Consider the following 115,343-nt stretch of genomic DNA (forward strand, 5'->3'; position numbering starts at 1 on the left):
AGTGGGCATGGACGACTGGCGTGAGCAGGTGCTGCGCTGCGCCGAAAAAGCCGGGCGACCGGTACGCGACTGGCAGATCATGACGCCGGGAGCCGATTTTCCGTCGCAGGATCAACAGCCGCCGCTGAAAACCCTGATCCTGCAGTTGTAGTCCTTTTCCCAATAGGCCCGGTGCTTCGGAACCGACAACCCGTGCCATACTCCAAGGCACTCCTGTTCGATATAGATGGCGTCGCCCATGTCCAAAGGATTGATCCGCGCCATCGGCGCACTGCTGACCGCACTGGCCCTGTACAGCTTGCTGGGCTTTCTGATTCTGCCGGGCATCGCGCTTCGTATTGCCAACCAGCAACTGGCCCATTACGCCACGGTGCCGGCAAGACTGGAGCGTATCGAACTCAACCCGTTCAGCCTGGAAGTGACGGCCTGGGGACTCAAAGTCGGGGAACCGGGCAAGGAACAGGTCGGTTTTGAACGCCTGTATGCCAACCTTCAGCTCGACAGCCTGTGGACCCGCGCGCTGCACCTGGCGGATGTACAGCTGGACCAGCCCAAAACCGAGCTGCTGTTCGACAAGTCCGGCACATTGAACCTGGCCCAGCTGTTCAAGCTGCCGCCCAGCGAGCCCACCCCGAAAGACCCGGACGCCAAGCCATTCCCGCTGCGTATCGACAGCGTCAAGTTGGCCGGTGGCTATGTGCACTTTCAGGACCTGCGTCCCAGCGAACCCATCGAATTCCTCTACGACAAGCTCGACTTCGAGCTGAAAAACCTCAGCACGTTGCCTGAAGACAATGCCGACATGACCCTGGTGGCCGCCGGCCCTGCGGGCGGGCAAATCGATTGGAAGGGCAATTTCAGTCTGGTTCCCATCACCTCTGAGGGCACCTTGAAAGTCACCGACGGCAAGATGAAAGCCTGGTGGCCCTATGTGCGTGACGCCTTGCCACTGGTGCTGGAAGACGGGGTGCTGAATTTCAACACCCATTACACCTTCAGTCTGGCCAAGGAAACCGAACTCAAACTGACCAACACTACCGCCAGCATCGCGCCGTTTGCCATCAAGGCCCCGGATGGCCGGCCGCTGGTACGCCTGGAGCGCCTGGATGTAAGCGACACCACAGTCGACCTGGCCAGGCAGCAAGTGGTGGTTGGCAAAATCCGCAGCAACAATCTGGAAACCTGGGCTGCCCGCGAAGCCGATGGGCAACTGGACTGGCAGAAACTGTTCGCCAGCCAGCCGAACAAACCGGCCAGGGCTCCGGAACCAGCCAGCGCTCCGGCGACGGCCGACTCGCCCAAACCTGCCCCTGCAGCACCAAGCAAACCGTGGCAAGTGCTGCTCAAGGACGTGCAACTGCGCAATTATCAGGTGCACCTGGCTGACCGTCAGGCTCAACCCGCCGTCGCGTTGGAACTGGGCCCCCTGAACGTCGATGTGCAGAACTTCGACAGCCTCAACCAGAAACCCTTCACCCTCAAGCTCGACAGTGGTCTGGGCAAGCAGGGCAAACTCCAGGCCAGCGGTGAGGTGAATCTCAACCCGGTCAGCGCCAGGCTGAAGGTGAACACCCAGGACATCGACCTGCGAGTGGCGCAGTCCTACATCAGCCCCTTCATCCGTCTGGAACTGCGCAGCGGCATGCTCGGCAGCAACCTGGATGTAAACCTTACCAGCACCGATCCGCTGAAGCTGCAGGTCACCGGCCGAGCGCAGGTCGACCAGCTACACACGCTCGATACCCTCAAGACCCGCGACTTTCTCAAATGGCAGCGCTTGGTGCTCGAAGGTGTGAATTACCAGCACGGCGACAGCCTGTCGATCGACAAGGTCAACCTGCTGCAGCCCTATGTGCGCTTCATGATCAACGATGACCGCACCACCAACATCGACGACCTGCTGATTCCGCAGCCGGCCGACAGTGGCGCCAAGTCGACTGCCAAGCCGGCAGCGAACAAAGACAAGCCGCTGGGTATCCGCATCGGCCAGGTCGCGATCAATGACGGCTCGGCCAACTTTGCCGACTTCAGCCTCACGCCCAACTTCGCCACCGCCGTGCAGCAACTCAACGGGCAAATCGGCACGATTGACAGTCGCCAGGGCAAACCGGCCAGTGTCGACATCAAGGGCAAGGTGGACCGCTACGCGCCGGTGACCATCAAGGGCAGCGTGAATCCGTTTGATCCGATGGCCGCGCTGGACATCGCCACCAGCTTCAAACGTGTCGAGCTGACCACGTTGACACCCTACTCGGGGAAATTCGCGGGTTTTCGCATCCGCAAGGGCCGCCTGAATCTCGATTTGCACTACGTGATCATCAAGGGCCAGTTGAAGGCCGAAAACAAGGTGGTGGTCGAACAACTGCAACTGGGTGAAAAAGTCGACAGCGCCGATGCCGTGGACCTGCCGATTCGCCTGGCGATTGCGCTGCTCAAGGACACCAACGGCAGAATATCCCTCGAATTGCCGGTGAGCGGCGACTTGAATAATCCACAGTTCAGCGTGATGCCGATTGTGTGGCAGACGCTGCGCAATCTTGTCGCCCGTGCGGCCACCGCGCCGTTCAAGTTCATTGGCGGGCTTGTGACGGGTGGGGGGTCGGAGGATCTGGGCAGTGTGTCGTTTGCGGCAGGCTCCAGTGACTTGGACAAAAATGCCGAAGGCGCGCTTAACACGCTCGCCAAGGCCTTGAAGGAACGCCCTGCGCTGCGCCTGGAAATTGAAGGCACGGCGGCGGCCAGCAGCGACGGGCCGTTCCTGGCACACGAGCGTCTGGAGCGTGAATACCAGTACAACTACTACAAGATTCTGCAGCGCCGTGGCGACAAGGTTCCCGCCCAGGCATCACTGCTGGAAGTACCGGAGAAGGAAAAGGCGCCATTGCTTGAAGGTATCTATCGCACGCGTCTCAAGCAGCAACCGCCCGCTGAATGGAAAGGCTTGGGTGACACTGAGCGCGCGGCAAAACTGCGCGACGGTGTGCTCAAGTTCTGGAGCGCCAGTGATGTGTTGCTGCGTCAGCTGGGTCAGGACCGGGCCAGTACCATCAAGGACTACCTGGTGGACAAGGGGCAGCTCGAAGATGACCGGGTGTACTTCATCGACACTCAACTGGGGCAGGCAGAGAAAGACGGCCGTGTAGTCACACCGATGCATCTGGATGCCGAGTGACCTGAAGACCCTATAGATCCAAGCCCCCTCCCATTTTTTTGGTTTGGGTATTTCAGCCCCACAATAAAACAGGCCCCGACACAAGTGCCGGGGCCTGTAATGACCACATCCGTGTGGTCGGTCGCATGAACTCCAGGGTGCGTTGGGTGGATATCTGACTCACCCGCCGCCGCCATTCAGTTCAGTCGAATCGTTGCGTTACTCTGCTTTCAGGCCATCAGCCGATACAGCTTTAACGCCTTTGATTTTCTTGGCGATGTTCACAGCAGTGGTTTTCTGAGCTTCAGTTACCGCTACGGTGGAAGACAGGGAAACAACGCCTTTGTTGGTTTCGACTTTAATGTCGGTGCCAGGAATGCCTTTCTCGGTTACCAGGTCAGCTTTGACTTTGGTAGTGATCCAAGTGTCGCTGGTGGTTTCTTTGGCGTCATGAGCTGCGCCTTTGGTCTTGTCGATGTTGTCTGCCTTGGTAGCGCCGCCAGCCATCAGGCCGTCAGCGGAAACAGCAGTCACACCTTTGATTTTCTTGGTGATGGCTACAGCGGTCGCTTTCTGCGAATCCGAGATAGCGACCTTGGAGGACAGGGAAACCACACCTTTGTTGGTCTCAACCATGATGTCCGAACCTGGGATGCCTTTTTCAGTCAGCAGGTCAGCTTTGACTTTAGTAGTGATCCAGGTGTCCGAAGTAGTTTCTTTGGCCTTGGTCATTTCACCAGCAGCCAACGTCATCGGGGCTTGGGAAGTCTGAGCAAAGGCTACGTTAGCACCCATGGCCAGAGTCAGAGCGGTAGCAGTAGCGAAAGCGAACTTCTTCATACGAGTAACTCCTGTTTTATTAAAAGTCTGCAGCGTGTAAACCTCGATGCTGCAGCGTTAACGGGGATATTGCAGGCAGTGTGCCAAGTCGACAAATCCGATTAAGTCCTTTAAAAACAGTAAGTTACAAAAACTCCAATTTTCCGAAATCGTGCAACTTGCATGAAGGCGGGTGTATCTGCATGCAAGTTGCGGCTTTTGCCTGTGGCGCTAAGCGCCTGATTACGCTTGCCTTTCGTGCGCCCATAAAAAAGGACTCCGAAGAGTCCTTTTTCAGCGTGAAGCCTGGGGGGTGATTAAACGCCCGAGGCCTTGGCTGCTGCAACGTCCTTGATGGACAGCTTGATACGGCCGCGGTTGTCCACGTCCAATACCAGCACTTCCACTTCCTGGCCTTCTTTCAGAATGTCGGTCACTTTCTCTACGCGAGCATCGCTGAGCATGGAGATGTGAACCAGACCGTCTTTGCCCGGCAGAATGTTAACGAAAGCGCCGAAGTCGACGATGCGCTCAACCTTGCCGACGTAGATCTTGCCGATCTCGGCTTCGGCGGTGATGCCCAGAACGCGCTGACGCGCAGCCTCGGCAGCTTCTTTGGATTCGCCGAAGATCTTGATCGAGCCATCGTCTTCGATGTCGATCGAAGCCTTGGTCTCTTCACAGATCGCACGGATGGTCGCGCCGCCTTTACCGATGACATCACGGATTTTGTCGGTGTCGATTTTCATCGCGATCATGGTCGGAGCATTTTCCGACAGCTCGGTACGCGACTGACCAATGATCTGGTTCATCTGGCCGAGGATGTTCAGGCGCGCTTCCAGGGCTTGGCCCAGGGCGATTTCCATGATCTCTTCGGTGATGCCCTTGATCTTGATGTCCATCTGCAGCGCGGTCACACCTTTGGCGGTACCGGCTACCTTGAAGTCCATGTCACCCAGGTGATCTTCGTCACCGAGGATGTCGGTCAGGATGGCGAACTTCTCGCCTTCCTTAACCAGGCCCATGGCGATACCGGCAACCGGTGCCTTCATCGGCACACCGGCATCCATCAGTGCCAGGGACGCACCGCACACGGAAGCCATGGAGCTGGAACCGTTGGATTCGGTGATTTCCGACACAACGCGGATGGTGTACGGGAACACGTCGGCAGCCGGCAGCATCGCTGCGATCGAACGACGGGCCAGACGGCCGTGACCGATTTCGCGACGACCAGCGCCACCCATGCGACCACACTCACCGACCGAGAACGGCGGGAAGTTGTAGTGCAGCATGAACGGGTCTTTTTTCTCGCCTTCGAGGGTGTCCAGCAGTTGTGCGTCACGGGCAGTACCCAGTGTTGCAACGACCAGAGCCTGTGTTTCGCCACGGGTAAACAGCGCCGAACCGTGAGTCTTCGGCAGAACGCCGACTTCGATGTTCAGTGGGCGCACGGTGCGAGTGTCGCGACCGTCGATACGCGGCTTGCCGTTAACGATGTTTTCGCGAACGGTGCGGTATTCGATTTCGCCGAAGGCCGCTTTGACTTCGCTGGAAGAAGGCTGGCCTTCTTCACCGGACAGCTTGGCTACAACCTGATCCTTCAGCTCGCCCAGGCGCGCGTAACGGTCGGCCTTGACGGTGATGGTGTAGGCCTCGGAGATGGCAGCACCGAACTCGGAGCGGATAGCGCCCAGCAGTTCAGTCGCTTCAGCTTGTGGAGCCCAGGCCCACGTTGGCTTGGCAGCTTCGGCAGCCAGCTCTTTAACGGCGTTGATCACGCACTGGAACTCGTCGTGAGCAAACAGCACGGCGCCCAGCATCTGGTCTTCGGTCAGCTCTTTGGCTTCCGATTCAACCATCAGTACGGCTTCAGAGGTACCGGCAACGACCATGTCCAGGCTCGACGCTTTCTGTTGCTCGTAGGTCGGGTTCAGCAGGTAGCCGGTGCTTTCGTGGAAAGCAACGCGGGCGGCGCCGATCGGGCCATCGAACGGAATGCCGGAGATGGCCAGGGCAGCCGAGGTACCGATCATCGCAGCGATGTCCGGATCGGTCTTCTTGCTGGTGGAAACGACGGTGCAGACAACCTGCACTTCGTTCATGAAGCCTTCGGGGAACAGCGGACGGATCGGACGGTCGATCAGTCGGGAAGTCAGGGTTTCTTTTTCGGAAGGACGGCCTTCGCGCTTGAAGAAGCCACCAGGGATCTTACCGGCAGCGTAAGTCTTTTCCTGGTAGTGAACGGAAAGAGGGAAGAAGCCTTTGCTCGGGTCAGCGGTCTTGGCGCCAACAACGGTCACCAGTACGGTAACGTCGTCATCAACGGTAACCAGCACTGCGCCGGAGGCTTGACGGGCGATACGGCCTGTCTCGAGGGTAACGGTCGACTGACCGAACTGGAATTTTTTGATAACCGGGTTCACGGTGTCCTACCTTCTTTGTGGCTCTTGGGGAACTTGTTTTCTTGCGAAATTCTTGGGCAATGTCGGGAATCGGCCCAACGCCTGTCCAGGGTAAAACGTGTATCCAGATAAAACTTGAGGCTGGGAGCCTGCCGTGGGCCAGCGGGAATCCCACTGACACACGGCAGACAACCAACCTCTAGCGCAATCGCTTGTTAGCGACGCAGACCCAGGCGACCGATCAGAGCCTGATAACGACCCAGATCCTTGCCTTTCAGGTAGTCCAGCAGCTTACGGCGCTGGTTTACCATGCGGATCAGACCACGACGGGAGTGGTGGTCTTTACCGTTGGCCTTGAAGTGACCTTGCAGCTTGTTGATGTTGTGGGTCAGCAGTGCAACTTGCACTTCTGGCGAACCAGTGTCACCAACAGCTTGCTGATAGTCAGCTACGATTTGTGCTTTTTCTTGAACGTCGAGAGCCATGAGGCAATCCTTTTTTCAGGAAACCACCCAAGGGGTGATCTCAATAGGCCAGGGACAAATCCCTGTATCTAAAAATGAGAAGTGACCGTGCCTATTAACAGCCACCCTCGTTCGGTCATTCTGACCGAATCAGTCGACGCGGCGCTATACGCCCGTCTTCGCTCACTTCACCGATACCGATGAAGCGACCGTTATGATCCTGTACCCGCACCATGCCGAACTTTGGCGCATCCGGGGCACGCACCGGCTGGCCGTTGAGCCAGTAGAACGCGCTGTGCTCCGAAAAGTGCAGCAACGGCCAATCGAGCAAACCGCTGTCCGATGGCATCAGGAAGCGATCAACCGCTTCGTTGCCGCCTTCGGCGTGAACCGCTTCCAACTCTTCCAGCGTGACCGTTTGAGCCAAGCTGAAGGGCCCTGCCTGGGTACGTCGCAGTTCTGCCACGTACGCGCCGCAGCCAAGCTGTTCACCGATATCTTCCACGAGGGTACGGATATAGGTGCCCTTGCTGCAATCCACGGCCAAGCGTGCGGTGTCGCCTTCACAGGCGAGCAATTCCAAGCGCGCAATAGTAACAGAACGCGGTTCGCGCTCCACTACTTCGCCCGCACGAGCCAGCTTGTAAAGAGGTTGGCCATCACGCTTGAGAGCCGAGTACATCGGCGGTATCTGGCTGATTTGCCCACGAAAACCGGGTAAAGCCGCCTCGATATCAGCACGACCAACGGTCACATCGCGCACCTGCAAAACATCACCTTCGGCGTCGGCCGTGGTGGTGGTCTTGCCCAATTGCATCAGGGTTTCGTAACCCTTGTCGGAATCGAGCAGGTATTGCGAGAACTTGGTGGCTTCGCCAAAGCACAACGGCAACACGCCGGTGGCCAGTGGATCGAGACTGCCGGTGTGTCCGGCTTTCTCGGCATTGAGCAGCCAGCGAACCTTCTGCAACGCGGCATTGGAGGTAAATCCAATGGGCTTGTCGAGCAGGATGATGCCGCTGACGTTGCGACGGATACGTTTGACCTGAGCCACCGCTTACTCCTTGGCGTCTTCAGGTGTGGACGGGTGCTGGCTGTCTTCGGCCACTGCGCGCTCGATCAGTGCCGACAGGTGCGCGCCACGCACGACACTTTCGTCGTAGTGAAAGTGCAACTGGGGCACGCTGCGCAGCTTCATTTCACGGGCCAACTGCATGCGCAGGAAGCCTGCGGCCGAGTTGAGTACCTTGATGCTCTGCGCGATTTCTTCGCTGTTGTCCTGGCCCATTACGGTGATGAAGATCTTGGCGTGACCCACGTCACGGCTCACTTCAACGGCGGTAATGGTGACCAGGCCGACACGCGGGTCTTTGACTTCGCGACGGATCAGTTGAGCCAGCTCGCGCTGCATCTGATCGCCGATACGCTGGGTACGGCTGTATTCTTTTGCCATGTCTTGTTACCTGTTACTGCCACACGGTGAAACCCGTGGGGTCTGAAAGCGGCAAACGCCCGGCCTGACAAAAGCCAGACCGGGCGTTGCGTTTAGAGTCCGGACGCCGCGTGGGGCATTTGCATGCCTACACGCCGCGTGGCTCCTGAAGTGCGCGAGTCAGAGGCTGCGAGCAACCTGAACCTTCTCGAAGACTTCGATCTTGTCGCCAACCTTGACGTCGTTGTAGCTCTTGACGCCGATACCGCATTCCATGCCGGCACGTACGTCAGCAGCGTCGTCCTTGAAGCGGCGCAGGGATTCCAGCTCGCCTTCGAAGATAACGATGTCATCACGCAGTACACGGATTGGACGATTACGGTACACGGTACCTTCAACCACCATGCAGCCGGCGATCGCACCGAATTTCGGCGAGCGGAACACGTCACGCACCTCGGCGATACCCAGGATGTTCTCCCGAACGTCGCTGCCAAGCATGCCAGTGAGGGCTTTCTTGACGTCTTCGATAATGTCGTAGATGACGTTGTAGTAACGCATGTCCAGGCCTTCCTGCTCGACGATCTTGCGAGCGCCAGCATCGGCACGCACGTTGAAGCCGAACAGTACAGCGTTGGAAGCCAGTGCCAGGTTGGCGTCGGACTCGGTGATACCACCGACACCGCCACCGACAACGCGCACTTGCACTTCGTCGTTACCCAGGCCATTCAAGGCGCCGTTCAACGCTTCGAGGGAACCACGAACGTCAGATTTGAGGACGATGTTAAGCGTCTTCTTCTCTGCCTGGCCCATGTTCTCGAAGATGTTTTCCAGCTTGCCGGCGTGAGCACGGGCCAGTTTGACTTCGCGGAACTTGCCTTGACGGAACAGAGCCACTTCACGGGCTTTCTTCTCGTCCGACAGCACGCTCATCTCGTCGCCAGCGTCCGGGGTACCGTCCAGGCCGAGGATCTCGACAGGGATGGAAGGACCGGCTTCCTTGATGGGCTTGCCGTTTTCGTCGAGCATGGCACGTACACGGCCATAGTTCGAACCGACCAGTACCATGTCGCCCTGACGAAGGGTGCCGTCTTGAACCAGAACGGTCGCAACCGGGCCACGGCCCTTGTCGAGACGCGATTCAACCACAACACCGCGACCCGGGGCCGATGGGGTTGCTTTGAGTTCAAGTACTTCAGCTTGCAGCAGGACCGCTTCGAGCAGCTCGTCCACACCGGTACCGACTTTCGCCGAGACCGAGACGAATGGCGTATCACCGCCCCACTCTTCAGACGTCACGCCGTGAACCGACAATTCGCTACGGATGCGATCGAGATCGGCGCCCGGCTTGTCGATCTTGTTCACAGCAACCACCAGCGGAACACCGGCAGCCTTGGCGTGCTGGACCGCTTCAATGGTCTGCGGCATCACGCCGTCGTCCGCTGCAACCACCAGAATCACGATGTCAGTCGCCTTGGCACCACGGGCACGCATGGCGGTAAACGCGGCGTGACCCGGGGTGTCGAGGAAGGTGACCATGCCGCGTTCGGTTTCAACGTGGTACGCACCGATGTGCTGGGTGATACCGCCGGCTTCGCCAGCCGCTACCTTCGCACGACGGATGTAGTCGAGCAGGGAAGTTTTACCATGGTCAACGTGGCCCATTACGGTCACGACTGGCGCACGGGAGAACGTCTCACCTTCAAACTTCAGCGACTCGGCCAAGGAATCTTCCAGGGCGGTGTCGCTGACCAGGGTGACTTTGTGACCCAGTTCTTCGGCTACCAGCTGAGCAGTTTCCTGATCGAGCACCTGGTTGATGGTGGCTGGAGTGCCCAGCTTGAACATGAACTTGATGATTTCAGCTGCCTTGACCGACATCTGATTGGCAAGATCGCCAACCGTGATGGTCTCGCCGATCTGCACATCACGCACGACAGGGCCGGTTGGGCTCTGGAAACCGTGGGCATTACGCTTCTTCAGCTTGGCCTTGCCGCGACCACCACGACGGAAGCCATCGCTTTCTTCGTCGGTAGTACGTGGGGCAACGCGCGGTGCAGGCGCTTTCTCTTTGACCGAAGCACGATGCGGAGCGTTTTTGCGCTCGCCATCGCCACCGCCGCTGCGACGATTGTTATCGTCGGCACGTGGTTTGTCCGGACGACGAGGTTCGTCGCGCTTGCGAGCGTCAGCTGCCGGAGCAGGCGCGGCGGCAACCGGAGCGGCCTCACGCACGGCTTCAACAGGTGCAGCAACCGCATCAGTGGCAGCAGGTTGCGCAGCAGCAGGCTGGCGACGCGCTTCTTCTTCGGCGCGACGCTTGGCTTCTTCTTCAGCCTTCTGACGTGCAGCATTTTCTACTGCGCGACGTTCTTCCAGATCGCGTTTGCGCTCGGCTTCAATTTCTTCCGGGCTGCGCTGTACGAAGACTTTCTTCTTGCGTACTTCAACGCTGATGCTCTTGCTACCCGCAACACGCAGGGTGCTGGTGGTTTTGCGCTGCAATGTAATCTTGCGCGGTTCTTCCACTTTCGCCTTGTGGCTGCTCTTCAAGTGAGTCAGCAAAGACTGCTTCTCACTATCGCTCACACCTTCGTCGGCGGCGGTGTGCGGCAGACCTGCCTCACGCATCTGCTGCAACAGGCGCTCTACCGGTGTTTTGACCTCATCGGCCAGTTGTTTCACCGTGACTTGCGTCATGCACTTCTCTCCTCAGGCCGCGCCTAGTTACTCGAACCAATGGGCTCGGGCGGCCATGATCAACTTGCCGGCACGATCTTCGTCAATGCCGTCGATGTCGAGCAGATCGTCAATAGACTGCTCGGCCAGGTCTTCGCGGGTAATTACGCCGCGCACCGCCAGTTCCATCGCCAAATCCTTGTCCATACCCTCAAGCGAGAGCAGGTCTTCGGCCGGATGGGCGTCTGCCAGCTTTTCCTCAGTAGCGATGGCTTTAGTCAACAAACGATCCTTGGCCCGAGCGCGAAGCTCGTTGACAGTGTCTTCGTCAAAGCCGTCGATGTTGAGCATTTCTTCCAACGGTACGTAGGCAATCTCTTCCAGGCTGGTGAAGCCTTCATCTACCAGTACCTGCGCCAGGTCTTCATCGACTTCCAGCTCTTCGATAAAGTTTCGCAGGATGTCACCGGTTTCAGCTTGCTGCTTAGCCTGGATGTCCGATTCGGTCATCACGTTCAGGGTCCAACCGGTCAGTTGGCTGGCCAGACGCACGTTCTGCCCACCACGACCAATGGCCTGAGCCAGATTGTCTGCGCCAACGGCGATGTCCATTGCATGGGCATCCTCGTCAACGATAATTGCCGCCACTTCAGCCGGCGACATTGCGTTGATGACAAACTGAGCAGGGTTGTCGTCCCACAGCACGATATCAACACGCTCACCGCCCAACTCACCCGACACTGCCTGTACACGCGAACCGCGCATACCGATGCAAGCGCCCTGCGGGTCGATGCGTTTGTCCTTGGAACGGACCGCGATCTTGGCGCGCGAACCCGGATCGCGGGACGCTGCCATAACCTCGATCAGGCCCTCGGCGATTTCCGGCACTTCGATGCGGAACAGCTCGATCAGCATTTCCGGCGCGGTACGCGACAGGATCAGCTGAGGGCCGCGGTTCTCGGTGCGAATTTCCTTGAGCAGTGCACGCAAGCGCACCCCCACGCGGAAGGTTTCGCGAGAAATGATGTCTTCGCGAGCCAGCAACGCTTCGGCGTTGTTGCCCAGATCGACGATCACATTGTCGCGGGTAACTTTTTTGACGGTGCCGGAGATGATTTCACCCAGGCGCTCGCGATAGGCGTCAACGACTTGAGCGCGCTCGGCTTCGCGAACCTTCTGCACGATGACCTGTTTAGCGGTCTGTGCAGCGATACGGCCGAACTCGATCGATTCGATCTTTTCTTCGACAACATCACCTACATTGGAGCCAGGATGCGTTTCGGCAACCTTGCTCGGCCAGGTTTCGATGGCCGGATCATCAAGATCGGCTTCTTCAACGACCGTCCAGCGACGGAACGTCTCATAGGCACCGGTGTGGCGGTTGATTTCCACACGCAGATCAACTTCGTCTTCAAAACGCTTTTTGGTAGCAGTGGCCAGGGCCAGCTCCAGCGCTTCAAAAATCACGTTTGCCGGTACACCCTTTTCATTGGATACCGACTCAACAACCAGCAGTACTTCTTTGCTCATCGTACGCCTCGCCTTTCGCAAGCCATTGGATCCGCGGGATCCGCGTCTCAGTCAAAACTGGGAATAATGTTGGCCTTGTCGATCATATCGATCGGCAACAGGAACTCATGGTCTTCTACCTGCACCACGACATCCTGTTCTTCTACACCGCGCAGAAGGCCCTGAAAGTTGCGTCGCCCTTCAAAGGGAGAGCGCAGCTTGATCTTCACTTGTTCACCGGCAAATTTTGCAAACTGATCAATAGTGAACAGTGGGCGTTCCATGCCTGGCGAGGAAACTTCGAGGGTGTATTCAACGGAAATCGGATCTTCAACATCCAGCACACCGCTGATCTGTCGGCTGACAATGGCACAATCGTCCACCAGCACGCCGCCCTCTTTATCGATATAAACGCGCAACATTGAGTGGCGACCTTGAGCCGAGAACTCAATACCCCAGCATTCATAGCCTAGGGCCACGACCACCGGGGCCAGCAAGGCCTGCAACTCTTCTAGCTTGCTCGACACCTGAACCCCCTCGTGCATGTATGTGCATGCTGTGCAAAATAAAAAAATGGGCGAAACGCCCATCCTTGAAACGCCGTCGAACAGCGGCGTTGAAAGTGTCCAGCTAACAAAAAGCCCCTTAAAAGGGGCTCCGCTAAAACTGGTTGCGGGGGCCGGATTTGAACCGACGACCTTCGGGTTATGAGCCCGACGAGCTACCAGACTGCTCCACCCCGCGACAAAGCTGGGGCGGAAGTATACGACCGATCCCTTACAGGGTCAATGTAACCTTCCACCTACAAGAAAGCCCGCAACAGCGGGCTCTCTTGATAATTGGTACCGAGAAGGGGACTCGAACCCCTACACCCTATGGGCACAACCACCTCAAGGTTGCGTGTCTACCAATTCCACCACCTCGGCAATACAGCGTTTACAACCCTTCTTACTTCTGCTCTTGAGCTGGAGGTACGTCAGTCGCTGGAGTAGCCGACTTTTGCTCTTGAAGCACCGGGACATCATCAGAAGCCGGTTTCGCCTTTGGCACTTCCAACACTGCTGGATTTGGCAAACCTGCTTGAGTCAGCACATGAGCTTTCTCTTTAGCAAAGTAACCTAACCCCAAGCTGGTTATGAAGAAACCGGCGGCGAGTATAGCAGTAAACTTACTAAGAAAGGTAGAGGAACCTTGGCTTCCGAACACAGTATTTGAAGCACCTGCACCGAAAGACGCACCAGCATCCGCACCTTTGCCCTGCTGCAGCAAAACCAGGGCAACTACGCCCAGGGCAGCCAACAGATGAAAAACGACTACGACTGTTTCCAGCATTTTTTCAGTTTCCCGCGGCGCGACAGATCGCACCGAACTCATCTGCATTCAGGGAAGCTCCACCAATGAGCCCCCCATCGATATCCGGCATGCCGAACAGTTCGACCGCATTGGCCGCCTTCACGCTGCCGCCGTATAGAAGACGCACACCTTGTGCGACTTCAGAATTCTTTTCCGCCAACTGCGCACGAATGGCTGCGTGCACATCCTGCGCTTGTTGCGGTGTGGCAGTCAGCCCGGTGCCAATGGCCCAGACTGGCTCGTAAGCAATGACCGCGCGTGCAAACGCATCAACACCCAGCTCGTCAATAATGCTATCCAACTGACGCGAGACAACCTCAATCGTCTTGCCCGACTCGCGCTGCTCAAGGGTCTCCCCTACGCAAAACACCGGAATCAAGCCACTGGCCTGTGCCGCTGCGAACTTGCGATTGAGCATCTCATCGCTTTCGCCCATCAACTGGCGACGCTCGGAGTGCCCAACCAATACATAGGCGCAACCCGCATCAACCAACTGACTAGGTGCAACTTCACCAGTCAAGGCACCTTGCCCGGGCTCCACCGCAGAATTCTGCGCGCCGACCTGAATCGACGTACCTTTCAAGCCATCAACCACTTGGCTGACATGCAACAAAGGCGGGAAAACCGCAACATCGACACCGCCAGGCAGGGCCAACTCACGAAGGCCGTCGATCAGCTCAGCGACACTGGCGCGGGTACCGTGCATCTTCCAGTTACCAGCTACCATCGTGCGACGCATGCTGTACCCCGTCGGTCAAAGTGGGCGCAGATGTTACCCAACCACACCATCACTGGCAAGCCGAATTCAGGCACAAACTTCAGTTACCAGTTTTGCCAGGTCTTCGGCATGGCCGCGAACCTGTGTTTCGTCTTCACCTTCGACCATGACGCGCACCAGAGGCTCTGTACCGGACTTGCGCAGCAACACGCGCCCGCGCCCTTCCATTGCCAGTGTCACGCGCTCGCAGGCCTCTTTGACAGCCGGATGCTCGATTGGGTTTTCACCGCCAGCGAAACGCACATTAAGCAAAACCTGCGGACACTTGCGCAGGGCCTGACGCGCCTGCGCCAGACTCTCCTTGCGGCGACGCAGGGCCAGCAGTACCTGCAGCGCGGCAATAATTGCATCACCCGTGGTGGTGTGCTGGAAGCACACGACGTGCCCTGAGTTCTCGCCACCCACCAGCCAGTTACGCTCGAGCAGCTCGGCAATCACATAACGGTCGCCGACATTGGCACGGATAAACGGAATACCCAGGTCAGCCAGCGCGAGCTCAAGCCCGAGGTTGCTCATCAGTGTGCCGACGACGCCACCTTGCAGCTTGTTACGCTCATGCAAGTCCCGCGCGATGATGAACAGCAGGTCATCACCATCCACCACGGCGCCCGTATGATCCACCATCAGCACGCGGTCACCGTCACCGTCAAAGGCAATCCCCAGATCGGCGTGCTCGGCAAGCACTGCTGCCTGCAATTGCTCCATGTGGGTGGAACCGCAGTTGTCGTTGATGTTCAAGCCGTTGGGCTGGGCTGACAGCACGGTCACGTCGGCACCCAGCTCCTTGAATACGCTTGGCGCGACCTTATAGGTGGCGCCATGGGCGCAATCAACCACAATCTTCAACCCGGCAAAACTGGTGCTGGTTGGCACACTGCTTTTGCAGAACTCGATATAGCGACCGGACGCGTCGTTGATCCGCGACACTTTGCCCAACTTGCTGGATTCAACCACCGTCATCGGCGCGTCCAGCAATTCTTCGATCATCAACTCGATCTCGTCCGGCAACTTTGTGCCCTGCCCCGAGAAAAACTTGATGCCGTTGTCATCATGCGGGTTGTGCGAAGCACTGATCACGATACCGGCTTCAGCGTGAAAGGTACGCGTCAGGTACGCAATGGCAGGCGTAGGCATCGGGCCCAGCAACATCACGTCGGCACCGGCAGCGGATAGACCTGCCTCCAGGGCGGACTCGAACATGTAGCCTGAAATGCGTGTGTCCTTGCCTACCAGGATGCGGCACGCGCCCATGCTGCGGAACGCCATACCTGCCGCCCAACCCAGCTTGAGCATGAAATCAGGGGTAATCGGAAATTCGCCGACCCGACCACGGATACCGTCGGTGCCAAAGTATTTTTTAGTCATAAGTGCTCCATCATTCTTATTCGGCTGATTCTACAGCGGCAATCATGCGCACCACATCAACAGTCTCGGCAACATCATGCACACGCAGAATGCGCGCACCTTTGGCTACAGCAAGCGCGGCCAATGCAAGGCCGCCATACAAACGCTCACCTACCGGACGATTCAAGGCCAGCCCTATCATGCTTTTTCGTGAAACCCCGACCAGCAACGGTCGACCAAGCGCATGCAGGACTTCCATATGTTTGAACAGGCTCAAATTATGCTGCAGCGTCTTGGCGAAGCCAAAACCCGGATCAAGAATGATCTTTTCAGGCGCAATGCCTGCAGCGGCACACTGCGCCATGCGCCCAGCGAGAAAGCCACTTACCTCGCCCACCAGATCATCGTAATGAGGATTGTCCTGCATATTGCCGGGCTCGCCCAGCATATGCATCAGACAGACAGGCAGACCGGTCGCCGCAGCAGCATCCAGAGCGCCATCACGCCTCAGCGCACGCACATCATTGATCAGGCCGGCGCCCAACCGCGCGGTCTCGCGCATTACAGCGGGCGTCGATGTATCCACCGAAATGATCACGTCCAGCTCGCGGGCGATGCGCTCGACAATCGGCGCCACCCGCTCCAGCTCCTCCAGGGGGGAGACCACGCGCGCGCCCGGCCGGGTCGACTCACCACCTACATCAATCAAGGTGGCGCCAGCCGACACCATGGCCTCTGCATGACGCAAGGCTGCATCCAGATGACTAAAGCGGCCACCATCAGAGAAAGAATCGGGGGTTACATTGAGAATGCCCATAACATGTGTATGGGCCAAATCAAGAACCCGATTGCCGCAAGGCAACCGGGTGGAGGACAACGCAGAAGTCATTTCAAACCTTAGTGGTCAGCTGCAGGACCGCCAATCGGGGCTTCAGGACGTTCGTTCTGAACCACGGGCGGAGTGCCCGAAGTGCCCGAACCACCTTCCCAGTCGCGCGGCTCACGTGGAGTACGACCGGCCATAATGTCATCTATCTGATCAGCATCAATGGTCTCGTACTTCATCAGCGCGTCAGCCATTGCGTCCAGCTTGTCGCGATTGTCAGTCAGGATCTGCTTGGCCGTGCCATAGCACTGGTCGATGATACTGCGTACTTCAGAATCGATCAGCTTGGCAGTTTCACCGGAGAAGCTGGCACTTTGACCGCCACCACCACGACCCAGGAACACTTCACCTTCTTCCTCGGCATACATCAACGGACCCAGCTTTTCCGACAGCCCCCATTTGGTCACCATGTTCCGCGCAATCTGGCTGGCGCGCATGATGTCGTTGGAGGCACCGGTGGTCACACCGTCGAAGCCCAGGGTCATCTCTTCGGCAATCCGGCCACCATACAGCGAGCAGATCTGACTGATCAGCGCGCGCTTGGAGAGGCTGTAGCGATCCTCTTCCGGCAGGAACATGGTGACACCCAGTGCCCGACCACGAGGAATGATCGACACCTTGTAAACCGGGTCGTGCTCAGGCACAACGCGACCGACAATGGCGTGACCCGCTTCGTGATAAGCGGTGTTCTGCTTTTCTTTCTCGGACATGACCATGGATTTGCGCTCGGCGCCCATCATGATCTTGTCTTTTGCCAGCTCGAACTCTTTCATTTCAACGATGCGCTTGCCGGTACGAGCGGCAAACAGCGACGCCTCGTTCACCAGGTTGGCCAAGTCGGCACCGGAGAAGCCTGGCGTGCCACGGGCAATCACGGCAGGAGCCACGTCGTCGCCCATTGGCACTTTGCGCATGTGTACTTTGAGGATCTGCTCGCGACCACGGATGTCCGGCAAGCCGACCACCACCTGACGGTCGAAACGACCTGGACGCAGCAGCGCAGGGTCCAATACGTCCGGCCGGTTGGTAGCCGCGATGACGATGATGCCATCATTCATTTCGAAGCCGTCCATCTCTACCAGCAACTGGTTGAGGGTCTGCTCACGTTCGTCATGACCACCGCCCATGCCAGCACCACGATGGCGACCAACGGCGTCGATTTCATCGATAAAGATGATGCACGGGGCGTGTTTCTTGGCCTGTTCGAACATGTCACGAACACGGCTGGCGCCGACGCCGACAAACATCTCGACGAAGTCAGAGCCGGAAATCGTAAAGAAAGGCACCTTGGCTTCACCGGCAATCGCCTTGGCCAGCAAGGTTTTACCAGTACCCGGAGGGCCAACCATCAGCACACCGCGAGGAATACGGCCGCCAAGGCGCTGGAACTTGCCAGGATCGCGCAGGAACTCAACCAGTTCGCCCACTTCTTCCTTGGCCTCGTCGCAACCCGCAACGTCCGCCAATGTGGTCTTCACTTGATCTTCTGAGAGCAGGCGCGCCTTGCTCTTGCCGAAACTCATTGGCCCGCCCTTGCCTCCCGCACCGCCTTGCATCTGGCGCATGAAGAACATGAACACTGCAATAATCACCAGGATCGGGAAGCTCGCGACCAAGAGCTGAGTCCAGATGCTCTGCTGCTCAGGTTGCTTGCCCTCAACCACCACGTGGTTATCCACCAGATCGCCAATCAGGCCATTGTCCTGGATTGCCGGACGGATGGTCTTGAAGCTGTCACCATCGCTGCGCTTACCGGTAATCACGTAGCCATCAACCGCTACGCGCTCGACCTTGCCATCCTTGACCTGCTGGATGAAGTCGGAATAGTTGAGGGTCTGCGGCTCGTTAGGGCTGGAGAAGTTGTTCATCACCGTCACCAGGACAGCCGCAATGATCAACCACAGGATCAGATTCTTTGCCATATCGTTCAATTAACTACCCTCTGAAGCAAGCTCCGCTGCTGGCGCGCGCTTCGCATGATATTCACCGGCCTAACTTACTACATTACCTACAACTCTTGCAGACGCCGTCTGTAACCCTTTGTGAAACTTTGACTGCACAATATTCGTAAAGCTTCATTACGAAAGCGATTTAAAAAAACCTATCGCCCTGCTCGAACACATCAGAATCGCTCTTCGCTTGCCGCACCCTCTACTCCGCGAAACCCGCGGCACAGCAGATACTGTTCACGGGACCTGTCTCGCGAAGAGTCCGGCTTGCGCGTCTGCACCTTGTCGAACAGCTTGCGGATGTTCTTGTGGTACTCGTCAAACCCTTCGCCCTGGAAGACCTTCACCAGAAAATCACCACCTGGGCGCAACACCCGACCTGCCAGATCCAGCGCCAGTTCACAGAGGAACATGGCGCGCGGCATATCTACAGCCGGTAACCCACTCATATTGGGGGCCATGTCGGAAATCACAAGGTCCACCTGAGAATTTCCCACGGCTTCCAGAATCTCGGCCAGGACCGAATCCTGGGTAAAGTCGCCGTGTACAAAGGTCACATCGGGGATGCTGTCCATCTCAAGGATGTCGGAAGCGATCAAACGGCCTTGCCCACCAATCAGACGACTGGTCACCTGAGACCAACCACCCGGTGCCGCGCCCAGGTCAATGACGCTCATGCCTGGACGAATCAATTTGTCCTTGTCCTGGATCTCCAGCAATTTGTAGCTGGCCCGAGAACGGTAGCCGTCCTTCTGCGCCTTTTTGACGTAAGGATCGTTGAAATGCTCTTGCAGCCACTTAAGGCTAGTTTTGGAACGGGCCACGGGCCACCTCGAAAATAAAACGGGTCGTGATTAACTGGGCGGTCCCGGACTCGCTCGGGTAAACTGGCCGCCGCTTTTTACAAGATCAGACGCAGGGGTCAGATTATGCCGCTCACTCAAGAGCAGAAGAAACAGTACAAATCCATTGGCCACCATCTGAAACCAGTTTTGATTGTGGCTGACAACGGTTTGACTGAAGGTGTCTTAGCCGAACTTGAACGCGCATTGGGCGATCACGAACTGATCAAGATCAAGGTCAACATCCTTGATCGCGAAGCGCGCCTGGCGGCCATTGCAGAACTGTGCAAGGCCGGCAAGGCAGACTTGGTCCAAGTCATCGGCAAGATGGCGCTGCTGTATCGCAAGAACTTCAGCGTCAACAAGCAACTGTCGAACGTTCATCGCTTCAAGTAATGAAAAGGGTCAAGGGCGTGCCTCGCGCGCCCCGCCACTCCACCCAGGCGCCGGCTGCATCACCAGCACCAGACCGGAAAACCCTAACACAAGATAGCTGAACAGCTGCCAGCGCAACGCTTCCGGCAGCCAGATATGCACCGCGCAAAACATTGCACAGGCATACAACGCCATCAGCAATAGTTGCCCGCGAATATCCCGCAACAAACTCCCAATACCCTCGGCTGTAACCAGCACCAGTGCCTGGAGCGTCACGCATGCGGCCGCAAAACCTACCAGCAGCGCACTCAATAACCCATCAATCTCATCAATCAGCATCGGCGCCAGGCCAATCAGACCCAATGCCGGCAACACGCCAATGTGCAATAACCACAGGCCTCCGACCCACAGCATCTGGGCCAGTTGCCAAAGCATGGCGCCCGCACGCAGCGGGCGCGGCGCTTCAGACGTGACGAACTTCAACAATCTCGTACTCGATCACGCCACCGGGCGTCTTCACCGCCACTACATCACCCTCTTCCTTGGCGATCAAGGCGCGGGCCAGCGGTGAACCCACGGAGATCTTGCCGAGTTTGAAGTCAGCTTCGTCCTCGCCGACGATGTGGTAGACCACGCTTTCGTCAGTCTCGACGTTGGCGATTTCCACGGTCGTGCCGAAAATCACCTTGCCGGTCTTCGGAATCGTCGTCACATCAATGACCACCGAATTCTGCAGGCGACCCTCGATGTCGCGAATACGCGCCTCGACCATGCCTTGCTGCTCGCGAGCGGCATGGTATTCAGCGTTTTCCTTCAGGTCACCCAGCTCGCGGGCCGTACCGATGTCCTGGCTCAGCTTTGGACGTACGACCTTGGTCAGGTGGGCGTGCTCCTCTTCCAGGGCCTTGAAGCCCTGGACGGTCATTGGGTACTTGGTCATGCCTTCAATCCTGCGTGTAGATCCTGCAAGCGACGCACGGTCTTTTCTGGACCGAACTTGAGCGCTTCGCAGATGGCTTCGCCAGCAGCAATGGTGGTGGTGCAGTAAATCTTGTGCTGCAAGGCATTACGACGAATGGAGTAGGAATCCGCGATCGACTGGCGACCTTCGGTGGTGTTGATGATCAACGTAACTTCGTCGTTCTTGATCATGTCGACCACGTGCGGACGGCCTTCCGTCACCTTGTTCACGCGACGTACTTTCAGGCCGGCAGCTTCGATCAGCTTGGCGGTCCCGGCGGTAGCCACGACTTCGAAGCCCAAGTTGATCAGATCACGGGCAACCCCTGCAACCAGTGGCTTGTCGTCATCACGCACGCTGATGAACGCAGTTCCGCCAGTCGGCAGCACTTCGCTGGCGCCCATCTGGGCCTTGGCGAAGGCTTCGCCAAAGGTGTCGCCCACGCCCATCACTTCACCGGTGGACTTCATCTCTGGGCCCAGGATCGGGTCCACGCCAGGGAACTTGGCGAAGGGAAAAACCGCCTCTTTCACACTGTAGAAGTTCGGAATAATTTCCTTGGTGAAGCCGATTTCCTTCAAGGTCTTACCGGCCATCACACGGGCGGCAATCATCGCCAGGGACACACCGATGCACTTGGAAACAAACGGCACGGTACGCGAGGCGCGCGGGTTGACTTCGATGACGTAGATGTCTTCGCCTTGCAGCGCCAACTGCACGTTCATCAGGCCGACCACGCCCAACTCCAGGGCCATTTTCTTGACCTGCTCGCGCATCTCGTCCTGGATGTGCGCCGGCAGCGAGTAAGGCGGCAGCGAGCACGCGGAGTCACCGGAGTGAACGCCTGCCTGTTCGATGTGCTGCATGATTGCGCCGATCACTACGTCAGTGCCGTCGCATACCGCATCCACGTCCATCTCGATGGCGCAGTTGAGGAAGTGGTCGAGCAGCACCGGACTGTCGTTGGACACCTTCACCGCATCACGCAGGTAACGCTTGAGCTCTTCTTCTTCGTAGACGATTTCCATCGCACGACCGCCCAGCACGTAAGACGGACGCACAACCAGCGGGTAGCCGATCTTGCTGGCGGCACGGATGGCTTCGTCTTCGCTGCGCACGGTGGCGTTTGGTGGTTGACGCAGGTTCAGGCGCTCAACCATTTGCTGGAAGCGCTCACGGTCTTCGGCACGGTCGATGGCATCCGGGCTGGTACCGATGATCGGCACGCCGGCGGCTTCAAGGGCACGCGCCAGTTTCAGCGGGGTTTGGCCGCCGTACTGGACGATAACGCCCTTTGGCTTCTCGACGCGGCAGATTTCCAGCACGTCTTCCAGGGTCACCGGCTCGAAGTACAGGCGATCAGAGGTGTCGTAGTCGGTGGAAACAGTTTCCGGGTTGCAGTTGACCATGATGGTCTCGTACCCGTCTTCGCGCAGGGCGAGAGCAGCGTGCACGCAGCAGTAGTCGAACTCGATGCCCTGACCGATACGGTTGGGGCCGCCACCCAGAATCATGATCTTGTCGCGACCCGACGGCGCGGCTTCGCACTCCTCCTCATAGGTGGAGTACATGTAGGCGGTGTCGGTGGCGAACTCGGCGGCGCAGGTGTCAACGCGCTTGTAGACCGGGAAAATGTCCAGCTTGTGACGATGAGTGCGCAGGTTTTTCTCGGTCACACCCAGCAGCTTGGCCAGGCGCTGGTCGGAGAAGCCTTTGCGCTTGAGGCGGAACATCAGGTCGCGGTCGATAGACGACAGACCGAGGGTCTTGACCTTCTCTTCTTCCTTGATCAGATCTTCGATCTGCACCAGGAACCATGGATCGATCATGTTCATGCCGAAGATGTCTTCGACCGACAAGCCGGCGCGGAATGCGTCCGCCACGTACCAGATGCGCTCGGCGCCTGGCACGGTCAGCTCGCGCTTGAGAACGCTCATGCTTTCCGGATTGCTCAGGTCGAGCTTCTCGTCCAGACCACACACGCCGACTTCCAGGCCACGCAGGGCTTTCTGCAGGGATTCCTGGAAGGTCCGGCCGATAGCCATGACTTCACCCACGGATTTCATCTGGGTAGTCAGGCGCGCGTCGGCCTTGGCGAACTTCTCGAAAGCAAAGCGCGGCAGCTTGGTCACAACGTAGTCGATGGATGGTTCGAAAGACGCCGGCGTCGCGCCGCCCGTGATTTCGTTTTGCAGCTCGTCCAGGGTGTAACCGATAGCCAGCTTGGCAGCGATGCGCGCAATCGGGAAGCCGGTCGCCTTCGAGGCCAACGCTGAAGAGCGCGATACGCGAGGGTTCATCTCGATCACGACCATGCGACCGGTATCCGGGCAGATGCCGAACTGAACGTTGGAACCGCCGGTTTCAACGCCGATTTCACGCAATACCGCCAAAGAGGCGTTACGCATGATCTGGTATTCCTTGTCCGTCAGGGTCTGTGCCGGCGCAACGGTGATCGAGTCACCGGTGTGCACGCCCATCGGGTCGAAGTTTTCGATGGAGCAGACGATGATGCAGTTGTCCTTTTTGTCGCGGACAACCTCCATCTCGTACTCTTTCCAGCCGATCAGGGATTCGTCGATCAGCAGCTCTTTGGTTGGCGACAGGTCCAGGCCACGGGCGCAGATTTCTTCGAACTCTTCGCGGTTGTAAGCAATACCGCCACCGGTGCCGCCCATGGTGAACGACGGACGGATGATGCACGGGAAGCCCAGCTTTTCGAGAACCGCGTTGGCCTCTTCCATGCTGTGGGCGATACCGGAGCGCGGGCAGTCCAGACCGATGGATTTCATGGCCTTGTCGAAACGCGAACGGTCTTCAGCCTTGTCGATGGTGTCGGCGTTTGCGCCGATCATCTCTACGCCGAACTTCTCCAGAACGCCTTCGCGCTCCAAGTCCAGAGCGCAGTTCAGAGCGGTCTGGCCACCCATGGTAGGCAGCAGTGCGTCCGGACGCTCTTTCTCGATGATCTTGGCAACGGTCTGCCATTTGATCGGCTCGATGTAGGTAGCGTCGGCCATGTCCGGATCGGTCATGATGGTGGCCGGGTTGGAGTTCACCAGGATGACGCGGTAGCCCTCTTCGCGCAGTGCCTTGCAGGCCTGGGCGCCGGAGTAGTCGAATTCGCAGGCCTGGCCGATCACGATCGGGCCGGCGCCAAGAATCAGGATGCTTTTTATGTCTGTACGTTTTGGCATGGGTTTGTCACTCAAATCCGCAGGTCAGTCGGCAAGCCGTCTTGAACAATCTTGAATGCCTGCGGGGGCCACCGACAGTCGGGGCCGCCCGCTGGCCACTCAGTCAGCGTCGCTTGGCCATTTCATTGATGAAACGATCGAACAGCGGCGCTACGTCGTTCGGGCCCGGGCTCGCTTCAGGGTGGCCCTGGAAGCTGAACGCGCTCTTGTCAGTGCGCTCGATGCCTTGCAGGGAACCGTCGAACAGCGACTTGTGAATCGCGCGCACGTTGCTCGGCAACGTCGCCTCATCCACCGCAAAACCGTGGTTCTGGCTGGTGATCATCACAATGCCAGTGTCCAGGTCTTGCACCGGGTGGTTGGCACCGTGATGACCGTGACCCATTTTCAGGGTCTTGGCGCCGGAGGCCAGGGCCAGCAGCTGGTGGCCCAGGCAGATGCCGAACACCGGGATCTCGGTTTCCAGCACATCCTTGATGGCCTGGATCGCGTAGTCGCAAGGCTCGGGGTCGCCCGGACCGTTGGACAGGAACACGCCGTCCGGTTGCAGGGCCAGCACGTCGCTGGCCGGGGTTTGCGCCGGCACCACGGTCACGCGGCAGCCACGCTCGACCAGCATGCGCAGAATGTTGTACTTCACGCCGTAGTCGTAAGCGACTACGTGATAAGGCAGCTCGGCGGCGTCGATGGTCGCGTGGCTGTCGGTCTTCAAGTCCCAGACCGTGGAGCGCCACTCGTACTTCTCTTTGACGCTGACGACTTTCGCCAGGTCCATGCCTTTGAGGCCTGGGAAGCCCTGGGCTGCGGCAATCGCCGCCTCTTCGGAAATATTGTCACCGACCATGATGCAGCCGTTCTGCGAGCCTTTTTCACGCAGGATGCGCGTGAGGCGGCGCGTATCGATACCGGCGATTGCCACAACATTGTTGGCTTTCAGGTAATCGGACAGCGACATCGTGTTACGCCAGTTGCTCGCTACCAGCGGCAGGTCACGAATGACCAGACCGGCCGACCAGACACGATCAGACTCGACGTCTTCCGGTGTGGTACCGGTGTTGCCGATGTGCGGATAGGTCAGAGTAACGATCTGTTGGGCGTAGGAAGGATCGGTAAGGATTTCCTGATAGCCGGTCATGGCAGTGTTAAACACTACCTCTCCAACGGTCTGACCGTCGGCTCCAATGGCTTCGCCGCGAAAAATGCTGCCATCAGCAAGGGCGAGTATGGCTGGCTTAGTCAAGAAGACCTCCCGTAAATAAAGCCTGAAAGGGCGATCGCAGGTTGTAAAAAAGCGGAGTGACGTATGGACACGTCACCCCGCTTCTTCACTGAATTATTCTGCGCGCTTTTAGTGAACACACTAAAGCTGTAGGTTACAGAAAAAGGCTTTTTGGGTCCACCGCTAATAAGCCTTGGAGGCAGGAGAATGCGACAGGGCGTCGCTTAGCGGGTAAAACGGAGCCCAGGAATAGTCCCGAGCCCCTTTTTTGGCTACGGCTCAGTGCAGGTCCAGCACGTCGCGCATGTCGTAAAGGCCAGGCTCGCGACCCTCCAGCCAGAGCGCAGCACGTACGGCGCCCTTGGCAAACGTCATACGACTGGAGGCTTTGTGCGTGATCTCCAGCCGCTCACCTTCGGTGGCGAACAACACGGTGTGATCACCTACCACATCCCCACCACGAACGGTGGCGAAACCAATAGTGTCACGTGCGCGCGCGCCGGTATGACCTTCACGCCCGTAGACCGCGACCTTCGACAAGTCACGACCCAAGGCATCGGCAATCGCCTCACCCATGCGCAACGCAGTACCCGATGGCGCGTCGATCTTGTGACGGTGATGGGTTTCGATGATCTCGATATCCGCCTCGTCACCCAGCACACGCGCCGCCAGATCCAGCAACTTGAGCGACAGGTTCACGCCCACGCTGAAATTGGCCGCGAAGACCACCGGAATATCCCTGCCCGCCTCCACCAGCAACTGCTTCTGCTCGGCGCTGAGGCCCGTGGTGCCAATCACCATGGCCTTGCCCGCCCTGCGGCAGAACGCCAGGTTTTTCAGCATCACATCCGGCAGCGTAAAGTCGATCAGTACGTCGAACTCGTCAGCCACCTGCTCCAGGTTGCCGGACAGCGACACACCGATGCGCCCCAGCGAGGCCAGCTCACCGGCGTCCGCACCGATCAGCGTACTCCCCGGACGCACAATCGCCGCAGTCAGCCCCGATGCCGGCGAGCGCTGCTGCACCGCCTCGACCAACGTCTTGCCCATGCGCCCGGCAGCGCCCATCACGGCTATACGTCGCATACTCATTCCTTACAGATCGCCGAAAAAGCGCTTCACACCATCGAAGAAACCCGTGGTCTTCGGCGAGTGGGAGTCGTCGCCCTCCAGCGAGCTGCGGAACTCTTCCAACAGCTCACGCTGGCGGCGGCCCAGATTGACCGGAGTTTCTACCGCAACACGGCACATCAGGTCGCCCGCACCGCCACCGCGCACCGGCGCAACGCCTTTGCCACGAATACGGAACTGCTTGCCGGTCTGGGTGCCTTCCGGGATCTTGAGTTTCACGCGACCATCGAGCGTCGGAATTTCCAACTCGCCACCCAACGCAGCGTCCACAAAGCTGATCGGCACCTCACAAAACAGGTGCTTGCCATCACGCTGGAAGATCGAGTGCTCACGCACGCTGATCACCACGTACAGGTCGCCCGTAGGCCCACCCTGGGCACCCGCCTCGCCTTCGCCCGACAGACGAATACGGTCACCGGTATCCACACCGGCCGGCACTTTCACGGAAAGGGTCTTGTACTCTTCGACACGCCCTTCGCCATGGCAGGAATCGCACGGATCGGAAATGATCTTGCCCTGACCATGGCAACGCGGGCAGGTCTGCTGCACCGAGAAGAAACCCTGCTGCATGCGCACCTGGCCAATGCCGCCACAGGTCGGACAGGTAATCGGCGAGGAGCCCTTCTTGGCACCCGAACCATCGCACGGCTTGCAGTTGACCAGCGTCGGCACACGGATATTGACGCTGGTACCGCGCACGGCTTCCTCAAGGTTCAGCTCAAGGGTGTAGCGCAAGTCGCTGCCACGCTGGGCGCCACCGCGCTGACCACCCCGGCCACCGCCAAAGAAGTCGCTGAATACATCACCGAAAATATCGGAGAAATTCTGCCCACCAAAGCCGGCACCGCCGCCGCCCATGCTCGGGTCGACGCCGGCATGACCGTACTGGTCGTACGCTGCACGCTTGTTAGGGTCCGACAGACATTCATAGGCCTCGTTGGCCTCCTTGAACATCTCTTCGGATTCCTTGCTGTCCGGATTACGGTCCGGGTGATGCTTCATCGCCAGGCGACGGTAGGCCTTTTTCAGGTCCGCCTCGCTGGAGCCACGCTCCACACCCAACACTTCGTAATAGTCACGCTTTGCCATAAGTCTTTGCACTCTTAAGGACGTTCGGCCAGACCCTCCTGAGCCTCGCCAAACTCGTTGAGCCCCAATACAGGCCCGGACCCAACTCACGTCAATTCAACGATCCTGGTCGTTACTGCTTTTTAGCCAGGCAACCGGCCAAAAGCGCGGTATTTATTGCTCGGAAAGCAGGAGCATTCCCGATCACACCGCCAGCATCCGAACGCTGTCGCATGCTGTAAAAATTCGCATACCCCAGACACGCCAACGCGGGAGCAAGCTCCCGCGCGGCGACATCCTACCAGTCACCGCTGGAAAGCGGTCAACCGGGCGACCTATTACTTCTGGTCTTTGACTTCTTCGAACTCGGCATCAACCACGTCATCGTGCTTGGCTTCAGGCTCTGCCTGCTGCGCAGCGCCTTCGGCTGGCTGACCTTGCTCGGCGTACATTTTCTGAGCAACCGGCGCGGAGACTTTCGACAGTTCCTCGACCTTCGCTTCGATCGCAGCCTTGTCGTCGCCTTTAACGGCAGCTTCCAGGGCAACCACGGCAGCTTCGATCGCGGCCTTCTCTTCAGCAGTCACTTTGTCACCAGCGTCAGCGATCATTTTGCGAGTCGAGTGAACCAGCGCGTCACCCTGGTTACGGGCACCGGCCAGCTCTTCAAACTTCTTGTCCGCTTCGGCGTTGGTTTCAGCATCACGAATCATCTGTTGAATTTCTTCATCAGAAAGACCGGAGTTGGCCTTGATGGTGATCTTCTGCTCTTTGCCGGTGGCCTTGTCTTTCGCGCCAACGTGCAAGATACCGTTGGCGTCGATGTCGAAGGTCACTTCGATTTGCGGCACGCCACGTGGTGCTGGTGGAATCTCGGCCAGGTCGAACTTGCCCAGGGACTTGTTCTGCGCAGCCTGCTTACGCTCACCTTGCAGCACGTGAATGGTCACGGCGCCCTGGTTGTCATCGGCAGTCGAGAACACCTGGGATTTCTTGGTAGGAATCGTGGTGTTTTTCTCGATCAGCGCGGTCATCACGCCGCCCATGGTTTCGATACCCAGGGTCAGCGGGCTGACGTCCAGCAGCAATACGTCTTTAACGTCACCTGCCAATACCGCGCCCTGGATGGCAGCACCCATGGCGACTGCTTCGTCCGGGTTCACGTCCTTACGTGCTTCCTTGCCGAAGAACTCGGTCACCAGCTTCTGCACCAGCGGCATACGGGTCTGACCGCCGACGAGGATGACGTCGTTGATCGCGCCCACATCGATGCCGGAGTCTTTCAGCGCGATGCGGCAAGGTTCGATGGTGCGCTGAACCAAGTCTTCAACCAGCGCTTCGAGCTTGGAGCGCGAGATTTTCACGTTCAAGTGCTTTGGACCGGTAGCGTCTGCAGTGATGTACGGCAGGTTCACATCGGTCGACTGCGAAGAAGACAACTCGATCTTGGCTTTCTCGGCAGCCTCTTTCAGGCGCTGCATGGCCAGCGGGTCACCTTTGAGGTTCATACCGCTTTCTTTCTTGAATTCGTCAACGAGGTAGTCGATCAGACGAATGTCAAAGTCTTCACCACCCAGGAAGGTGTCGCCGTTGGTGGCCAACACTTCGAACTGGTGCTCGCCGTCAACTTCGGCAATCTCAATCACGGAAACGTCGAACGTACCGCCACCCAGGTCGTAAACGATCACGGTATGGTCGCCCTTGGCCTTGTCCATGCCGTAAGCCAAAGCAGCTGCGGTGGGTTCGTTGATGATACGTTTAACGTCAAGACCCGCGATGCGGCCGGCATCTTTGGTCGCTTGACGCTGGCTGTCGTTGAAGTAGGCCGGAACGGTGATCACCGCTTCGGTCACTGTTTCGCCCAGGTAATCTTCGGCAGTCTTCTTCATCTTCTTCAAGATTTCAGCCGAGATTTGCGGCGGCGACATTTTCTGGCCGTTTACTTCAACCCAGGCGTCACCATTGTCAGCCTTGGCAATTTTGTACGGCACCATCTTGATGTCTTTCTGTACGACTTCTTCGTCGAACTTGCGACCGATCAGGCGCTTGACCGCGTACAGGGTGTTGTGCGGGTTGGTCACAGCCTGACGCTTGGCCGACTGACCCACCAGAATTTCGCCATCGTTGGCGTAAGCGATGATCGACGGCGTGGTACGCGCGCCTTCGGCGTTCTCGATAACTTTAGCTACGCCGTTTTCCAGCACGGAGACGCAGGAGTTGGTGGTCCCCAGGTCGATACCGATAATTTTGCCCATGATTTACTCTCCCGAAACTTGAATTTGGATGCCGCAGCAGTGGTGGCTATCTGCGGTAGCACTTAAACGCTTGACTTATAAATGGGGGCCTTGCGGCGGATTTCAAGCCTGCTCATCAATAGAAGGTGCAGCCGGTGCAGGCGCCTTGCTAACCACCACCATTGCCGGGCGCAGCAAGCGACCGTTAAGCTGGTAACCCTTCTGGAACACCTTCAATACGCTGTTAGGCTCCAGGTCGTGGCTTTCCTGCATGGCCATGGCCTGGTGGTGCTCGGCGTTGAACGGCTCGCCGCCTTGCGGATCGATGGCTTCCAACTGATAACGCTTCAGGGTGTCCTGGAACATTTTCAGGGTCAGTTCGATACCTTCGCGCATCGGGCGGATGTTTTCGTCGTCCGGGTTGGACAATTCAAGCCCACGCTCCAGGCTGTCGATGATCGGCAGCAGGTCGTTGGCGAATTTTTCCAGCGCAAATTTATGAGCCTTTTCCACATCCTGCTCGGCGCGGCGGCGGACGTTCTGCAGGTCGGCGGCAACACGCAGAGACTGGTCCTGCGCGGCGACCAATTGCTCTTCGAGCACTTGCACACGAGTCGCCAGTTCATCGCCGACAGCCGAATTGGCGTCTGGCGCTTGCGTATCCTGCGTCTGTTCGTCAGCCATAGATTTCTCCTTTCAAAATCATGCGCGAACTCAACTCGCGCTTCTGTTCCGGTATATGGGGCCACAATTTTCAGGTTCAAGAGCGCGGTCGTTACCAAAAGTCTTTCGTGCACTCACGCGCACGTCCTGCGCATTCATTCTCCATTGCGCTAAAAAAAACGATTGACCAAGCAAATCGAGCTAAGCAGGAGGATTGTCAGCCCTGAACAAAACACTGTATAAATAACCAGACCTAAAGCCTGGGAGCGGCCGTCATGCTCGTGCACCTGTCCGTACACAACTACGCCATCGTTGAACACCTGGATCTTGAACTGGATCGCGGGATGAGCGTAATCACAGGCGAAACCGGCGCCGGCAAGTCGATCATGCTCGACGCCCTGGGCCTGACGCTCGGCGACCGTGCCGACAGTGGCGTGGTGCGCCCCGGCGCAGACAAGGCCGACATATTGGCGACCTTCGACCTGGCGGACATCCCCGAGGCAGAAACCTGGCTGGCCGAACGCGACCTGAACCATGAAGGCCCCTGCATTTTGCGCAGGGTCATCACGGCCGAAGGACGTTCGCGCGGCTATATCAATGGCACGCCCTGCCCCCTCGGCGACTTGAAGGCCCTGGGTGAATTGCTGATCGATATCCACAGTCAGCATGAACATCAGTCGCTGCTGAAAACCGATACCCATCGCCGTCTGCTCGACGAATACGCAGGCGCCACCGAGCTGGCGCGCCAGGTCCAACTGGCCGCCCAACGCTGGCGCCAGACCCGTCAGGAGCTGGAGCGCCTTTCCAATTCCGGCGACGAGCAGCGTGCTCGCCATCAGTTGCTCAGCTATCAGCTCGAAGAACTGGAAAGCCTGAGTCTTGGCGAAAGCGAACTGGAACAGCTGGAACAGGAACACAAGAACCTCACCAACGCCGAAACCCTGCTGGGCATATGCCGCCAGGTGGTAGAGCAATGCAGCGAAAGTGATTCTGGCAACGTACTGAACGCACTCACGGCCAGCCTCAATCGGCTTTCCAGCGTCAACAACGCATCCGGTTCGCTAAACGAAGCCACTACCCTGCTCACCAGTGCGCAGATCCAGGTAGAGGAAGCCGTGGGCGAACTCAACCGCTTCCTCGACCACTTCGATGCAGACCCGGCACGCCTGCAGCAAATCGAAGAACGCCTGGACACTATCTATACCCTGGCGCGCAAACATCGCATCCAGCCGACCGAAGTGGCCGCGATGCAACAGAAACTGATGGATGAAATCGAGACCCTGAACGCCAATGATGAATCCATTGACCGACTGGGCGAGGAACTCGCTTCGTTCGCCCGGCATTATCAGGAAAAGGCAAAGGAGCTGAGCGAGCTTCGCCAGCAGGCATCTACCCGCCTGGCCGGCGCAGTGGAACAAGAGATCCAGCGATTGGGCATGCCGGGCGGCCGCTTCGTGATCGAGCTTCGCGCCAATGCCAACAACGAACTGCAGCCCCATGGCCTGGAGCAGGTGGAACTGCTGGTCAGCGCCAACCCAGGGCAGCCGCTCAAGGCACTGGCAAAAGTGGCATCGGGTGGTGAGTTGTCACGCATCAGCCTGGCGATCCAGGTCATCACGGCTCAAACCTCACGCGTACCGACGCTGGTGTTCGACGAAGTGGACGTGGGTATCGGCGGGCCGACCGCAGAAATTGTTGGTCAACTGTTGCGTCGGCTTGGGGATCGCGGCCAAGTGCTGACCGTGACCCACTTGCCGCAAGTGGCCGCCCAGGGTCATCAGCATTTATTTGTACACAAGGTTCGAGGCAGTGATGCGACTCATACGGCCGTGTCCAAGTTGAACAAATCAGAGCGTGTGGAAGAAGTGGCGCGGATGCTTGGAGGCATCGACTTGACCAAGGAGTCTCTGGCTCACGCGAAAAAAATGGTGGTGGCGGCCAAAGCTTGAGCTGAGGTTTTTCTTCCTTATAGAAAGCACGAAGGCGACCCTTGGATCGCCTTCAATCGTTTTGCAGAACGAAATCTGCAGCGATTTTTACTTTTTCTTACGTATGTAGAGCACGAGATTGTGATCAACCAGATCGAAGCCATGGTCCTCAGCAATCTTGTGCTGCAGGGCTTCGATTTCCGGACTGGTGAACTCGATAACCTCATTGGTATCCAGGTCAACCATGTGGTCGTGATGACCACCGTCAGCCAGTTCGAACACTGCATGACCGCCGTCGAAATTATGGCGAACCACCAGCCCTGCGGCTTCAAACTGAGTCAGCACACGGTAAACCGTGGCCAGGCCTACGTCCTCGTTAGACTCCATCAGCGCCTTGTAAACATCCTCTGCACTCATGTGGCGTTGCTCTGCAGAATCGAGCATTTGTAGAATCTTGACTCGAGGCAGAGTCACTTTGAGACCGGCTTTGCGTAGTTCGCTATTTTCAACCATGGTTAGCTTTCTCGCGGATGCTGCTTCGCAGCTTCTCTTAATACGGGTATGATCGGCGTTTACGTTGTCCCAGCCAAGATAGTGGAAGTCGCCCACCGATGCAAAACACCAAGCTCTTGCTAACCAGTTTCACCTTTGTGGGACTGCTCGCACTCGCCGGTTGTTCATTCCCCGGGGTTTACAAAATCGACATCCAGCAGGGCAATGTCGTCACGCAGGACATGATAGACCAGTTACGCCCCGGAATGACCCGACGGCAAGTACGGTTTATCATGGGTAATCCCCTGCTGACCGACACTTTCCATGCCGATCGCTGGGATTATCTGTACAGCCTTCAACCGGGTGGCGGGGAACGCCAGCAGGAACGCGTCAGCGTCATTTTCAATGGCAATGATCAGCTCGTCAGCCTTTCCGGTGACTTCATGCCTGGCGTGAGCCGTGATGAAGCCCTGCTCGGCAAGGACAGCGCCAATGCGCCTGTGCCGGCTCCCGCGCAGCAAACCGAACAGCCCAAGTCCGAAGTACCAGCCAAGCCTGGCTCTTTGCTGGACAAGATCCAGAAAGACGTCGACGGCGTGGAAACCGTTCCAGTCCCGTCGCCACAGCCTCTGGACACCAGCCCGCAATAAAAACGCGGCGCTCGATAAAAAGCCCGGCATGCCGGGCTTCTTTTTGCCTGCAAAATGGCAAGCCTAGCTGTTTTGCTGCCTGGCCAGCGCAGCCTTGGCCGCTCGCAGCCTGCGTACTTCCTTGGGGTCTGCCAGCAGTGGGCGATATAGCTCGATGCGGTCACCCGACTGCACAGCACGCGTTTCGGCGTCCGCCACCACCTTGCCGAAAATACCCAAGGGGCAATCGGCGAGCTCCACTTCAGGAAACTGCGCAGCCATTCCAGACGCCTGTACAGCGGCACGCAGACTGGTACCCACCGGCACGCTCACAGCCAGTAACACCTGACGCTCGGCAGTGGCATACACCACTTCAATCTCAACCATGCAGTTGCTTGGCTCGCTCACAGAAGGCATCGACCAACGTATTTGCCGCCTGATTGAACAATGGCCCCAACGTCGCCCGTACAATCGGTCCTGCGTAATCAAAGGACAGATCCAGGCTGATCTTGCAGGCCTTCTCGGTCAATGCCTTGAACACCCACACCCCATGCAACTGTGTAAAAGGGCCTTCCTGCAGATTCATTTCGATGGATTTGCCAGGTACCAGAATATTGCGCGTGACAAAGTGCTGGCTAAGGCCGCCCTTGGCGACGCCAACACTGGCGACCATGTACTCGTCACTGCCTTCCAGCACTTCGGCGGTCGAGCACCAAGGCAGAAACTCCGGGTAACGCGCCACGTCGTTGACCAGGTCATAGAGCGCCTGCGCCGGATAAGGCAGCAGGGCCGAACGTTGAATATGCGTCGTCATGTGAGCGTTATTTCCACTGCTGAGACAAACATCGCGAAAAAAACAGCCAGATCCGCGAGAGAAAAAAACCAAAGAACTGCCCGCATTGTCCGGGATTCGCTCAACACGCTCAAGCACGCAGCTTGACCGTAGCCGACTCGCTCGCAACTCCCTATAATGCCGCCCCTATGGCTAAACAAAAGAAACACCCTACAGGGACCATCGCGCAAAATAAAAAGGCGCGACACGATTACTTCATCGAACATCGTTTCGAGGCTGGTCTGGTCCTGGCCGGCTGGGAAGTAAAAAGTCTGCGCGCCAGCAAGCTGCAACTGGTCGACAGCTATGTGCTGCTCAAGGATGGCGAGGCGTGGCTGCTCGGCAGTCATATCACCCCGCTGACCACCGCGAGCACTCACGTGATTGCCGACCCGGTACGCACACGCAAGCTGTTGCTCAACGCCCGCGAACTGGAAAAGCTCGCCGCTGCCGTGCAACAGAAAGGCTACGCTTGCATCTGCCTGTCCTGGTACTGGAGCAAGCACCTGGTCAAGTGCGAGATCGCGCTGGGCAAGGGCAAGAAAGAATACGACAAGCGTGACACCGAGCGCGAGCGCGACTCCAACCGCGAGCTGCATCGCGCCGTGCGCAACAAGGGCAAGGAAGACTAACCTTGTCACCGGTAGCCTCGGGAACCTCCCGTGGCTACAGGCCCACGCGTGGAACCCCCCACAGACCCCTCCCAATAAAGCCCCCATCACGCCAGCGCACGCTTACCTGTTCACCGGTATGCTGATGATCTGTACGTAATAGGATAGGAATCGACATCGTAAAGCGTCTGCGGTGTCCGCTATTTCTGGAGGAGCGATGAGTCTGCCTGCTGCTTTCCTGAGCGATATCGCACATCTGATCCCGAAAAGTCGGCGTTTCGACGACCCTCTTTCGACCCTCGCCTTCGGCACCGATGCCAGTTTCTACCGACTGATCCCACAGTTGGTGATCCGCGTCGAGTCGGAAGACGAAGTGGTTGCGCTGCTGCAATGGGCGCAACGCGATGGCGTGCCAGTGACCTTTCGCGCCGCAGGCACCAGTTTGTCCGGGCAGGCCATCAGCGATTCGGTGCTGATCGTTCTGGGCGACAATTGGAACGGCCGCGAGATTCGTGGGCAGGGCATGCAAATCCGCCTGCAGCCCGGCGTAATCGGCGCCCAGGCCAACGCTTGGCTCGCTCCATTCGGGCGCAAGATCGGGCCGGACCCGGCGTCAATCCAGGCCTGCAAAATCGGCGGCATCGTCGCCAACAACTCCAGCGGCATGTGCTGCGGTACAGCGCAGAACACCTATCACACCCTCGCTGGCATTCGACTGGTGCTGGCCGACGGCAGCCGCCTGGACACAGAAGACGCGGCAAGCATTACGGTATTTCGCAATCGACACGGCGCGCTGCTTGAGCGTCTGGCGACACTCGGTCGCCAGACGCGGGCGAATACCGAATTGGCCGCACGCATCCGCCATAAATACCGTCTGAAAAACACTACAGGCCTGTCACTCAACGCCCTGGTTGACTTTGATGACCCGCTGGAGATCCTCAGCCACTTGCTGGTGGGCTCCGAAGGCACCCTGGGCTTTATCAGCGCCGTGACCTACAACACGGTAGTCGACCACCCGAACAAAGCGTCGGCGCTGATCGTGTTCCCGAATGTCGAGACCTGCTGCAACGCCGTAACCGTCCTGAAAACCCAGCCAGTCTCCGCCGTGGAACTGCTGGACCGACGCAGCCTGCGCTCGGTGCAAAACAAGCCAGGCATGCCCGCATTCGTACAGCACCTGTCGAAATCGGCCTGCGCCTTATTGATCGAATCCCGCGCAGCATCGCCTTCATTACTTCGTGAGCAACTGGCGCTGATCATGAAGGCCCTGGCCTGCTTTGCGGTTGAAAAACAGATCGACTTCACCGAAGACCCCGTGGAAAACGCCCGGCTGTGGGCCATTCGCAAAGACACCTTCCCCGCCGTCGGCGCGGTGCGCAAGACCGGCACCACCGTCATCATCGAAGACGTGACCTTCCCGGTCGAGCAACTGGCCATCGGGGTAAACCGCCTGATCGCGCTGTTCGACAAACATCACTACGACGAAGCCATCCTGTTCGGACACGCCTTGGAGGGCAATCTGCACTTCGTGTTTACCCAAGGCTTCAATAGCGCGGAAGAAATCACACGTTATCAAGCGTTCATGGATGACGTGGCACAGTTAGTGGCCGTGGAGTTCGGCGGCTCGCTGAAGGCCGAGCACGGCACCGGCCGCAACATGGCGCCATTCGTCGAGCTGGAATGGGGCCGCGAAGCCTATCAACTGATGTGGCAGCTCAAGCGCCTGCTGGACCCCAACGGCATTCTCAACCCGGATGTAGTGCTCAGCGAAGACCCGCAAATCCACCTCAAGCACCTCAAGCCCCTGCCGGCCGCCGACGAGCTTGTGGATAAGTGTATCGAATGCGGATTTTGCGAGCCGGTGTGCCCGTCGAAAGGCCTGACCTTGAGCCCGCGCCAGCGCATCGTGATCTGGCGTGACATCCAGGCCAGGAAACGCGCGGGCGTGGATACCGCCGAAGTCGAAGCCGCTTTCCAGTACCAAGGCATCGATACCTGCGCCGCCACCGGGTTGTGCGCCCAGCGCTGCCCTGTAGGTATCAATACCGGTGACCTGATGAAAAAGCTGCGCAGCCGAGACGCCGACCGTACGAAAACTGCCGAATGGCTTGCCACCCATTTCGCCACTGCGCTGCAGGGCGTGCGCTTCACCCTGCATGTCGCCAACGGCGCGCGCATGCTATTGGGCGCCCCGCGCCTGGCAAAGTTGTCGGCGCAGATGAGCAGACTGTCTAAGGGGCAGGTCCCGCAGTGGACCAACGCCATGCCACAACCGGAAAAAGCCATTCGCTTCAACCCCGCAGTCACCGACGAACGTCCGCGCGTGGTTTACCTCGCCGCTTGCGTCTCACGCGCGATGGCCCCGTCGGCTGCAGATAAAGAGCAAATGTCGCTGTACGAAAAAACCCGCAGCCTGCTGGAAAAAGCCGGTTACCAAGTCGTCATCCCCGAGAACCTCGAAAGCCTGTGCTGTGGCCAACCCTTCGCCTCCAAAGGCTACGCCGAACAGGCCGATCACAAGCGTCAGGAACTGATCGGCGCCCTGCTCCAGGCCAGCCGTGGCGGTCTCGATCCAATCTACTGCGACACCAGCCCATGCACCTTGCGCTTGGTGCAAAACCCCGGCGAAACATGCCTGGACCTGTACGACCCCGTACGATTTATCCGCACCCACCTGATGGATCGCCTCGACTTCACACCCCAGCAAGCGCCAATCGCCGTGCACGTCACCTGCAGCACCCAACACCTGGGCGAAAGCCAGGCACTGATCGACCTGGCCCGACGCTGCGCCAACACCGTGGTCATCCCGGAAGGTATCCACTGCTGCGGCTTTGCCGGAGATAAAGGCTTCACCACGCCAGAGCTGAACGCCCACGCCCTGCGCTCACTCAACAGGGCAGTGCATTCTTGCAGTGAAGGCATTTCAACCAGCCGAACCTGCGAGATCGGCCTGAGCCAGCACGGCGGCATCGACTACCACGGGTTGGTGTACCTCGTTGATCGAGTCACAAAGGCACGCGCACATTAAACGCGCAAAAAATAGAACCCCTGCGCGCCGGCGTAGTCATCTGCATAGGCCTCGACGAACGAGGCTCATCAGTGATGTCGCTGGCAGCCGTTCAACGCCAGTAGCGTCGAGCCCCTTTGCGCAAGGAGATACCCCATGAAGCGTTCCGCTCTTGCTGGCTTGTTTGTAACCGCTGCGATGCTGGCCTCCCCTGTGTTCGCCGCGGGTAATGACGCAGACCTGTGCCAGATCAACCTCGACAAAATCAACAACGGCAAAGCCCTGCTCGCCACCGACACCAGCGGCAAAAGCGGCGAAATCGACACAGCCGTCTCCCAGGCCAAGGCTGCTCATGCGGCGGGCGATGACAAGAAGTGCATCGAGATCAGCTCCAAGGCCCTGCAGGACCTGCAAAACAGCGACAAAGGCGGTCAGTAAGCGATAGGGCCAACCTACGGGTTGGCCTTCCGTGACCATTTGGCGTACACTGCACAGGCTTGTCACTCACTAGAAACAACGAGTTACAAGCACGGGGCCGTTTAGGATTCGACGCCGGTCGCGAAACTTTAGGTGCATGCCGAGTTGGTAACAGAACTCGTAAATCCACTGTTGCAACTTCTTATAGTTGCCAATGACGAAAACTACGGCCAGGAATTCGCTCTCGCTGCGTAAGCAGCCTTAGCCCTGAGCTTCTGGTACCTTCGGGTCCAGCAATCACCAGGGGATGTCTGTAAACCCAAAGTGATTGTCATATAGAACAGAATCGCCGTGCAGTACGTTGTGGACGAAGCGGCTAAAACTTACACAACTCGCCCAAAGCACCCTGCCCTTCGGGTCGCTGAGGGTTAACTTAATAGAAAAGGCTACGCATGTAGTACCGACAGCGGAGTACTGGCGGACGGGGGTTCAAATCCCCCCGGCTCCACCACTTCAACATCTAAAGACGTCCATGGACGTCTTTTTTTGTGCCTGAAATCCAGTGAATACGTGGGTTTCAGGGCCATTAGGATCCGTCAGCGTCCATAGAAATCTACCCATACGTGCATTCCAAGTGGTATTCCAAGCGGCTAGCTGGTAATTTTTGGAATACACAAACAGCATTGGAGTACACCATGTGCGCCCAACCCACGCGCCTCTCAGACCTTAAAGTCAAAGCCGCCAAGCCTAAGGAAAAGGATTACACGCTGACTGATGGCAACGGCCTTCAAATGCGATTGAGAAACAATGGCTCCAAACTGTGGAATTTCAACTATATCCATCCCGTAACCAAAAAACGGATCAACATGGGACTAGGCACATTCCCCGAAGTGAGCCTGGCCCAAGCGCGAAAACGGACTGTTGAAGCCAGGGAACTTGTCGCCCAGGGACTAGATCCGAAAGAGCAGCGCGAGACTGATCGCCAGCTGAAAAAAGCCGCGACAGAACACACGTTTCAAAACGTGGCAACGGCATGGTTTGAACTAAAGAAAGACTCAGTGACAACTGCCTATGCTGAGGATATTTGGCGCTCGCTCACGCTGCATGTTTTCCCTGACCTGGGCCCGACCCCAATCTCAGCTATCACTGCTCCCATGGTTATCAATCTGCTCAGACCTCTTGAGACCAAAGGTAGTTTAGAGACTGTTAAACGGCTGACCCAGCGCCTCAACGAAATCATGACTTACGGGGTGAATTACGGGCTCATCCATGCCAATCCACTTAGCGGGATTCGCTCGGTCTTTAAGAAACCAAAAAAGAAAAATATGGCGGCACTGCCTCCCGATGAGCTGAACGAGCTCATGGTGGCAATTGCTAATGCCAGTATTAAAAGAACTACGCGCTGCCTAATCGAATGGCAGCTCCACACTATGACCCGACCAGCAGAGGCTGCCACCACCCGCTGGGCTGACATCGACTTCGAGAGGAAGATCTGGACGATCCCAGCGGAGCGCATGAAGAAACGTCGCACACACTTCATCCCGCTTACGGAGCAGGCTCTGGCACTGCTAGAGGCTATCAAGCCTTACAGTGGAAACAGGGACTATGTGTTTCCTGCTGACCGGAATCCTCGCACCCACTGCAACAGCCAGACCGCCAACATGGCGCTGAAGCGAATGGGTTTCGAAGGGCGCCTGGTTAGTCATGGCATGCGCTCAATGGCCAGTACCATTCTCAATGAACATGGCGACTGGAATCCCGAATTGATCGAAGTAGCACTTGCCCACGTCGACAAAGACGAGGTGCGCAGCGCCTACAACCGAGCGGATTACATTGAGCGCAGACGGCCCATGATGAACTGGTGGAGTGACCACATTTTACAAGCTGCCTCTGGGAGCCTGTCCGTCTCGGCATTTCAAACAACCCGAGGTTTGAAAGTTGTAACGATACGCTAGCCAATCAATATTTAGTATTAGCCGTAACGGGGCGCTTTCGAACGGTAACAGTCCGCAGAAAATGGCAATAAGCATCCGCTAACCAAGTTAAGCTAAAGTTTGGTCTATTTTACGCATGCTCGTAATAAGCCAAGCCCCATGATTATAATGAACAACCAGCCAACCCAATCTATTCCTGAAGATCGTTTTGGAGTACTTACTGGCCTCGGCGCAGGAGAGTTTTGCCATTGAGTAGACGCTTGAGGAACGCTTGTCGCCTGACGAGCGGCCTGAGACGCCTGAGCTTGCATCTTTTCAAGTAGTTGCTGGTTCGAGCTTTTCGGGGAGGGCACATTCGGAGGCGGGCTCTGAATAGGAATAACTGAAGCAACCCGCACCTTCCCCATACTCGAAAGTACGTCAGCGTTTCGACTCGGGGTGGAATTGACCACGGGCGAAAGGCCAAAGCTACGAAGTCGGAATTTCGCTTCCTGCTCAGGCAACTGTTGTATCTGCCCAGTTGCTGTAATCGTTAGAGAAAGATGCGTGTAACTAACCGCTTTGGCCTGTCCTTTGTAAGGAGGGTCAACCAACCCTGTTACTGACAGCCAGCGTCCCACCCATGATTTATCGGGTACATTCGATCCGACTGCTTTCATCCCATCAGACCAAATGGCTAGCTTGACAGCTTGCCCACGCCAGTCGGAAAAGTTCACAAAAACATACGGTTTTTTATTAGCTCCCCACCCAGTACGAACAGAGTGAATCTGTCCAATAAGTTCGATGCGGCTACCTACCTGGGCAAGCACCTGAGCATATTTTGTTGCGTCGCAGACTAGGTAAGCACCTTGATATCCAATAGCGAATGGAGCGGCCTTTTGCTGGAATGTAATCGCCCCGCCGACGACTCCTTTGTCCTGAAGAAAATCCGCAAGCGTCGGAACGTTTTGAAATTCTCCTACGACCACTCTAGCGAGATTTTTAGCGTGACTTGCCACGCTAGGGAGCTTTAGAACCTCACCAAAAATGATTGAAGAGCCTGGATCGAGAAAGTCATTTCGCCGAAACACTACAGCGCTAGGTTCTGAACGAGATACACCCCACAGCGAAGGGGAAACTGTAAGCGCCTGAAGGGCAACATCCAACGTGAGGAACGAGAAGCGGTCGAGTTTCTGATTGAAATCTTTAGCCGTTCGCTTTGGATGCTGAAAGTTGACTTGCCCCAATTCGGTAGCAGCAGCCCCCTGAAACCCTTCTACGAACATTCCGTCGTAGTCAATTAGCTGCACGGTGCCGCCGTCTGCGCTGACCATGACGTTTTCGGGCTGGATGTCACCATGAGCGATCTGGTTCTGCTCAAGAAACCCAGCCAGCTTGGCGAGAGCTTGTCGTAAGCGTTGGAGTGCTTGAGTGTTTTGATGCTCGCCTTCTAGGAACTCAGCCAGAGTACGCCCTTGCGCCCATGCCATCTTGACTATGGGATACGTCGATCCTTGTATGCGAATTCCATTCGGGATGAAATCGAAGGGCAAAAAATAAGGACTGGCCAATTGCTTGATTCGCGCGGAGATCGCTTTATAGCGCTGCTCCAGCTCTCTTGACTCCTTGTGGAAACAACGAAGTGCAAACCTCTTGCCCGCTGAATCCACGATATAAGTCAACGCAAATCCGCCGCACAAAGCCAAGGGCAGACCCAATCCGGAGGTTTTCAATCGGCCATGTTTCAACTCAGCGTCTTGCAGTACTAACTGCGGGGACTGCAAGGCCTCGTTGTATTGTTCTAAGGTTGGGTATGCCATGGTTTACGTCAAACTGTTGGGATTAACGATAATCAAGGTGGTGTCATCTCTGCGCATTGCGCCGGAGGCTCGCTCTTCCTCTACCAGCTCAAGAAAAGCCTGTTGATCCCTGATTCCACAAAGCCGCTCAAAAGCATCCGAATAGCCCTGCTCTTGACGATGCAGTAGCCAAGCTCCCAGCGCATCGGTCATGCAAAGAAGCCAACATGATTCCTGCTGGTCGTAATTCCACTCCCTTTGACTCCAAGGCCCTTGGTCGCCGATAGCCACTTCTACATTCAGTGCACTGCGAGTAGCTAAAAGAGTAGGCTTATCAGTGAACTGATCAGCACGTACGTATGGGACGGTTTCAATTTCACCATTTTCATTGCACCAAGCGACAAGGCTATCCCCTAAGGTCGTCACTGTTACCGTTTTGCGATCGTGATCATTCTGTGCAATCACCAACGTGGCGAAGCTGCCACGCTCGTAAGCAGCTGCTTTAGACCAAGATAAAGTTTGAGGGTCGTGAAGCAGCCCATATGCCTGAATACACAAACCAAGTTGTTCGTCCGACGGATCAGAGCCTAGAAATTGATCCACCACCAAGTTCGCCCAGCTACTCGCATCGAAGGACTCCGAGGCGCCATCTGATAGCACCACACGCCCCCTTCCCTGAGCAATACGGTAAGCGTCCTCGTTATCATCTGGCGCATCGAGGTGCTTGGCGACCGTCCCGTCAAAGAGGATTCGGAATGTCATGGTCAGCGCAACTGAGCTGCCCGAGTACCGATATCGAAGAAGTCGACAATTTCGGCGATATCACCGTTAAAAACGAAACCCCGAGATTCCATGGTTGCGTGAATACCCTTCTCTTCTGCAACTTTATGAAGATGCATAGGCAGGGGGCTGGACATACGGAACAACAATTTTGCGTAGTTATCGCTCAAGCCCGCGTCAGAGGAAGGAAATTTAACCGGATCTCCCCCTCTAGTACTCACGTGCAGGTTGAACAACAGAACGCTTCCATCGCTGGTGCTGATTTGTTGGAGTTGCTGAGCAAGCCCCTCGGGATCCCCATCAGTCGATTCACCATCCGTAACATGCAAAACGGTTGGAGGGTAGCTGTCCGGATGGGCATCACACCATGCAACCAACTGCTCCGCGGCGGTTGTGATTGCATTGCACATAGGGGTGCCGCCTCCGGCTTTGGGCTCGAACCACACCGGAAACTTGATGGACTGGTCTACCAAGCCGCCTGCTCCGTCATCAACCCGCTTGACCCGGTCTTCAACGCGCAAAGGATGAGCTTCAATCTGAGAAATCGGATTCAGAACCGTCCCCGAAAGCGCCCCCGACAAGCCGTTCTCAGCAGTAGCACCGGAGTAGCCCAAGACACCAACCTCGAAATAATCACGAGTACCTTCGGACTTTGTGCAGCGGGTAATCAACGTGGCAAAAGTACGATTTAGAACATCCGCAACGAACTGGGCTTTCGACTTCCCATTTGTCATGGTGTCTTGCATTGACCCGGACTGGTCAACCAGGAACAGAAATGCAGTAGGACTGGTACGGCTAATCTCGGCGCTATAGCTCATGTAACCCTCATTGGTAATCTACTCTCCAGAATTCGATCATATAGCATTTTGAAATCATCCTGGAATCACGAAGTTTCTGATACTTGGATTCCATGAGCGATTAATGAGTCTTCAGAGCACAATCTGTCGCTGGTAGATTTTGTTGTCTGAAGCGACGATTCGCCCTCTCACGACAGCAAGGGATGGTGGAAGCGATAAATTCTGCCACGTTCGTTTAATACGCTCAGGCGATGTAACGACTCAGAATCGCCGAGACCGGCTCGCCGAAGTGTGGCGTACAGTAGATAGAACTCGGTTTCGAGATCGCTCGCGAAGATCCCTGGATCGTCGGAACCGAGGCACACCTTAATGTCCGGATCTCCATCCTCAACGTGGCCGGGGACCCGCATCCAGCGTAGAGAGTGATGCTCGCCGATATGATGGTACTGACTGATCCGGACGTTACTAGACGGCAGTGTCTCAATGAGGACCCCCCGATCGGCAATCTGTTGCATTAGCGCTTGCTGCAGTCGGAGGTAACCTTGGGCATCCATGAAGTCAGCCTCTTTCTCGGTCAATTCGCCTGCACGTTTGTGAACCCCTGCGTCGTTCAACCATTCCCAGAGCAGTCCCACTGCCTGAGGCTGGTTCTGGCATGCCGACCTGACCCTCAAAGCTTCCTCGCGCCAGAGGTCGCTCAGCGGTTCGTGCTCCGAGCTTTCGTCACCGATTAGCTGGCGCATCAGGTCAAGGCGACTCAAACCGCGAAGCGCCATCGCCCGTTCGATGTCGCACGCTACCAGCGAACGTCCGAAAATTTGGTGAGCAACCAACTCCAGTTCGCGATGAAGGCGGTGGACGCAGGCTTGCATCTCTGGCACATCCCGCAACAATTGCCACGCGGCGAGCACACTCAGCAACCACTCACCTCGAGGCAGGGTGATTTTACCTGGCATACGATCAAGCCACAGGCTTGGGCGGATCCCCATGGCTGTTCCATGTCCAATACGGTCGCCGTTGCGCAGATCCAGTAGTACCAGTGCATCCCACATGGTAGCTATACCCGACAGAAGGTGCCGGAAGTCTTCACCTGCGTGATAGGTGCGTCGATCCAAACCGGCTCGACGGCAGACACGGAAAACAGGGGCGAAAACGTCTGGGGGCGCGTGTAACTCATTTGCGGCGGCATCGATGCCCCGTACCCATGTCCTTAGTCGAGGCCAGCGGGCAAGTACTGAGAGCAGCACATTAGTAGTTCGACGTAGCTGCATGTCGAGTGGGTAGTGCCTATATGGGCCGGACTTGCCCTTTTGATTAGGCAACCAGTCTAGCTTGATAAAATGTGCGACCAGTGCCAGTCGATGAACGCTTCGATGAGGAAAAGTCGGTCGCTCAAAATAGCGGTCTAGCTCGCTCAACAAGGCAGAGAGAGAGCGAGGTGGTTTGATGGACAATCTGCCAGCAGCAGTAGCATCGTTTAGATAATTGAGGTAGCCGCCCAGTATTGCCTGGAACAATCGGCAAGCTTTTAAAGGATCGACTTTGGGGGCGAAGCGTCCCTCCAGATATCCGACAGTGCTACGTGCTAATCGAGGCCCGTGCATGGCATGAAAGCGCGCTCGAAACTCCCGTTCCGACGGCTCACGAAGCTCCGTCAGAGTGAACTTCTGAAACTGGTCGAACCCATACTGCGCCTCACTCTGAACGAGCAATCGATAGTATTGATTCAGCAGCAGCAGGTATGTATGAAACATCCGAGAAAGTGGGACGCTCGGGTGCTGCCGAAGTCTGGCAACGAGCGCTGCCATCCATGTGAACTCTTCTTCAACATCGGGTTCGTCACGCCACGACGGAGCAGGCACGCTTAACCCTTCAGACCACTCGTCGTTGCCTGCGCTATACAAACTTTGACACGACGATGGCAGTAGTGCGTTCGGCGCGAGCTGGCCATTTGTAGAGCCGATGAGCCAAGAACGAAGCCGGCCTGCAGTCTGCAGATGCTGGTGAAAGACCTGAGGAGTCAGTTCGGGGTTCGTCTGTCCAACCAGCTCGCGAATACGGCCTCCGCTCTTCTCGCGGGTCCAGGCGCTCACAAAATCCCGAGTTTCCGCGCGCGAGTCACGGATTGCACGCAGCCAGCAGATCTCGGCATGCGTGCTGCCATTCAGATGTAGGTGTGATTCGTGCAAACCTTCCCGCTCAATATAGTCTGCGACCGGAGCCTCCTCTGGTCGAAGCAAGGGTACAACTTGGCGTCTCCAAGGGGCTATCTCTCGATTGAATGAGTCGAGCCGCAAACGAAACGAACGGTCCGAGTTGCACTCCCCCGCGCGAAGTATTACATCAGCTGCACCTTGGATTGGGAGCGAAGAAAGCCTGCTGGCAACGCCTTGCTGCCAGGAGCCAAATAGATCGCGATGGATACGCAACTCGCCATGCCGCAGGCTCAGGAACTCATCGACCAGGGCCTTGAGCGCATTGATTAGGACGCCATTTTCAGGCTGCTGCCCTGCCAGGAAGCGCCATGCCGAATCGAACACATGATCCGGAAAGCGTGCAGCCCAAGGCTGGTACGCAAGATAGACGGGCTCCCGCAACTTAGACCATTCCAACTGCTGGGTGAAGGGCGTCTCCCAAGAGAGACGCAGGACCCGGTAGTCCGACAGCAGTAGCGTCGAGAGGAGTGAACCGACGGATGCGGCCTGGGCACTCATTCTTGGGAGGCCTCACCAGCACCACGAGATACAGTTTGTCGGGACCGCGACTCACCCGTTACGGAAACTTTCTGCATGAGCTCCTTGAGGTCTATCGGGCATAACAACCCCTTGATCGCAGCTTCATTCATGTCATCAGGAAACAACGGTTTCAACGCTTGGGCATAATCCAGTTCTGAGTCCAGAAGTCCCAAAAGCAAGGGGCATGTCGCCATAATTGCCGTAAATGGGAAATCATTTCTTTGAGGTTTCGCTGAGTTCAGCTTGTCGACAAACCAGCCAGCCGAAGTTCGAGGGTTGTTCCTGTCGATCTTCGAAATAGTCTTCGACACATCTGGAGTGTCAAGCAGGTGGTGCTCAGCCTCCTCGACCAAGAATGCGTTAATGACGCAGAGTGAAAAAATCTCCATCGCCGTGTCGAATTTAGCACTGGGCTTCAGATCCTCGGCCGCGTTCTGCAGGCTGAAGAAGAGTCGTGTCCAGACCTTGCCTAGAAAAATGCCTGACGGCACAGTCTTCTTAAACAAATCGCGCACGCTTTCGAGCCAAGTATTAATGCTCGTCCATAGTGCTTCTTGTTTAGCCCACTCATTCGACTCAGCCAGTGCGCGTTGCTTATCTTCGCCGTCCTCATCTTCCGGTGTAACATCGCCTTGGCGCGACCAACTTGGACCAGAAACGGTTAAAGACGGATAAGCCCGATCAAAGACCCTACGGGCTTCCAGATCACCTTGGTTATCTGCGGATAGCAATTTCTCGATGAGCCCAATTAGTGTGAAGATGGACCCATAGGTACGGGGATTTGTAGCGCTCACTACATTGACCATACTTAGCGCAAACACGGGCAGATGCGGAATCGCTTTATTATCAACAGCACGTTGGATCACGGCCCGAGCTATCAGCTCGCCCTTTCTCCCTTTCGTACCTCGACGCAGCCCCACGATTCCGGGCAAAACGACACGAGGTTTGTAGTTCACGCTGTAGGGCATTGCGATGACTGCTGTCGCTCGCCGAGCCCAGTCTAGGCTGTCTTCTCTGCGGCCGATCCCCATGTAAGACTTGAATTGGTGCACGCGACTCAATGAAGACGTTGAATCCTTATCGCTGAGATGAGAGTTGGCAAGGTTGAAGAGCGACACACTGCCGGGGCCACGCAAAAGATACCGAAGAGCCGTTCCCGGCTTGCCGGCGCAGAAATTTGGTACCTCCGCTGCCAATGCAGCAAAACAAGCCTTGATGTCCTGTTCTGCCGACATTGGTCGGAGATATGGAGCAGTATCAATGTCTCCGTCCTCTAGTGAGAGGTCGAAAACGGCCAGCGTTAAAGCTGGCAACTCTTTTGCGGCAATCGCATCAGTATCAACGGAAAACTTATAGAGGCTTGTCAGCGCTAGGGCCTGTAAGGAGTGGCTGAGTTCACTGGTCAGATCAGATGACCAAACACCTGACTTCAAGTCGACAGAAGGCGATACCTGCAGATGCGGTGCGCAACTGGACAGCACTTGTAAAACCGAACGCAGAGGTTGCTTGAGCAGAAATTCGGTATATACCGATACGTCAGAGCTGGCTTTAACACGCAGACCACGCTGCACTATTGCTTGGACTACATCCTCCACCAATATCTCGTTCTGGCCCCAAGCAGGATAGGTAGCGTGGCAATTATCAAGAAGCTTGATATTCCACAATGGCTTCAACTGCATCCTCCTCCGTATCGGGAAGAGTTTGAGCAAGTACTGCTCTTCCATATGATCAATCATGCGTAGATATTGGCCCGAGCGGTCGCCTTGCCTTGAACTGCGCTGAAGGTCTAGAGCTGCCTCTGGTCTGCCTGCGACCGTTGTTGCGAAGTGTTGACGCACGAGGAGCGAATAGAGCTCCATGTCCCCCGTCACCAACACCATTACACGGGGGGTATCTAGGTATTTTCGGATGCACTCCAGCAGGTTAATTGCATGCGAGGAATCTGTGTCAGCATCGTCGAAACCAAGCATCAGCCCTTGCACACCGAGGATGCGACACGCAGTCTCGAATAGATGGTGCAACTTTGTTCTCAAGCTAGTGCTGTCGCTCGTACGCTCCAGGCCCCAGTCGAGGAAAAGCTCAGGATCCAGATCGTTGAGCGGGTGGTATTCCTTTGCGAATAAGCTGAGGCCGCCAGCAACTCCCTTGAACGCTCGGCGCCATTCGTCCCGAAGCTGTTCATTATGCATTTGGCGCAGTTCCTTAAGGGCTTCCTCAACCCGCTTGTTGAGGTGCTGCAGAATGACGAGAAGGATGATCTCGCTATGCTCGATGCGACTTGGATCTATCAGAGCGATGAATGCCATCTGACTTTTCAGGTCAACATCCGCCTTCATGGCAGCCTGTACTGAACTCAAAAAAGTTGACTTGCCTGCGCCTCGGGAACCATCAAGGAACTGCGTCCAACCACTACCGTATGGGTAGTCCTGCTTGAGTGACTCTGCGGGTTTCAAAGTGGCGAGGTGTTCGTTCACTTGGTTTCGGAGAAGTTCGTAGTGCCGGCGCTGGACAAGCTCGTTGGCAGAGAGCGCCTTTGCGCTATCTCCTTGATGAAGATTAATAAGCACATCAAAACTTTTCGTTGCGTGCGTTGGCTGGTTCAAGTTGCATCACCCTTGGTTTGCATCGTAAACACCGTCGAAAGTGACTTGCAGGGAAAGAGCACTAATCGATAGTTCACATTGCAAAATTTTGCGATTGTTCTGCCTCGGCTATTGGTTTTAGGCCCAAGTTGGGGGGAGCCTGACACTCGCCCCACACAACTTACGCGACCTAATAGGATGAACGAGACAGAGTCCTATTTGTTCAAACTACCTTCAGCTAGCCGACGAAAACCTGCTTGATTAAAAAGTCCTCCAGGCCCTCCTCCAATACACGACCAATGCCGCCATTCGGTGTAGCCCAAATCAGAACTTTCCGTGCCTGGTTGTCGTACAGATAGTATTGACCATCACCAATCTCCAACAGTGGCACAGTATTTTTCGGGTACGTCGGGTCACGGCCCAGGTCCGAGAATGCGACAAAGACATTCAGGTAATAGTCGTCAGGCACGCCTAAGCCATACGTTTCGTAGGCGTCAAAGACAATGACTCCAAAAGTCGACAGGTAGCGCTTGTACTCGTCAGACAGTGCGAACCCCAGTTTCTGCTCAAGATTCTGGATGCTGGCGGTGTCTACTGGCCGGGTGTCGGCCTGATGGAGATCAACGAGTTGTTCAAGTTTTTTCATAAGATTCGCCCTCAGCGCTGATTCTCAATCTGTTCGGCTCGCGCCTTCCAGTAGTCTTTTCGCTCTTTATCGAAGTCCTCGCGATTGATCTCGGACTCCTTCTGCTTGTTGTGCAGCACGTTATCGTTTCCGTTGCCGCGGTGCTCAGCGCTGGTCAATTCTGCCAATGGCGAGTCCGTTTTTTGCCCAATGTGATGTAACTCGATCGGCTTTCCGTTGGCATCCAGCGGAGCTCTTCCCGACTTCATCCGGTCAAGGTTGGTGGTACCCATGGCATCTTTTTGATCGTAATCGATATCAGTACGAATCAATGCAGGCTTGCCGTTGACATCGGCCGGTTCAAGATTGGCATTTTCATAGATCTTCGCTTCGGCCTCGCTGCCTATGGCATCCAACACCTCTTTCGGAACGCCCAGCAGCTCAAGCCGCTCAAGTGTTTCCGAAGAAATTTCAGGAAGTTCAAGGCGGGTTTCCTGGGTGAGCACGATAGGTCGATCAAGCTCGACAACGATCAGGCAGCGGTCAGGCATTTCACGCGCCAGTAACGCCAGGTTGGACGGAACCTCGGTTTTTCCAGCAAAGAAATTTTCAAAGTTCACAGAACGCTCCCTGTTTCGAGGCGCGCACGCCATGCAGAATAAATATCGATATGGCTCTCGTGCTGGAGGCTGTAATCCTTCATCAAGCATTGCTGGGTCGCCAGCGCCAGCTCAGTGCTCAAGCTTGTCGCTCGCTCATGGAGTAGCTGGTCCAGTTGATTGCTGAGTTGCCCGTAGTCGGTCGCAGTTTGAATGATCTGCTGAACCTGCTGCCGGCAACCGAGCACATCGACCACCAATTGTGCGGCGTAGGCAAATGCTTCGGGCTTGCACAGCGCCGACGGTTTCTCTTCTTTGTGAGCATTGAGCGCCTCGAAAAGCGCGATTTTGCTGCGAGCCAGCAACGGCAATTCACACAAGCCGTTTTCCAGCAACACTAAATCCAAGGCGACTGGCGTGCGGATACGGTTGCTCAGCAGCAGGTTGAGTACCTGCAGGTTGAAATCCTGGCTACGCACGGCGCGCTTGTCATTGGCGTTATACACATAAGGGGTTTCGTGCCCGGCGAATTTCTTCACCTGACAAAGCACCGGCTCCAGCCAGTCATTTTGATAAACGATGGCGACGCCTTTGGGTAATTTGGCGATCTCTTCAAGCTGATCATCACGCAACGCCACCGACTTGCCGATTAAACGACGGTCCATTTCATCCGGCAGACGCATGATGATTTTGGTGTTGGTGTTGCGAATCGCGGCGATATCCACCGCATGGGGCGACTGGTCGGCAATGATGAAACCTTCACCATAGGTGCGCATTTCGGCGATGGCATTGGTCAGCATCTCCACTGACTTGCCGACCACATTTGCCCCTTCAGCACCGCCTTCGGACGGGCTGCGCTTGAGGATGTTGTGCGCTTCCTCAAGGACCGTGACGTGGCGCAGCGGCTGGTTCATGCCACCACCGGCCATTCGGTGCTCACTCAGGCGCATCACCAGGATACCCATGATCAATGCCTTGGTCTCGGACGAGCCGATGCGGCTCAGGTCCACGATTGCGCTCTGATCAAACAACACTGCGCTGTCGATTTCGTTAGCGGTAAAAATCTGCCCATTCAAGCCATTGGTCAGGGATTTGATCCGCGTGGACAGCGAACCGATGTAGTTACCTTTGAGCTCTTGGGAGTACGCGGAGGCCTCGATCACGCTTTGCAGGGTACTGAGCAGATCACTGAACGTCGGAAACAATTCATCGCTGTAACGGTTGGTCGACGCGTCCAAGTCCCAACCACATTGCTGATACGCCTGCAGGATCGCCTCTTTGAGTACGGCAGGCATTGCGGCATACATCGGCCAGCAGACGTTGAAGATTTCCACGAGCCGATCAACGTGCTCCAGCACATGAATGGCCAACGGGAAGCGGAACGGGTTGATGCGCAACAATTCGCTGTGGGCCGGATGCGTGCCAAATACATTGACGTCATCGCGATGACCGAAGACGTGTTTGTACTCGCCCTTGGCCGGTTCGATGACCAAGAACGGCACACCAGCGTCACTAATTTGGCTGAGGATTTCGTAAAGAGTGTTGCTCTTGCCGGCCCCTGTCGAGCCACTGACAAAGACATGGCTGGATAGCTGATCCAGGTTCAACTCAATCGTCTGGGGAAGGTTTTCCCAGAGGTGTCGAATATGCCCCAGGGTCAGACTGCGACCGGCCTGCGCAGGGTCCTGACGACCATCCAGGCGCTGCACCTTGCGTCCGAACGCCTGGGTTTCCACCACGGCCACCGTCGAGGTAGATCGACGCGGCAAGCTCAGGGCAATCGCCATTTCTTTGCTAGATACAAGGGCCGCGGGCGTCAGGTGGTGGATGGGAATCTGCCTCGAAAAGCAATGTTTGATCTGCGGATGGCTGAAAGTGCCCAGCCAGTCGAGCGCCGAAGATTTCTGTTCCGAGGTCCAGGTGGTCAGCGCAAAATCCTCGTGACTGGAGTTGCTGCCGCGAATCAGGCCGAGAAAGAGGCTGGCCAACGCTTCGGAGGAGGCGCGGCTATCGCCGATGAAGTACGCAGCGGAGTTCCAGCCGCCATAAGTCTTGGCCTCATCGATGCGCTGCAAGTGATGGTCGATCTTGCCCAGCAGTTGCTCGATGCTTTTGTCAATTGTCTCGATCGATATCTGCCGATTGGCCCCGGTGGTGCGGTTCAACGAGCGGCTGTCGGTGGTGCCCGTAGTAAGAGTCGAGGAGGTGGTTGATGCCGTCGATTCTCCGTAAGAAGTCCCGTGACTTTCATTGTTGCTCTCTGAGCGGGAGTGACTGGTGCCGGTAGTGCCCTGCTCGCTGAGCGTTGCAGCCAGCGCGCCGCCTAACTGAGCGCCGATCATAGTGCCGACACCAGGTGCGAGAAGCGACCCTAGCAGCATGCCACCGGCCGAGCCTACCAGGGCAGCAGCTTTGGCGCCCGTTGTCTGGGCGCTGGAGGAGTCGGAGGTGCCGTTGGTCTCAGTGGTGGATGTACCCAGGGTATGAGAGGTCCCGCGAGTTTCCGTCAGGCCCAGGCTGTGCCCCAAGGACTCGCTCAGATTGTGGCTCAGGCTCAGCCCTACACTGTCGCTTTCTTGCTCGCTGAACGATAGCTGCTGCTTGAGCAGCGGCGATAGTTGGGTCGCGACCTGTTCGTAACCGACACGGATTAGCTCCAGGTTGGAGGAGGACACTGACTCGGCGAGGATGATTGCCTGGTAGACCCTGCGCTCGGCTGCGTCGATGAAGCGCTCCAGCCCCTGCATGAAGTGATCGCGGTTTTCCGTGGACAGCGAAGGTACGCCTGTCACTGCGGTAATGCTTGCCGAAGGGTTGGACTTCTCGAGCTGCACGCTGGTCAGCAACGCGCCAGCCTCAATCACGTCCAGCGCTTGCAGGGCACTGCCAGAGAAGTGGCCCTTGAAAGTCTCGCGCAGTAGTTCCCCGGAGTTGTGCCCGAGCATCTTACCGGGCTCGCCACGAGTGCCGATGTAGAGGTCGGTTTCGATGCCATCGGACTTCAGGAACAGAAACACCGAGTACCCGGCCGCACCCAGCGCGGTATAAGCGGCTGTGGTGCTTTCGAGGACCGATTGCTTGTTGTCCTGGACGATACGCTCGATGCGGAAGATCCGCAGGTCGCCGGCATGCTTGAACAGGGACGTGCCCTGATTGAACGCTGCGACCGGATACTGCTGCAAATCCGCCAGGTAGCTGCGGTTGATCAGCGCCCGGCTGGCGTCAAGGTTGGCACGGGCGTTGTCGCACAAGTCACGCACGGCAAGTGATTGTTGGGTCAGCTGGTTCATGGGTTATTTCGCCATCGACACGATGAGTACCACCAGCGCAGCCAAAGCACCGCCTACCAGCAGCGCGGCCTTCAGGACCGGATTGAGGCCACCGCGGGCGGGCGGATAGGGCGGTGTATGCTGTTGCTGTCTGCCGGATGCATGTGGGGCTGCCGGGGCTCGGGCCGGGGTGCTCTCAAGCACGGGTGCAGCCTCGGAAACAAAGCCCTTCACGCCCTTCTGGCGTAGCGACTCGCGAACCTCGATCAGGTGCAAGAAGCGTTTTTCGCAGAAGTTGGTGTCGAGGTAGACCTCCTGCGTATTGAAGTAGTCAGCGGTCCAGTTCCCACGGTCCAGGTCAATGCCTCGGGCAAAGGTTTTTTCTTCGTAAGCGTCGCACAGGTCCGGCTTGTGCCGCAGCACCCACTTCAGTGACTCACGCAAGGTCTGGCTGTCGTTGTGATTGACGTTCAATTCCAGGTGCAGGGCGGTGCGGATGGTCAGCAGATCGCCTTCGCCAACAAACACCTGGAGGTTTTTCGACGGCGTGAAATTACTACCCTGGCTCACTGGTGGCTCCACTGTCTCTTGGACTTGCTTGGGTGCAAACCCTTTGCGGCCTTGTTGCCTGAAGTGCTCTCGCACGGTTATCAGATGCCCAAGTCGAGCTATTGAAAAGTTCTGTTCGGCGCAAAAAATCTGCCGGGTGAAGTAACCGTCGCTCCAGCCATACGCATCGTTGTCGAGGGCTGCATAGGCTTCATTTTCCAGATGAGCGTCGAACAGATCCGGCGTCTGGTCCTGCATCTGCTGGAGCATCTCGCGCATCAACGCGGTCTCTGATGCGGCCTGTTTCAACGACAGGAGAAAGGTCTTGCGTGCCTGGTTCGAACGTTCAGTCGCAGTGGTCATAGAGAACTCCTGTTCAAACAGCCAAGGTTTTATCAAGCTTGATCTTGAAGCCATCGATCCACGCCTTGGCGGCGCGCGCGTCTTCCAGCGCCTGTTGGCGGGCTTCGCGATCGATCAGTTTGTTCTGCAGCGAGGTCAAGATCTCAGCGAATTTTGGGTCGAACTCGCGCGCCATGAAGCCTAGAAAGTGCTCCAACAACTGATCTCTGCCATCGTTGATCTGCTTGCGGGCACTGTCCACGAGTTGCTTGAACTCTACAGTCACGCGTGTTTGGCGGTCCGCCCATAAGTCATCAAGGTTGACATACTCCTCTGTTCCATATTCCTTGACCGTTCGGGTGCTGCCCCACGAAAAGGGGTTGTACCAACTGCTCGCACTCTCCTCCCGCGTGCCGATCACGACACTCTTCGTCGAGACATCACCGGCCTGCACTTTCAGGTTCAACGAGATGTTGGCCACCGATTGCCGAACACCTTCCAGCGCTGGCAGTTTCAAGTGCTGACTATCCTCGAAAAGCGCCAGCACAAATCGCTGGTACTCCGCCTTGAGTTCCTCACCAATGATTTCCTGACTTTTCATGAATGCCTTTTCGTATTCGTTGACCAGCTTATTGAACTTGAACCTCACCAACGAATCCGCTTCGTCGACCTTGGCTTTGGCCTTGCTCGGCGAAACATTTCCCTTCAACTCACCGGCAACTTCTTTGATGAACTCCCTGATCTCGACATCCAAGTCCACCAGCACATCTACAGTATCCTCGGGCAAATCCATCTTTTCCCGCTCAAGCCTGTCCTTGAACGCATGGGTGTCGAAACCTCTCTCCCTGCGAGACTTAAGTCCCTCGATCTCCTCGTTGATATGCCCCAGTGCACGCTCATCCTGGTCCAACTGCTCGATCAGGCTGGCTTCATTAAGCCCCACCTCGATCACCTTGTTCATAGCGTCATACGCACGCTTGAGGCGATGCGGGAGGTTGTACTTGTCGATGTACTCGTCAATCAGCGCTTCCACGGCCGGCAAGCCGCTGGCGAGCAACAGCGGCGCGAGCTGCTTGGCTTGCAGCGCGCGCATGACTCGCGACGTGATCGGCATGTACTGGAGCATATTCATGCTAGGTTCTTCGCTGAACAAATTGCCCATGCTGTAGAGGTCATCACGCTCCTTGCGCGACTGCAGGGACACCGGTTTGCGCAGCAGACGTGTTAGGTTAGCCGATACCGGATAGATCAACGGGTTCTGGATATCGTTGGCCTCCAGATACGCCTGCACACGGCCCAGCGCCTTGGACAGGTCTTCCTTCTCCGGGTCGAACATATCCATCTTGTTGATAACGAAAATGAAGCGGTCCCGGCTCTGCTTGCCGCCCTTGCGCATGGTCTCGGCCACTAGGCCCAGTAGATTGCGGTCATCATTGGTTCCCAGTTGGGTGGCATTGAGCACATACAGAATCAGCGGGTTCCGCCGCGAATCCTGTATGAAGCCCATGGTCGTACGTTCGTGATCATCGTCCTGGCTGTTGTTCGGCCCGGGCGTGTCTGTCAATACCAAGCGAACGCTCTCACGCTCCTGGATCGCATAGATGTCACCCTCGATATCGATACGATGTGTGTCATCCAAAAGGTTCCACTGCTCCATCGTGGGGAGGTCGACCGCCTCCACACTTTCGAGTGTCTGCAGCCGCACATCGAGACGACGAGCACTGAAGTGGTCTTTCATCGCGCCGTTGTCGGTGATCCGTGCAATGGTTGCAGTGGTCGCCTCGTTCGCCGCAGGAAGCAGGTCGCGGCCAAGCATCGCGTTGATCAAGGTTGACTTGCCCGAGGACATCGTCGCCACCACATACACGTCAAAATCGCGATTGAAGGCCTCTTCGAACGACGCATGGGCTTCCAGGTTTTCCTCGATATACGCCGCGAACCGCGGATATTCGCGAGCTTCGTCCATCAAGCCACGAATCTGGTCCAACCGCTCTTCGGTGGGCAGTGCCTGGTTCCAGGTCACCCGCACTTGCATGCCGCTGGCGATTGCAGCGTCGGCAGCCTCGACGACATCAAGGTAATCCGACTCGACACCGGTGAATAGGATGTGGAACTGATTATCGCCGTTGAACAACTGGCTCAATTCGTCGAACAGTTTCTCAACCCAGAGTTGCAGACGCGCGATCTTGTAGCTCGACAACTTGCAGCCATCAGCCGGTGCTTGGCCACTGATCAGGAACTGAGTCTCGACGATGAATGGGTTATGGATGATTTCAATAGTATTCATGGTTGCTCATCTAATCGGCGTTGATGATGGATAAGGGCTTCAACGGTTTTGAGCCCACTTATTGTGACCAACTGGTGCAATTGGTTTTTATCGTAGGCACGGGTATCCAGTGCCTTGGTTCGCTGTCTGCGTTCCAGGTTGTTGAGTGATGTGAAGACTCGGCGCTTGACCAGTTCTGGCGCGACGGTGGCATTGAGCAAATCGCGCTTGTTCACTTCCAGGTCATCCAGTACCTGGCGCAACTTGGAACGTTGCGCGCGCGTCAGTGTTTCGGCACTCAGGGCCTTGCGCGCGTACAACGCTGCACTGGCCATTGTCGGAATGATGATCGGCTGCTCAAAACCGATATCGCGCAAATAGCGCTGGGCGTTGTGCACATAGCCTTGAATGCTTTCGCCCTTCTCGGGATCGAGCAAATCCACTTTGTTGAGGATGAAATAAATCGGCTGGGCAGGCTTGGCGGCGAGCTCTTCGCGCAGCTGTTCGAGCAGCAACCGGTCGTCACGAGTCCCCAATTGGCTGGCGTTGAGCACATAGCAAAGCGCATTGAACGACACCGTGCGGATAGCCTCCAGCATCAGTCTGGCGTGGTTTTCATCCTGGCTGTTGTTAGGGCCTGGCGTGTCGTGAAGTACCAGCCCGGGCGCTGGGCGCGGCAGCACTTTGAATGTTCCGGCCAAGCTGATGCGCTTGACCTCGGCATTGGCGTTCCAGTCCTGTAGCAAGGCTACCGACGGGGAATGCTGGGAGGCCAACTCGGTGTCCTTGGAGCAATAACAGGCGCCACTGAATCGACGGGCGCCCTGGCGATGCTCCACACGGGTCAAGCAGGCAGTGGTGGCTTCATTGGCGGTATACAGCAGTTCCTGGCCAATCAGCGCGTTGATGAACGACGTTTTGCCTGCGCTCATTGTGGCCAACACCAACACATCGAACGTGGTGGTAACAGAAGGTTCCGCCCTCCTGGCCTTTCGAGGTTTTGCAGGCGTAGCGGTGGAGCCCGTCATCAGCTTCTGTCCCTATTGCCGGGTGCCTTGGGCACCAAACACGTGTTAATCCATTGGAGGTTGATCAGCCGCAGTCTTGCACGGCAGTGCGACAGTTCATGTCGCGCAATCAGTCGACGCGTAGAGGTTTTGCATACTGTTCAATCTGGCGCTGATCTCATCGACCCAAACCTGCGGCCCATGCACGCGGATGTTGTCGTTCAGGCCAAAGATCCACCACAGCGTTTCACGATCCAGCGGAACTTGGGCGTGCAGACGCTTCCAGGTATTCGAGGGAATATCGCTCAAGGTCTGCTCATGACTCAGCGGGGTTTCGCCGAGCAGGACGGCAATCTGCGGATGAACATCCGCGATCAGTTCCACGTGAGTGTTGGTTTGGCGTTGACTGAATATGCCGCTCGCAATGTAATCGTTCACATCAAAGTTGGCGTGCAGCACGGACGGCTCATCAAGTACACGAACGTGCTGAATACGATGCAGAGCAAACTGGCGCAAATCACCATAGCCATCCACGGAGGCCAGCAAGTAGCTGATGGCATGCCGCGATACCAGGCCCGCAGGATGCAGGCGAAACTGTTTGAGTTCGCCCTTGCTCCGACTCCGATAGGTCACTTGCAATTGCCTGCGCTCCAGCAAAACGGCAGACACTTGCCCCCAGACTTCAGGGTTGATTGCAGCTGGCAGCAAGGTTTTCCCATTAGGAATCGCACACACTCGTCGCGCCCAATCGGCCAATCCGTTATGACCGAGATCGCCCAGGAAGTTACGTGCACGTCGAAATTGCGGACCAAGCTGATCCAGAACCGTCTGCGGCAGCAAGGTAACCAGATGGCTTTCCGACAGATACAAAGCCAGTGCTGTGGAAGCATCCATATCTTCCAGCTTCAATGGAGCATCCCGAGTGAAACTCCAGCGGAAAGGGGTCTCGCTATCATCGCATTGCAACGAAAAAGGTATCGATAACCGATTCAAATCACGCTGAACCGAGCGAAGTGTCACGGAAAAACCTCTATCGCGAAGCTTTTCGAGCAGGGTCGGGGTTGCAATACGCTGCGGCTCGGTGGGAATCAGGCGCAGTAATGCGAATAGCCTGAGCAGCGTATCCTTCGCTTGAGACATGGTGACTACCTTGTTTGCAGTTCAACTGATAGCCCGCAGGCTGATGCCAATTTGGCATCGATGCTACTGACTAAAATGGCTTATTGCCATCTATTGTGGTCAACATGAGACTTTAGTCTTTCGACAGCGGCGCGCCAAACTTGAGCTTCTGCTTTCCTCTCAGCCGGGAGAAGACTGGCGCCCTGCCTTGTCACGCTTCAGTTCGCTGTACTCGCAATACAGTTCATAGCCTTTCTTCAGCACCACACAAAAACCGATGACGGCAAATAGATTTTTCATGATCGTAATATCCTAGGTTTTTTGGTCATTTTCCAAGGTAGAGCGACAAGGTGTGTCGCGACTCTGAAGCGTCAATCGTTGAGGCTAAGAAATTGATCCAAGCGGGTTCTGAGGATTTCATGACGATTGGCTTCTCGCCCCTCCAGCGAAGGGGTATGACATTCAGGACAAAGGATGAACGCTGCTTGGCCGAGCGATGCCAAATCGTTGTGAGGTAGAACTGTCTCTTTCCAAGAACAGTAAGCGCACACAAAGGTGAACGGACGCGGGGAGATTGCCATAGCGGTGTCCTAAGCTGTCGGATGGCGCTAGCTTGGGGTACAGGTACGACAATGTGTGTCGCCTCGTTTAACAGACAAAACTCATCATAATTGCGGTCGAATACAAGCGGATCAGTGTGTTCGCTGCCCTAGCGACCAAATCACGTGCACATAGGCGTACTAATTCGATTCAAAAAAATCCCAACTCTACATAACAGCAATGACACCATTATCAGGAAGATTCATCCCATGTCATTGCAGTGTCCTCGTTGTAGCTCCCCTAAAGTCGCTTCATTCCATCACGCCATGAAAGTCGGCGCTGCCATCGGCACTGTGGGTGGTGCTGCGCGTGGCGTCAGCGCTGCGCTTGCTGGCGGTCAGGCCGGTGCGCTGATTGGCGCTATCGCCGGGCCTGTCGGCATCACGCTTGGCTCTGTATCAGGCGCCATCCTCGGCGGGTTGGCCGGCGGTGTCGGCGGTTGTGCTCTCGGCGCCCAACTGGGTGAGTCGCTTGATCGCCACGTCCTGGCCCATAACCTCTGCTTGCTATGTGGACACCGCTTCAACCTCCCGACCTAACCAAATCAACGTCACTTCTATTTATTGCGTCCGGACGGTGCTGCGCGATGCGCAGCCTTTATGCCGGCGCGCATCCAAAGGAATCACCACCATGGCTCATCTCGTCGAAACTATGGCCTACGCTGGCGTAACTCCCTGGCATGGCCTGGGCAATCAGCTCACTCAGAAACAACCGATCGAAGTTTGGCAACGCGAAGCCGGGATGGACTGGGCGATCCAAGAAAGCCCGGTGCACTTCAAAGCAGAGCTGGCCGGTCACCTAGGCTCCACCCTAGCGGCTCGCCTGCAGTACTTCAAAGCTATTTCCGGTAATCGATTGGCTTGCCTGCCGCTGGAGTTGCGCCTGCGTGGTAAGTCAACGCGGCAAAGCCATGGCACACCAATTTTCTACGTCGATCTCACGGTGCGCAGCGGTGTGGACATGGCCGAGGCACTGCAATCTGCGAATGAGCTGGATGCGCAACGACAGGCGGTTGGCTTTGATCAGGTAGCGCTGGATGAAACCGCGCAACGTGGCTTTGGCAATGGTGCCTTTGAGGACAGCGAAGAAGACGCCGGTGCAGTGATTGAAGAGTTTTACCTCACCGAAGAAATCCCATGTTCAACCACAAGTATTTCCCCGCGCTCTACGAAAGCCAGCCTATTCGAGAAGCTGGACACGCAAGCCCAGTGCCACGCCCCATCGACAGATAACCATCAAGGTACCCCAAATGCGCCTACACAAGCTGGCAGTGAACTCATAACGCAGGTAAAACGAAGCCAGCGTGAACCGAGCCTTCGAATCAAGCTCCCCTAAATCCAGTGATAAAAGACTATTTAGCATATGAATTCCGGAAATAATCACAGCTAAATATACCCTATTTTTGCGAGAAAAATCTAATAACGTTATTCATAACGTTATCAATAATGAATATACTAGCCCTAACCAATGTTCCAGCAGGAATAGATGAGAATGGGACGCAAAAGAGTAGTTGGGCTGGATTGGCTTGATCCTGAAAATACGAATCAACGCCTTTGGGCCTTGAAGTATTTGCAAGCGAAAGGCTTAGAGAGAATTTTCGATAGCGGGAAGAGGATCCTTCCGAATGAGCTTCCGTCCCACACCGAAATGCTGGATACAGGCATGTATATCGAGCAGGACGCTGGCGCGAGCAAACTATTTCGCGACATGAAGGATGCTTGGCGCCAGGAGAGAGACAGAAACAAGAAAAAGGAGAGCGGCCGCCAAGTGTGTGCATTCACTCTGAGTACAGCCACCAAGAGCCATCTACAAACCATGGCCAAAGAGCAAAAAAAGAGCCCCGCCGTGCTGCTGGATAGCATGATTACAAAGGCTTACTCAGCCCATGTGCGCAGACAGCAAAGGCAACTGCCGAAACAAACTCTGCAAGGGAATCGTCAGCACACAATTCAAGACCTTCACGAGATGTTCGTCGGAGGCGCCATACAATCCGATAACTCAGCCATCCCCAGCCACTCCTTAACTGAAGAATCGATGGGTAAACCGGAGCTGCTGGAGCAGAAGTCAGGCGAGTACACTTCGGTAGCTTCAAATGAGCGCTCTAGATCGCAGGCTGCCCCAGAAATCGTTGAATCTCTGCTTGAGCAGGAAGAGGCTATTACCCTCATTCCAGATTCATCCTGCAATAGTCAAATGCCCTCCGCGGCGGCAGAGGATGATCAGCCAGAACAAGCAGCACCGGTGGACTTAAATTCAAGCCCGACCGATGATTTCCCTCACGCTCAAACCGACAACCCTTCACCCGTGGTGAAAATCAGTCCCCAAAAGAGAAAAACGTTCAGGTTATCCAGCGTTCGCTAACCAAAAGCCTGGGACAAGGAACAAAGTGATTAACTGTCCGATCTGAAGCGACATACAATGTTTGGCATTCCAAATGGCATTCCATACAAAAAATTAAACCGATCTTTTCCTTAACAAACAACAAGTTATATTTCCTGTTCAGATTACCCCGGCCCACATATACATCTAAAGACGTCCACGGACGTCTTTTTTTGTGCCTGCAACCTCCCCTATCCCCTCCCCCTACGCTCAAACGCCGCCAACAACGTCCGCTCCGACTGCACCAAATACCCCTCCAACATCACCACCGCATCCCCCGCGCGACCTTCCTCCACACATCGAAGTATCGAAGCATTCATATCCAGAAACGGCAGGTGCAAAAACTGCGGATCATTAAGCAATCCAAACGCCAGCCGTAACTCAGCCGAGATCTGCCCGTAGAACACCAGCAGGCGCGGGCTGTCGGCGAGTTCGACGATGGCGGTGTGGAACGCCATGTTGGCCGTGCCCACCGCTACCCAGTCTTTGGCTTCGCGGGCGCGGGCGCCGGCTTCGACGGCTTGCTGCATGTGCAGGGCGCCGGGGTGTTGGGGGTAGCCTTGGGCGATGGCCTTGCATTCGATGAAGCGGCGCACGCGGTAGATGTCGATGATCGAGGCCATGTCGGGCGTTGCGACGGTGACGCCGCGGTTGGGTTCGTGTTTGAGCAGTCCTTCGCGGGTCAGCACTCTGAACGCTTCTCTCAGGGTGTTGCGCGAAATATCCAGGGTGTCGGCCAGTGCGGCTTCGGACAGGCGTTGGCCGGGCACGAGTTCGCCTTCGACCAGCATTCTGCGTATTTCCTGGGTGATGGATTCTCCCAGCGTGCGAGGAAGAGTGGGAGCTGCGTCGTTCATAAGAAATCCAAGGTAGGAATAACCGCGCGGTTATTCCATCAGAGCTGGGTGCAAGGCACAAGGATGACGCAGGGAGCGTGCTTCATTAAGTAGCAGCTTGCGGGCTCTGGGTAACAATTGAGTGCATATGAATGACTCATCGATAGTCTATTGTTCAACAATAAATCCTTTATCAACCAACACTTAAGCACTGAAACATGGCTTCTGGCACACACATTGCTCAGTCGAGGTATCTCTCACCGTAGGAACGATGCCGTGACACAGACTCCTCAAGCGTTCACCAAAGACCGGCGCGCCTCTCTGGTGGCGGCGATTTTCATGATGGCGACGTCGGCCATCGGGCCGGGTTTCCTGACGCAGACGGCGACGTTCACGGCGACCCTCGGCGCGGCATTTGCGTTTGGCATCCTGGCGTCGATCCTGATCGACTTCGTGGTGCAGTTGAACGTCTGGCGCATCGTATCGCTGACCCGGATGCGTGCAGCCGACCTGGCCAACGCGGCAATCCCCGGGAGTGGCTACCTGCTGACGTTGCTGGTGCTGTCCGGCGGTCTGGTGTTCATGCTGGGCAACATCGCCGGTGCGGGCCTGGGCTTGAATGCATTGACCGGTCTGGACCCCAAATGGGGCGGGGCATTGAGTGCGTTGCTTGCGATTGCGATTTTCTCGTCACATCGCGCCGGTATTGCCATGGACCGCATCATGATGGCGCTGGGCATTCTCAAGGTGTGCCTGATCCTGTTCGCAGCCTTTGCCACCCATCCGCCGTTGGGCGAGGCCCTGCGTCAATCGGTGTGGCCTGACTTCATCGACTTCGCCGCCATCACCACCATCGTCGGCGGCACGGTCGGCGGCTACATCACATATGCCGGTGCGCACCGGCTGCTCGACCGGGGCACGGTGGGTGTGGAAAACATTGAAGCGGTTTCCAGGGCTGCACTGACCGGCATTCTGGTAACGGGTGTGGCGCGCTATGTGCTGTTTCTGGCGATACTCGGGGTGGTGGCCAGTGGCGTCGTTATCGATGTGTCCGGCCAGGGCGCCAACCCTGCGGCCCAGGCGTTCCATGCGGCGGCGGGTAATATCGGCATGATGATGTTCGGCCTCGTACTGTGGGCGGCGGGGATCAGCAGTGTGATCGGCGCTTCGTACACGTCGATGTCCTTTATTACTGTGTTTTCAAAGCGCATCACCGAGCGTGTGCGTCATCTGGCCACCGTCGTGTTTATCGTCATTTCGCTGGCTGTTTATCTGATGCTGGGCAAACCACCGGCGGCGCTGCTGGTGTTCGCCGGCGGCTTCAACGGGCTGATCCTGCCGCTGGGCCTGAGCATCTTCATGTACGTGGGCTGGCGCCGCTCCGATCTCATGGACGGCTACCACTATCCTCGCTGGTTGCTGGTGCTTGGTATCCTGACCTGCCTGTTGTCGTGGTTCATGGCCTACAAATCGGCGGGTGCCATCTTTGCCTTTATCGGCGCGGCCTGATTTAACCGGAGGTAACCTTTGATGCGTGCAATTGATCTTAACAGCGACCTGGGAGAGAGCTTCGGCGCCTGGAGCATGGGCGACGACAGCGCGATGCTCGATGTGGTGACCAGCGCCAACGTTGCTTGCGGTTTTCATGCCGGCGACCCGGCCGGCATTCTGCGCACCTTGCAAGCCGCCGCCGCCAAAAACGTCACCATTGGCGCCCATGTGGCCTACCCGGACAAGGTCGGCTTCGGTCGCCGCAACATGGACCTGGCCAGCGATGAACTGACCGCCGACGTGATCTACCAGATCGGCGCGCTTCAAGGTTTGGCCAGGGCTGCCGGCACGTCGGTGCGCTATGTAAAACCCCATGGCGCGCTGTACAACACCATTGCCCATGACCGTCGCCAGGCACTGGCAGTGATCGCCGCCATCCGCGCCATCGACCCCACGCTGATACTGGTGGCCCTGGCCGGTTCCTCGCTGATCCAATGGGCGCGCGACGAGGGTTTGCAGTGTGTTGCGGAGGCCTTCGCCGACCGCGCCTACACGCCGCAAGGCACGCTGGTGTCGCGACGTGAACCGGGCGCGGTGCTGCACGATCCGAAGCTGGTGGCCCAACGCATGCTGCGCCTGGTGGAAGATGGCACCATTGAGGCCATTGATGGCACGCGCACGCGCATCGAGGCCGATTCCATCTGCGTACACGGCGACAGCCCCGCAGCCGTGGACATGGCACGAGAACTGCGACGCGTGCTGGAGCAGGCCAACCTGTCCGTGCGGCCTTTTGCGGGAGATCGCCCATGAATGAGTTCGCCCGCGCCCGCGAGGCGGCCATTGGCGCTGCCCGGCAAGCCCGTAAAACCTACCGTGACGGGCTGATCACCCCCACGGCCGGGATTGCCCCGGGCATGACCCAGGCCAATCTGATCGCCCTGCCGCGCGAATGGGCCTACGACTTTCTGCTGTACGCCCAGCGCAATCCCAAAGCCTGTCCGGTCCTTGACGTCTGCGACGCGGGCAGTCCGAGCACGCTGCTGGCGCAAGGTGCAGACCTGCGCACCGACCTGCCCCTGTATCGCATCTGGCGGGACGGGAAAATGGTCGACGAAGTCAGCGATGCCACCCAGGCCTGGGCCGAGCACGACGACATGGTGGCGTTCCTGATCGGTTGCAGCTTCACCTTTGAAACCGCCTTGCAGGAAGCGGGCATCGAAGTGCGCCATATCGCCGATGGCTGCAACGTGCCCATGTACCGCACCCACCGTGCCTGCCGCCCGGCGGGACGCCTGCACGGTGAAATGGTCGTGTCCATGCGCCCCATCCCGCCGGATCGCGTGGCCGAGGCCAGCGCAATCTCTGCGCGCTATCCCTCCGTCCACGGCGCTCCGGTGCACATCGGCGAGCCTGCGCTGCTGGGCATTCAGGATTTGAGCCGCCCCGATTTTGGCGACGCCGTGCGCATCGAGCCTGGCGAGGTTCCGGTGTTCTGGGCCTGCGGCGTGACGCCCCAGGCGGCAGTGGCGGCGTCGGGCGTGCCCTTCGCCATCACCCACGCGCCCGGCCATATGTTCATCACCGATGTGCCTGACAGCACTTACCACGTCTAGGAGTTTCCCGTGCGCTTTCTACCGGTCAACCTGGACACCCTGCTCGTCGAATTGAACGACCTTGACGAAACCCTGGCCCTGTTCGACGCCCTGATGGCGGAACCGATTGCCGGCGTGGAAGAAATCGTCCCCGCCGCACGAACGCTGCTGATCCAGTTTCGCCCCAGCGCCATCGAGCGCCAGGCGCTGGTCGAGCGCATCGCCGGCCGGGACCTGAGCCAGCGCCGCGAAGGCGAGCAGCGCCGGGTGGAAATCCCCGTGCACTACAACGGCGAAGATCTCGACGAAGTCGCTACCCTGCTGGGCATCAGCCGCGCCGAAGTCATACAGCGGCACACCGCCCATGACTACAGCGTGGCCTTTTGTGGTTTCGCTCCGGGCTTTGCCTACCTCACCGGCGGTGCCGGTTTCCAGGTGCCGCGCCGGCAAACCCCGCGCACCCGCATACCGGCCGGCGCCGTGGCCCTGGCCGGGGACTTCAGCGGCGTCTACCCCCAGGCCAGCCCCGGCGGCTGGCAGATCATCGGCGTCACGCCGTTGCAGATGTGGGACCTGAACCGCGCCGAACCGGCCCTGCTGCGCCCTGGCTATAAAGTGCGATTCACCGACGCCGGCCCGCTCCCGGTTGGCGGCTTGCCCGCCCCCGCTGCCGCCCCGCGTGCCGCCAACCCCGGCGGCGCCTGCCTGGAAATCATCAGCCCCGGGTTACACAGCGTGTTACAGGACATGGGCCGACCCGGCCAGACCGATCAGGGCGTGTCGCGTTCCGGCGCGCTGGACCTCGGCGCCCTGCGCGCGGCCAACCGCGCCGTGGGCAACCGCTCGGACATGGCTTGCGTGGAATCGGTACTCGGCGGCCTGAGCTTTGTTTGCCACGACCGCGCAGTGATCGCGGTCACTGGCGCACGCACGCCCGTCACCGTTACCAGCGCCAGCGGCCTGCAATGGACAGCCGACAACTACCAGCCTGTCGAACTCGACGTGGGTGACCGGGTCAGCCTGGGCGCACCGTTGGCGGGGCTGCGCAGCTACCTGGCGATTCGTGGCGGCTTTGACGTCACGCCAGTGCTCGGCAGCCTGTCCACCGACACCCTGGCTCAGGTCGGCCCCCCGGCACTCGCCGTCGGCGACCGACTGGGCTTTACCCCTCGCACCACCGGTACCAGCGTGTCGCTGCAGGAAGCGCCGGCCTTCGAACTGCCGACGACGGCCGACATCGTCACCCTCGATGTGGTGATGGGGCCGCGCACCGACTGGTTTACCGAAGAGGCTGTGCAGCGCCTGAGCAGTCAGTTGTGGCGCGTCACTTCGCAGTCCAACCGCGTCGGTATTCGCCTGGCCGCAGAAATGCCGCTCACGCGCAGCAACCATCAGGAATTGCCCAGCGAAGGCACCGCCGTCGGCGCCATCCAGGTCCCGGCCAGCGGGCAACCCGTGCTGTTTCTGGCCGACCACCCGCTGACCGGCGGCTACCCGGTGATCGCTGCCGTGGCCAGTCACCACCTGGACCTGGCCGGGCAGATACCGATCAACGCGCAGATTCGCTTCAACCCGCTGGGCGCCTTCAGCGACATCCAACCGCGCACAGATGCCTCTTTTTCAACTGCCGATGCGAAGAAAACCCCATGAAAAAATTATTGATCGCCAACCGTGGTGAAATCGCCGTCCGCATCGCCCGCGCCTGCCGTGACTATGGTGTGCAATCGGTTGCGGTGTACGCCGACGCCGACATCGACGCCCTGCACGTGCGTCAGGCCGACGAAGCCTACGCCCTGGACGGCCAGCGCCCGGCAGACACCTACCTGAATATCGAAAAGCTCCTGGCCATCGCCAAACGCAGCGGCGCGGACGCCGTGCACCCAGGCTATGGTTTTCTGTCCGAGCGCGCCGACTTCGCCCGTGCGGTGATCAACGCAGGGCTGGTGTGGGTAGGACCGAATCCAGAGACCATCGACGTGCTGGGCGACAAGGTCCAAGCGCGCAAACTGGCGCAGCAGGTCGGCGCACCGCTGGTCGCCGGCACACCCGGCCCGGTCGAAAACGCGGCCCAGGTACTGGCGTTTGCCGAGCAGCATGGCCTGCCGATTGCCATCAAGGCCGCCTTTGGCGGTGGCGGACGCGGCATGAAAGTGGCCTGGCGCCTGGACGAGGTCGCCGAACTGTTCGCCTCGGCCGTGCGCGAAGCCGAAGCGGCGTTTGGTCGCGGCGAGTGTTTCGTCGAGCAGTTCCTTGACCGTCCTCGACACATTGAAGCGCAAGTTATCGCCGACAAACACGGCAAGGTCGTGGTGGTGGGCACGCGTGACTGTTCGCTGCAACGCCGCAACCAGAAGCTGGTGGAAGAAGCCCCCGCGCCCTTCATCAGCGACGCCCAGCGCGAGCGTATCCATCAGTCGGCCCACGCTATTTGCGCCAAGGCCGGTTACGTCGGCGCCGGCACGGTCGAGTTTCTGCTTAGCCAGGATGGCACGCTGTCGTTTCTGGAGGTCAATACGCGCCTTCAAGTCGAGCATCCGGTCACCGAAGAAACCACCGGCGTGGACCTTGTGATCGAGCAACTGCGCATCGCCGACGGCTTGCCCTTGTCGTTCAGCGAAACGCCGGTGCCGCGCGGCCACAGCTTTGAATTTCGCATCAACGCCGAAGACCCGGGCAAAGGCTTTTTGCCGACCCCCGGACACATCAGCGCGTTCCAGCCGCCTTCCGGCCCCGGCGTGCGGCTGGACAGCGGCGTGATCACGGGTTCGAGCGTGCCCAGCACTTTCGATTCGATGATGGCCAAGCTCATCGTCAGCGGCGCCACCCGCGAACAGGCCATCGCCCGCGCCCGCCGCGCCCTGGCGGAATTCAACATCGAAGGCATCGCCTCGGTGCTGCCCTTCCACCGGGCCGTGATGGAACATGCCGACTTCACCGGCGCCGACCGGTTCGCCGTGCACACCCGCTGGATCGAGACCGACTTCGCCGAACAGATCACCCTCGCCCCGCGCAGCGCAGCGTCGGCCGACCCCGAGGTGCTGCGCACCTTCGTCGAAATCGACGGCAAACGCCACGAACTGGGCCTGCCCGCCGCCCTGCTGCGTGGCATCAGCCTGAACGGACCGGCCCCCGCCAGCGCCAGCCAAAGCGAAGTGGCAGACCCACAAGCGGTGCTGACGCCGGTAGCGGGCAACCTGCATGCCTGGGTCGTCAGCGACGGCGAATCGGTCAGCGCCGGCCAAGTGATCGCCGTGGTGGAAGCGATGAAAATGGAAACCTCGATCCTCGCTCCGTGTGCGGGCGATGTTCAGATTGCCAAACAGGCGGGTGCTTACTTCGAGGCTGGCTGCGTGATTGGCCGTATCAGGACAGCCAATTGAGTTGAGCGCTGTGTTCATAGGCTGCACGTGCAACGGGTTGATAAGCCCGGTTACGCGTGCTTTCCACGGAGATCGGATTTTTCCTGCAAGATGCATGGCTGTTGGTGAACTGGCGTAAACCATACGACGACGATAGCCTTCATCGTCGCTGCAAAGAACGAATCCAGAACCGCCAGACATTCTTGCCCTTGACGTTAAAGCAAAGATTGAATAAAACCACTATCAGCTCAGTACAGCGCGCAGGCAATTGTTAGAACCTGCCCAGCAGTCCTGAGCTTTTTTTTGCCTGGAGAAAAGTGAGTGAAACGAATAGCCGTTCTTATCGATGGTGGTTTTTTCTTTCAACGCATTTTATTTTTCAGGCGAAAGTATTTCCGGGAAACCCTGTTGCCAAGCGCAGAGCAATTCGCTCAGATCCTCAGAAAGCTTGTGAAGCTTCATATTGAAGGTGAGCGATCCATGAGTGAGCTATACCGCGTTTATTACTATGACTGCCCTCCTCCAACACATCAGATACGTCTTCCGTTGATACCCGTAAATCACAAAACACCCGGCCATATCAATTTCAACACACACCCCCCGTATCAACTGAGGCGTGCTTTACACGAACAGTTACGTCGCACCAGGAAAACCGCGCTGAGGCTAGGTGAGCTCGCAAAAAGTGGCGAATGGAGTCTTAACTCGCACGCTCTCAAAGCCTTACTAAGGGGTGAAAAAAAGTGGGATGAACTGACCAATGAAGATTTTCATTACCACCTCGAGCAAAAATGCGTCGATACCAAGCTGGGCATGGATATCACTACCCTCGCCATGGACAGGCTGGTTGATGTCATTGTGCTGGTAGCTGGCGACTCTGATTTTGTCCCTGCTGCGAAGTTGGCCAGAATGAAAGGAATCGACTTTATCCTGGATCCTATGTGGGCCAATACGTCCAGCAGCTTAAGTGAACATGTGGATGGTCTTCGATCCTTCGATATTGTGAAACTAATCAGGGATTTCACCGCAGCAGAGGTAGTGACCCGGCCTGAATGGTGGAATGAACGTTCAAACGCACTGAGTCAGCTAGATGAGCGCTCTGAAACTGCAATAGAGTGACGCCATTAAGTAGAACCGGCGGCAAGCGCCATATTGAAAAGCGTAGCGATCCTCCCGTTTCGTAATCAAACCGCACTCTCGTTCACGAATTGTTAAGAAATACCTCCCTATACTCGCCGATTGCCATGTCCGCTCCCCCGAGCGGTCCCCTGCCCCGGTAGCCACACTCCATGACGCGTCCTGCTCCTCTGCTGCTCCTGCTTGCTGGTCTGTTGTTCTTCTTCGCTCTGGGTAACCATGAACTGCAAGGTTCCACCGAAGCCCGCGTGGCCGGGATCGCCATGGCCATGCACCTGGACAACGACTGGGTGGTGCCACGCCTGTTTCAGGAACCGTTTCTGGAAAAACCGCCCCTGAGTTTGTGGCTCGACGCCGGAGCGATTCGGCTGTTTGGCGCCAGCACCGGGGCGGTGCGTTTGGCCTCGGCGTTTGCCGGGCTGTTCAGCGTGATGCTGTTGTACGGGATGCTGCGCACCTTCGGGCGGCCGAAGACGTTGGCGTTCAGCGCGGCGTTGATCCTGGCGACCATGGCCAGTTACTGGAGCAATGTGCGGGGCGTGGGTGAGGATTCATTGCTCAGTCTGGGCGTGACGACCGCGCTGTTGGCGTTTTACCAGGCCGTGCGGCCTGATCGCGAAGATCCCGGCACCTGGGCCTGGGCGCTGTTTGCGGCCGGAATGGTCATCGCCACCTTGAGCAAGGGCGTGCTGGGCCTGGCGATGCCGGGCATCGTGATCTTTGTGTACCTGGTCAGCACCAGCCTGATGGACAAGCGCCTGAGCATCGGCGACTGGCTCAAGCCGGCGCTGTTTACCCTGTTGGCGTTGGTGCCGCTGGTGATCTGGCTGGGGTTTCTGTTTCAGCGCGACGGGATGCAGGCGGTGGGCGAAGTGCTGCTGACCAACAGCGTCGGTCGCTTCAGCGGCTCGTTTGTCGAAGCCGGGCATTACGAGCCGTTCTACTACTACCTGGTGAAGCTGCCCGAAGCGTTTTTGCCGTGGAATATCCTGGTGTACCTGGGGCTGTGGCACTTTCGCAAAAGCCTTGTGCAAAACCGTTATCGGCTGTTTTTCAGCGTGTGGCTGGTGGCGCAATTTACCTTGCTGACCCTGGCATCCAGCAAGCGCACGGTATACCTGATGGCGCTGACGCCGGCCGCCGCCGTGCTGGCCGCTGAATATGTGCGCGTGGTGCTCGCGTGGCTCAAGGAACACAAGCCTGCGGTGTACGCGCATCATCGGCGCGCGATCGGCGCGGTATTCACCCTGGCCATCGCCTGCTACCTCACGGCGGCCTTCTGGTTCGCGCCCAAAGCGGACGTGCGCCACTCGTTCGTGCCGGTGATCAGCGAAATCCAGACCCTGCTGGACCAGGGCAAAAACGTGGTGCTGTTTCAACCCAACGAGCGGATCGCGGGCGCCAGCGTGTTTTATCTGCGGGCTTACTTGCCGATTCTGCACACCGAACCGCAATTGCGCAGCTACCTCGCCGCCAAACCCGGCAATGTGGCGCTGGTGGATCGCACCGAACAATTGCAGGAACCGGTCACGGTGACCAAACAGATGTCGATCAATCGCCAACCCTACTACTTCATCGAGCAGTAAGGCCGGCGCGGCGCATCAGTGCTTGGTGAGCTTGTCCAGGTAACCCATGGCGAACGCCGAGATCACGAAGGTCATGTGGATGATCACGTACCACATCAAATGCTGCGGATCGACGTTCTTGGCGTCCATGAAGATGCGCAGCAGGTGGATGGAGGAAATCGCCACGATGGACGCCGCCACTTTCATCTTCAGCGACGAAGAGTCCATGGTGCCGAGCCAGTTGAGCTTTTCCTTGTTTTCATCGATATCGAGCTGCGAGACGAAGTTCTCGTAGCCGGAAATCATCACCATCACCAGCAGGCCGCCGACCAGGGCCATGTCGATCAACGACAGCAGCACCAGAATCAGCTCGGACTCGGCCATCGAGAACACGCTCGGCAGCAGGTGGATCACTTCCTGGAAGAATTTCAGCGCCAGCGCCAACAAGCCCAGGGACAGACCGAAATAGATCGGCGCCAGCAGCCAGCGCGAGGCGTACATAGCATTTTCGATAAAACGTTCCATTGAATCTCACACAGCGTGGCTAGAAATGGCGGCGAGTATATCAGCCGCTGCCAGCCGCCTGTCACCGCGAGAAAACTGACGTGTACGGCATCTGTAAGCGCGTTTATCTGCTAGTGTCGAGCCCATCAAATCGACTCAATGCTGTCGGACAGGAAAACTTGCAATGATGGATGTGCGATCTCCCTTGGCCAGCGTTGGCCTGTGCGCGGCATTGCTGCTGGCCAGCGGCTGTTCTCCCAGCGAAGAGCAGAAGCAGGCCACGCTCGAAGAGAAAGCCGCCAAGTTCGAACAGTCCCTCGACGGCATCCAGGACCCCAAGCTGCGCGACGCCATCGCTGACCTCGGCGGTTCGCTGTTGCTGCTGGAGCGCGCCCAGACCAAGCTCGCCAGCAAACCCATCGAGGCCGAGTACGGCGAAGACACCCTGGCCCTGCTCAAGCACTACCCCACGCCCCAGGCACTGGTCGACACCTATATCAACGGCCTGTTCGTGCTGCGCAGGGCCTCCCATTCAGACTATCTGACGGATCTGCAGCCGGTCTTCCCGTTCAGCTTCAATACGCCGGAGCAGTTTCCATTCCCCCACAACCTGGAGTGGCAGTCGGTCACCTTGAGCAACAACAAAGTGATTCCGTTCCAGCCGGAATGGTCGGAAACCGACCCCGGTATCCAGTTGAGCCCCAGCAGCTCCAACCTGACCAACCCCGACGACCTGACGGTGACCTACCCCTTCTTCGACGGCATCGAGACCGAAAACAAGAGCCAGCCGCAGCCGGTGAGTCTCAAGGGCACCGTGGAAGTGGTGGCCCCAGGCAAGGTGCTCAGCTTCGACCTGTCGAAAAAGGACGTCGGTCACCCGCGCACCGAAGGCACGGTCACCGTTCACCTGCTGCTGCTTGAAAAGAACTACGCCGAGCTCGAACTCACCAACAGCGCGCCCCTGGCGCCGGAACTGGCAGATGATTCGCCCAACCCGCTGCTGGTGCAGGCACGGGACGCTACCGGGCAATTTCTGACCCGCTCGGGCTCGATCAACGAAAGTGCGGCGCAAGTGGCGTTCTACGAAAAACAACTGGCCGAGCTGCAAAAGCAAAAGGCCTGGTCGCCAGCCCTTGAAAAACAGCTGACCGATGAGCAAAAAGCCTTCGAGCAAAAACAGGGCCGGTATTACGCCAAGGTTTACTTCAATGGCGTGATCGATACCCTGCAAGTCAACGTGCTGGACTTTTCCAGGGTCACTGTCACCCGCAAGGACCTTGAACTGCCGGTCCTGCGGTTTGACAAGAACAGCCTGGAAAAGACCGTGCAAGCCTTGCCGATGCCCGTCACGGTGTACGACGACGGCGCCGCCAGTTGGCTCAAGGACGCGTCGATGACTGAAGACCAGCTGAAAAACAGCGTCACCATCAGCCAGTCCGCCGACGATGCCAGCGCCGCGCATGTGGTGTTCGATCACCCCTTTACCTTCAACGACGATCTGGTGGGCGCCGAGCGCAACAGCAGTGAGGCGCCAGTGACGTTTTTTACCGCCGACGAAAAAGGCGAGCGCGGCGATCCTATCGAGTTGCCCACCGAGGCCTTCGAGCTGAACCCGGCGCGCGGCATGCTCACCTACGACCTCACCTTGTTCCCGGAGAACCCGGCGTTCGTAGTGGGCTCGATCCCGCTGTTCCTGGCCACCATCGAAAAATCCACGCTGGATGCAGCCAGCCTGCCCAAGGGCTTGTCGCTCAAGGACAACGCGCTGATCGTCGATCAACAAGCCTTCCCCGCCGACAGCTGGCGCTTTTACGCCAAGGACGCCAGCGGCAATTACCTTAAGGAAATCCTCGGCGTGAGCCACCGCGCCGAGGAATACGGCACGGCGATGTTTGACGTGCATTATTTCTACGGCCAGCCGACCAGTCTGGAAAGCTACCAGCGCACCGACCTGAGCACCGTGCAATACGGCTTTGAAGTGAAGCTGGACAAGCCTGAAAGCAAATAACGCGGCGATTACAGGACGAGGCGTTCTTGCCTGCGATTGGATTGGCGTAGATAGGCCTGCAAATGCAGGCCCCATATCGGCGGCTCGCGCCTCTGCATATAGCCTTGCAGCGTGAGGCCGTCGACGACGGTGCCCAGCGGGGTTTCAGCGGCTCAGGCCTTGACGGGTAAGGCAAAGGTTGCGCGGCATGGCGGCGCCCTTCGGTAGGCTGGTTTAACTCAGAATTTAACCTCTCGCAGCAAACTGGAACCTTTGTGGCGAGCGGGCTTGCCCCGCGTTGGGGTGCGAAGCGCCCCCAATCAAGACAACGCGGTGTACCTGACACTGCGCAGAGCCTGGTTTTGGGGCTGCTGCGCAGCCCAACGCAGGACAAGCCTGCTCGCCACAGGGAATCTGCGCTTAACTGAACGGCGTTGGGGCTTGCCCCGCGTGGGGTGTGAAGCGCCCCCAATCAAGACAAACGCGGTGTACCTGACACTGCGCAGAGCCTGGTTTTGGGGCTGCTGCGCAGCCCAACGCGGGGCAAGCCAGCTCGCCACAAGAAGCCTTGTCGCCACGGGGAGGTGGCTGCCTGAAATTTCAGTCTTTTAAACTCAAAAAATTAGTGTGTATTTGAGAAGAGGGGGCTGCCCCCTCCCTCATTGGCTGCTCAGTGTCAGGTCGGTTTGGCCTCGGCCAACGCCAACTGCGCCAGCTCCTTCTCCGCCTCTTTCAGGTCTTCCTCGCTGATCATCTCGGCAATCGCACGCAAGCGCTCCACCACCCGCGCATTCACCGTGCCTTCGGGGAACTGCCCTTCGTCGTCAGGCTCGCCGGCATCCTCGCCCACCAGCAGGCTCAGCGCTTCATCCGCCTGGCGCACCGCGTAGATGTGAAACTGCCCGGCGCGCACGGCCTGCAGCACTTTCTCATCCAGCATCAGCGTGGCCACATTGGCCTTGGGAATGATCGCGCCCTGCTCACCGGTCAGCCCGCGCGCCTCACAGAGGCGGAAGAAGCCCTCGATCTTCTCGTTGACCCCGCCCACCGCCTGCACTTCACCAAACTGGTTGATCGAACCGGTGATGGCAAAGCACTGTTTGAGCGGCGTTTTCGACAGCGCAGAGATCAACGTGCACGCCTCGCCGAGGGACGCACTGTCACCGTCCACATAACCGTAGGACTGCTCCAGCGCGATGCTCGCGGAGATCGCCAGCGGGAATTCCTGGGCATACCGGCTGCCCAGGTAACCGGTGAGGATCATCACACCCTTGGAGTGAATCGGCTGCCCGAGGTTAACCTCGCGCTCAATGTCGACAATGCCGCTGCCGCCCGGGTACACCGTGGCGGAAATCCGCGCCGGCACGCCGAACGCCGAGTCGCCGACTTCCAGCACCGTCAGGCCGTTGCACTTGCCCACCGCAGCGCCGGCCGTGTCGATCAGGATCACCCCGGCGAGCATGTCATCCAGAATCCGCGCCGAGACCCGTCCCGTGCGCGTGGCCTTGGCCTTGAGCGCGCGCTCGATATGCCCGGCATCGGTCATCTCGTCACCCGCCAGGTGGCGAATAAAATCCGCCTCGCTCACCAACTGGAACAAATCACCGATGCGCGCCGACAAGCGCCCCTGGTGTTCCGCCAGTCGCGCGCTGTAAGTGGCCAACCGCGCCACTGCGTCCGAGGTCAGCGGCGCCATGCCTTCTTCCGACGTACGGGTTTTAAGCAACTGGGCGAACTGCTCCAGGCTTTCGTCGACCATCGGGATGTCTTCGTCGAAGTCCACCAGCACCCGGAACATCTCCTGGAAGTCCGGATCGGCGTCCTGCAATGCGTAATACAACTGCCGCGAACCGATGATGATCACCTTGACCTGCAACGGAATCATCTGCGGGTTGAGGGTCACGGTGGCCAGGCGGCCCAGTTCGCCCAGGGGCGACTCCATCTTCAGTTTGCGCGATTGCAGCGACCGCTTGAGCGCATCCCACACGAACGGCTCGCCGAGCATTTTCTCGGCCTCAAGGATCAGGAAACCGCCATTGGCGCGGTGCAGCGCGCCCGGGCGCAACTGGCGATACGTGGTGTAGAGCGCGCCCTGGTCGGTGCTGTATTCGATGCGGCCAAACAGGTTGTCATAGGTCGGATGCGGCTCGAACACCACTGGCGCGCCGCCGTTGACCGCATGACCCACCACCAGACTCGGGCAGTATTGCTCTTCCAGCAGCTTGCGCGCCTGGGCGTCGGTCTTGGCGTCGTCCACCAGTTGCTCGACCACGGTTTTGAGCAGGTACACCTGCATGGCTTGCAGGTAACCGCAAACGCCTGCGTTCTCGGCGTACTTTTCCGATAACGGCGCTAGCAAGGGTTGCAGGGCCAGGGTGATGGTTTCTTCGTTGAACTGGCGCAGCTGGTTGTTCGACTCACGTTTCCACTGCGGCAGGCTGGCCAGCTCTTCGTTGAGGCGCTCTTCCAGTTCGGAAATATCTGTGTGGAAGCGTTCGCGGTCCGCCTCCGGCAACTGCGAGAACTCGGCCTCGTCCAGCGCCTTGCCGTCGAGCATCGGGGTGAAGGCGATGTTGGTGCTGTCGCGGTACAGCGCAACGTCCTTTTCCAGGGCCAGGCGCTCGATCACGTCCAAAGCCTTGTCGTAGCGCTGGTTGAACGCGCGGTCGATAGCGCTTTTGCGCTGCTGGTACGTTGGGTGCTCGAACACCGCCGGGAAAGTCGCCACGAGGTTGTCGACCAAGCCGTTGATATCGGCAATGAACGCCGTCGCGCAGCCGCCTGGCAACTCCAGGGCACGCGGTTCGCGCGGCTCGTCGAAGTTGTTCACATAAACCCAGTCCGACGGAGTCTGCAGGCGCTTGCCTTCAGCTTTCAGGTAGCGTTTGACGAACGAAAAGCGACCTGTGCCCGGCTCGCCCATGACAAACACGTTATAACCGGGGCGCGGCATGGCCACACCGAACTGCAAGGCTTCAACTGCACGTTCCTGGCCAAGCACACCGCGAAAGGGCTCCAAATCATTGGTGGTCGAGAAGCTGAACTGTTCAGCGGAGAAAGGGCGAGTCAGCGCTTCGGGCGCTAGACGCAAGCTGGCAGCAACAGGATCAGGCATCGGGCTTCCTTACATCAGGCGGGGCAGATAACGGCATTCTGGCTCCCCCTTGCGCGCTCTGGCAAGGCGAGCCGTAGGGAAAGCATAGACACCGAACGCGTCCTGCAAAAAAATCGCGACAGCGGCCATTGTTTTATAAAAACCCACGGAACCCTTGGAACGTGCCTAAACTCCAAACTGCGCGGGTTGGACTAATAACTGGCCCCTAGGGCGTGATCAAGCGCCTGAACCCTTGTCCATTGGTTTGCACACAAAGAGAACAAAGCTATGAAACGGATCCTTCTTGGTACTCTTTTCACCGTCGTCTCCCTCAATGCAATGGCAGAAGCACCAGGCGGCCCGAACTGCGGTTGGGGCAACATGTTGTTCGAAGGCCAGCGCGGCACACCAGCCCACTTCCTGGCTTCCACCACCAACGGCACCTCGGGTAACGCCACCTTCGGCATGACCTCGGGCACCAACGGTTGCAGCACCAACAGCGCCCTGACCTACGGCGGCAAGTCCTGGATTGCCATGAATGGCATGATGAACGAGCTGTCCGAAGACATGGCCAAGGGCAACGGCGAAGCGCTGACCACCTACGCCGTGGTACTGGGCGTGGCGCCAGAAGATCGTGAGCATTTTGCTGCCGTGACCCACGAGCACTTCCAGCAGATCTTCAGCAAGGCTGACGTGACTGCTGACGACGTGCACAACAACACCATTGCTGTACTGAAAAGTGATTCGCGTCTGGCGAAATACGCTACCCAGGCTTAAGCTCGACCTGCCCGCGCCTCTTGAGGCGCGGGTCTTATTTTTGGGCCCCCGCCCCTTTGGGTCTCACTTTTTCCGACTTAAGTTGCCCTTATGCTCAAACGCTTTGCCTGGCTGGCACTCTTGGCCTGCGCCCCGCTGCACGCGGCCCCGCATATTGATGATCAACGTTTGCAGCAACTGGCCAACGATCCGTTCTGGCTATCTTTGGGCCATTACGAAGCCGGCAAGATCAAAGGCTGGCGCAGCTATGTCAGCGACAATAAATTCTTTCTCGCAGCCGACGGTGCCCACCACCCGGATGCCGAGCTCAAGGCCACCGTTGAAGCGTTGTATGCTCCGGCCAGCCTTGGCGAAAAACACGCCCAATGCGTTTACCCAGCGCGCACTCGCTGGCTCAAGGCGCAGTTGCAACTGAACGACCTGCCTGCGCTTGAGTGCAAGGAATTCACTCAGTGGTTCAAGGACGTCGCGCCCCACAGCGCGGTGATGATTTTCCCGGCGGCCTATCTCAACAGCCCGTCGTCGATGTTCGGCCACACCCTGCTGCGTATCGACCAGGCGGATGTGCAACGGGACAAGACCGCGCTGCTCAGCTACGCGATCAACTTTGGCGCTTACATAGAAGGTTCTGACAACAGCATCCTCTACGCCTGGAAGGGCCTCGCCGGCGGCTACCCCGGCCTGTTCGCGCTGGTGCCGTATCAGGAAAAACTCTCGGAATACCGCAGCCTCGAAAACCGCGACCTGTGGGAATACCGCCTCAACCTCACCGAAGTCGAGACCAAGCGCATGGTCGAGCACGTGTGGGAACTCAAGCAGATCAAGTTCGACTACTTCTTTTTCGATGAAAACTGCTCCTATCGCCTGCTGGAACTGCTGCAAGTGGCCCGCCCCGGCCTGCGCCTGACCGAGCAATTCCCCCTCACCGCCATCCCCACCGACACGGTCAAGGCGGTCAAGGATGCGGGGCTGGTGGAGAAGATCGATTATCGCCCGTCCCGCGAGCGCGAGCTGCTGGAGCGCGCCAAGCCGCTGGACAGCGACGAGCAGCAATGGGTGCTGAAGATCAGCGATGACCAAAAGCAGTTGCAGGCACCGGCTTTCAAGGCGCTCCCGCGTGACCGTCAGGCGCTGGTCATCGACGCGGCCTACCGCCTTGGCCGCTACCGCGCCAATGGTCTGGAGCGCGACACCGCGCGCTCCCAGCGCAGTTTCGAATTGCTGCGCGCCATCAACCAGAATCCAGCACCGGACCTGAAAATCACGCCACCGGGCCTGCCGGAAAACGGTCATGAATCACGCACCTGGCAGGCTGGTATCGGCACTCGAGGCGACAGGGCGTTCGGCGAATACGGCCTGCGCATGGCCTACCACGACCTCAACGACAATGCCGAAGGTTTCCCTCTGGGTGCGCAGATCGAAATCCTGCAGATGAAACTGCGCCAGTACGAAGGCAATCACTGGCAACTGCAGCAACTGGACCTGGCCACCATTCGCTCCCTGACTCCGCGCAACGCCCTGCTGCAACCCTGGTCATGGCAAGTCACCGGCGGCCTGGAACGCGTGCCGGGTAAACACGACGACGAAACCCTGGTGGCCCACGTCAATGGCGGCGCCGGCGGCACCTGGCAACTGAGCGACGACATGCTTGGCTTCGCCCTGGGCACCGTGCGCGTGGAACACAACAACGACTTCAGCGAGGCCATCTCCCCCGCCGCCGGCTTCAACACCGGCGTGCTGTGGAAAAACCCGCTGGGCAACCTCAGCCTGGAGGCCAAGGGCGACTTCTTCACCAATGGCGAAGTGCGCCGCAGCATCAGCTTGAACCAGCAGTGGGAGTTGTCCCGCAACCTGGGCTTGCGCCTGAGCGCCCAGCGCGAGTACAGCCACCTGTCGACGCCGGTGAATGAAGTGATGCTGGAAGTGAAGTGGTACCACTACTGACCAGTCCAACACATGGGACCTCTGTGGCGAGCGGGCTTGCCCCGCGTTGGGGTGCGAAGCGCCCCCAATCCAGCAAAACGCGGTGTACCTGATACGGCTCAGCGCGTGGTTTTGGGGCTGCTGCGCAGCCCAACGCAGGACAAGCCTGCTCGCCACAGGAAATCTGCGCTTAACTGAACGGTATTAGGGCACGCCCGCTCGCCATGGAGGCTTTCGGAGGTTCTCAAAAACTTCGTCGCCCCGTCTTCGTTTCAGGATGCGTAAGGACTACCTGGCGTTTTTTCATCTCGCTGTTTCTATCCAGGCTGGCCGATCAAATCCTGCTGTTCATCGTGCCGCTGGTGGTATTCCAGACCACCAACAGCGCCGCCTGGGCGGGGCTGGCCTTCTTCGTCAAATCGCTGCCACGTTATCTCGCGTTTCCGTTGTGCGGAGCCCTGTGCGACAAATACTCGCCTATCAAAATCCTGCCTATCAGCCAGGTCTATCTGGCCTTGCTGTGTGTACAGCGCAGGCAAAAACAGCTACGCCGGTCTGCAGGCTGCGGGAGCGGTCACGACGATCATCATCCTGTTTTTCCTCGCCCGAGTGGCGCTGCCCCTGCGGCTGCTGAGCGGTGTCGGCTATTCGATGATCGCCACGGGGGCCTTGATCTGCGCCTTGAGCCCAAACCTCGGCGGTTATGCGCTGGGTTTTCTGCTGATTACAGGCTTCGACAAGATGTTCAACGTCTACCTGCGCACCCTCCGGCAACGCGTGATCCCACCCCAGGACTTCGGCAAGACCGTGGGCGTGTGGGGGTGGTTCGCGAAGATACAGCCTGGGGACGTTGGGCACTGATCCAAACCAGATGAAAATTAAACTGTGGAGAGTCCATATCACAGCGTTCTCACCCGCCTTTCACGCCGCCCCGACAAATCCCTGACTAGACTTGCGCCCATAAGCCGAGAAACGGCCAGGGAGTACGCCATGTGGCGGTATGCGGTGATGCTGGGCGCGGTGTTGTGGTTATCGGGTTGCCAGACAACTCATCAGGAATTAATCGCCAACGGATACCCACCGGCCTTTGCCGATGGCTTCGATGATGGCTGCAGCAGCGGACGCCAGGCAGCCGGGGTGATCAGCGGGGAGTTTCGCAAGAATGTACCGCGCTACCTGAAAGAGCGGGAATACGCCGCAGGCTGGGAAGACGGCTTTCGCCAGTGCAAGGCCATGCGTGAACACGAAGAACTGCGTGACTACATAGACAACCGCGGGGACTACCGCGAGCGCGCCTGGCAGCGGGAGAAAGACCGCGACGCCGCCAGGGCCTACCGCGACCAATAGATCGCTGCCACGCAGAGAGCGGGAACGATCGAACGGCGCATAGGGCCCAACCTCCATTGAGGAGAATGTCATGAGCCGAGCTTTTGTGAACGAAGACAATGCCGCCGCCCAGGCCGATCAGCCTGTGGAGCGCCAGGTCAGCGAACAGCCCAATCACCTGACGGCGCACGGGTTGGCGCAGTTGCAGGCCAAAGTTGCACAGCTGCAAGCCGAATACAGCGCCGAGTCCGCCAAGGGTGAGCAGGCCGATAAACAACGTCAGGCTGACCTGGAGCGCGACCTGCGCTACTTCAACCAGCGCGTACAAAGCGCGCACGTGGTTGCACCAGCCACGTCGACCGACAAGGTGCAGATCGGCAACTGGGTCACCTTCGCCAATGAGCAGGACGAACAGCAGCGCATTCAACTGGTCGGGGAAGACCAGGCCGACGCCACCGCAGGCCTGATCAACTGGGGCTCGCCCCTGGGTCGTGCACTGCTGGGCGCTCAGGTGGGCGACGAGGTGCTGTGGAAACGGCCCGTGGGCGATCAGTTGATTGAAGTGTTGCGCATTGAGCCCGACGCTTAGCTGGAGCCTGCAACAGGATGAAAAAAAAACGGAGCCCCAAGGGACTCCGCTTTTTTAACCACCCGCCCGAATCAGGCCAGCTTTTTGTGCCTTACCCGGTGCGGCTGCGCAGCCGCATCGCCCAGGCGCTTCTTACGGTCCGCTTCGTACTCGGTGTAGTTGCCTTCGAAGAACACCGCCTGAGAATCGTCTTCGTACGCCAGGATGTGAGTGGCGACGCGGTCAAGGAACCACCGATCGTGAGAGATCACAATGGCGGCGCCCGGGAAGTCCAGCAGGGCTTCTTCCAGCGAACGCAGGGTTTCAACGTCGAGGTCGTTGGACGGTTCGTCGAGCAGCAACACGTTGCCGCCTTCTTTGAGGGTCAGGGCCAGGTGCAAGCGACCGCGCTCACCACCGGACAGGTCCTTGACGAACTTCTGCTGGTCGCCGCCCTTGAAGTTGAAACGGCCCACATAGGTGCGCGACGGGATTTCATAGTTGCCGATGCGAATCTGGTCGGAACCGTCGGACACCTGCTGGAACACGGTCTTGCTGCCATCGAGGTCGTCGCGGCTCTGATCCACGCAAGCAAGCTGCACGGTTTCGCCGATCTCGATGCTGCCCGAGTCCGGCGTTTCCTTGCCCATCAGCATGCGGAACAGGGTGGACTTACCCGCACCGTTACCGCCGATAACGCCGACGATCGCGCCTTTTGGCATGGAGAACGACAGGTTGTCGATCAACACGCGGTCGCCATAGCCTTTGGAAACGTTCTTGAACTCGATGACCTTGTCACCCAGGCGCGGGCCGGCCGGAATATAGATCTCGTTGGTTTCGCTGCGCTTCTGGAATTCCTGCGACTGCATTTCTTCAAAGCGTTGCAGACGCGCCTTGGATTTGGACTGGCGGGCCTTGGCGCCTTTGCGCACCCATTCCAGCTCTTCCTTCATGGCTTTTTCGTGGGCCGATTGCTGCTTGGATTCGGCGGCCAGACGGTCGGACTTGGCTTCCAGCCAACCGGAGTAGTTACCCTCGTAAGGGATACCGGCGCCACGGTCGAGTTCGAGGATCCAGCCGGCGACGTTGTCGAGGAAGTAACGGTCGTGCGTGATCGCAACCACGGTGCCCGGGAAGTCGTGCAGGAAATGCTCCAGCCAGGCGACGGAATCGGCGTCCAGGTGGTTGGTCGGTTCGTCGAGCAGCAGCATGTCGGGGGCCGACAGCAGCAGGCGGCACAGGGCCACGCGACGTTTTTCACCACCGGAGAGGACGTCGACCTTGGCGTCCCACGCCGGCAGGCGCAGCGCATCGGCGGCCACTTCCAGCTGGCGTTCCAGGTTGTGACCGTCGCTGGCCTGCAGGATGGCTTCGAGCTTGGCCTGTTCGGCGGCAAGCTTGTCGAAGTCGGCGTCTTCTTCTGCGTAAGCCGCGTAGACCTCGTCCAGGCGCGCCTGGGCGTTCTTGATCACGCTGACGGCCTCTTCGACCACTTCACGCACGGTCTTGGTCGGGTCCAGGATCGGCTCTTGCGGCAGGTAACCGATATTCAGTTCCGGCATCGGGCGCGCTTCGCCTTCGAACTCGGTGTCGACGCCGGCCATGATTTTCAACAGCGTGGATTTACCCGAGCCGTTGAGACCGAGCACGCCGATCTTGGCGCCGGGGAAGAAGGACAGCGAAATGTTTTTCAGGATTTCCCGCTTCGGCGGAACAACTTTTCCCAGCCGATGCATGGTGAAGACGTATTGAGCCATGGTGAACCTAGCGTCAGTGACTGATGAATTGAGCGGGCGAAGCCCGTGCCAGGCCATGCGCGGCGCCGACCTTTGACTATGATCAATGCCAGCGAGCGGAAAAAGCCTGAATGTCTGGGGCTGGAACGCCCTCGTGTAACCGGCAAAGCTACCTGAATGCGCTTGGTCAGTCCAGCCAGGCCAGGGCTGGCACTTTGCCACAACTCAAGGCATGCTAGCCGCCCTTCGGGCGTCCGGCTTATAGTGCACGCCGCGCGCCAGTCCGCCAAACCGCAGGATTACAGCTTGTCCAACGTCACGCCGCCCTCGCCCCTGCGCGCCGCCCATCTGGCAACGGGAGCGCCCCTGCACGGCACCCTAAAAGGCGCATTGGCGACCCTGGTGCTGATGCTGCTCGCGCTGTTGTTCTGGCAGTTGTTCGACCAATTGCAGCAAAACCAGAAGAACCAGCAGCAATACACCATCGACTACAGCGCCGACCTGGCCGAGCAAATCAGCCTGAACATGGCGCTGAGCGCAAAAATCGCGCTGAATCTGCTGCCCATGGTCGAACCCCCGCGTGACAGCGAACAGCAACAAGCCCTGATGCGCAGCCTGCAACGCTCCCTGCCCGAGCTGCGCAGCCTCGCCCTGCTCGCCCCCAGCGGCGCGATCATCAGCGACAGCGCAGCCGACAGCCAGGACAGCGTATGGCTTGAAGAACTGGTGCAACGCAGCCACGGCCAGTCCTATTACCTGAGCAACAACAACGACGGCAGCCTCATCTACTTGCTGCTGCACCAGCCCAGCGGCGGCTCAAGGGTGTACTGGGCGCTGCGCCTGGGCCCCGATTACCTCACCAACCTCACCCGCCAGGACGGCCAGAGTCAAAGGCCGATGTGGGCCATCGAAAACCGCATCAACCATCAGGTGGTCAGCCGCGAAGGGGGCATGCCGGTGCAGGGCGCCAACACCCTGACCGCGGACGAGCTGAATAACAGCGTGCTGATCACGCCATTGAGCAAAAGCGACTGGCAGCTGCGCGGCCTGTTCGACCGCAGCGCGGTGCTCGAACAACTGCTGCCGGCGTTTATCGGCAAATGCCTGCTGGGCCTGGCATTTTCGCTGATCCCGGTGATCGTGCTGCTGAACATGCGTCGGCGCCAGCGCCAGGTGAATGAAGGCCGGCGCCGCTATCAGGATATTTTCGAAGGCACCGGCGTGGCCCTGTGCGTGCTCGACCTGTCGAGCCTCAAAGCGTTCTTCGACAAGGCACAGCTGCGCACCGGCGAGCAACTGCGCGCCTGGCTGCAGGACAATCCCGAAGCGCGCAGGCAATTGCTCAAAGGGCTGCGGATCACCGAGGTCAACCAGGTGGCCGTGCGTTTATTGAATGTCAGCTCCTGCGACCAGGCCTGGCAGCGCCTGCTCGATGATTCGCCGCACAACGCCACCTCGATTGGCTATCAGGTCCTCGACGCGGTGCTGACCCAGCAAAAACAGCTGGAGCTGGAGATCCAGCTCAACGATGTCGCCGGTAACCCGCAATACCTGTGGCTGGTGATGCGCCTGCCGGAACAGTTGGACGACTTCAAGTCGGTAATCCTCAGCATCAATGACATTACCAGCCGCAAGCTGATCGAGCTATCGCTGGTGGAACGCGAAAGCTTCTGGTCGGACGTGGTGCGCACCGTGCCCGACCACCTGTATGTGCAGGACGTGATCAGCCAGCGCATGATCTTCAGCAACCACCACCTGGGCCATACCCTGGGCTACGACCAGCCAGAGCTTGCGCAGATGGGCGAGTATTTCTGGGAGATCCTGCTGCACCCCGAAGACGCCGAGCATTACCAGGACCAGCGCCAGCAGCAGCGTGAGGTCGGCTATTCGACCCAGTTGCACTGCCAGCTGCGTTTTCGCCATCGCAACAACCAATGGCGGCGTTTCGATATCCGCGAACAGGCCCTGGCCCGCGATAACACCGCGCAGGTGACGCGCATCATTGGCGTGGCCAAAGACATTACCGACCAGATCGAAGCCAGCGAATCCCTGCGTGACAGCGAACAACGCTACCGCATGCTGGCCGAGAGTATCAGCGACGTGATCTGCTCCACCGACAGCCAATTGGCTCTCAACTACCTCAGCCCATCAGTCAATGCGGTGCTGGGTTATGACGTGGACTGGGTGTTCAAGCACGGCTGGCAGTCGATCATCGCCAACCCACAGCAACTGACCGGCGTCAGCGCGCTGTTCGAACAAGTCAAACGCGCAGCCGGAGATCCGCTGGCGCTGGCGGTGCTGCGTGAACAGACTCACACCCAACTGTTCCTGTTCGACTGCCTGCGCGCAGACGGGCGCAAAGTACCGATCGAGATGCGCCTGGTGCTTGTGTGGGACGAACAAGGCGCTTTCGAGGGCATCCTCGGCGTGGGCCGCGATATCAGCCAGCAACGCCGCGCCGAGAAAGACCTGCGCATGGCGGCCACGGTATTCGAGCATTCCACCTCGGCGATCCTGATCACCGACCCGGCCGGTTATATCGTGCAGGCCAACGAGGCGTTCAGCCGGGTCAGCGGCTATGCCGTGACGGATGTGCTCGACCAGTTGCCGAACATGCTTACCGTGGACGAACAACAGGAAGCTCACCTGCGCTACGTGCTCAAGCAGTTGCACCAGCACAGCACCTGGGAAGGCGAAGTGTGGCTCAAGCGGCGCAACGGTGAGCATTACCCGGCCTGGGTGGGCATTACCGCCGTGTTCGACGACGAAGGCGACCTGGCCAGCTATGTGTGCTTCTTCAGCGATATCAGCGAGCGCAAGGCCAGCGAACAGCGCATCCACCGCCTGGCGTATTACGACGCCCTGACCCACCTGCCCAACCGCACGCTGTTCCAGGACCGCCTGCACACCGCGTTGCAGTCGGCCGAGCGGCAAAAGTCGTGGGTGGTGCTGATGTTCCTCGACCTCGACCGCTTCAAGCCGATCAACGACTCCCTCGGGCACGCCGCCGGCGACCGCATGCTCAAGGAAATGGCTATCCGCCTGCTCGGCTGCGTGGCCGAGGACGACACCGTGGCACGCATGGGCGGCGACGAGTTCACCTTGCTCCTGCAACCGGGGGCCAGCCGCGAACTGGCACTGAACCGGGCGATCCACGTGGCCGAGCAAATCCTCGCCAGCCTGGTAAAACCCTTTGTGCTGGAAGGCCGCGAGTTTTTCGTGACCGCCAGTATCGGCATTGCCTTGAGCCCGCAGGACGGCAATGAGCTGAGCCAGCTGATGAAAAACGCCGACACCGCGATGTATCACGCCAAGGAACGCGGCAAGAACAATTTCCAGTTCTACCAAGCCGACATGAACGCCAGCGCGCTGGAGCGCCTGGAGCTGGAAAGCGACCTGCGCCACGCGCTGGAGCAGGACGAATTCGTGCTGTATTACCAGCCGCAGTTCAGCGGCGACGGCAAACGCCTGACCGGCGCCGAGGCGCTGCTGCGCTGGCGGCACCCGCGCCGTGGCCTGGTGCCGCCGGGGGACTTCATTCCGGTGCTGGAAGAGCTGGGGCTGGTGGTGGACGTGGGCGACTGGGTGCTCAGCGAGGCCTGTCGCCAGTTGAAAACCTGGCACCAGAACAAGGTGCGCGTGCCGAAAGTCTCGGTGAACATCTCGGCGCGGCAGTTCTCCGATGGCCAGTTGGGCACGCGCATCGCCACCATCCTCAAGGACACCGGCCTGCCGCCCGCGTGCCTGGAGCTGGAGCTGACCGAAAGCATCCTGATGCGCGAGGTCAACGAAGCCATGCAAATCCTCGCCAGCCTGAAAAACCTGGGTTTGAGCATTGCGGTGGACGATTTCGGCACCGGCTATTCCTCGCTCAATTACCTCAAGCAGTTCCCCATCGACGTGTTGAAGATCGACCGCACGTTCGTCGACGGCCTGCCGTCCGGCGAGCAGGACGCGCAGATCGCCCGCGCCATTATTGCCATGGCCCACAGCCTCAACCTCGCGGTGATCGCCGAAGGCGTGGAGACCCACGAGCAGCTGGATTTCCTCAGGGAACATGGTTGCGATGAGGTGCAGGGTTACCTGTTCGGACGGCCGATGCCGGCGAATCGGTTCGAGGCGCAGTTCAGCAATGATGCGCTGTTCATGTTCGACTGAGTTTTTTTGCTGGGGCGGATGGCCTCATCGCAGGCTAGCCAGCTCCCACCTTTGATTGGGTTCACAGATCAAAATGTGGGAGCCGGGCTTGCCCGCGATAGGGCCGGCCCTGGCGCCGCTTATCCCCAGATGAGCCCCGCTTGTGCGCGACATGATGTCCTTTCATATGCCATCCAAAACCCATTGGGTTAGAATGCCCTCCTTTTCTGCCCCCGATCCTTGAGGACTGCCATGTTCAGCCGTGATTTGACTATTGCCAAGTACGACGCCGATCTCTTCGCCGCCATGGAGCAAGAAGCCGTGCGCCAGGAAGAGCACATCGAGCTGATCGCTTCGGAAAACTACACCAGCCCTGCGGTGATGGAAGCTCAAGGTTCGGTACTGACCAACAAGTACGCCGAAGGCTATCCGGGCAAGCGCTACTACGGTGGTTGCGAGTACGTCGACGTGGTTGAGCAACTGGCCATTGATCGTGCCAAGGAGCTGTTCGGCGCCGATTACGCCAACGTCCAGCCTCACGCCGGTTCCCAGGCCAACAGCGCGGTGTACCTGGCCCTGCTGCAAGGCGGCGACACCATCCTGGGCATGAGCCTGGCCCACGGCGGTCACCTGACCCACGGCGCCAGCGTGTCCTCCTCCGGCAAGCTGTACAACGCCGTGCAATACGGTATCGACGCCAACGGCTTGATCGACTACGACGAAGTCGAACGCCTGGCCGTTGAGCACAAGCCGAAAATGATCGTGGCCGGCTTCTCTGCCTACTCGCAGATCCTGGATTTCCCACGTTTTCGCGCCATCGCTGACAAAGTCGGCGCCTACCTGTTCGTCGACATGGCCCACGTGGCCGGTCTGGTCGCCGCTGGCGTCTACCCGAACCCGGTACCTTTCGCTGACGTGGTCACCACCACTACCCACAAAACCCTGCGCGGTCCACGGGGCGGCCTGATCCTGGCGCGCGCCAACGCCGAAATCGAAAAGAAGCTGAACTCCGCCGTATTCCCGGGCGCCCAGGGCGGCCCGCTGGAGCACGTGATCGCGGCCAAGGCGATTTGCTTCAAGGAAGCCTTGCAGCCTGAGTTCAAGACCTACCAGCAGCAAGTGGTGAAAAACGCCAAGGCCATGGCTGGCGTGTTCATCGAGCGCGGGTTTGACGTGGTGTCCGGCGGCACTGAAAACCACCTGTTCCTGCTGTCGCTGATCAAGCAGGACATTTCCGGTAAGGACGCTGACGCCGCGCTGGGCAAAGCCTTCATCACCGTGAACAAGAACTCCGTGCCGAACGACCCACGTTCGCCGTTCGTCACCTCCGGCCTGCGCTTCGGTACACCGGCTGTGACCACCCGTGGCTTCAAGGAAGCAGAGTGCAAGGAACTGGCCGGCTGGATCTGCGACATCCTGGCGGACATGAACAACGAAGCAGTGATTGATTCTGTACGTGAGAAGGTTAAGGCCATCTGCAAGAAGCTGCCGGTGTACGGCGCTTGATTGCAGTTGCTTGAACAAGAAGCCCGGCTCTGGAGCCGGGCTTTTTTATGCCTGAAAACACTGTATTTCAATTCAAGATTGATAAACCTTGGCAAAGCCGTCGCGAATTTTCTGCTCCGGGAGCTCATCGGCAATAAACACAATCACGCTCTCGCGCACCTCGCCTTCGACCCACTCGGTATCCCAATCGAAGCCGTACAACTTCAGCACGCCCTGAAACACCATGCGTCGGTCTTCGCCGGCAATGTTCAGAACGCCCTTGTAGCGCAGCAGTTGCTTGCCGTGGTCTTCGAGCAGCTCGTTCATGAACTCACTGAGCCGGTCGATATCCAGCGGCTGATCAGTGCGCAGCACCAGGCTGGAAATACGGTCAATGGACGGCGCCTTGCTCACCGGCCGCAGGCTCATGCCGGCGTTGAGGTTGAAACCGCGTACATCGAGCAACTCGGCCAGGTCGATTTTGCCGTGGTCAACCACCCGAATCGGCGCGCGCCGGTTGATGCGGGTCAGGCGCTCGCTGAGGGCGTCGAACGTGGCGTCGTCCACCAGGTCGCGCTTGCTCACCAGCAGTCGGTCGGCAAAGCCGATCTGCGCCTGGGCGATGGTCTGGGTCAGGTGATGCTCGGCGTGGGCGGCGTCCACCAGGGTGATGATGCCGTCAAGGATGTAGCGCTCACGCAAGTCCTCGTCGATGAAGAAGGTCTGGGCCACCGGCGCGGGGTCGGCAAGGCCCGTGCACTCGATCACCAGGCGGTCGAAGGCGATCTCGCCGCTGTCCAGGCGTTCGAGCAACAGGTAGAGGGCCTTGGTCAGGTCGGTGTGGATGGTGCAGCACACGCAGCCGTTGGACAGGGTCATGACTTGCACCGGCTCGGCGCCCAACAGCTGGGTATCGATGCCGGCATCACTGAATTCGTTTTCGATCACGGCGATTTTAAGGCCGTGTTCGGCCTTGAGTAGATGGCGCAGCAAGGTGGTCTTGCCGGCGCCGAGGAAACCGCTGAGCACGGTGACGGGAATGGGAGAGGACAAAAAATTCTCCTTATTATTGAAGGAACACAGAAACAAATGTGGGAGCAGACCTATGTGGGAGCCGGGCTTGCCCGCGATGCAGGCACCGCGGTGTATCAGCTACACCGCGGTGCTGCTATCGCAGGCAAGCCAGCTCCCACACAAGCCCGCTCCCACACGGGATCACTGCAAGCCTAACTTACCGGGTCAGCAGCACTTGGGCCCACCCTTGCCGCCGTAACGGGCCTCCTGGCGTTCACGAAAGAACGCCTTGTAGTCCATCATCGGCTTGTCCGGGTGTTTGGTTTGCATATGCTCGACGTAGGTGTCGTAGTCGGGCATGCCGACCATCAGGCGCGCGGCCTGACCGAGGTATTTACCGAGGCGACTGATGTCATTGAACATGTTTGCAATCCTCGTTTAGGCGTCTGGTACGGCCTGGAACGGTGCTTCTTTATCCGTACGTTCCTTGTTACCCCAGGCGGCCACGCCAACCTTGAGCGCATAGAACAGGATGCTGAACACCACGAACAGGAACAGCGCCGTCAGCGTTGCGTTGGTATAGGCATTCCAGATCACGTGCTGCATCTGGTCGATGCTCTTGGCCGGTGCGAGGATCTGACCGTTGGCCAGGGCATCGCTGTATTTCTTGGCCAGGGACAGGAAACCGATCGCAGGGTTGGCGTCGAACAGCTTGATAAAGCCCGCCGTGGTGGTGCAGATCAGCAGCCACACCGCCGGCAGCATGGTCACCCAGATGTAGCGCTGGCGCTTCATTTTGATCAGCACCACCGTCGCCAGCATCAGCGCGATACCCGCGAGCATCTGGTTGGAGATGCCGAACAGCGGCCACAAGGTGTTGATGCCACCCAGCGGGTCGATCACGCCCTGGTACAGCAGGTAGCCCCACATCGCCACGCAGCCTGCGGTGGCAATCAGGTTGGCGGTCCAGGACTCGGTGCGTTTAAGCGCCGGCACGAAGGAGCCCAGCAGGTCCTGCAGCATGAAGCGCCCGGCACGGGTGCCGGCGTCCACTGCGGTCAGGATGAACAGTGCTTCGAACAGGATCGCAAAGTGGTACCAGAACGCCATGGTGTTTTCACCCGGCAGCACACTGTGCAGGATCTGCGCGATCCCCACGGCCAGGGTCGGTGCACCGCCGGCACGCGCCAGGATGGTGGTTTCACCGATGTCATGGGCCACGGCCGACAGCGCTTCGGGGGTGATTGCAAACCCCCAACTGCTGACGGTCTGCGCCACGGTCACCACGTCGGTGCCGACAATCGCGGCCGGGCTGTTCATGGCGAAGTACACACCCGGCTCGATCACCGAAGCGGCGACCATCGCCATGATGGCCACGAACGACTCCATCAGCATGCCGCCGTACCCGATGTAACGGGCGTGACTTTCACTGGCGAGCAGCTTGGGCGTGGTGCCCGAGGAGATCAGCGCGTGGAACCCCGAAACCGCGCCACAGGCGATGGTGATGAACAGGAACGGGAACAGGCCGCCCTTCCACACCGGGCCGGTGCCGTCGATGAACTGGGTGAGTGCCGGCATTTTCAGGTCGGGCATGGTCACCAGGATGCCGATTGCCAGCGCAATGATGGTGCCGATCTTGAGGAAGGTGGACAGGTAGTCACGCGGTGCGAGAATCAGCCACACCGGCAGTACCGCTGCGACGAAACCGTAGCCGATCAGCATCCAGGTGATCTGGATACCGGTGAACGTAAAGGCCTTGGCCCAGACCGGGTCGGCGGCAATCTGCCCGCCCAGCCAGATCGAACCGAGCAGCAGCACCACGCCGATGATCGAAATTTCACCGATGCGACCGGGGCGGATGTAACGCATGTAGATGCCCATGAACATCGCAATCGGGATGGTCGCCATCACCGTGAAGATGCCCCACGGGCTCTCGGCCAGGGCCTTGACCACGATCAGCGCCAGCACCGCCAGGATGATGATCATGATCAGGAAGCAGCCGAACAGCGCGATGGTGCCGGGAATGCGGCCCATCTCCTCGCGCACCATGTCGCCCAGGGAGCGGCCGTTACGGCGGGTGGACAGGAACAGGACCATGAAGTCCTGCACTGCACCTGCCAGCACCACGCCGGCAATCAGCCACAACGTGCCGGGCAGGTAGCCCATCTGCGCCGCCAGTACCGGACCGACCAGCGGGCCTGCACCGGCAATCGCCGCAAAGTGGTGGCCGAACAGGATGTGTTTGTTGGTCGGCACATAGTCCAGACCATCGTTGTTGACCACTGCGGGCGTGGCCCGACGCGGGTCGAGTTGCATCACGTTGTTAGCGATGAACAGACTGTAGTAACGGTACGCAACCAGATAGATGGCCACGGCTGCGACCACAATCCACAAGGCGTTGATCGCCTCGCCACGGCGCAAGGCCACTACGCCCAGGGCGCATGCTCCTACAACTGCCAGCACCAGCCAGGGCAGGTGGCGTAGCAGGCTATTATTATTTTTCATTTTTATATTCCAGCCAGGGTGGACAGAAAGACAGCCATCCGGAGTTTAGCGCTCCTTGCCTTAAAGGCCACCCCCCACGTTGGTCTAGAGCCTTGCGATGGCAAAAAAGCAGAAATACCCGCCCAATGATAGCGGGGGCTACAATCTCCGCATTCACAGAGAGTTTAACCATGACCGAGCACGCCTCCGACCGCCGCCGCTTTCGCCGAATCGCGTTTGACGCCAGGACTGAACTTCAGCAAAACGGGCAGGAATGGCCGGTGCAACTGGTGGATTTATCGCTCAAGGGCCTGCTGATACAGCGCCCGACGCCCTGGCTTGGCAATGGCGCTGACCCCTTTGACGTGGACATCCATCTGGATGCCGAGACCGACGTGCGCATGCAGGTCCGGCTGACCCATGACGATCACGGCCAATTGGGGTTTGTGTGCGAACACATCGACCTGGACTCGATCAGCCATTTGCGGCGGTTGATCGAGCTGAACCTTGGGGACGAAGAAGAACTGCACCGAGAGCTGGCCGCCCTGCTGGAGCTCTAGCAACCGACACGCATCAATTGTGCTTGTTGTGGCGAGCAGGCTTGTCCTGCGTTGGGCTGCGCAGCAGCCCCACAACCAGGCGCTGAGCCGTATCAGGTACACCGCGCTTTGCTGGATTGGGGGCGCTTCGCACCCCAACGCGGGGCAAGCCCGCTCGCCACAATAAGCCCACACATTTTCCTTAACTGAACGGCATCAGGGCTTGCCACAGGGACGGTGTCGCCTCGCTGGTCTTACAGTGGGTTATTCGAACAGTGCATCCAGCGCCTGCTCCAGGCGTGTCACCCCGATAATCTGTATGCCCGGCGGCGATTCCTTCGGTGCATTGCCCTTGGGCACAATCGCCCGCTTGAAGCCATGCTTGGCCGCTTCCTTCAAGCGCTCCTGTCCACTGGGCACCGGCCGTACTTCGCCCGACAGGCCCACCTCGCCAAACACCAGCAGGTCATGGGGCAATGGCCGATTGCGCAGGCTGGACATCACTGCGGCCATCAAGGCCAGGTCGGAGGCGGTCTCCAGTACCTTGACCCCGCCCACCACATTGAGGAACACGTCCTGGTCGTGGGTGGGAATGCCGCCGTGGCGGTGCAGTACCGCCAGCAGCATTGCCAGGCGATTCTGGTCCAGACCGAGGGTGACGCGGCGCGGGTTGGCCAAGTGGCTGTCGTCTACCAGCGCCTGCACTTCCACCAGCATCGGCCGGGTGCCTTCCCAGGTTGCCATGACCACGCTGCCCGGGACTTCTTCCTGGGCGCGCGTGAGAAAAATCGCCGAGGGATTGGAGACTTCCTTGAGCCCCCGGTCCGTCATGGCGAACACGCCCAATTCGTTGACGGCGCCGAAACGGTTCTTCACCGCGCGCAGCAGGCGCAGGCGGCCATCGGACTCACCTTCGAAATACAGCACGGTGTCGACCATATGTTCCAACACCCGCGGCCCGGCCAATGCGCCCTCCTTGGTCACATGGCCCACCAGGAAAATCGCCGTGCCGCTCTGCTTGGCATAGCGCACCAGCAGCGCCGCGCTCTCGCGCACCTGGGACACGCCGCCCGGCGCCGATTGCAGTTGTTCGGTGAAAATCGTCTGGATCGAGTCGATCACCATCACCTTGGGTTTTTCGATGCGGGCGGTGGCGATGATGCTTTCGATGCAGGTTTCGGTCATCACCCGCAGTTGATCCTGCGGCAGGCCCAGGCGGCGGGCGCGCATGGCGACCTGCTGCTGGGATTCCTCCCCGGTGACGTACAGCGCCGGCATGCGGCTGGCGATGCTGCACAGGGTTTGCAGCAGGATCGTCGATTTACCGATGCCCGGGTCGCCGCCGATCAGCACCACCGAGCCGTCCACCAGCCCGCCGCCGAGGACGCGGTCGAGCTCACCGGAGGCGGTGGAGAAACGCGGAATCTCTTCGACGCTCACTTCGGCCAGGGTCTTGATCTGCGCCTGTTGCCCGGTCCAGCCAGCCCGACCGGTGGGGGCCGCAGCGCCGCCGCTCTCGATCATGGTTTCCGTGAGGGTGTTCCACGCCCCGCACTCGGTGCACTGGCCGGCCCACTTGGGAAAGGTCGCGCCGCACTCGGTGCAGCCGTACATGCGCTTGGCCTTTGCCATTTGAGAACCTCCAACCGAAAAACCGCGATGATAGCTCAGCGCGACGCCGGGGTCCGGATTTCGCCGCTGGCCAAACGTGCCGCACTGTTGCCGACCGGGTCTTGCGCGTTGAGATCGGCGCCCTTGGCCTTGAGTTCATCGAGCAGTTCGACCCGTTTGAACAACCCGGCGTACATTGCTGCCGTCTGCCCGGCGCCATTGCGCTGGTCGGGGTTACAGTCGGTGGCCAGCAGCCGCTGCGCGATTTTAAGCTCGCCCTTGAAGATTGCCCCCATCAGCGCGGTGTTGCCGCGCTTGTCCTGCACGCACGCATCGGCACCGGCCGCCAGCAGGCGATCAACGTAGGCGCTTTCACCGTGATAGGCGGCCAGGATCAGCGCGGTGTAGCCCTTGTCGTCCTGGGTATTGAGCGCGTAGCCCGACTCGATGAAAGTATTGAGCATGTCGAGGTCGCCACGGCGGGCGGCGTCGAAGTAATAGTCCTGAAGCTGCGCCTTGAGCGCGACCGGGTCGGGCGATTCGGCATGGGCGCCAAAGGCCAGCATGGCAATCAGTAATCCGATGGAAATACGCATGGTGTTCTCCAAAGGGTCGGCGCCCTGTAGCGCGCCGACCACAGCCTGCGGGTCAGTCTTTGAGTTTTTCGGCCAGCGCTTTCACACGAGCCAGGTCACCCTTGGCGACCTTGGTCACGCCGGTGCCGTACTCCGGGTCTGCCTTGTAGAGGAACGACAGGATGATGTGCTTGCTCTCGTCATCGGTAGTGGCCAGCGAGCCGCCGAAGTTGTCGATCAGGTCCTGGCGCTCTTTGGGGGTGTAGGAGCGGTACAGGTCGCCGGCCTGCTTGAAGTTCTGCTCGCGCTGGATCTTCGCCTGCTGGGTGCTGCCGGTGAGGGCCGACTGGCTGTAACGCGCGGCTTGCGGCTCTTCGCGATTTTCCAGGCGGCTTGGCTGGTAATTCACGCCGCTGGTGGTTTTGCCGCTGTTGAGCGTGCCGTCCTGGTTACCGTTGTTGACGGTCACCCGTGGCGCGTTGATCGGCAGTTGCAGGGCGTTGGCGCCCAGACGGTACATCTGGGTATCGGCATAGGAGAACACCCGGCCTTGCAGCAGACGGTCCTCCGAAGGCTCGATGCCCGGTACCAGGTTGGCCGGGGCCATGGCCACCTGCTCGGTTTCCTGGAAGACGTTCGCCGGGTTGCGGTTGAGCACCATTTGCCCGACTTTGCGCTCGGGTACGTTTGGCCAGATCTTGGTGGCATCCAGCGGGTCGAAATCGAACTTGGCCAAGTCTTCAGGCTTGAGCACTTGCACGTACAAGTCCCACTTGGGGAAATCGCCCTTGTTGATATGAGTGACCAGGTCATTGGTCATATGGCTGTAGTCACGCCCCTGCACATCGGTAACTTGCTTGGGATCAAGGTTCTTGATGCCTTGCAGGCTCTTCCAGTGGAACTTGACGTAGTGCACTTCGCCTTTGGCGTTAATCAGTTTGTAGGCATGTACGCCGTTGCCGTCCATTTCGCGGTAACTGGCCGGAGTCCCCGAGTCGGAGTACAACTCGGTCAATGTACGGGTGGACTCGGGTACATGGGAGAAGAAGTCGAAACGACGGGAGTCGTCATCCAGGTTGGTACGCGGGTCGGGCTTGAATGCGTGGACCATGTCCGGGAACTTGATGGCGTCGCGAATAAAGAACGTGGGGAAGTTATTCCCGACCAGGTCCCAGTTGCCTTCGGCGGTATAGAACTTGGTGGCGAAGCCGCGTGGGTCACGCAGGGTTTCCGGCGAGTGGTTGCCATGCACCACGGCCGAGAAACGCACGAAGACCGGCGTGGCTTCGCCGGCGGCGAATACCTTGGCTTTGGTCAGGTCGCTGAGGTTGTCGGTGACAGTGAAGGTGCCGTGGGCGCCAGTGCCCCGCGCGTGCACTACCCGCTCCGGAATGCGTTCGCGGTCAAAGCGCTGCAGCTTCTGGATCAGTTGCACGTCCTGCAGCAGCACCGGGCCATTGGGGCCAGCGGTCTGGGAGTTCTGGTTGTCGCCCACGGCGGCACCATTGTCACGGGTGAGGTTAGCGGCCTGTACGGACAGCGAGAGCAGGCTGGCGGTAGCCAGCAGCAACGCATGTCGCGCGAATAGGGGCCCACGGTTCGTTGAATTATTCATCGAGGTTTCCTCTGGTTTTTTTAACGCACATTCAGTTGTGCTTGCCAGAGGCTAGTGACCCGCGAGTCAGAAGATAAATAGAAAAAGCCCACCAGGACGATTGAGAAATTATTCTCGCAACCCCGTCAAATAGCGCGTATTTCGCGCGCGATTGGTGGCACTTTGCAAACTATTTGCGATTTGGTGTGTCGATAAAACTTCGCAGTGTTAATAGTTGTGTCGGGCAAGCCCGCTATGACTGCCTTACACTGAGCCCCACCCTTCTCATGTGTAACAAGGAATAACCTATGAGCGTGATCAGTGAATTCAAGGCCTTCGCGGTCAAAGGTAACGTGGTCGACATGGCTGTCGGTATCATCATCGGTGCCGCCTTCGGCAAAATCGTGTCCTCATTCGTGGGCGACGTGGTGATGCCTCCCCTGGGCCTGTTGATCGGCGGCGTGGACTTCGCCGACCTGGCGGTAACGCTCAAGGCCGCCCAGGGCGATGCACCGGCCGTGGTGCTGGCCTACGGCAAGTTTATCCAGAGCGTGGTCGACTTCCTCATCGTCGCGTTTGCGATCTTCATGGGCGTGAAGGTCATCAACCGCCTCAAGCGTGAAGAAGCCAAGGCCCCCAGCCTGCCACCGGTGCCGACCAAAGAAGAAGTGCTGCTGGGTGAGATCCGCGATCTGCTCAAGGCGCAGAACGACAAGCCGCTGTAAACCAAACGTTTTCGCAAAAAGAGGCGCCTGCGGGCGCCTTTTGTTTACCAGTAGTTTTCCACCGCCACCTGTCCGGGGCGCCGGCTCAGACTCAACTGCAGGTCGCGCTGTTTGAGCAACTGACGCGTGTCATCGACCATCTGCGGGTTGCCGCAGATCAGCACGCGAGAGTGTTCAGGCGTGAGCGCGACGCCGGCGGCGCGTTCCAGTTCGCCGTTCTCGATCAGGGTGGTAATGCGCCCATTCAGCGCGCCAGGATGTTGCTCGCGGGTGACGATGGGTACGTAGGTGAGCTTGTGCGCGAACTCGGCCAGGTACTCGCGTTCGCCCAGCTCCCGGATCAGCGATTGATACGCCAACTCCCTGGCCTCGCGAGCGCTGTACACCAGGACGATGCGCTCGAATTTTTCCCACACCTCAAAATCCTGCAGGATCGACAGGAACGGCGCCACGCCAGTCCCGGTGCCCAGCAGCCATAAGTCGCGCCCATCCACGAAGCGGTTCAGGGTCAGGTAGCCCGTGGCCTGGCGCTCCACCATCAAGGTATCGCCCACCTTCAAGCGGCTTAGCTCACTGGTGAACTCGCCGCCAGGAACCACGATGGAGAAGAAGTCGAGGTGCTCGTCAAATGGCGAAGACACGATGGAATAGGCGCGCCACACGGTGCTGCCATCCGCCTTGGTCACGCCCAGGCGCACGAACTGGCCTGCGGTGAACCGCAAGCCGGCGTCGCGGGTGGTGCGCAGGGTAAACAGGCTGGGGGTCAGCGATTGCACATCGAGCAAGGTCTGGCGGGTAAATTTCTCAGCACTGGCCGTCATGGGGGGCTCCGTTCTACAGGTACCCTAGTGTCCCTCAAACCTTGGCGGGTAAACACCGTTGGTTTGTACTGGCATTGCCACTGTCTGCCACCGCGCAGCTTTGCGATGAAGCATTCTTTGTTAATTTTTTGATACACTTGCTTACCATCGCGCACTTATAACGCTCACTGAACATTTCGCTATTACGCCGCCTCCAGCCCCGCCATTAATTAGCGGCAACCTGTAAGTAGAGAGCCTGAAAATCAACTACTTAATCATTTAAGTTATACAAAACCATGGCATCCGTACAAAAAAATTAAAGATATAATCTGACATTAAAAAAAGATTTTTCGTTCAATTCTGCAAGCCATGTCCTACACTGTTTTCGTGCCGTATTGGGAGCCAGGACGTACCCAAGTCACATCAAAACTCATGGAGCGTTCCCGATGGTTAACTGGCGAAACACGAGGCTTTCCAAGCTGGAAGGCGAGAACAAGATCACCACTGTTTATGAGATGGTGCTTAATCAGACTTACGAGCTCGGATTTGAATACTGTTCGTTTACAATGAGCTCACAACAACCAACCAACCAAACGAAACCCATCAACTTAAATAACTATCCAAATGAATGGATTAGTACTTATAAACAAGCACACTTCTTTGATGTTGATCCAATAGTCGCTCATTGCAAACGCAGTGTATTGCCTATTGTATGGGAGGAAAAAACCTTCGCTGCCACCCCTGATTTGTGGACATTGGCCAAGTCGTTTGGCGTGCATCTGGGATGGACCCAGGCGGTGCATGATTTCCAGGGCGTGTTCAGCATGCTGACCCTGGGCCGCAGCAAGGGCGAGGTCAGCCCGGAAGAGCTGTACGAAAAAGCCGGGCAGGTGCTCTGGATGTGTCACGCGATGCACGCGGTAGTCGCGCAGAAGTTCGCCGACAGCCCCGGCATCAGCGCCCCCTGCAAACTGACGCCACGGGAAACGGAAATCCTGCGCTGGTCGGCCATGGACAAGACAGCGTCCGAGATCGCCACCATCCTGTGTTTGGCTGAGCGCACGGTGGGTTTTCATATCAGCAGTTGCCTGAAGAAGCTGGGCGTCAACAGCAAGATCGCCGCCGTGCTCTGCGCGTCCAAGGCCGGTCTGTTTTGACCGCTGCCAAACACCGCATGTAATCCCATCGAAAAAAAAGTAACATTTGCGGCCGAATCTGAGCGTTGATGCAGCCCCGAGGGTCCGCCTCGCAGTTCGCTCAGATGGTTGAGGCAGGTCTTCCCGCCCAACGCCCATCGATGACCCAGAGTTTCCCCGGCCATGCCCCTGCTCGACAGCCCCTTCGCCCAGCTCGACCTGATTCGCCAGCCAGAACAACACAATGACCCGCTGCAGGCATTCGATGCGGCCGACGAGTACCTGCTCAGCCACCTGGCCGCGCAGCAACCGACGTCGGCCACCCGGGTGCTGGTGCTCAACGACAGTTTCGGCGCGTTGGCGGCCAGCCTGGAGGGCCGGGTGCAGGTGACCTCCAGCGGTGACTCGTTCCTGGCCGCGCAGGGTCTGGAAAAAAATCTTGTGCGCAACGCCAGGGCATTCGATGCCGTGCCGTTTGTGCCAGCCAGCCAGGTGCCCGCAGGGCCGTTCGACCGGGTGCTGGTGCGTGTGCCCAAAACCCTGGCATTGCTTGAAGAACAGCTGATCCGCCTGCAAGGCCAGCTGGCGCCGGGCGCCGAGGTGATTGCCGGGGCGATGGTCAAGCACTTGCCACGGGCGGCCGGCGAATTGCTCGAGCGCTATATCGGGCCGATGCAGGCATCGCTGGCGGTGAAAAAGGCTCGCTTGCTGATCGCCACCGTGGAAGATCGCCCGGCAGCCGTGTCGCCCTACCCTAGCCGCTACACCCTGGACACCCCCGCCATCACGCTGCTCAACCACGCCAACGTGTTTTGCCGCGAAGGCCTCGACATCGGTACCCGCGCCTTCCTCCCCCACTTGCCGACCAACCTGGGCAGCGCACGCGTGGCCGACCTCGGTTGCGGCAACGGCGTATTGGCCATCGCCAGCGCGCTGCACAACCCCGAGGCGCAGTACACCCTGGTGGATGAGTCCTATATGGCCGTTCAATCGGCCGGCGAGAACTGGCGCGCGGCGCTCGGTGCCCGTGACATCATCCTGCGCGCAGGTGACGGCCTGGCCGGTCAGGAGGCGCAATCGCTGGACGTGGTGCTGTGCAACCCGCCTTTCCACCAGCAACAGGTGGTGGGTGACTTTCTCGCCTGGCGCATGTTCCAGCAGGCCCGGGAAGCCTTGGTGGTCGGCGGCGCGCTGTATATCGTCGGCAACCGCCACCTGGGCTACCACAGCAAATTGGCGCGCCTGTTCAGGGGCGTCGAGCAAATCGCCGCCACGCCCAAGTTCGTCATCCTCAAAGCGCGCAAATAAAAAAAAGCCCTGCCCTTCCAGAGGAAGAGCAGGGCTTGAAAACCGGGCCGCGAAGCCCGGACAGGGATGTCAGTGGGTGGTCAGGCCCGCCGCGTTCATGAACATGCGCATCAGGCTGGCCATCACGAACAGGGCCAGCACGCTGCCGGTCCAGATCATCGCCAGCCAGCCCAGACGCCGCCACAGTGGCTGTTTCTCGGCCTGTTCGATTTCGTGCAACGAAGGTTTGCCGGACATCGTGCGACCCTCCTAGTGATAGCCGTCTTCGTGGGTGACCTTGCCGCGGAACACGTAATAGCTCCAGAAGGTGTACCCCAGGATGAACGGGATGATGAATAACGTGCCGACCAGCATGAAGCCCTGGCTCTGCGGCGGCGCGGCGGCATCCCAGATCGAGACCGATGGCGGGATGATGTTCGGCCACAGGCTGATACCCAGGCCGCTGTAGCCGAGGAAGATCAGCACCAGCGTCAGCAGGAACGGCGTGTAATGCGCCTGGCGCGCCACCGCGCGGATCAGCCCGTACATCGTCACCAGCACCAGAATCGGCACCGGCAGGAACCAGAACAGGTTCGGCAGGGTGAACCAGCGCGATGCGATGTCGCCGTGCGCCAGCGGCGTCCACAGGCTGACGATGCCCATCACCGCCAGCACCACGAAGGCCAGGGGCCGCGCCAGCCGGTGCATCTGCGCCTGCAACTTGCCTTCGGTCTTCATGATCAGCCAGGTGCAGCCGAGCAATGCATAGGCGAATATCAGTGCCACACCGCAAAACAGGGTGAACGGGGTGAACCAGTCCAGTGAGCCGCCGGCGAACTGACGGTTGACCACCGGGAAGCCATCGATAAACGCCCCCAGCGCCACGCCCTGAAAGAACGTTGCCGCGATCGAGCCGCCAATGAACGCCTTGTCCCACAGGTGGCGCTTGTGGTCCTTGGCCTTGAAGCGAAACTCGAAGGCGACGCCGCGAAAGATCAGCCCGATCAGCATCAGGATCAACGGCAGGTACAGTGCCGACAGCACCACCGAATAGGCCAGCGGGAACGCGCCGAACAACGCTGCGCCGCCGAGCACCAGCCAGGTTTCGTTGCCGTCCCACACCGGCGCGACAGTGTTCATCATCACGTCACGGTCGACCTTGCCCGGAATAAACGGAAAGAGGATGCCGATACCCAGGTCGAAGCCGTCCATCACCACGTACATCATGATGCCGAAGATAATGATCACGGCCCAGATCAGCGAAAGATCGATACCCATCTCATTGCTCCTTGTGCTGGAGGTGGTCGTGGTCGTTCTCGCTGCCATCGTCAGCCGCCGACAGCGGACGCGCCGGTGTGCGTTTCTGGCCAGGGCCGCCGTGGGTCGGTTCGGTGCTTTCGTGGGTGACCGGGCCTTTGCGCACCAGGCGCATCATGTAGCCCAGGCCCGCGCCGAACAGCGCGAAGTACACCACCACGAACAGCACCAGGGTGATGGTCATCTGCACCAGGCTGTGCCCGGAGGACGCATCCGCCGTGCGCATCAGCCCGTAGACCACCCACGGCTGACGGCCGATTTCGGTGGTGAACCAGCCGGCGAGGATCGCGATCAGGCCGGACGGCCCCATCCACAGCGCCAGATAGAGAAACGGCCGGAACGTGTACATCCGGTCGCCACGGCGCAGCCACAGACTGAACAGCCCGGTAAAAATCATCAGCAAGCCCAGGCCGACCATGACCCGGAACGACCAGAACACCACGGTCGAGTTGGGGCGGTCTTCAGGCGCAAACTCCTTGAGCGCCGGCACCTGTTTGTCCAGCGAGTGGGTCAGGATCAGGCTGCCCATATACGGAATTTCCACCGCGTATTTGGTTTTTTCAGCCTTCATGTCCGGCCAGCCGAACAAGATCAGCGGGGTCGGCTCATTGCCTTTGTTTTCCCAGTGACCTTCGATGGCCGCGATTTTCGCCGGCTGGTGCTCCAGGGTATTGAGGCCATGAAAGTCACCGATCACCGCCTGGATAGGCGCGACGATCAGCGCCATCCACATCGCCATCGAGAGCATCTTGCGGATCGCCGGGTTGTCCCTGCCGCGCAGCAGGTGCCAGGCCGCCGAGGAACCGACGAAGAACGCCGTCGCCACGAACGCCGCCGTGGCCATGTGCGCCAGGCGATAGGGAAACGAGGGGTTGAAGACCACGGCGAACCAGTCGGTCGGGATCACGCGGCCATCGATGATTTCAAAGCCCTGGGGCGTCTGCATCCAGCTGTTGGACGACAGGATCCAGAACGTCGAAATCAGCGTCCCCACGGCCACCATCACCGTGGAAAAGAAGTGCAGGTTGCGCCCCACCTTGTTCCAGCCGAACAGCATCACGCCGAGGAACCCGGCCTCGAGGAAGAAGGCCGTGAGCACTTCATAGGTCAGCAACGGGCCGGTGACGGCGCCGGCGAAGTCCGAGAAGCGGCTCCAGTTGGTGCCGAACTGGTAGGCCATGACCAGGCCCGAGACCACGCCCATGCCGAAGTTGACGGCGAAGATCTTCGACCAGAAGTGGTAGAGATCACGGTAGGTGTCGTTGCGGGTCTTGAGCCACAAGCCTTCCAGCACCGCGAGGTAACTGGCCAGACCAATGGTGATGGCCGGGAACAGGATGTGGAACGAGATGGTGAACGCGAACTGGATTCGGGCGAGATCGAGCGCCTCCAAACCGAACATAAGTTTTCCTCTGTCAGGTAATACCGGCTGCGGGCAGGCGCCTGCACCCAATGCCCCCACGGATATGGAGTGTGGCGAATTTCAATTCGTTTCTTTTTTTACCAGCCACGTAGGGATTCTGGCCTTGCGGCCGCCAGACCCAATCCCGACGCGGGGTTTGATCTGGATCAAGCATTGATCAAAGAGTAGTCCCATTTTGTGTCAGTGGCCGTGTGGTCGATTGACGCGTGACAGGCTGCCTCACTGCCGTTCTTGCAACTATTTGTTACAGCTTGATGATAATCTCACCCTTCCCTCAATCCCCGGCCAGTCCATTCGATGCCCAGTGAACCCGCGCTGCTATTACGCCATCATCGCCCCTTCATCGCGTTCTGGCTGGCAAGGATCTTTACCGCCAGCGGCTTTCAGATGCTCACCGTGGCCATCGGCTGGAACCTCTACCAACTCACCGGCAATGTGCTCGACCTGGGCCTGGTCGGTCTGGTGGAGTTCGTGCCGCGTGTGCTGTTCATGCTGCACACCGGACATGTGGCCGATCGTTATGAGCGGCGCAGGGTCGCGGCCATCTGCCAGACCGTGCAGGCCCTTATCGCGCTGTCCTTGGCCATCGGCGGTCTGACCGGCCATGTGACCCGCGAGATGATCTTTATCCTCGCCTTCCTGCTCGGCGCGGCTCGCTCCTTTGAACAGCCCACCACCCAGGCGCTGTTGCCGAGTATCGTGCCGAGCACGTTGTTTCCACGGGCGGTGGCCTCGTCGCAGTCGGCCCAGCAACTGGCCACCATCGTCGCCCCGGCGCTCGGCGGTCTGCTTTACGCGTTCGGCAGCGTTTGGGTGTATGGCCCCACCGTGGTGCTGTATCTCATTGCCTGCGTACTGATGCTCAACCTGCCCGCCCGCCAGACGCCGCTGAACAAAGGCAAGGCCACGCTGGACTCGTTGCTGGCCGGCATCCGCTTTATCCGTAGCCGCCCGGACATTCTCGGCGCGATCTCCCTCGACCTGTTCGCCGTACTGCTGGGCGGCGCCACCGCGTTGCTGCCAGTGTTCGCCAAGGACATTTTGCTGACCGGTCCCTGGGGCCTGGGTCTGCTGCGCTCGGCACCGGCCGTGGGCGCGCTGTTGATGTCACTGTGGCTGGCGCGGTTCTCAGTCGACCGCAAGGTGGGCCGTGTGATGTTTACCGCCGTCGGTGTGTTTGGCGTGGCGACTATCGCCTTCGGTCTGTCCACCTCGTTCTGGTTTTCCCTGGCAGTGCTGGTGGTGCTGGGCGCGGCGGACATGATCAGCATGGTCATTCGCGCGTCGTTCGTGCAGCTGGAAACCCCGGATAAAATGCGCGGACGCGTCAGCGCGGTCAACGGCCTGTTTATCGGGGCGTCGAATCAGCTGGGCGAATTTGAATCGGGCATTACCGCCCACTGGTTCGGCACCGTGCCCGCCGTGGTGATGGGCGGCGTGGGTACGCTGATCGTGACGGGCGTGTGGATCAAGCTGTTCCCGACCCTGGCGAATCGGGACCGAATGCATGTGCCCGTGGAAGAAAAATCCTCCGCCTGACCCACTCAGGCAAAGCAGGGAGCGAGCTTATTGTGGCGAGCAGGCTTGCCCTGCGTTGGGGTGCGAAACGCCCCCCAATCCAGCAAAACGAGGTGTACCTGATACGGCTCAGCGCCTGGTTTTGGGGCTGCTGCGCAGCCCAACGCAGGACAAGCCTGCTCGCCACAGGGAATCTGCGCGCCACAACAGTCCGGGAACCGCAGCAAGCCCGCGCCCACACGTGCTCGCTAGAGCACCTTGTCCAGGGTAATCGGGAATTCCCGCACCCGTTTGCCGGTAGCGTGGTACACCGCATTCGCCACCGCCGCCGCCACGCCGACAATGCCGATCTCGCCCACGCCCTTGGAGCCCAGCGCGTTGACGATCTCGTCATGTTCTTCGACAAACACCACATCGATCTCGCCAATATCGGCGTTCACCGGGATGTGATATTCGGCCAGGCTGTGGTTCATGTAGCGGCCCAACTGATGATCGACCTGGGTCTCTTCATGCAGCGCCATGCCGATGCCCCACACCACGCCGCCGAGGATCTGGCTGCGCGCCATTTTAGGGTTGACCACGCGCCCGGCGGCAATCGCGCTGACCACACGGCTGACCTTGATGGTGCCCAGGTCCTCATCCACGCGCACCTCGACGAACACCGCCGAGTGCGTGGCCGTGGCGTAACCTTCGCGCTTTTTGTCGGGCTCGCTGTCGACTTGTACTTCCAGCGCCTGTTCGCCGCTGTCCTTGACCAACTGCGCCAGGGACACGCGTTGTTCGCCGGCGTGCAGTTGGCCATCCTCGAAGCGCGCAGAATCCACGTCCTTGAACGCCGGATAAGTCTGTTGAGCGATTTTCAGCAACTTTGCATTTAGCGCTTCACACGCCTGCTGCACCGCCGTACCGACCGACGACACGGTAAACGAGCCGCCTTGCAACGGCGCGGTGGGCAGGGAGGAATCTCCCAGCAGAAAGCTGATATCGGTCATTGCCACACCGCTGGCTTGCGCTGCGATCTGGGTCATCACGGTATAGGTGCCGGTGCCGATGTCGGTGGTGGCGCTGCTCACGGTCAGTTTGCCGTCCGCGTCCAATCGCGCCTTGGCGCTGGCCTTCATCTGCATGGCCTCCCACACGCCGCCGGCCATGCCCCAGCCGATCAACTGACGGCCGTCGCGCATGCTGCGCGGTTCCGGGTTGCGCTGGCTCCAGCCAAAACGCTCGGCGCCTTCGCTGTAGCACTCGCGCAGGGCTTTGCTGGACCATGGCTTGTCTTCGTTCTGGTTGCGTTCGGCGTAGTTGATCAGCCGCAGTTGCACCGGGTCGATGGCCAGGGCGCAGGCCAGTTCATCCATCGCACATTCCAGGCCGATCACACCGAGGGCAGCGCCGGGCGCGCGCATGTCCAGCGGGGTGTACACGTCCAGCGGCACCAGTTTGTAGGTCAGTTGAATGTTGTCGCAGTGGTAGAGCATGCCGCTCCACTCCACCACGTGTTCGCTGAAGTCCTCGAAGCGCGAGGTCTGGCCAATCGCGGTGTGCCCCAGCGCCAGCAGGCGACCGTTGGCGGCTGCGCCCATCTGCAGGCGCTGCAAGGTACGCGGGCGGTAGCCGAAGGTGAACATCTGCTGGCGGGTGAGGGTCACGCGCACCGAGCGTTTGAGCGACAGCGAAGCCATCACCGCCAGCGGCAACTGGTACTGCGGACGCAGGCCGGAGCCGAACGCGCCGCCGACGAACGCGGCAAAAATGCGCACCTGGCTTTTATCCAGGCCGAACACGTCCTGCACATAAGACTGGCAGTTTTGCGGGCCCTGGGTTTTGTCATGGATGTGCAAGGTGCCATCTGGCTGGTAAAGCACGGTGCTGGCGTGGGGCTCCATGGGATTGTGGTGTTCGATCGGCGTGCTGTAGTGCAGGTCGAGGCTGATGGCTGCGCCGGACCATTCGGCCTGGAAGTTGCCGCGCGGCTTGGGCGGAGTCTGCGACGAGGGGTGCGCGCTTTCCTGCTGCGCAACCAGGTCGGTGTCGAAGGCTTCGGTCTCGTACTCGATGTGCACCAGGGACCCGGCGTGACGCGCCAGCTCCAGGTTATCGGCAATGACCAGCGCCAGCGGCTGACCGCTGTACAACACGCGGTCGTTGTATAAAGGCCGGAAGGGCGAACCCTCGGCCGCATCAGCGTCGGCGAAGGCGTCATCGTAGCTGGCGATTTTCGGCCGGTTAAGGTGGTCGATCACCGCCACGACGCCCGGCAGCGCCAGCGCCCTGGAAGCGTCGATACGCAGCACACGGCCCTTGGCGATGTTGCTGGAGACCACGCTGCCGTGCAGCAGACCATCCTCGGGAAATTCACCGGCGTAGCGCGCTTGCCCGGTGACCTTGAGCAGACCGTCGACGCGGTCCAGGGGTTTGCCGATAGCACTCATGGCTGTTCTCCTGCGACGGCGGCGTCGCTCAGGGCGCGGATAATTGCACGACGGGCCAGCTTGACCTTGAAGCCATTGTGTTCAAGCGGCTCGGCATCCTTGAGCAGCGCGTCGGCGGCGTTGCTGAAGGTTTCGCGGCTGACCGACTGGCCGATCAAGGCGCTTTCCACCGCGCGGTCACGCCAGGGTTTGTGGGCCACACCGCCGAGGGCCAGGCGCGCGTCAACAATGCGGTCGCCATCCAGCTCAAGGGCGGCGGCGACGGACACCAGAGCGAAGGCATAAGACGCGCGGTCACGGATTTTCAGGTAGTGGCTATGACGGGCCAGGTGATCGGCTGGCAGTTCGACAGCCGTGATCAGCTCGTCGTCAGCCAATTGGTTGTCGCGTTGCGGCGCATCGCCAGGCAGGCGGTGGAAATCGGCAAACTCGATGACCCGCGCGCCGGCGCGCCCATGCACATGCACCCGCGCTTCCAGCGCTGCAAGGGCCACGCACATGTCGGAAGGGTGAGTGGCAACGCACTGGTCGCTGGCGCCGAGGATCGCATGGATGCGGTTCAAGCCTGTGCGCGCCGGGCAACCGCTGCCGGGCTCACGCTTGTTGCACGGCACGGCGGCGTCGTAGAAGTAGTAGCAACGGGTGCGCTGCAACAGGTTGCCGCCGGTGCTGGCCATATTGCGCAACTGCGGCGAGGCGCCGGCGAGAATGGCCTGTGACAGCAGCGGGTAGCGCTGCTCGATCAGCGGGTGCCAGGCCAGGTCGGCGTTGCTGACCAGCGCGCCGATACGCACGCCGCCGTCGGCGGTTTCTTCCACCTCGCGCAGCGGCAGACCGGTGATGTCGATCAGGTGCTCGGGACGGCTGATGTTCTCTTTCATCAGGTCCAGCAGGTTGGTGCCCCCGGCAATGAAGCGCGAGGCTGCACTGCTCAGGTGCACCGCTTCCTGCACGTCGGCAGGTTTGCTGTAGTGGAAGGGATTCATTGCTCACCTCCCCGCTGACGGCACGCAGGCAGCGCGTCTTCGATGGCATCGCGAATATTGTTGTAGGCGCCGCAACGACAGAGGTTGCCGCTCATCAGCTCCTGGATCTGTGCGCTGTCGTGGGCGCGGCCCTCGTTGACCAGGCCCACGGCGGAGCAGATCTGGCCGGGGGTGCAGTAGCCGCACTGGAAGGCGTCGTGCTTGATGAAGGCTTGCTGCATCGGGTGCAGTTGATCGCCGTCGGCCAGGCCTTCGATGGTGGTCAGCTCGGCGCCATCGCACATGATCGCCAGGGTCAGGCACGCGTTGACGCGCTTGCCGTCGCGCAACACGGTGCAGGCGCCGCACTGCCCGTGGTCGCAGCCTTTTTTGCTGCCGACCAGGTCCAGTTGTTCGCGCAGCAGGTCCAACAGGGTGGTCCAGGGCAACACGTTCAGTTGGCGTTCCTGACCGTTGAGGGTCAAGCGTATCGGGTGGGCGACGAACGGTTGGGCCGCCGCGCCATTGGGGGTCGCGCTCATAAACACCTCACGGGTTGGTGTACATCCGCGGCGTTAGGGAAATCGCCGTCTCAGGGGTACGACTTCCCGGGGGTATGAGCGTTCAAGCGGATTGATCAGAGGATATTGAGTTGGGTCTTGAGCGTGTTGCGCGGCGGGTTGATCGAGGAGTTGCTGTATTCAAAGCCGCCGGGGCCCTCAACGTTCAGGTCGAACACATAGATGTAGCCCATCAGTTGGCCTGCGCCGTTGCACGCCTGGCTGATGTTGCCGACCTGGCACACCGCCGTGCGCCGGGCATTGAGCACCGCGCCGTTGAAGCGGCCGACCGGATTGTTGCCCAGGCCCACTTCCATCACCGAGACCTGGGTGGGCCCACGGTGCGTGCACATCTGGGTGGTGGTCACGCGGTCCGGGATGCTCTCGGTGCAGCGCGCCGACTCGACCTTGAACACACGCACCTCGCTCAAGGCCGGTGCAGCAGCGCCCCACGCCGGTGCTGCGCCGAGCCACAGGCCAATAAAGGGGAACAGCGCTAGACTCCACGCGTTGGCTTTTTTCATGCTGTCGACCACCCGGTATCTGACGTCGCCGCAGTATGCCTCAAGGCCACGCGCCACACAGCCTCGGCTGCTGGTATGATGCGCCGCTTTTTCCGATCCTCTCTGAAACCACAGGCGCTTGGCGCAGTTTGTGCTTTGACTTAGAGGTCAACAAATAACGACGCAAGATAGCGTCACAGGGAGCCGGCATGCTGGAAAAGCTGTTTCAACTCAAAGCCCACAACACCAACGTGCGCACCGAGATTCTTGCGGGTATCACCACGTTCCTGGCGATGGCCTACATTCTGTTCGTGAACCCGAGCATTCTGGGCGAGACCGGCATGGACAAGGGTGCGGTGTTCGTCGCCACCTGCCTGGCCGCTGCCATCGGTTCGACCGTGATGGGCCTGATCGCCAACTACCCGATTGCGCTGGCGCCGGGCATGGGCCTGAACGCCTTCTTCACCTACACCGTCGTCCTGCACATGGGCCACACCTGGCAGGTGGCGCTGGGTGCGGTCTTCATCTCGGCGGTGCTGTTCTTCCTGCTGTCGATCTTCCGTATCCGTGAGTGGATCATCAACAGCATCCCCCTGCCGCTGCGCTCGGCGATTGCCGCTGGTATCGGTCTATTCCTCGCGCTGATCGCCCTGCATAACGCCGGTATCGTGGTCGCCAACCCGGCCACCCTGATTGGCATGGGCGACCTCAAGCAACCGGCGCCCATCCTCGCCACCCTGGGTTTCGTGCTGATCGTGGCGCTGGAAGCCCTGGCCGTGCGCGGCGCGGTCCTGATCGGCATTCTGGCGGTGACCATCGTATCGATCCTGCTCGGCATTACTCCGTTTGGCGGCGTGACCTCGATGCCGCCGTCCCTGGCCCCGACCTTCCTGCAACTGGACATCAAGGGCGCGCTGGACATCGGCCTGGTTAGCGTGATCTTCGCCTTCCTGTTCGTCGACCTGTTCGACAACTCCGGCACCCTGATCGGCGTCGCCAAGCGCGCCGGCCTGATGAGCAAGGACGGCCACATGCCTAAAATGGGCCGTGCGCTGATCGCCGACAGCACCGCCGCCATGGCCGGTTCCCTGCTAGGCACCTCGACCACCACCAGCTATATCGAATCCGCCGCGGGCGTGAGCGCCGGTGGCCGTACCGGCCTGACCGCCATCGTGGTCGCCATTCTGTTCCTGCTGGCGCTGTTCTTCTCGCCACTGGCCGCCAGCGTACCCGCCTTCGCCACCGCGCCGGCGCTGCTGTTCGTGGCGGTGCTGATGACCCAGGGCCTGGCCGAAATCGACTGGGATGACATTACCGTGGCAGCGCCGGTGGTGATCACCGCCCTGGCGATGCCCTTCACTTACTCCATCGCCAACGGCATCGCCTTCGGTTTCATCGCCTGGACCGCCATCAAGCTGCTTTCGGGCCGCTACCGTGAGCTGAACCCGGCGCTGGTGATTCTGTCGATTCTGTTTGTGATCAAGCTGGGCTGGTTCAACGCATGACTTTTGACGCCGCACGCTACACCGCGCAATTGCAGGACAAGGTCACACGCCTGCGTGACCTGCTGGCACCGTTCGATGCGCCCGAGCCGCAGGTCTTCGACTCGCCGTTGCAGCACTTTCGCCTGCGCGCCGAATTCCGCCTGTGGCGCGAAGAGGGCGAGCGTCATTACGCGATGTTCTCCCAGGACGACAAGCGCACGCCGATCCTGATCGAAGACTTCCCGATTGCCAGCCAGCGCATCAACCAGCTGATGCCGCAGCTCAAGGCCGCCTGGCAAGCCAGCGCGGCCCTGAGTCACAAGCTGTTCCAGGTGGAGTTCCTTACCACCCTGGCCGGCGATGCGATGATCACCCTGTGCTACCACCGCCCGCTGGACGAGCACTGGCACACGGCGGCGAATAAACTGGCGGATGATCTGGGCGTGAGCATCATCGGCCGCTCCAAGGGCAAGCGCGACGTGATCGGCCACGACTACGTGGTGGAAAAACTCGACGTCGGCGCGCGCACCTTCAGCTACCGCCAACCCGAAGGCGCCTTCACCCAGCCCAACGGCACGGTGAACCAGAAGATGCTCAACTGGGCGTTCGAGGCGCTGGGCGAGCGCCCGGATGATTTGCTGGAGCTGTACTGCGGCAACGGCAACTTCACCCTGCCCCTGGCCACGCGCGTGCGCAAGGTATTGGCGACCGAAATCAGCAAGACCTCGGTCAACGCGGCGCTGAGCAATCTCGATGAAAACGCGGTGAATAACGTCACCCTGGTGCGCCTCTCCGCCGAAGAACTCACCCAGGCGCTGAACGAAGTACGTCCGTTCCGTCGCCTGCATGGCGTCGACCTGAAAAGCTACGAATTCGGCAGCGTATTCGTCGACCCACCGCGCGCCGGCATGGACCCGGACACCTGCGAACTGACCCGGCGCTTCGACAACATCCTGTACATCTCCTGCAATCCCGAGACGCTGGCGGCGAACATTGCGCAACTGCATGACACCCACCGCATCACCCGGTGTGCCCTGTTTGACCAGTTCCCGTGGACGCATCACATGGAGTCAGGCGTGTTGCTGAGCCGTCGTTGATCCAGCCCTGTGTAGCGTCAAGCGTCGGTGGAATCACCGGTGTCCGGCGCTTTTTTGGGTGGCCGGCCACCTTTCTTGCCATTGGCACGGGCGGCGGCGGATTTGGCCGCGCTGCTCTTGCGACCGTTGCGTGACGCCACCAGGCTCGTCGCCAGATCCATCAGCGGCTGGCTTGTGGCGATCAGGCCGGTGATCGAGACGTCGAGGTCCTGAGGCTCGCAGCACAGTGCCTTGCCGCCAAAGCCGACTTCCAACTGCTGGAAATCCTCCTGGGAAAACCCTTCGAACTCCGCAAGACCGGCTACAGGCAGCACGACACGGCTGCCGTCGCTGAAGCCGATGGAGAGGCAGCCGTCTTCATATCGCACATTGCTCGCAGTAGCGTATAGACGCTTGAGCTTGCGCCCCCGTGCTATTGCCTTGTCGATATCCGCATCAGTAAGAGGTACATAAGGTGTGACTTTGGCCTTCACGATTTTCATAAATCAATCCCCACGCAATTGGGTGCTCTTACCAGATTCAAAATTGTTCGTTGCGCCACAACGTCGTGCCAGGCACTTGCGATGACATGGACACCGCGTCGAATGACCAACTCTGGAACCAGTTCACTCGCGTCCAAATCCCAGGAATGGTTCTCCAGGCAAACCGTTTGCAGTTTTTCCCACCAAATCCTGCGCGCACGAGCCAGATAGTGCCGCTGCGTTATTGCCTTGCCTATTTCATTCAGAAGCGCTTTGGGGGGCCGTCTGCGTTCGGGGTCCACGTCCCATAGCTCCACATCTGCGTTCAGAAAGCTGAAGCGAAAGCGCGCATCCCACTCCTTGCCCCTGACGTGCACATGCGGCGGGCAGTGCTCATCCCTGATAAACACCGAAATCACATATCCCTTGTAAGCGCCTACTCGCATCGTAACCCATCCGTTAGGTTATTTTCCGTCAGGTTACATTTCTTCTTTGCCAACCCGACAACCGGCTCGTTAATCCCAGAGCTGCTTCACAGATTAGTAATGCCGGCCAATTCGTCGAATGCGGCGTTGTTACCGCACATTCCAACGTCTGAAAACACGATTAACCGTTCGATAATCGAACACAGCCAGCGCCATCCATTGACCAAACTAACCAACCAGTACATTTTATCTCCACACCAATAAGAACTGTGGAGATCCCCCAATGCCGCCCATCGTGCTGGTGCTCAACGGCCCCAATCTCAATCTGCTCGGCACCCGCGAGCCCGCCACTTATGGCCATGAAACCCTGGCCGATGTCGCCGCTCTGTGCGGGCGTAGCGCCGAACAGCTCGGGCTCAAAGTCGAGTTCCGCCAGACCAATCACGAAGGCGAACTGCTCGATTGGATTCACGGCGCCCGCGCCCGCTGCGCCGGCATCGTGATCAACCCCGCCGCCTGGACCCACACCTCGGTCGCCCTCCGTGATGCGCTGGTGGCCAGCGAAGTGCCCGTGATCGAAGTGCATCTCTCCAACGTGCATGCGCGCGAAGCCTTTCGTCATCACTCGTTCGTCTCTCCGGTCGCCAAGGCGGTGCTGGCCGGTTTTGGCAGCCATGGTTATCACCTGGCCCTGGAGCATTTCAGTCATACGCTCAAAGGATGCGCCTGATGAAACCACGTGTACTCGCCGGCCTGATCGGCGCCGGTATCCAGGCCTCCCGCACCCCGGCCCTGCACGAGCAGGAAGGTGACGCCCAGGGCTTGCGCTACCTGTATCGCCTGATCGACCTGGACCCGTTGCAACTGACCGTCAGCGCCCTGCCCGACCTACTGAGCGCCGCAGAATCGATGCAGTTCACCGGTTTGAACATTACCTACCCGTGCAAGCAGGCGATCCTGCCGCTGCTCGATGACTTGTCGGACGAAGCGCGCGGCATCGGCGCGGTAAACACTGTGGTGTTCAAAAATGGCAAGCGCATCGGTCACAACACCGACTGCCTGGGCTTTGCCGAAGGTTTCAGGCGTAACCTCAATGATGTGCCGCGTCAGCGCGTGGTGCAGATGGGCGCCGGCGGTGCCGGGGCGGCGGTTGCCCATGCGTTGCTGGCCGAGGGTGTGCAGCAGTTGAGTATTTTCGACGTGGACGCCGCCCGATCGCGCGAGCTTGTGGATAACTTGACCTCACGCTTCGGCACGGGCCGCGCCGAGGTCGGCAGCCAATTGGATAACGCCATGGCCGAGGCCGATGGCCTGGTGAACACCACGCCGATGGGCATGGCCAAACTGCCCGGCACGCCGGTGCCTGCAGCGCTGTTGCGTGCTGAACTGTGGGTCGCGGAAATCGTGTACTTCCCGCTGGAAACCCAACTGCTGCGCGATGCCCGGGCCTTGGGTTGCCGTACGTTGGATGGTGGCAATATGGCGGTGTTTCAGGCGGTGAAAGCGTTTGAATTGTTCAGTGGTGAGGTGGCGGATGCGCAAAGAATGCTTGCGCACTTCCAGACCCTGAACACCTGAACATGTAGGAGGCTCTATCGCGCAGCAAACTGGAGCCTCTGTGGCGAGCGGGCTTGCCCCGCGTTGGGGTGCGAAGCGCCCCCAATCCAGCAAAACGCGGTGTACCTGATACGGCTCAGCGCCTGGTTTTGGGGCCGCTGCGCAGCCCAACGCAGGACAAGCCTGCTCGCCACAGGAATGTGGATTCCTGAAATTTCATTTTTTTAATCAACACTTTATTTTGTGTTTGATAAGCGGGGAGCTTGCCTCCTCCCACATGGATTGCATTTCAAAACGCGTAATCAGGCCTGCAGGTAACGCAGCACCGACTCACAGATCATCTCGCGGTGCCGCTGTTTAACCGCCTCATCCGACAGCTCGATCTGAAAAATCTCACTGAAGGTATGGCGATTGGACACCCGGTAAAAGCTGAACGAGTTGATCAGCAGGTGCACGTCCAATGGCTCCAGCCCCTCGCGAAACAACCCCAACTCGGCGCCCCGGCGCAGGGTTTCACCAAGGCCCTCGAGGATCTTGCTGTTCATCGCCTTGATCGTGTCGGTGCGCTTCACGTACTCGGCATTGTGGATAT

General features: G+C 58.8%; 93 protein-coding genes, 2 tRNA genes, 1 other RNA gene and 3 pseudogenes (2 of these 99 only partly in view). 38 read left to right on the forward strand and 61 right to left on the reverse strand.

What is annotated here, in order from left to right:
* A protein-coding gene (locus H045_RS16760; protein WP_015372963.1) for a class I SAM-dependent rRNA methyltransferase crosses the window boundary here: on the forward strand, positions 1-151 show its 3' portion. Its footprint begins 866 nt before the window's first position; 151 of the gene's 1,017 nt are visible here — the last part of the coding sequence; the start codon falls outside the window, past its left edge; the stop codon is at positions 149-151.
* Between the two features lie 87 nt (positions 152-238).
* Complete coding sequence (locus H045_RS16765; RefSeq protein ID WP_015372964.1) at positions 239-3,172, forward strand: DUF748 domain-containing protein; 2,934 nt, start codon at positions 239-241, stop codon at positions 3,170-3,172.
* Between the two features lie 198 nt (positions 3,173-3,370).
* Here H045_RS16765 and H045_RS16770 read toward each other — a convergent pair whose 3' ends face one another.
* The 16 genes from H045_RS16770 to rlmE form a co-directional block, all read right to left on the reverse strand.
* Positions 3,371-3,991: a BON domain-containing protein gene (locus H045_RS16770; protein WP_003235018.1), complete on the reverse strand. Its 621-nt coding sequence runs from the start codon at positions 3,989-3,991 to the stop codon at positions 3,371-3,373.
* Positions 3,992-4,287: 296 nt separating this feature from the next.
* Positions 4,288-6,393 carry a polyribonucleotide nucleotidyltransferase gene (gene pnp / locus H045_RS16775; RefSeq protein WP_003235020.1) on the reverse strand — a complete coding sequence of 702 codons (2,106 nt, stop codon included), beginning with the start codon at positions 6,391-6,393 and terminating at the stop codon, positions 4,288-4,290.
* 194 nt (positions 6,394-6,587) lie between these two features.
* Positions 6,588-6,857 carry a 30S ribosomal protein S15 gene (gene rpsO / locus H045_RS16780; protein ID WP_003176135.1) on the reverse strand — a complete coding sequence of 90 codons (270 nt, stop codon included), beginning with the start codon at positions 6,855-6,857 and terminating at the stop codon, positions 6,588-6,590.
* A gap of 115 nt (positions 6,858-6,972) precedes the next feature.
* Positions 6,973-7,890: a tRNA pseudouridine(55) synthase TruB gene (truB, locus tag H045_RS16785; protein WP_003235022.1), complete on the reverse strand. Its 918-nt coding sequence runs from the start codon at positions 7,888-7,890 to the stop codon at positions 6,973-6,975.
* A 3-nt stretch (positions 7,891-7,893) separates the two neighbouring features.
* A complete protein-coding gene (gene rbfA / locus H045_RS16790; protein WP_003176137.1) occupies positions 7,894-8,289 on the reverse strand; it encodes a 30S ribosome-binding factor RbfA in 396 nt (131 codons plus the stop codon).
* Positions 8,290-8,448: 159 nt separating this feature from the next.
* Entirely contained in the window at positions 8,449-10,965 is a 2,517-nt protein-coding gene (infB, locus tag H045_RS16795; RefSeq protein ID WP_003235024.1) for a translation initiation factor IF-2, read from the reverse strand.
* Positions 10,966-10,992: 27 nt separating this feature from the next.
* Positions 10,993-12,474: a transcription termination factor NusA gene (gene nusA / locus H045_RS16800; RefSeq protein ID WP_003235027.1), complete on the reverse strand. Its 1,482-nt coding sequence runs from the start codon at positions 12,472-12,474 to the stop codon at positions 10,993-10,995.
* A 47-nt stretch (positions 12,475-12,521) separates the two neighbouring features.
* Positions 12,522-12,980 (reverse strand): ribosome maturation factor RimP, encoded by a 459-nt coding sequence (gene rimP, locus H045_RS16805; protein WP_003235029.1) that lies wholly within the window; start codon positions 12,978-12,980, stop codon positions 12,522-12,524.
* A 140-nt stretch (positions 12,981-13,120) separates the two neighbouring features.
* A tRNA-Met gene (locus H045_RS16810) sits at positions 13,121-13,197 on the reverse strand.
* A 96-nt stretch (positions 13,198-13,293) separates the two neighbouring features.
* Positions 13,294-13,379, reverse strand: a tRNA-Leu gene (locus H045_RS16815).
* Between the two features lie 22 nt (positions 13,380-13,401).
* Entirely contained in the window at positions 13,402-13,785 is a 384-nt protein-coding gene (gene secG, locus H045_RS16820; protein ID WP_003235031.1) for a preprotein translocase subunit SecG, read from the reverse strand.
* Positions 13,786-13,789: 4 nt separating this feature from the next.
* Complete coding sequence (gene tpiA, locus H045_RS16825; protein ID WP_015372965.1) at positions 13,790-14,545, reverse strand: triose-phosphate isomerase; 756 nt, start codon at positions 14,543-14,545, stop codon at positions 13,790-13,792.
* A gap of 66 nt (positions 14,546-14,611) precedes the next feature.
* On the reverse strand, positions 14,612-15,949 hold the full coding sequence (gene glmM / locus H045_RS16830) for a phosphoglucosamine mutase (protein WP_003235035.1): 1,338 nt from the start codon (positions 15,947-15,949) through the stop codon (positions 14,612-14,614).
* 16 nt (positions 15,950-15,965) lie between these two features.
* Positions 15,966-16,817 carry a dihydropteroate synthase gene (gene folP, locus H045_RS16835; RefSeq protein WP_003235037.1) on the reverse strand — a complete coding sequence of 284 codons (852 nt, stop codon included), beginning with the start codon at positions 16,815-16,817 and terminating at the stop codon, positions 15,966-15,968.
* An 8-nt stretch (positions 16,818-16,825) separates the two neighbouring features.
* A complete protein-coding gene (gene ftsH / locus H045_RS16840; RefSeq protein ID WP_003235039.1) occupies positions 16,826-18,736 on the reverse strand; it encodes an ATP-dependent zinc metalloprotease FtsH in 1,911 nt (636 codons plus the stop codon).
* A gap of 200 nt (positions 18,737-18,936) precedes the next feature.
* Positions 18,937-19,587, reverse strand: a complete 651-nt coding sequence (rlmE, locus tag H045_RS16845; RefSeq protein WP_003235041.1) for a 23S rRNA (uridine(2552)-2'-O)-methyltransferase RlmE — start codon at positions 19,585-19,587, stop codon at positions 18,937-18,939.
* 105 nt (positions 19,588-19,692) lie between these two features.
* Here rlmE and yhbY point away from each other — a divergent pair, with 105 nt between their 5' ends.
* Positions 19,693-20,001, forward strand: coding sequence for a ribosome assembly RNA-binding protein YhbY (gene yhbY, locus H045_RS16850; RefSeq protein WP_003235044.1), 309 nt, complete (start codon positions 19,693-19,695; stop codon positions 19,999-20,001).
* Between the two features lie 9 nt (positions 20,002-20,010).
* On the opposite strand, the gene H045_RS16855 is transcribed toward yhbY, so the two are convergent.
* The 8 genes from H045_RS16855 to grpE all read right to left on the reverse strand — a co-directional run bounded on the left by H045_RS16855 (position 20,011) and on the right by grpE (position 30,474).
* Positions 20,011-20,415, reverse strand: a complete 405-nt coding sequence (locus tag H045_RS16855; protein WP_032870846.1) for a hypothetical protein — start codon at positions 20,413-20,415, stop codon at positions 20,011-20,013.
* A 28-nt stretch (positions 20,416-20,443) separates the two neighbouring features.
* Positions 20,444-20,920, reverse strand: a complete 477-nt coding sequence (gene greA / locus H045_RS16860; RefSeq protein WP_003235048.1) for a transcription elongation factor GreA — start codon at positions 20,918-20,920, stop codon at positions 20,444-20,446.
* Complete coding sequence (carB, locus tag H045_RS16865; RefSeq protein WP_003235050.1) at positions 20,917-24,138, reverse strand: carbamoyl-phosphate synthase large subunit; 3,222 nt, start codon at positions 24,136-24,138, stop codon at positions 20,917-20,919. Before carB ends, greA begins: the two co-directional genes overlap by 4 nt.
* Before the next feature lie 103 nt (positions 24,139-24,241).
* On the reverse strand, positions 24,242-25,378 hold the full coding sequence (carA, locus tag H045_RS16870; RefSeq protein WP_003235052.1) for a glutamine-hydrolyzing carbamoyl-phosphate synthase small subunit: 1,137 nt from the start codon (positions 25,376-25,378) through the stop codon (positions 24,242-24,244).
* A 258-nt stretch (positions 25,379-25,636) separates the two neighbouring features.
* Positions 25,637-26,443 (reverse strand): 4-hydroxy-tetrahydrodipicolinate reductase, encoded by an 807-nt coding sequence (gene dapB / locus H045_RS16875; RefSeq protein ID WP_003235054.1) that lies wholly within the window; start codon positions 26,441-26,443, stop codon positions 25,637-25,639.
* Positions 26,444-26,452: 9 nt separating this feature from the next.
* On the reverse strand, positions 26,453-27,577 hold the full coding sequence (dnaJ, locus tag H045_RS16880) for a molecular chaperone DnaJ (RefSeq protein ID WP_003235057.1): 1,125 nt from the start codon (positions 27,575-27,577) through the stop codon (positions 26,453-26,455).
* A gap of 317 nt (positions 27,578-27,894) precedes the next feature.
* A complete protein-coding gene (dnaK, locus tag H045_RS16885; RefSeq protein WP_003235059.1) occupies positions 27,895-29,811 on the reverse strand; it encodes a molecular chaperone DnaK in 1,917 nt (638 codons plus the stop codon).
* Between the two features lie 102 nt (positions 29,812-29,913).
* A complete protein-coding gene (gene grpE / locus H045_RS16890) occupies positions 29,914-30,474 on the reverse strand; it encodes a nucleotide exchange factor GrpE (RefSeq protein WP_003235061.1) in 561 nt (186 codons plus the stop codon).
* A gap of 254 nt (positions 30,475-30,728) precedes the next feature.
* Between grpE and recN the strand changes: the two genes are divergently transcribed.
* Positions 30,729-32,402 carry a DNA repair protein RecN gene (gene recN / locus H045_RS16895; protein WP_015372966.1) on the forward strand — a complete coding sequence of 558 codons (1,674 nt, stop codon included), beginning with the start codon at positions 30,729-30,731 and terminating at the stop codon, positions 32,400-32,402.
* Between the two features lie 87 nt (positions 32,403-32,489).
* Here recN and fur read toward each other — a convergent pair whose 3' ends face one another.
* A complete protein-coding gene (fur, locus tag H045_RS16900) occupies positions 32,490-32,894 on the reverse strand; it encodes a ferric iron uptake transcriptional regulator (RefSeq protein WP_003235066.1) in 405 nt (134 codons plus the stop codon).
* Positions 32,895-32,992: 98 nt separating this feature from the next.
* On the opposite strand from fur, the gene H045_RS16905 reads away from it, so the two are divergent.
* The gene (locus H045_RS16905) at positions 32,993-33,523 is read left to right on the forward strand and encodes an outer membrane protein assembly factor BamE (RefSeq protein WP_003235067.1); all 531 of its coding nucleotides are present in this window, start codon (positions 32,993-32,995) and stop codon (positions 33,521-33,523) included.
* Between the two features lie 63 nt (positions 33,524-33,586).
* On the opposite strand, the gene H045_RS16910 is transcribed toward H045_RS16905, so the two are convergent.
* Positions 33,587-33,889 carry an RnfH family protein gene (locus H045_RS16910; protein ID WP_003235069.1) on the reverse strand — a complete coding sequence of 101 codons (303 nt, stop codon included), beginning with the start codon at positions 33,887-33,889 and terminating at the stop codon, positions 33,587-33,589.
* On the reverse strand, positions 33,882-34,316 hold the full coding sequence (locus H045_RS16915) for a type II toxin-antitoxin system RatA family toxin (RefSeq protein ID WP_003235071.1): 435 nt from the start codon (positions 34,314-34,316) through the stop codon (positions 33,882-33,884). Before H045_RS16915 ends, H045_RS16910 begins: the two co-directional genes overlap by 8 nt.
* 167 nt (positions 34,317-34,483) lie before the next feature.
* Between H045_RS16915 and smpB the strand changes: the two genes are divergently transcribed.
* The 5 genes from smpB to H045_RS16935 all read left to right on the forward strand — a co-directional run bounded on the left by smpB (position 34,484) and on the right by H045_RS16935 (position 40,324).
* On the forward strand, positions 34,484-34,966 hold the full coding sequence (gene smpB / locus H045_RS16920) for an SsrA-binding protein SmpB (protein ID WP_003235073.1): 483 nt from the start codon (positions 34,484-34,486) through the stop codon (positions 34,964-34,966).
* Between the two features lie 196 nt (positions 34,967-35,162).
* Positions 35,163-37,973 (forward strand): FAD-binding and (Fe-S)-binding domain-containing protein, encoded by a 2,811-nt coding sequence (locus H045_RS16925; RefSeq protein WP_015372967.1) that lies wholly within the window; start codon positions 35,163-35,165, stop codon positions 37,971-37,973.
* 135 nt (positions 37,974-38,108) lie between these two features.
* A complete protein-coding gene (locus tag H045_RS16930; protein ID WP_003235077.1) occupies positions 38,109-38,390 on the forward strand; it encodes a hypothetical protein in 282 nt (93 codons plus the stop codon).
* Positions 38,391-38,483: 93 nt separating this feature from the next.
* Positions 38,484-38,880, forward strand: a transfer-messenger RNA (tmRNA) gene (gene ssrA / locus H045_RS24630).
* A gap of 184 nt (positions 38,881-39,064) precedes the next feature.
* Positions 39,065-40,324: an integrase domain-containing protein gene (locus H045_RS16935; protein ID WP_015372968.1), complete on the forward strand. Its 1,260-nt coding sequence runs from the start codon at positions 39,065-39,067 to the stop codon at positions 40,322-40,324.
* 104 nt (positions 40,325-40,428) lie between these two features.
* Here H045_RS16935 and H045_RS16940 read toward each other — a convergent pair whose 3' ends face one another.
* The 12 genes from H045_RS16940 to H045_RS16995 form a co-directional block, all read right to left on the reverse strand.
* Positions 40,429-42,102 (reverse strand): serine/threonine-protein kinase, encoded by a 1,674-nt coding sequence (locus H045_RS16940; RefSeq protein ID WP_015372969.1) that lies wholly within the window; start codon positions 42,100-42,102, stop codon positions 40,429-40,431.
* Positions 42,103-42,105: 3 nt separating this feature from the next.
* Positions 42,106-42,843, reverse strand: a complete 738-nt coding sequence (locus tag H045_RS16945) for a hypothetical protein (protein WP_015372970.1) — start codon at positions 42,841-42,843, stop codon at positions 42,106-42,108.
* Between the two features lie 2 nt (positions 42,844-42,845).
* Positions 42,846-43,679, reverse strand: coding sequence for a vWA domain-containing protein (locus H045_RS16950; protein WP_015372971.1), 834 nt, complete (start codon positions 43,677-43,679; stop codon positions 42,846-42,848).
* A 167-nt stretch (positions 43,680-43,846) separates the two neighbouring features.
* The gene (locus H045_RS16955) at positions 43,847-46,372 is read right to left on the reverse strand and encodes an amidohydrolase family protein (protein ID WP_015372972.1); all 2,526 of its coding nucleotides are present in this window, start codon (positions 46,370-46,372) and stop codon (positions 43,847-43,849) included.
* Positions 46,369-48,996: a hypothetical protein gene (locus tag H045_RS25300; protein WP_167325119.1), complete on the reverse strand. Its 2,628-nt coding sequence runs from the start codon at positions 48,994-48,996 to the stop codon at positions 46,369-46,371. The genes H045_RS16955 and H045_RS25300 overlap by 4 nt, the downstream gene beginning before the upstream one ends.
* Before the next feature lie 217 nt (positions 48,997-49,213).
* Complete coding sequence (locus tag H045_RS16965; RefSeq protein WP_015372973.1) at positions 49,214-49,621, reverse strand: SMI1/KNR4 family protein; 408 nt, start codon at positions 49,619-49,621, stop codon at positions 49,214-49,216.
* An 11-nt stretch (positions 49,622-49,632) separates the two neighbouring features.
* Entirely contained in the window at positions 49,633-50,220 is a 588-nt protein-coding gene (locus H045_RS16970; RefSeq protein WP_015372974.1) for an HNH/ENDO VII family nuclease, read from the reverse strand.
* Positions 50,217-53,489 carry an ATP-binding protein gene (locus tag H045_RS16975; protein WP_015372975.1) on the reverse strand — a complete coding sequence of 1,091 codons (3,273 nt, stop codon included), beginning with the start codon at positions 53,487-53,489 and terminating at the stop codon, positions 50,217-50,219. The genes H045_RS16970 and H045_RS16975 overlap by 4 nt, the downstream gene beginning before the upstream one ends.
* Positions 53,490-53,492: 3 nt before the next feature.
* Complete coding sequence (locus H045_RS16980; RefSeq protein ID WP_167325120.1) at positions 53,493-54,416, reverse strand: hypothetical protein; 924 nt, start codon at positions 54,414-54,416, stop codon at positions 53,493-53,495.
* Entirely contained in the window at positions 54,394-56,646 is a 2,253-nt protein-coding gene (locus tag H045_RS16985; protein WP_015372977.1) for a dynamin family protein, read from the reverse strand. The genes H045_RS16980 and H045_RS16985 overlap by 23 nt, the downstream gene beginning before the upstream one ends.
* A complete protein-coding gene (locus tag H045_RS16990) occupies positions 56,643-57,557 on the reverse strand; it encodes a dynamin family protein (protein WP_015372978.1) in 915 nt (304 codons plus the stop codon). The genes H045_RS16985 and H045_RS16990 overlap by 4 nt, the downstream gene beginning before the upstream one ends.
* A 192-nt stretch (positions 57,558-57,749) precedes the next feature.
* Positions 57,750-58,772: a helix-turn-helix transcriptional regulator gene (locus H045_RS16995; RefSeq protein ID WP_041931526.1), complete on the reverse strand. Its 1,023-nt coding sequence runs from the start codon at positions 58,770-58,772 to the stop codon at positions 57,750-57,752.
* A gap of 845 nt (positions 58,773-59,617) precedes the next feature.
* Between H045_RS16995 and H045_RS25530 the strand changes: the two genes are divergently transcribed.
* The 4 genes and pseudogenes from H045_RS25530 to H045_RS17010 all read left to right on the forward strand — a co-directional run bounded on the left by H045_RS25530 (position 59,618) and on the right by H045_RS17010 (position 61,712).
* Entirely contained in the window at positions 59,618-59,890 is a 273-nt protein-coding gene (locus H045_RS25530) for a hypothetical protein (protein ID WP_174446962.1), read from the forward strand.
* A gap of 91 nt (positions 59,891-59,981) precedes the next feature.
* Positions 59,982-60,159 (forward strand): annotated as a pseudogene (locus H045_RS25895) (DUF932 domain-containing protein); the annotation flags it as partial.
* Positions 60,159-60,617 (forward strand): annotated as a pseudogene (locus H045_RS17005) (recombination directionality factor); the annotation flags it as partial. The pseudogenes H045_RS25895 and H045_RS17005, both read left to right, overlap by 1 nt.
* Before the next feature lie 225 nt (positions 60,618-60,842).
* Complete coding sequence (locus H045_RS17010) at positions 60,843-61,712, forward strand: hypothetical protein (protein ID WP_015372981.1); 870 nt, start codon at positions 60,843-60,845, stop codon at positions 61,710-61,712.
* Positions 61,713-61,921: 209 nt separating this feature from the next.
* Here the strand turns inward: H045_RS17010 and H045_RS17015 are convergent, their stop codons facing one another.
* Positions 61,922-62,521, reverse strand: a complete 600-nt coding sequence (locus tag H045_RS17015; RefSeq protein ID WP_015372982.1) for a GntR family transcriptional regulator — start codon at positions 62,519-62,521, stop codon at positions 61,922-61,924.
* Between the two features lie 321 nt (positions 62,522-62,842).
* Between H045_RS17015 and H045_RS17020 the strand changes: the two genes are divergently transcribed.
* The 7 genes from H045_RS17020 to H045_RS17050 all read left to right on the forward strand — a co-directional run bounded on the left by H045_RS17020 (position 62,843) and on the right by H045_RS17050 (position 71,728).
* Positions 62,843-64,075 (forward strand): NRAMP family divalent metal transporter, encoded by a 1,233-nt coding sequence (locus H045_RS17020; protein WP_003235119.1) that lies wholly within the window; start codon positions 62,843-62,845, stop codon positions 64,073-64,075.
* Positions 64,076-64,096: 21 nt separating this feature from the next.
* Positions 64,097-64,867 (forward strand): LamB/YcsF family protein, encoded by a 771-nt coding sequence (locus H045_RS17025; RefSeq protein WP_015372983.1) that lies wholly within the window; start codon positions 64,097-64,099, stop codon positions 64,865-64,867.
* Complete coding sequence (locus tag H045_RS17030) at positions 64,864-65,670, forward strand: putative hydro-lyase (protein ID WP_015372984.1); 807 nt, start codon at positions 64,864-64,866, stop codon at positions 65,668-65,670. Before H045_RS17025 ends, H045_RS17030 begins: the two co-directional genes overlap by 4 nt.
* Before the next feature lie 9 nt (positions 65,671-65,679).
* The gene (locus H045_RS17035) at positions 65,680-67,299 is read left to right on the forward strand and encodes a 5-oxoprolinase subunit B/C family protein (protein WP_015372985.1); all 1,620 of its coding nucleotides are present in this window, start codon (positions 65,680-65,682) and stop codon (positions 67,297-67,299) included.
* On the forward strand, positions 67,296-69,029 hold the full coding sequence (locus H045_RS17040) for an acetyl/propionyl/methylcrotonyl-CoA carboxylase subunit alpha (RefSeq protein ID WP_015372986.1): 1,734 nt from the start codon (positions 67,296-67,298) through the stop codon (positions 69,027-69,029). Before H045_RS17035 ends, H045_RS17040 begins: the two co-directional genes overlap by 4 nt.
* Before the next feature lie 300 nt (positions 69,030-69,329).
* Entirely contained in the window at positions 69,330-70,124 is a 795-nt protein-coding gene (locus tag H045_RS17045; protein ID WP_015372987.1) for an NYN domain-containing protein, read from the forward strand.
* Between the two features lie 170 nt (positions 70,125-70,294).
* Positions 70,295-71,728 (forward strand): ArnT family glycosyltransferase, encoded by a 1,434-nt coding sequence (locus tag H045_RS17050; RefSeq protein ID WP_015372988.1) that lies wholly within the window; start codon positions 70,295-70,297, stop codon positions 71,726-71,728.
* A gap of 15 nt (positions 71,729-71,743) precedes the next feature.
* Here H045_RS17050 and H045_RS17055 read toward each other — a convergent pair whose 3' ends face one another.
* A complete protein-coding gene (locus H045_RS17055; RefSeq protein WP_003235131.1) occupies positions 71,744-72,232 on the reverse strand; it encodes a TIGR00645 family protein in 489 nt (162 codons plus the stop codon).
* 163 nt (positions 72,233-72,395) lie between these two features.
* On the opposite strand from H045_RS17055, the gene H045_RS17060 reads away from it, so the two are divergent.
* Entirely contained in the window at positions 72,396-74,219 is a 1,824-nt protein-coding gene (locus tag H045_RS17060) for a hypothetical protein (protein WP_015372989.1), read from the forward strand.
* Between the two features lie 8 nt (positions 74,220-74,227).
* Here H045_RS17060 and H045_RS25995 read toward each other — a convergent pair whose 3' ends face one another.
* Both H045_RS25995 and H045_RS17065 read right to left on the reverse strand, forming a co-directional pair.
* Positions 74,228-74,317: a hypothetical protein gene (locus H045_RS25995; RefSeq protein WP_461508143.1), complete on the reverse strand. Its 90-nt coding sequence runs from the start codon at positions 74,315-74,317 to the stop codon at positions 74,228-74,230.
* A 557-nt stretch (positions 74,318-74,874) separates the two neighbouring features.
* On the reverse strand, positions 74,875-77,313 hold the full coding sequence (locus tag H045_RS17065; RefSeq protein WP_015372990.1) for a Lon protease family protein: 2,439 nt from the start codon (positions 77,311-77,313) through the stop codon (positions 74,875-74,877).
* Positions 77,314-77,580: 267 nt separating this feature from the next.
* Between H045_RS17065 and H045_RS17070 the strand changes: the two genes are divergently transcribed.
* The 5 genes and pseudogenes from H045_RS17070 (at position 77,581) to H045_RS17090 (ending at position 81,907) form a co-directional block, all read left to right on the forward strand.
* Positions 77,581-78,069, forward strand: a complete 489-nt coding sequence (locus tag H045_RS17070; protein WP_003235134.1) for a DUF3015 domain-containing protein — start codon at positions 77,581-77,583, stop codon at positions 78,067-78,069.
* Between the two features lie 90 nt (positions 78,070-78,159).
* Positions 78,160-80,013 carry an Lnb N-terminal periplasmic domain-containing protein gene (locus tag H045_RS17075; RefSeq protein WP_015372991.1) on the forward strand — a complete coding sequence of 618 codons (1,854 nt, stop codon included), beginning with the start codon at positions 78,160-78,162 and terminating at the stop codon, positions 80,011-80,013.
* Between the two features lie 256 nt (positions 80,014-80,269).
* Positions 80,270-80,808 (forward strand): annotated as a pseudogene (locus H045_RS24650) (MFS transporter); the annotation flags it as partial.
* A gap of 174 nt (positions 80,809-80,982) precedes the next feature.
* Positions 80,983-81,339: a hypothetical protein gene (locus H045_RS17085; protein WP_015372993.1), complete on the forward strand. Its 357-nt coding sequence runs from the start codon at positions 80,983-80,985 to the stop codon at positions 81,337-81,339.
* A gap of 70 nt (positions 81,340-81,409) precedes the next feature.
* On the forward strand, positions 81,410-81,907 hold the full coding sequence (locus H045_RS17090) for a GreA/GreB family elongation factor (RefSeq protein WP_015372994.1): 498 nt from the start codon (positions 81,410-81,412) through the stop codon (positions 81,905-81,907).
* 71 nt (positions 81,908-81,978) lie between these two features.
* On the opposite strand, the gene ettA is transcribed toward H045_RS17090, so the two are convergent.
* Positions 81,979-83,643 carry an energy-dependent translational throttle protein EttA gene (ettA, locus tag H045_RS17095; protein ID WP_003235139.1) on the reverse strand — a complete coding sequence of 555 codons (1,665 nt, stop codon included), beginning with the start codon at positions 83,641-83,643 and terminating at the stop codon, positions 81,979-81,981.
* A gap of 285 nt (positions 83,644-83,928) precedes the next feature.
* Here ettA and H045_RS17100 point away from each other — a divergent pair, with 285 nt between their 5' ends.
* Positions 83,929-87,780 carry a bifunctional diguanylate cyclase/phosphodiesterase gene (locus H045_RS17100; protein WP_015372995.1) on the forward strand — a complete coding sequence of 1,284 codons (3,852 nt, stop codon included), beginning with the start codon at positions 83,929-83,931 and terminating at the stop codon, positions 87,778-87,780.
* Between the two features lie 231 nt (positions 87,781-88,011).
* A complete protein-coding gene (gene glyA, locus H045_RS17105) occupies positions 88,012-89,265 on the forward strand; it encodes a serine hydroxymethyltransferase (RefSeq protein WP_015372996.1) in 1,254 nt (417 codons plus the stop codon).
* 72 nt (positions 89,266-89,337) lie between these two features.
* On the opposite strand, the gene yjiA is transcribed toward glyA, so the two are convergent.
* The 3 genes from yjiA to H045_RS17120 all read right to left on the reverse strand — a co-directional run bounded on the left by yjiA (position 89,338) and on the right by H045_RS17120 (position 92,763).
* On the reverse strand, positions 89,338-90,297 hold the full coding sequence (gene yjiA / locus H045_RS17110) for a GTPase (RefSeq protein WP_015372997.1): 960 nt from the start codon (positions 90,295-90,297) through the stop codon (positions 89,338-89,340).
* Between the two features lie 186 nt (positions 90,298-90,483).
* Positions 90,484-90,681, reverse strand: a complete 198-nt coding sequence (locus H045_RS17115) for a YbdD/YjiX family protein (protein ID WP_003176208.1) — start codon at positions 90,679-90,681, stop codon at positions 90,484-90,486.
* 15 nt (positions 90,682-90,696) lie between these two features.
* Positions 90,697-92,763 (reverse strand): carbon starvation CstA family protein, encoded by a 2,067-nt coding sequence (locus H045_RS17120; RefSeq protein ID WP_003235143.1) that lies wholly within the window; start codon positions 92,761-92,763, stop codon positions 90,697-90,699.
* Positions 92,764-92,933: 170 nt separating this feature from the next.
* On the opposite strand from H045_RS17120, the gene H045_RS17125 reads away from it, so the two are divergent.
* Positions 92,934-93,302 carry a PilZ domain-containing protein gene (locus H045_RS17125; protein WP_003235144.1) on the forward strand — a complete coding sequence of 123 codons (369 nt, stop codon included), beginning with the start codon at positions 92,934-92,936 and terminating at the stop codon, positions 93,300-93,302.
* Positions 93,303-93,545: 243 nt separating this feature from the next.
* Here the strand turns inward: H045_RS17125 and radA are convergent, their stop codons facing one another.
* From radA to H045_RS17140, 3 genes are read right to left on the reverse strand one after another with little or no spacing between them, the layout of a single operon-like run.
* Positions 93,546-94,913, reverse strand: coding sequence for a DNA repair protein RadA (gene radA / locus H045_RS17130; RefSeq protein WP_003235145.1), 1,368 nt, complete (start codon positions 94,911-94,913; stop codon positions 93,546-93,548).
* Positions 94,914-94,948: 35 nt separating this feature from the next.
* On the reverse strand, positions 94,949-95,488 hold the full coding sequence (locus H045_RS17135) for an ankyrin repeat domain-containing protein (protein WP_003235146.1): 540 nt from the start codon (positions 95,486-95,488) through the stop codon (positions 94,949-94,951).
* Between the two features lie 52 nt (positions 95,489-95,540).
* Complete coding sequence (locus tag H045_RS17140) at positions 95,541-97,082, reverse strand: catalase (protein ID WP_003235147.1); 1,542 nt, start codon at positions 97,080-97,082, stop codon at positions 95,541-95,543.
* Positions 97,083-97,369: 287 nt separating this feature from the next.
* On the opposite strand from H045_RS17140, the gene mscL reads away from it, so the two are divergent.
* Complete coding sequence (gene mscL, locus H045_RS17145) at positions 97,370-97,786, forward strand: large-conductance mechanosensitive channel protein MscL (RefSeq protein WP_003235148.1); 417 nt, start codon at positions 97,370-97,372, stop codon at positions 97,784-97,786.
* Positions 97,787-97,830: 44 nt separating this feature from the next.
* Here mscL and H045_RS17150 read toward each other — a convergent pair whose 3' ends face one another.
* Entirely contained in the window at positions 97,831-98,607 is a 777-nt protein-coding gene (locus H045_RS17150) for a ferredoxin--NADP reductase (RefSeq protein ID WP_003235149.1), read from the reverse strand.
* 425 nt (positions 98,608-99,032) lie between these two features.
* On the opposite strand from H045_RS17150, the gene H045_RS17155 reads away from it, so the two are divergent.
* Complete coding sequence (locus H045_RS17155) at positions 99,033-99,743, forward strand: helix-turn-helix transcriptional regulator (RefSeq protein WP_041931527.1); 711 nt, start codon at positions 99,033-99,035, stop codon at positions 99,741-99,743.
* 162 nt (positions 99,744-99,905) lie between these two features.
* Positions 99,906-101,030 carry a methyltransferase gene (locus H045_RS17160; RefSeq protein ID WP_015372999.1) on the forward strand — a complete coding sequence of 375 codons (1,125 nt, stop codon included), beginning with the start codon at positions 99,906-99,908 and terminating at the stop codon, positions 101,028-101,030.
* Positions 101,031-101,099: 69 nt separating this feature from the next.
* Here H045_RS17160 and H045_RS24655 read toward each other — a convergent pair whose 3' ends face one another.
* Genes H045_RS24655 through H045_RS17170 form a run of 3 tightly spaced genes read right to left on the reverse strand, consistent with a single transcriptional unit; the run spans position 101,100 to position 103,728 of the window.
* Complete coding sequence (locus H045_RS24655; protein ID WP_003236903.1) at positions 101,100-101,267, reverse strand: DUF2474 domain-containing protein; 168 nt, start codon at positions 101,265-101,267, stop codon at positions 101,100-101,102.
* Positions 101,268-101,279: 12 nt separating this feature from the next.
* Positions 101,280-102,287: a cytochrome d ubiquinol oxidase subunit II gene (gene cydB, locus H045_RS17165; protein ID WP_003236906.1), complete on the reverse strand. Its 1,008-nt coding sequence runs from the start codon at positions 102,285-102,287 to the stop codon at positions 101,280-101,282.
* A 1-nt stretch (position 102,288) separates the two neighbouring features.
* Entirely contained in the window at positions 102,289-103,728 is a 1,440-nt protein-coding gene (locus tag H045_RS17170) for a cytochrome ubiquinol oxidase subunit I (RefSeq protein ID WP_015373000.1), read from the reverse strand.
* Positions 103,729-104,046: 318 nt separating this feature from the next.
* Here H045_RS17170 and H045_RS17175 point away from each other — a divergent pair, with 318 nt between their 5' ends.
* Complete coding sequence (locus tag H045_RS17175; RefSeq protein WP_015373001.1) at positions 104,047-105,288, forward strand: MFS transporter; 1,242 nt, start codon at positions 104,047-104,049, stop codon at positions 105,286-105,288.
* Between the two features lie 227 nt (positions 105,289-105,515).
* Here the strand turns inward: H045_RS17175 and H045_RS17180 are convergent, their stop codons facing one another.
* From H045_RS17180 to H045_RS17195, 4 genes are all read right to left on the reverse strand, one after another.
* The gene (locus H045_RS17180) at positions 105,516-107,699 is read right to left on the reverse strand and encodes a xanthine dehydrogenase family protein molybdopterin-binding subunit (protein WP_003236912.1); all 2,184 of its coding nucleotides are present in this window, start codon (positions 107,697-107,699) and stop codon (positions 105,516-105,518) included.
* Positions 107,696-108,685 (reverse strand): FAD binding domain-containing protein, encoded by a 990-nt coding sequence (locus H045_RS17185; protein WP_015373002.1) that lies wholly within the window; start codon positions 108,683-108,685, stop codon positions 107,696-107,698. Before H045_RS17185 ends, H045_RS17180 begins: the two co-directional genes overlap by 4 nt.
* Entirely contained in the window at positions 108,682-109,206 is a 525-nt protein-coding gene (locus tag H045_RS17190; RefSeq protein WP_015373003.1) for a (2Fe-2S)-binding protein, read from the reverse strand. Before H045_RS17190 ends, H045_RS17185 begins: the two co-directional genes overlap by 4 nt.
* A 95-nt stretch (positions 109,207-109,301) precedes the next feature.
* The gene (locus H045_RS17195; RefSeq protein WP_003236917.1) at positions 109,302-109,748 is read right to left on the reverse strand and encodes a DUF4879 domain-containing protein; all 447 of its coding nucleotides are present in this window, start codon (positions 109,746-109,748) and stop codon (positions 109,302-109,304) included.
* Positions 109,749-109,936: 188 nt separating this feature from the next.
* Between H045_RS17195 and H045_RS17200 the strand changes: the two genes are divergently transcribed.
* Both H045_RS17200 and trmA read left to right on the forward strand, forming a co-directional pair.
* Complete coding sequence (locus tag H045_RS17200; RefSeq protein ID WP_015373004.1) at positions 109,937-111,232, forward strand: NCS2 family permease; 1,296 nt, start codon at positions 109,937-109,939, stop codon at positions 111,230-111,232.
* Positions 111,229-112,308, forward strand: a complete 1,080-nt coding sequence (trmA, locus tag H045_RS17205; RefSeq protein ID WP_015373005.1) for a tRNA (uridine(54)-C5)-methyltransferase TrmA — start codon at positions 111,229-111,231, stop codon at positions 112,306-112,308. Before H045_RS17200 ends, trmA begins: the two co-directional genes overlap by 4 nt.
* A gap of 17 nt (positions 112,309-112,325) precedes the next feature.
* Here trmA and H045_RS17210 read toward each other — a convergent pair whose 3' ends face one another.
* Entirely contained in the window at positions 112,326-112,790 is a 465-nt protein-coding gene (locus H045_RS17210; protein ID WP_003236921.1) for a DUF2442 domain-containing protein, read from the reverse strand.
* Positions 112,787-113,215: a DUF4160 domain-containing protein gene (locus H045_RS17215; protein WP_015373006.1), complete on the reverse strand. Its 429-nt coding sequence runs from the start codon at positions 113,213-113,215 to the stop codon at positions 112,787-112,789. The genes H045_RS17210 and H045_RS17215 overlap by 4 nt, the downstream gene beginning before the upstream one ends.
* A gap of 262 nt (positions 113,216-113,477) precedes the next feature.
* On the opposite strand from H045_RS17215, the gene aroQ reads away from it, so the two are divergent.
* Positions 113,478-113,924, forward strand: coding sequence for a type II 3-dehydroquinate dehydratase (gene aroQ / locus H045_RS17220; protein ID WP_003236925.1), 447 nt, complete (start codon positions 113,478-113,480; stop codon positions 113,922-113,924).
* Positions 113,921-114,772, forward strand: a complete 852-nt coding sequence (locus tag H045_RS17225; protein WP_167325128.1) for a shikimate dehydrogenase — start codon at positions 113,921-113,923, stop codon at positions 114,770-114,772. Before aroQ ends, H045_RS17225 begins: the two co-directional genes overlap by 4 nt.
* 281 nt (positions 114,773-115,053) lie before the next feature.
* On the opposite strand, the gene H045_RS17230 is transcribed toward H045_RS17225, so the two are convergent.
* Positions 115,054-115,343: the 3' end of a TetR/AcrR family transcriptional regulator gene (locus H045_RS17230; protein WP_003236928.1), read on the reverse strand. 376 nt of this gene lie beyond the right edge of the window; only the last 290 of its 666 coding nucleotides appear in the window; the start codon falls outside the window, past its right edge; the stop codon is at positions 115,054-115,056.

Source organism: Pseudomonas poae RE*1-1-14, assembly GCF_000336465.1.
In the GTDB taxonomy this organism is placed as follows: Bacteria; Pseudomonadota; Gammaproteobacteria; order Pseudomonadales; family Pseudomonadaceae; genus Aquipseudomonas; species Aquipseudomonas poae.

Bases quoted from the DNA above. Each gene is read 5' to 3' on its own strand.
- H045_RS16765 (WP_015372964.1), top strand. From the start codon at position 239: ATGTCCAAAGGATTGATCCGCGCCATCGGCGCACTGCTGACCGCACTG.
- H045_RS16770 (WP_003235018.1), bottom strand. From the start codon at position 3,991: ATGAAGAAGTTCGCTTTCGCTACTGCTACCGCTCTGACTCTGGCCATG.
- rpsO (WP_003176135.1), bottom strand. From the start codon at position 6,857: ATGGCTCTCGACGTTCAAGAAAAAGCACAAATCGTAGCTGACTATCAG.
- rbfA (WP_003176137.1), bottom strand. From the start codon at position 8,289: ATGGCAAAAGAATACAGCCGTACCCAGCGTATCGGCGATCAGATGCAG.
- infB (WP_003235024.1), bottom strand. From the start codon at position 10,965: ATGACGCAAGTCACGGTGAAACAACTGGCCGATGAGGTCAAAACACCG.
- nusA (WP_003235027.1), bottom strand. From the start codon at position 12,474: ATGAGCAAAGAAGTACTGCTGGTTGTTGAGTCGGTATCCAATGAAAAG.
- secG (WP_003235031.1), bottom strand. From the start codon at position 13,785: ATGCTGGAAACAGTCGTAGTCGTTTTTCATCTGTTGGCTGCCCTGGGC.
- tpiA (WP_015372965.1), bottom strand. From the start codon at position 14,545: ATGCGTCGCACGATGGTAGCTGGTAACTGGAAGATGCACGGTACCCGC.
- glmM (WP_003235035.1), bottom strand. From the start codon at position 15,949: ATGACTAAAAAATACTTTGGCACCGACGGTATCCGTGGTCGGGTCGGC.
- folP (WP_003235037.1), bottom strand. From the start codon at position 16,817: ATGACTTCTGCGTTGTCCTCCACCCGGTTGCCTTGCGGCAATCGGGTT.
- ftsH (WP_003235039.1), bottom strand. From the start codon at position 18,736: ATGGCAAAGAATCTGATCCTGTGGTTGATCATTGCGGCTGTCCTGGTG.
- yhbY (WP_003235044.1), top strand. From the start codon at position 19,693: ATGCCGCTCACTCAAGAGCAGAAGAAACAGTACAAATCCATTGGCCAC.
- H045_RS16855 (WP_032870846.1), bottom strand. From the start codon at position 20,415: ATGCTTTGGCAACTGGCCCAGATGCTGTGGGTCGGAGGCCTGTGGTTA.
- greA (WP_003235048.1), bottom strand. From the start codon at position 20,920: ATGACCAAGTACCCAATGACCGTCCAGGGCTTCAAGGCCCTGGAAGAG.
- carB (WP_003235050.1), bottom strand. From the start codon at position 24,138: ATGCCAAAACGTACAGACATAAAAAGCATCCTGATTCTTGGCGCCGGC.
- dapB (WP_003235054.1), bottom strand. From the start codon at position 26,443: ATGCGACGTATAGCCGTGATGGGCGCTGCCGGGCGCATGGGCAAGACG.
- dnaJ (WP_003235057.1), bottom strand. From the start codon at position 27,577: ATGGCAAAGCGTGACTATTACGAAGTGTTGGGTGTGGAGCGTGGCTCC.
- dnaK (WP_003235059.1), bottom strand. From the start codon at position 29,811: ATGGGCAAAATTATCGGTATCGACCTGGGGACCACCAACTCCTGCGTC.
- grpE (WP_003235061.1), bottom strand. From the start codon at position 30,474: ATGGCTGACGAACAGACGCAGGATACGCAAGCGCCAGACGCCAATTCG.
- recN (WP_015372966.1), top strand. From the start codon at position 30,729: ATGCTCGTGCACCTGTCCGTACACAACTACGCCATCGTTGAACACCTG.
- fur (WP_003235066.1), bottom strand. From the start codon at position 32,894: ATGGTTGAAAATAGCGAACTACGCAAAGCCGGTCTCAAAGTGACTCTG.
- H045_RS16905 (WP_003235067.1), top strand. From the start codon at position 32,993: ATGCAAAACACCAAGCTCTTGCTAACCAGTTTCACCTTTGTGGGACTG.
- H045_RS16910 (WP_003235069.1), bottom strand. From the start codon at position 33,889: ATGGTTGAGATTGAAGTGGTGTATGCCACTGCCGAGCGTCAGGTGTTA.
- H045_RS16915 (WP_003235071.1), bottom strand. From the start codon at position 34,316: ATGACGACGCATATTCAACGTTCGGCCCTGCTGCCTTATCCGGCGCAG.
- smpB (WP_003235073.1), top strand. From the start codon at position 34,484: ATGGCTAAACAAAAGAAACACCCTACAGGGACCATCGCGCAAAATAAA.
- H045_RS16925 (WP_015372967.1), top strand. From the start codon at position 35,163: ATGAGTCTGCCTGCTGCTTTCCTGAGCGATATCGCACATCTGATCCCG.
- H045_RS16930 (WP_003235077.1), top strand. From the start codon at position 38,109: ATGAAGCGTTCCGCTCTTGCTGGCTTGTTTGTAACCGCTGCGATGCTG.
- H045_RS16935 (WP_015372968.1), top strand. From the start codon at position 39,065: ATGTGCGCCCAACCCACGCGCCTCTCAGACCTTAAAGTCAAAGCCGCC.
- H045_RS16940 (WP_015372969.1), bottom strand. From the start codon at position 42,102: ATGGCATACCCAACCTTAGAACAATACAACGAGGCCTTGCAGTCCCCG.
- H045_RS16945 (WP_015372970.1), bottom strand. From the start codon at position 42,843: ATGACATTCCGAATCCTCTTTGACGGGACGGTCGCCAAGCACCTCGAT.
- H045_RS16950 (WP_015372971.1), bottom strand. From the start codon at position 43,679: ATGAGCTATAGCGCCGAGATTAGCCGTACCAGTCCTACTGCATTTCTG.
- H045_RS16955 (WP_015372972.1), bottom strand. From the start codon at position 46,372: ATGAGTGCCCAGGCCGCATCCGTCGGTTCACTCCTCTCGACGCTACTG.
- H045_RS16965 (WP_015372973.1), bottom strand. From the start codon at position 49,621: ATGAAAAAACTTGAACAACTCGTTGATCTCCATCAGGCCGACACCCGG.
- H045_RS16975 (WP_015372975.1), bottom strand. From the start codon at position 53,489: ATGAACCAGCTGACCCAACAATCACTTGCCGTGCGTGACTTGTGCGAC.
- H045_RS16985 (WP_015372977.1), bottom strand. From the start codon at position 56,646: ATGAATACTATTGAAATCATCCATAACCCATTCATCGTCGAGACTCAG.
- H045_RS16990 (WP_015372978.1), bottom strand. From the start codon at position 57,557: ATGAGCGCAGGCAAAACGTCGTTCATCAACGCGCTGATTGGCCAGGAA.
- H045_RS16995 (WP_041931526.1), bottom strand. From the start codon at position 58,772: ATGTCTCAAGCGAAGGATACGCTGCTCAGGCTATTCGCATTACTGCGC.
- H045_RS25530 (WP_174446962.1), top strand. From the start codon at position 59,618: ATGAAAGTCGGCGCTGCCATCGGCACTGTGGGTGGTGCTGCGCGTGGC.
- H045_RS17010 (WP_015372981.1), top strand. From the start codon at position 60,843: ATGGGACGCAAAAGAGTAGTTGGGCTGGATTGGCTTGATCCTGAAAAT.
- H045_RS17015 (WP_015372982.1), bottom strand. From the start codon at position 62,521: ATGCTGGTCGAAGGCGAACTCGTGCCCGGCCAACGCCTGTCCGAAGCC.
- H045_RS17025 (WP_015372983.1), top strand. From the start codon at position 64,097: ATGCGTGCAATTGATCTTAACAGCGACCTGGGAGAGAGCTTCGGCGCC.
- H045_RS17030 (WP_015372984.1), top strand. From the start codon at position 64,864: ATGAATGAGTTCGCCCGCGCCCGCGAGGCGGCCATTGGCGCTGCCCGG.
- H045_RS17040 (WP_015372986.1), top strand. From the start codon at position 67,296: ATGAAAAAATTATTGATCGCCAACCGTGGTGAAATCGCCGTCCGCATC.
- H045_RS17050 (WP_015372988.1), top strand. From the start codon at position 70,295: ATGACGCGTCCTGCTCCTCTGCTGCTCCTGCTTGCTGGTCTGTTGTTC.
- H045_RS17055 (WP_003235131.1), bottom strand. From the start codon at position 72,232: ATGGAACGTTTTATCGAAAATGCTATGTACGCCTCGCGCTGGCTGCTG.
- H045_RS17060 (WP_015372989.1), top strand. From the start codon at position 72,396: ATGATGGATGTGCGATCTCCCTTGGCCAGCGTTGGCCTGTGCGCGGCA.
- H045_RS25995 (WP_461508143.1), bottom strand. From the start codon at position 74,317: ATGCAGAGGCGCGAGCCGCCGATATGGGGCCTGCATTTGCAGGCCTAT.
- H045_RS17065 (WP_015372990.1), bottom strand. From the start codon at position 77,313: ATGCCTGATCCTGTTGCTGCCAGCTTGCGTCTAGCGCCCGAAGCGCTG.
- H045_RS17070 (WP_003235134.1), top strand. From the start codon at position 77,581: ATGAAACGGATCCTTCTTGGTACTCTTTTCACCGTCGTCTCCCTCAAT.
- H045_RS17075 (WP_015372991.1), top strand. From the start codon at position 78,160: ATGCTCAAACGCTTTGCCTGGCTGGCACTCTTGGCCTGCGCCCCGCTG.
- H045_RS17085 (WP_015372993.1), top strand. From the start codon at position 80,983: ATGTGGCGGTATGCGGTGATGCTGGGCGCGGTGTTGTGGTTATCGGGT.
- H045_RS17090 (WP_015372994.1), top strand. From the start codon at position 81,410: ATGAGCCGAGCTTTTGTGAACGAAGACAATGCCGCCGCCCAGGCCGAT.
- ettA (WP_003235139.1), bottom strand. From the start codon at position 83,643: ATGGCTCAATACGTCTTCACCATGCATCGGCTGGGAAAAGTTGTTCCG.
- glyA (WP_015372996.1), top strand. From the start codon at position 88,012: ATGTTCAGCCGTGATTTGACTATTGCCAAGTACGACGCCGATCTCTTC.
- H045_RS17115 (WP_003176208.1), bottom strand. From the start codon at position 90,681: ATGTTCAATGACATCAGTCGCCTCGGTAAATACCTCGGTCAGGCCGCG.
- H045_RS17120 (WP_003235143.1), bottom strand. From the start codon at position 92,763: ATGAAAAATAATAATAGCCTGCTACGCCACCTGCCCTGGCTGGTGCTG.
- H045_RS17125 (WP_003235144.1), top strand. From the start codon at position 92,934: ATGACCGAGCACGCCTCCGACCGCCGCCGCTTTCGCCGAATCGCGTTT.
- radA (WP_003235145.1), bottom strand. From the start codon at position 94,913: ATGGCAAAGGCCAAGCGCATGTACGGCTGCACCGAGTGCGGCGCGACC.
- H045_RS17135 (WP_003235146.1), bottom strand. From the start codon at position 95,488: ATGCGTATTTCCATCGGATTACTGATTGCCATGCTGGCCTTTGGCGCC.
- H045_RS17140 (WP_003235147.1), bottom strand. From the start codon at position 97,082: ATGAATAATTCAACGAACCGTGGGCCCCTATTCGCGCGACATGCGTTG.
- mscL (WP_003235148.1), top strand. From the start codon at position 97,370: ATGAGCGTGATCAGTGAATTCAAGGCCTTCGCGGTCAAAGGTAACGTG.
- H045_RS17150 (WP_003235149.1), bottom strand. From the start codon at position 98,607: ATGACGGCCAGTGCTGAGAAATTTACCCGCCAGACCTTGCTCGATGTG.
- H045_RS17155 (WP_041931527.1), top strand. From the start codon at position 99,033: ATGGTTAACTGGCGAAACACGAGGCTTTCCAAGCTGGAAGGCGAGAAC.
- H045_RS17160 (WP_015372999.1), top strand. From the start codon at position 99,906: ATGCCCCTGCTCGACAGCCCCTTCGCCCAGCTCGACCTGATTCGCCAG.
- H045_RS24655 (WP_003236903.1), bottom strand. From the start codon at position 101,267: ATGTCCGGCAAACCTTCGTTGCACGAAATCGAACAGGCCGAGAAACAG.
- cydB (WP_003236906.1), bottom strand. From the start codon at position 102,287: ATGGGTATCGATCTTTCGCTGATCTGGGCCGTGATCATTATCTTCGGC.
- H045_RS17170 (WP_015373000.1), bottom strand. From the start codon at position 103,728: ATGTTCGGTTTGGAGGCGCTCGATCTCGCCCGAATCCAGTTCGCGTTC.
- H045_RS17175 (WP_015373001.1), top strand. From the start codon at position 104,047: ATGCCCAGTGAACCCGCGCTGCTATTACGCCATCATCGCCCCTTCATC.
- H045_RS17180 (WP_003236912.1), bottom strand. From the start codon at position 107,699: ATGAGTGCTATCGGCAAACCCCTGGACCGCGTCGACGGTCTGCTCAAG.
- H045_RS17185 (WP_015373002.1), bottom strand. From the start codon at position 108,685: ATGAATCCCTTCCACTACAGCAAACCTGCCGACGTGCAGGAAGCGGTG.
- H045_RS17190 (WP_015373003.1), bottom strand. From the start codon at position 109,206: ATGAGCGCGACCCCCAATGGCGCGGCGGCCCAACCGTTCGTCGCCCAC.
- H045_RS17195 (WP_003236917.1), bottom strand. From the start codon at position 109,748: ATGAAAAAAGCCAACGCGTGGAGTCTAGCGCTGTTCCCCTTTATTGGC.
- H045_RS17200 (WP_015373004.1), top strand. From the start codon at position 109,937: ATGCTGGAAAAGCTGTTTCAACTCAAAGCCCACAACACCAACGTGCGC.
- trmA (WP_015373005.1), top strand. From the start codon at position 111,229: ATGACTTTTGACGCCGCACGCTACACCGCGCAATTGCAGGACAAGGTC.
- H045_RS17210 (WP_003236921.1), bottom strand. From the start codon at position 112,790: ATGAAAATCGTGAAGGCCAAAGTCACACCTTATGTACCTCTTACTGAT.
- H045_RS17215 (WP_015373006.1), bottom strand. From the start codon at position 113,215: ATGCGAGTAGGCGCTTACAAGGGATATGTGATTTCGGTGTTTATCAGG.
- aroQ (WP_003236925.1), top strand. From the start codon at position 113,478: ATGCCGCCCATCGTGCTGGTGCTCAACGGCCCCAATCTCAATCTGCTC.